The sequence below is a fragment of the Kitasatospora sp. NPDC038210 genome (assembly GCF_055600605.1).
In genome coordinates this window covers 799,875-885,954 of record NZ_JBVJYK010000001.1, presented here as the reverse complement: position 1 = coordinate 885,954, position 86,080 = coordinate 799,875, and the positions used below count along the sequence as shown (strand labels likewise).

The following is an 86,080-nucleotide window of genomic DNA, read 5'->3' as shown; positions in this document are numbered from 1 at the left end:
CATCGTCGACGAACTCCACCACCCCACCGCCGACACCGTCCTGGACCGCATGCGCCGCTTCGACGCCAAGGGCCGCACCAGCTGACACCCCGCCGGCCGTGAGCCGCCCGAGGTACCGAAGCCACCCGTCCCCACGAGCACCCCAGGACTGACAACCCCTCATGTTCCGCACCGCATTGCGCAATGTGCTGGCCCACAAGGGCCGACTTCTGATGACGACGCTGGCCGTCATGCTCGGCACCGCCTTCGTCGCCGGCACGCTTGTCTTCTCCGACACCCTCGGCGAGGCGCTCAGGACCCAGAACTCCAAGAGCTACACCGACATCGCCGTCACGGTCAGCGACAACGAGGCCGGCTTCCGCGGTTACGACCACGGCGCCCGGGTCACCACCGGCCCGACCCTCACCGAGGAGTCCCGTGCCAAGGTCGCCGCGCTGCCGGGCGTCGCCGACGCGCGCGGCGTGGTGAGCGGCTTCGCCGGCATCGCCGACAAGAAGGGCGCACTGATCGGCAACGGCTTCTCCACCACCGGCACCAACTACGTGCCGGGCGCCGACGGAACCGACCCGCGCTACCCGCTGGTCGAGGGCCGCGGCCCGAAGAGCGCCACCGAGATCGCCCTGGACGCCAAGACCGCCGACAAGGGCGGCTACAAGGTCGGCGACACCGTCCGGGTCGCCGTCAACGGCCCGGTGATGGAGCTCAAGCTCACCGGCACCCTGCGCACCAACGACCCGCGGGTGTCGGCCGGCGGCTCGCTCGCCGCCTTCGACACCGCCACCGCCCAGCAGCTCTACCTGAGCCCGGGCCGCTTCGCCGAGCTGGACGTCAAGGCCAAGCCGGGCACCGACGACGACGCGCTGCTCGGCGCCGTCAAGCAGGCCGTCCCGCAGGGCGACAACATCGAGGCCCGGACCGGCCGCGAGCTCGCCGCCGAGCAGGACCGGATGATCAAGCAGGGCACCAAGTTCCTGAGCACCTTCCTGATGGCCTTCGCGGGCATCGCCCTGTTCGTCGGCATCTTCATCATCGCCAACACCTTCACCATGCTGGTCGCCCAGCGCACCAAGGAACTGGCCCTGCTGCGCGCCGTCGGCGCGACCCGGCGCCAGATCACCCGCTCGGTGCTGATCGAGGCGTTCCTGGTGGGCCTCACGGCGTCGGTGGCCGGTCTGCTGGCCGGCATCGGGATCGCCGTCGGCCTCAAGTCGTTCCTCAACGGCCCGATGGACGCCAACCTGCCGGACGGCCCGCTGATCATCGCCCCGAGCACGGTCGTCGCCGCGATCGCGGTCGGCGTGCTGGTGACGGTGCTGGCCGCCTGGCTGCCCGCCCGCCGTGCCTCCCGGATCGCCCCGGTGGCGGCGATGAGCTCGGCCGAGCAGCCCGCCACCCAGAAGAGCCTGGTGATCCGCAACACGATCGGCCTGCTCTTCGCCCTGGCCGGCGCGGGTGCGCTGGCGGCGGGCGTGGCCGGCAAGGAGGTCAAGACGGTCGGCCTCGGCGCGGGCGCGCTGCTGATCGGCGTGTTCGTCCTGACCCCGCTGCTGTCCCGGCCGCTGATCAACCTGTTCGCGCCGCTGCTGCGCGCCCTGTACGGCACTCCGGGCAAGCTGGCCAAGGAGAACGCCATCCGCAACCCGCGCCGCACCGCCGCCACGGCCTCGGCGCTCACCATCGGCGTCACCCTGATCACCTCGCTGACGGTGATCGGTGCCTCGGTGAACAAGGCCGTGGACGACGCGGCCGCGAACGACCTCAAGGCCGACTACGCGGTCACCATGGAGAACTTCTCCATGCTCTCCCCCGAGGTCTCCACCCAGATCGCCAAGGCGCCCGGCGTCACCGCGACGAGCGTGGTGCGCACCGTCCCGGTGGAGACCGGCGCGGACGGCTCGGACAGCGACTGGGTGACGGCGGTCGACGCCACCACCATCGACCGGCTGGTCACCGTGAAGGTCAAGGACGGCTCCGCGGACGCCCTCAAGGAGGGCAAGCTGATGGTGAGCGCGGGCAGCTCCGGCCAGAGCCGGTACCGGGTCGGCGAGGCCCTCGCCGTCACCTACCCGGACGGCAGCAAGGGTTCGCTGACCGTCGGCGCCGTCATCGAGCACAACTCGGTGCTGGCCGGGATCGTCGCCCCCGACGCCGTCGTCGGCCCGCACGCCCTGCCCGGCTCCGGACTGGACAAGGTCCTGGTCAAGGGCGCGAACGGCCCGACCGGGGAGCTGAAGCAGGCGGTGCGCGACGCCACCGGCGGCAACCCGCTGATCGCCGTCAAGGGCGAGAAGGACATCAAGGCGGAGAACCGCCAGATGCTCAACGGGATCCTGAACATGATGTACGGGCTGCTCGGCATGTCCGTGGTCATCGCGGTGCTCGGTGTCGTCAACACCATGGCGATGTCGGTGTTCGAGCGCCGCCGGGAGATCGGCATGCTGCGGGCGATCGGCCTGGACCGGCTCGGCATCCGGCGGATGGTCCGCCTGGAGTCCCTGCTGATCGCACTGTTCGGCGGACTGGTCGGGATCGGCCTGGGCGTCCTGGTCGCGTGGGCCGGTGTCCGCACGCTGGCGGACGACGTCAAGGGCATCACCACCGTGGTGCCGCCGGTCCAGGTCGCCGGCTTCCTGCTCGCGGCCGCCGTGATCGGTCTGCTGGCCGCCCTCTGGCCCGCCTTCAAGGCGGCGAAGCTGGACATCCTGGGCGCCATCAAGAGCGAGTAGCCGGGGCGGTACGCCAGGAGCCCCCGGGGTGGTCCGTACGGACCGCCCCGGGGGCTCCGTCGTGTCACGGCCCGGCGAACACCACGCCCTGGTTGGAGGGTTGCAGGCTGCCGGTGGTCAGGCCCTGGGCGGAGACGAGCAGTTGGAGGACCGGCTTGCCGTCGAGGCCGAGCACCTCGGCGGTCAGCTGCTTGGTCTCGTCCGGCGGGGTGAGCTGCAGGCCGGCGATCACGTGGCAGGTCGGGTCGGCCTTGTCGCAGGAGCTCCACTTGAGGCCGGAGAAGGCGGTCGTCTTCGGCTTCAGGGTGATCGCCGTGGGCGGCCCGGGGTGCGGCTCCCGCTTGACGGCCAGGGTGTCCGCGCTGTTGTCGGCCCGCAGCCCGCCGTAGCCCGGGTAACCGAACAGGGTGCAGCTGCGGCCGCCCTTGTTGGTGACCATCACCATGGCCGAACCGGCGTCCTGGAGCTGGACGGTGGCGGTGAGCTCGTCGGCCCTGCAGCGCGCGCCGGCCGACTGCGTCACCATCGGCCCGGTCGGCGTCGCCCCGGGGCCGGTCGCCTTGTCGCCGCTCGTCGGCTGCGCGGACGCCACCCCGGTGACGGTCACCGTCGGCGCCGGCTGCGCGCCCGCCCCGGCGTCGTCGTTGCACGCGGTCAGCAGCACGGCTGCGGCGAGCGCCGTCAGCCCGGCGGCGGCGGTCCTGGCAGGCCTGCGAACGGTCATGGTCCCCCCACGGGTGAACGGTCGGTGTTTCCGCCCCGCACCACGACGCCCGGGACCGGTGCGGTTCCGGCTGTGACGCACTCATGACGAAACCGCCCCGCCCGGCGGGTGCCGGGCGGGGCGGTCGGGGGCGGAACGCCGGGTCAGGCGGCCGGGGTGGCGGTGACGGGCCGGGCGGGCTTGCCCTTGTCGCCGCCGAGGAGGTTGAAGAAGACGGCCAGGGTCGGGGTGAGGTAGAGCACCCAGACGACCAGCTGCAGCACCGTCGGGTCGGGCTGGAAGTTGAACACGCCCTTCAGCAGGGTGCCGTACCAGCTGTCCTTCGGGACGGTGCTGGAGATGTCGAAGGCCAGGCTGTGCAGGCCGGGCAGCCAGCCGGCCTCCTGCAGGTCGTGCACGCCGTACGCGAGGACGCCGGCCGCGACCACGACCAGCATGGCGCCGGTCCAGGTGAAGAACTTGGCCAGGTTGATCTTCAGCGCGCCGCGGTAGAACAGCCAGCCGAGCACCACCGAGGTGAGCAGGCCGAGCGCGGCGCCGATCAGCGGGTTCCAGCCGTCACCGGTGGCCTGCACGGCCGACCAGATGAACAGCGCGGTCTCCAGGCCCTCGCGGCCGACGGCCAGGAAGGAGGTGACCACCAGGGCCGTGGTGCCCATCGCGAGCGCCGCGTCCAGCTTGCCGTGCAGCTCGGTCTTCAGGTGCCGGGCGGTGCGCCGCATCCAGAACACCATCCAGGTCACCAGGCCGACCGAGATGACCGACAGCGAGCCGCCGAGCGCCTCCTGGGCCTCGAAGGTGAGCTGCGAGGAGCCGAACTGCAGCACCGCGCCGAACGCCATCGAGAGCACCACGGCCGCGCCGACGCCGAGCCAGACCGGCGGCAGCTTGTCCTTGCGCTCGGTCTTGACCAGGTAGGCGATCAGGATGCAGACGACCAGGCTGGCTTCGAGACCTTCGCGCAGGCCGATCAGGTAGTTGCCGAACACGCGGGCTCCTGGGGGGTGAGGTGGTACGTACGGGGGTGGCGGCGGGTCAGCCGAACAGGGCCTGGCCCCACCACTCCCCCGGCTTGCGCACGCCCGCCGGGCAGGCGAAGTGGGCGGAGCCGACGTGCTGGATGTACTCGTTGAGCTTGTCGCTCGACGCCAGGCGGGTCTGCAGCGGCACGAAGGCCTTGCGGGTGTCGCGCTGGTAGGCGAGGAAGAACAGGCCGGCGTCCAGGCGGCCGAGGCCGTCGGTGCCGTCGGTGAAGGAGAACCCGCGGCGCAGGATCATCAGGCCGTTGTTGGCGTCCGGGTGGGCGAGCGCGACGTGCGAGTCCGCGGGCATCGCCTTGAGGTCGGGCGCGTCGTGCTCCTTGGCCTTGCCGTACGGGGCGCCCTCGCCCTTGGTGCGGCCGAAGACGTCCTCCTGCTCCTTGAGCGAGGTGCGGTCCCAGGTCTCGATGTGCATCCGGATGCGCCGGGCGACCAGGTACGAGCCGCCGGTCATCCACTCGGGGCCGTCGCCGGGGGCGGCCCAGACGTGGTCGGCGAGCTTCGCCGTGTCGGTGCCCGCGATGTTGTGGGTGCCGTCCTTGAAGCCCATCAGGTTGCGCGGGGTCTGCGCGTCCGGGGTGGTGGAGGAGGTCTTGCCGAAGCCGAGCTGGGACCAGCGGATGCTGACGGTGCCCATGCCGATGCGGGCCAGGTTGCGGATCGCGTGCACGGCGACCTGCGGGTCGTCGGCGCAGGCCTGGATGCAGATGTCGCCGCCGCTGCGGTTCGGGTCGAGCTTGTCGCCCTTGAAGCCCGGCAGGTCGATCAGGGCCTCGGGGCGCTTGGCCTGCAGGCCGAAGCGGTCCACGCCGTCCTTGTCGAACAGGCTCGGGCCGAAGCCGATGGTGAGGGTGAGCCGGGAGGCGGGCAGGCCGAGGGCCTCGCCGGTGTCGTCGGGCGGGGCCTCGGGCAGGCCGGTGGCGGCGCCGGTGCCGACCTCGCGGCCGCCGGTCATCGCGGCGGCCGCCTTGGTCCAGTCCTTGAGCAGTTTGACCAGCGACTCGCGGGTGGCCTTCTCGGACACGTCGAAGGCGGCGAAGTGCAGGCGGTCCTGGACGGGGGTGGCGATGCCGGACTGGTGGTCGCCGTAGAACGGCACCTCGGCGCCGGCCGGGGCCGCGGCGGCCGCCGGGGCGGCGTCGTCCTGCTTGGTGGCGGCGGCGACCGAGCCGACGGCGGCGGCACCGAGCGCGACGCCCGCGCCGGCCCAGCCGATGACGGCGCGCCGGCTGACCGCGCCCTTGGTCGCGGCGGTGTCGGTGGCGGTGGCGTCGGTGGCGGCCGGCGTTCCGGTCTGCTGCTCGTTCTCGGCGTCCATCGGCGGGCGGGCCCTTCTCGGTACTGAACTGCTCGGGGGTACTGAACTGCTGGTGGTGCTGACCCTGCGCGTGGTGCTGACCTGCGCCGATCCGCGGGCCGGGCCGGTGGGCCGGCTCACGGATGCCGTGGCGGCCGGTCGGGGCCGCCACGGCGTCGTGGGGTGGGCGCGGGGCCGGTTACTTGACGACCACGGCGGCGGCCAGCTTCGACAGCGGCTCGCCCAGCGAGTTGACCGCGTCGGAGAAGGTCTTGCGCTCGGCCTCGGTCACCTTGTCGTAGGAGGTGAAGGTGCCGTCGGCCTGCTTGTACTTGGCGAGCAGGGCGTTGATGGCGGCGAACTCGGAGTCCAGCGTCTTGGCCAGCTCCGGGTCCTTCTCGGAGGCGACCGGCTTCAGCAGCTCGTAGGCCTTCTGCGCACCCTCGACGTTGGCCTGGAAGTCGGCCAGGTCGGTGTGGCTGTAGCGGTCCTCCTCACCGGTGATCTTGTTGGTGGCGACCTCGTCCAGCAGCTCCTTGGCGCCGTTGGCCATGCTGGTCGCGGTGATCTCGGCGGCGGGGATCTTCGCCTGCCAGTCCTTGAGGTCGTTGACCAGCTGGTCGGCGAGCTTCTTCTCGTCGTCGCCGATCCTGGCGTCCGCCCAGAGCGACTTCTCCAGCTTGTGCCAGCCGGTCCACTGCTGGCCCGCCTCGACCTTGTCCTCGCGGGTGTCGGTCTTGGGGTCGACGTCGCCGAAGCTCTCGGCGACCGGCTCGGTGCGCTCCCAGCCGGTGCGCGAGGCCGCGTACAGCGACTTGGCCTTCTCCAGGTCGCCGGCCTTGATCGCGTCGGCGAAGGCCTGGACGGCCGGGACGGTCGCGTCGGCCTGCTCCTGGGCGTACGTGCGGTACGAGTCGACGGCCGCGGCCAGGCGCGGGTCGGCGGGCGCGGCGCTGCCGCCCTCGCCGGTGACGGTGATCTTCTGGCGAATGCCGTCGCCGACCATGCCGGGCTTGCAGGCGACCTCGTACGAGCCGGCCTTGATCTCGGCGTTGATGCTGGCCTTGGTCCCCGGGCCGATGTTCTCGCGCTCGGTGATGATCTTGTCACCGTCGCCGTAGACGTAGACCTCGGTGGTCTTGGAGCCCTTGTTGCTGATGTCCAGCACGACGTGGCCGGCCGGGAAGGTGGTCTTGGAGACCTCGCACGCGCTGTCGGTGGCGTTGACCTTGACGGCGTCGGAGGAGCTCGCCTTGTCGTCCTTCTTGGACGAGCAGCCGGCCAGGGTAGCGGTCGCCACGGCGAGGGTGAGCAGCGCTGCTGCGGTGGAACGGCGACGGGCGGACATGGGTGCTCCAACGGAAAAGGGCATGGGAGTGCCACGGCATTGCGGGGTCGGCGGGGCGAGCCCCGTCGTTAGCTAAGGCATACCTTACGTATGGATGTCCCAGCGTCTACACCCACCCCCTGAACCGTTACCTTCCCGGTGTCCGGCGGGCGGCGGCCCGCGCGCTCCAGCGGCCCTCGTGGCGGCCGATCCGGATCGGGTGGCCGAAGGTCTCGCTGATCAGACCGGTGGTCATCACCTCGTCCACCGGCCCGGCCGCGACGCACTCGCCGCAGCGCAGCAGCAGGGCGTGGGTGGTGCTCTCCGGCAGTTCCTCCAGGTGGTGGGTCACCAGCACGCTCGCCAGGTCCGGGTGCTGGTGGCGCAGCAGGTCCAGGCTGTCCAGCAGCAGCTCTCGGGCGGTGAGGTCCAGCCCGGTGGCGGGTTCGTCGAGCAGCAGCAGGCGGGGGCTGGGCATCAGGGCGCGGGCGATCAGGGCCCGGCCGCGCTCGCCCTGGGAGAGGGTGGTCCACGGCGCCCCGGCCATCGCGCTCATGCCGAGCGTCTCGATCAGCCGGTCGGCCCGCTCCAGCACCTCGGGGGCCGGCTTGCGGTGCAGCTCCGGCTCGATGGTGTTGGTGTGCCCGGTGAGCACCACCTCCCGGACGGTCAGCGGCGAGCGCAGCGGGTGGCGCGGGTTGACGTGCCCGAGGTGGGCGCGCAGCTCGCGGACGTCGACCCGGCCGAGCCGGCGGCCGAGCACGTCGACCTCGCCGTGGGTGGGGTGGGAGACGGCGCCGAGCAGGGCGAGCAGGGTGGACTTGCCCGCCCCGTTTGGGCCGAGCAGCGCCCAGTGCTCGCCCGGCTGGATCTCCAGGCTGATCCCGCGCAGCAGGTACCGGCCGTCGCGCACGACGTCCACGTCCCGGGTGCGCAGCAGCGGGCCGTCGAAGGGCTGGCTCATGGGGTGGGTGTCTCCGATCACGGCACCGGACGGGCCCGGTGCCGTCCGTCCGCGTGCAGAGTACAACCGTCGGCCCGGGGCGGGCGTGGCCGTCCGCAGGGTGGACCCGCCATAACCCTGTTGCCCGAAGGGAGTTGGGAGGAGGATCGTGCCTCCGAGGGGACGAGGGGGAGGCGGGATGAGCGTGGACACGCAACGGGCCGGGACCCTGCACGGGCTGGTCGAGCAGCAGGCGCGCCGGGCGCCGGCGGCGGTGGCCGTGCGCTGCGGTGAGCGCGAGCTGACGTACGGCGAGCTGGACGGGCGGGCGCAGCGCCTGGCCGCCGTCCTGGCGGAGCACGGCCTGGCCCCGGGCGGCCGGGCTGCGGTGGCGCTCGGCCGGGGCACCGAGGTGTACGTGGCGCTGCTGGCGGTGCTGAAGACGGGCGCGGCGTACGTGCCGCTGGAGCCGAGCGCGCCGGACGCGCTGCTGCGGCACGTGCTGGCCGACGCGTCGCCGGACGTGGTGGTGACCGAGGAGGTGCACCGGGTGCGGCTCGCGGACGCGAGCGGGGCGGCGCCGGTCTGCGTGGACACGGCCGCGCCCGCGGTGGCGCCGTTCGAGCCGCCCGAGGTCGCGCCGCAGGACCCGGCCTGCGTCTTCTACACCTCCGGCTCCACCGGCCTGCCCGTCGGCGCGCTGGTCGAGCACCGCAACCTGCTGGCGGCGTACGAGGGCTGGCGCGAGGTGTACGGGCTGACCGCCGAGGACCGGATCCTGCAGACGGCGAGCCTGGAGTTCGACGTCTTCACCGCCGACTGGGTCCGGGCCCTGGGCACCGGCGCCACCCTGGTGGTCACGCCGTTCAACCTCACCCTGGACCGCACCGTCGACCTCGGCGCGCTGCCCGCCCTGGTGGCCGCCGAGCGGATCACCGTCCTGGAGCTGAACGTCCGCACCGCGCGCCGGCTGACCGCCCGGCTGGCGGAGACCGGCGAGGGCCTGCCCGGGGTGCGGCTGCTCACCGTGGGCGCCGAGAAGTGGTACCTGGACGAGCAGTTGGGCCTGCAGCGGCTGCTCGGCGAGCGGGCCCGGGTGCTGAACGTGTACGGCCTGGCCGAGGCCACCGTGGACAGCACCTACTTCGACGTGCGGGGCACGGCCGCCGCCGACGGCGCCGAGCGGGTCTCACTGGTGGGCCGCCCCTTCCCCGGCACCCGGGTGTACGTGCTCGGCCCGGACGGCACCCCCGCCGAGCCCGGGACGGCCGGGGAGATCGCGATCAGCGGCAGCGGCCTGACCCGCGGCTACCTCGACCGGCCCGAGGAGACCGGGCGCCGCTTCGTCCGGGCGGACTTCGACCCGGACGGGCGGGTGCTGCTGACCGGGGACGTCGGTCGGCTGCGGCCGGACGGCGTGCTGGAGTTCGTCGGCCGGGCCGCCAACGCGCTCGGTCCGGTCCCGCAGGCCCGGAAGAGCTCGGTGGTCTCCCGCGTGGTGGCGGCGGCCCGGGCCGAGGGAGTGCTGCGCTCGCACCCCGCGGTGCGGGAGGCCGCCGTGGTGGAGGTGGACCTGCGGCCGGGGCAGCGCCGGCTGGTCGGCTACGCCGTGGCGGAGCCGGGAGGCGAGGGCGCGGACGGCTGGTCGCTCTCGCAGCACCTGGCGGCGGAGCTGCCGGCCGGGGAGGCTCCCGCGGCGGTCGTCCCGGTGTCCGAGCTGCCGCGCACCCGGGCGGGCAAGCTGGACCGCGCGGCGCTGCCGCTGCCCGCCCCGCCGGAGCACACCGCCCCGCGCCCGGCGGCGCGTTCGGGGAAGGCCGGATCCCGGAAGGGCGGCGGCAAGGCCGGGGGCGGCTCCGGCGGTGACGCGGCCTTCACGAACGGCTGCGCGGCGGTCCTCTGCGTGCTGGTGTTCGCGGGGGGCGCGTGGGTGACGACCGACATCCTCTTCCCCGGCTCGACCGACCTCACCGGAGTCCCCGCCCCCTACAGCAACTTCTTCCGGCTGCTCTACCTCTGCGAGAACCTGGCCTTCGGCGCCGGGTTCGTCTACTTCTGCGTCGGCCTGGACGCCGTCCGGCGGCTGGGCAGGCCGCAGCGGCTGTCGGTGCTGACCCACCTGGCTCTCACCTGGCTGCTCGTCAACTGGTGGCCGCAGGACAACCTGTACCGGATCACCAGGGCCACCGACTGGCCGCGGGAGACGGCGCTGGTGTTCGCGTTCAACATCCCGCTGATGCTCGCGGCGCTGGTGCTGGTGCGGTTCGTGGTCTGGCGTCCGCCGGTCGGGAAGGGGTGACGGCGGGAACGGGGGTGTCCGCCGGCCGCGGGTGACGTGCGGAAGAGGTGGTGCCGGCGGGCCGCGGGTGACGTGCGGGAGAGGTGGTGTCCGCCGGCCGCGGGTGACGTGCGGAAGAGGTGGTGTCCGCCGGCCGCGGGTGACGTGCGGAAGAGGTGGTGGCGGCGCGCCGCGGGTGACGGAGGTTCACCTGAGCGCCTCGAACATGCCGGCCAGCCCGTGGTTGGCGGCGGCGACCAGTGCCTCGGCCGCGTCCAGCGCCTCGACGTCCGGCCCGGCGAGGGCGAGACCGACGACGGGCTCCGGCTCGTGGCAGGCCGTCGGGATCAGCGGCAGCAGGGTGACGCCGAGCCGGGCGCAGCGCGGCCGCAGCCGCTGCAGGTGGTCGTGCAGCGCCGCCGGGGCGAGCCGGGCGCCGAGCGGCATGCCGTCCAGGGTGCGCACCAGGTGGCCCGGTCCGCGGACCGCGTCGAGCCGGGCGGCCAGCACGAAGGCGACGGCCGGCCCGGTGAGCCGCAGGTTGATCTCGGTGGGGGCGAGCCGGCGCTCGCGGTCGGTGACGAAGTCGACGTCGTACCAGCCGCGGTAGCCGTCGGCGGCCAGCCGCTCGCCCACGGCCAGGGTGAAGCGGCGGGCGGTCGCGGCTGCGCCCTGCGGCACCGCGCCGGGGCCGACGGTGACGCCCTGGTAGCGGGTGCCGGCCACGTCCATGGCGCCCGCGCCGACGGGGTGGACGGTGCCGTCCGGGCCGACGACGGCGTCGTGGGTGAGGTCGCGCAGCCGGGCGGCCGGGCCCGGGGAGACGTACTCCTCCAGCAGTAGCGCGCCGTCGGACGGCAGGACCTCGGTGCGGACCAGGCGGCGCAGCAGGGCCCGGCCGCCGCCCGCGGCGAACAACTCGGCGGGCTCGACCACGACGGTGCCGTAGCCGCCCACACCGTGCGGGCTCTTCAGGACGGTGGTCAGCCCCCGGGCGGCGCGGGCGGTCAGCCGGCGGGCGGCCCGGCGCCGGCCGTCGGGGCGCTCCTGGCGCGGCAGGCGGATGTCCGGGTACCCGGGGGCGAGGGCGGCGAACAGGTCGTGCGCGGCGGCCTTGGACTCGTAGCGGCGGACGGCCGTCAGCTCGGGCCCCTCCCCCTGGGCGGGCGTCCGTCCCCACCGCACCACCGGGTGGCCGGAGTCGGCGATCCGCGCGGTCAGTGCGGGGCGGGCGGCGAGCGCCTCGGCCACCGTGTCGTCCGGTGCCACGCCGCTGTACACCTCGACCGGCCCCCAGGCCAACTCCCGGGCCAGCCAGTCGGTCCACTCCGGGGCGACCTCGGCGGGCAGCACCAGCACGGCCGGCTCGGGGCTGTAGCCGACGGCCAGGCAGGCGTAGTGGTGCGCCTGCCGCAGCCGGCGCAGGCGCTGCGCCGCGTCCATGCCGGGGGCGAAGAACTGCGCGTTGAAGTCCGCGACGTCGCCCAGGTGCACCGCGGCCCGGCCGCCGGTCCAGGCCCCCACCCATCCGTCCATGGACCGAGAGCGTAGGGCCTGCCCGGGCCGGGCGCGCGGGTTTCACAGCGCCAACAGCCCGGCGTCGGTGGGCCGCAGGCCGCAGGCGTCGAGGTGGAAGGGCGCAGGTGCGGCGCGAAGTCCACGTGCAGCCGGCCGCGCCGGGTGTAGTCGATCGTCACGACGGCGCTGTGGAGCGCTTGTTAACTTCTGATCATTTTTGACTATCCAAGGACACAACTTGGCAAAGTTATGACCTTTCCTCTAGCTGCATCTGACTGATCGCCGTCAATCTCTGACCAGCTCCTATCCCTGCAGCTAACCCCCACTGGAGTTCCGAGTGACCCCCACGTCCTCCTTCCGCCGTGCCCGCGTGGCCGGAGCCGTCGCGGTCGTCGCCGCCCTCGCCGGCGCGACCGTCCCCGCCGCCACGGCCTCCGCCGCGCCCAACCCGCGCGAGGCCGCGATATCCCAGGCCCGCGCCAACGTCGCCCACAACGCAGCGGTGTTCGGCTTCGGCGCCGGCCAGGACCTCGTGCTCAAGGACGTCGTGCTCGACGCCGACGGCACCTCGCACGTGCGCTTCGACCGCACCTTCCAGGGCCTGCCGGTGGTCGGCGGCGACCTGGTCGTCCACCAGGACGCCAAGGGCAAGTTGAAGGACACCACCCGCGCGGCCGCCCACGACGCCGCCGTGAAGACGACCACCCCCAAGGTGCCCGCGCAGTCCGGCGCCGCCGATGCGCTCTCCGCCGCCCCGGGCGTCCGGGACGCCGTCAGCACCCCCGAGCTGGTCGTCTGGGCCGCCGACGGCACGCCCCGCCTCGCCTGGCGCACCACCGTCGAGGGCAGCGGCGAGCACGGCGAGCCGGCCGGCAAGGTCGTCGTCACCGACGCCACCACCGGTGAGCAGATCGAGTCCTACGACGCCGAGCACCAGGCCTCCGGAACCGGAAACTCCGAGTACACCGGCACGATCACCATCGACACCACCCCGGTCAGCGGGGGCTACACCCTGACCGACCCGGTCCGCGGCCACGTCACCAAGGACGCGCACAACCTCTCGTCCGGCTCGGTCAAGGCCTCCTCGGGCACCGCCTTCACCAGCGCCACCAACGTCTGGGGCGACGGGAAGAAGTTCTCCACCGACCGCTCCACCGCGGCCGTCGACGCCCACGCCAACACCGCCTGGACGTACGACTACTACAAGAACACCTTCGGCCGGAACGGCATCAAGAACGACGGCAAGGGCGCCACCGTCTTCGTCCACGTCGGCACCAACTGGGACAACGCCCAGTGGTCCGACGCCTGCTTCTGCATGATGACCGGCGACGGCGACGGCTCCCACGACCCGGAGCAGGTCGACCTCGACACCATGGGCCACGAGATGACCCACGGCGTCACCAGCGCCACCGCCAACCTGCGCTACAGCGGCGAGTCCGGCGGCCTCAACGAGTCCACCAGCGACATCTTCGGCACGATGGTGGAGTGGTACGCCAACAACAAGGTCGACACCCCCGACTACCTGTTCAGCGACCAGTCCACCCCGCCGTGGCTGCGCCGCTTCGACAAGCCCTCGCTGGACGGCTCCTCGGCCGACTGCTGGAGCAGCTCGGTCGGCAAGCTGAACGTGCACTACTCCTCGGGCGTCGGCAACCACTTCTTCTACCTGGCCAGCGAGGGCAGCGGCAGCAAGACCATCAACGGCTTCGCCTACAACAGCCCCACCTGCAACAACTCCACGGTGACCGGCATCGGCAACCAGAAGGTCGCCAAGATCTGGTACCGCGCGCTGACCGTCTACATGACCTCCACCACCAACTACAAGGGTGCCCGCGCCGCCTCGCTGAACGCGGCCAAGGACCTCTACGGCGCCGGCAGCACCGAGTACAACGCGGTGGCGGCGGCCTGGAGCGGCGTCAACGTCAACTGACGTACGAGGTCAGTACGTCTAGTGGTCGAACCCGATGTGGCAGTGGTCGTGGTGGGTGTCGTCGGTGAAGAACCGGTTCCCGGCCCCCGCGATCGCCACCGGGCCGCCCACGTTGTACGAACCGGCAGCGGCCGCGTCCCGCATGAAGGACTCGATCAGCTGCCGGGGCGTCGCCGGATCCACCACGGCCATGCCGTCGATCCGCCAGACGTCGAAGGCCCGGCCCGGCGGATGGTCGCTGGGCCGGGTCGTCCCGAAGACGTCCAGCGGGTGGCCGGTCCGCACCACGCTCACCGACAGCGTGTACGGGCCGGCCAGCCGCAGCATCGCCTCCGGCACGCTGTCGTGGACGGTGCCGCTGCGCAGATCGGCGGCCGCCTCGGGCGGCAGCTCGATCCTCGGCTCGGCCAGCACCCGGGCGACCGCCGGGGGCGGTGCGGCGGCGGCCGGGCCCGCGACGCCCGGGTGCAGCCCGGTGACGGTCCAGCGCGGCTCGGCCCGGCTCAGCCGGACGTCCACGGTGGTGCCGCCCTCGGCCACCGAGCCGTCCGCGCCCCGGGTCCACTGCCGGCACACCACCAGCACGCTCGCCGAGTCGGCCAGGATCCCGCCGTACTGGGCGACGATCACCTCCAGGCTCGCCTCGACCGCCGGTGGCGCCAGCGGGCCCGCCTGGTCGGCCAGCGCGGGCGGCAGGCCGAGCGCCGCCACCCGGGCCCGGGCCGCCTCCACGCCCTGCCCGCCGGGCGGCCAGGCGCCCAGCGCGGCGACGAGTTCGACGGCGCGGCGCTTCACGTCGGGCTGGATCTCGGACGGTCCGGGCTGCCACAGCGGCGGCTGCGGCAGCGGGGTGGCGACGGCGGTCGGCGCCGGGGTGGCCGTGGGCGTTCCCGCACCGGGCGGTGTCCCCGTCGCTGTCCCGGCCGTCGGCGTGCCCGGGCCCGTCCCCCTCGCCGGCGGCCTGCTCCCGCTCGTACAGCCCGCCACCGCGCCCAGGATCAGCGCCGCCGCGCCCGCCCGCAGCGCCCCGCGCCGGCCCGTGGCCCGGACACCGCCGCCAACCGTCGTGCCGTCGCCCGTCGTGCCGTCGCCCGTGCGGTCCGCCGTGCCGTCACCCATGCGGCCAGTATGCGGCCCGGGGCGTTGCGGGCGGCGGAGGCGTCAGAGGCGTCAGCCCAGCCGGCGGATCGGTTCACCCGCCAGGAAGGCCGCGATGTCCTCCACCGCCTCGCGGTAGTAGCGCCGGTAGTTGTCCTGCGAGACGTACCCCAGGTGCGGGGTGGCCAGCAGCCGGGGCGCGCTGCGCATCGGGTGGTCGGCGGGCAGCGGCTCGGTGTCGAAGACGTCCACGGCGGCGCCCGCGATCGTGCCCCCAGTGAGTGCGGCGAGCAGCGCGTCCTGGTCGACGACGGCCGCCCGGGAGGTGTTGACCAGGTAGGCCCCGGGCTTCATCAGGGCGAGTTCGGCCGCGCCGACGAGCCCCCGGGTGCCCTCGTTCGACGCGAGGTGGACCGTGACGAAGTCGCTGCCGCTCAGCAGTTCCTCCTTGGTCGCCGCCCGGCGCACGCCCGCCTCGGCGGCCCGCTCGCCGGTCAGGTTCCGGCTCCAGGCGACGACGTCCATGCCGAAGGCGAGCCCGACCCTGGCGACCGCGCTGCCGATCCGGCCGAGGCCGAGCACGCCGAGCACCCGTCCGTGCAGGTCGGCGCCGACGGTGCTCTGCCAGGGGCCGCACTCGCGCAGCGCGGTGTTCTCCGCCACGATGCCGCGCGCGAGTCCGAGCAGCAGCGCCCAGGTCAGCTCGACCGGCGGGGTGCCGGAGCTGGCCGTGCCGCAGACCGTCACGCCGTGCGCCTCGGCGGCCGCGAGGTCGATCACCGAGTTCCGCATGCCGGTGGCGACCAGCAGCCTGAGCTTCGGCAGCCGGGCGAACAGCGAGGCCGGGAAGGGCACCCGCTCGCGCAGGGTGACCACGATGTCGAAGTCCGCCAGTGCGTCGGCCAGTTCCTTCTCCGTGCGGAAGTGCATCTTGAAGGCCGTCACCGCCACCCGGTCGGTGACCGGGGACCAGTCGGCGAAGCTGGTGGCGACGCCCTGGAAGTCGTCCAGGACGGCGCAGCGAAGGGTCGCAATCGTCATACCCGCACTCTGGCAGAGCGCCCCGCCCACCCGGCGTGCCGGGTCCGGCTGCGGCCCGCCGGTCTGTCAGATTGGCCCGCGGAGGGGGATGCACCGGCACCGGAACCGAGGAGACCCGCGATGGCCAGACTCACCCTCACCACCTTCGTCACCCTCGACGGCGTGATGCAGGCCCCCGGCAGCCCCGAGGAGGACCGCGCCGGGGGCTTCCCGCACGGCGGGTGGCTGGCGCCCTTCCTGGACGCCGACACGGACCGGTTCGTCGACGAGGTGTTCGAACGCCCGCAGGCCTTCCTGCTCGGGCGGCGGACGTACGAGATCTACGCCTCCTACTGGCCCGGGGTGACCGATCCGGCCGACGGGGTGGCCGCCAAGCTGAACGGCCTGCCCAAGTACGTCGCCACCCACACCCTCACCGATCCCCGCTGGGCGAACACCACGCTGCTCGGCGGGGACGTCCCGGCCGAGGTCGCCCGGCTCAAGGAGCGCCTCGACGGTGACGGTGAACTGCAGATCCACGGCAGCGGCGCCCTGGCGCGCACGCTGATGGGCCACGGCCTGATCGACGAGTACCACCTGGTGGTCGCCCCGGTGGCGCTCGGCGCGGGTATCCGGCTGTTCCCGGAGGGCGGGCCGCCGACCGCCTTCGCGCTCACCGCCTCCCGGATCACCGCGTCGGGCGCGGCGCTGCTCAGCTACCGCCCGGCCGAGCCGGCCGCGTTCGGGGACTTCAGCCGGTCGTAGGCGGCCTCAGGAGCCGGTGGCCTCACGGACGGAACCGGTGCCCACTCCCTCGCCTGCTTCGGTGCCTGCTCCGGTGCCTGCTTCCGTGTCGCTCTCCGTCACGCCGGGTGGCCTAACCGGCGGCCGTGCCGGACCTCCAACCGGCCAGCTCCGCCGGGCGGTTGGTGATGAAGCCGTCCACCCCGGCGGCCGTGAGCGCCTTCCAGCGGTCGGGCCGGTCGACCGTCCAGACGTTGACGGCGACCCCGGCGGCGTGCAGCTCCCGGACCACGCCGGGGCGCGCGGAGAGCGCGTCGTCCGAGGGGTTGTAGGCGGCCAGCCGGAGGTCGCGGGCGGTGGCGACCGGGTCGGCGTCCAGGGTGGAGCGGAGCAGGGCGAGCGGCAGCTCGGGGGCCAGTTCGCGGGTGAGGCGCAGCGCGTCCACCTCGAAGCTCTGGACGAGGACCCGGTCGGTCATGCCGTGGTCGCGCACCTCCCGCACGATCCGGGCGACCTCCTCCCGGGTGTGCGGCCCCTTGATCTCCAGCAGCAGCCTGCCGCCGCGGGTGTGCAGGTCCTCCAGTTGGGCGGCCAGCGTCGGCAGCCGGGTGCCGGCGTACGACGGGGCGAACCAGGAGCCGGCGTCCAGGGCGTCCAGCTGTGCGGCGGTCAGGTCGCGGATGCGGCCGGTGCCGTCGGTGGTGCGGTCCACGGTGTCGTCGTGCAGCACGTACGGGACTCCGTCCCGGCTGGGCTGGACGTCGTCCTCGATCCACTCGGCGCCGGCCCGGCGGGCGACCTCGTCGGAGACCAGGGTGTTCTCGGGGGCGGCGGAGGAGGCACCGCGGTGCGCGTACACGGTCGGCGGCGCGCCGCCCGGGCGCAGCGGGGTGTCGGCCACCGGGGCGGACGGCGGCAGGGGTGCCCCGGTGAGCGCCACGGCGCCGAGGGCGGCCCCGAGCAGCGCGACCACGGGGCCGGTCCGGCGACGGCGGGGGTGCTGGTGCTGCCGAATGGGTGTCATGCCCGCACGCTACGGGCGTCGGGGCGGATCCGGCCGCCGACATCCGGGAAGTGGGATGACATTACGGTAGGCGGAGGAACCGATCATCAGCCCTCGGCCAGCGGCGCCAGCAAGGCCTCCGCCGACGCGGTCCGCGCGTACAGCACCGACCGCCCGGCCCGGTGGGCGCTGACCAGCCGGGCGTCCCGCAGGGCCGTCAGGTACTGCGACACCGCCGACGGCGAGAGCCCGGTGCGCCGCGCGAGCTCGGTCGTGGACGCCGGGGCCGCCAGCTCCGTCAGCAGCCGGGTGCGGGAGCGGCCGAGGACGGCGGCCAGCGCCCCGGTGCCGGCCGCCGGGGCGGTCGCCCACAGCGTGCCGGTGCCGCGCGCCGGGTAGGCGAGCTGCAGCGGGTCCGGCGGGGCGAGGCGGGTGTAGAGGGACGGGCCGGCGAAAGCGGACGGGATCAGCAGCAGGCCCGCCCCGGCCGTCCGGCCCGGCAGCGGGCGGGTGCGGTGGCGCAGCCGCAGGGTGTCCTCCGTCCACCGGAGTTCGGCGTGCAGGTCGTTCAGCACCCGCGCCGCGCCGTGCTCGGCGGCCTGCCGGGCGCGGTGCAGCACGTCCGCGTCCAGGACGGCGCGGATCCGCACCCAGTACGGGGCGAGCGCCAGCTCCCAGTACGCCTCGACCGCCTCGGTGAGCCGGCCCAGCCCGCCCGCCGGGTCGCCGTGCAGGGCGCGCAGCCGGGGGCCGAGCCGACCGCCCCGGTCGTCCCGCAGCCGGTCGAGGTCGCGGCGGACCTGCTCGGCCGGGGTGGACCGGATCGCCGCCAGCTCCTGCGCCAGCGTCGGGGCGGGGCCGGCGGGCACCGGGTTGATGAAGTCCGGCACGTACCCGGCGGGCGGGACCAGCTCGGCGAGCAGCGCGTACGCCGGGCCGAGCGCCGCCAGCCGGGCCCGCACCTGCTCCACCCACGGGCGGTGGACGGCGTGGGCGAGCCCCGAGCCGAGCAGCCGCAGGCTCGGGCCGACCTCCCACATCGGCGAGACCGCGAAGCGCATCCGCGCCAGGTCTCCCGCCGTGAACAGCAGCTCGGCCGCCAAGCCCCCACCCCCGTGGATTCAGGCATGTTCGAATCGTTGGCGGTCAGGATAGCGCCGTGGCGATCATGACGGACATGACTACGGAGACCCTCCCGACCACCCCCACCGCACCCGTGACCACCGCCGCCTCCGGCACCTGGACCCTCGGCGACCTCGTCGTCCACCGCATCGGCTTCGGCGCCATGCGCCTGCCGCAGACCGGTCCCGCGCTCGTCCCGCACGCCGTGCCGCGCGACCGCGACCAGGCCCTGCAGGTGCTGCGCCGCGCGGTCGAGCTCGGGGTCGACCACATCGACACCGCCGACTTCTACTTCTCCCCGCTGCGCTCCGCGAACGAGCTGATCAACCGGGCGCTCGCCCCGTACCGGGAGGGCCTGGTGATCGCCACCAAGGTCGGCTCGGGCCGCAACCCCGACGGCTCGTGGGCGGAGCACGCCCGCACCCCCGGGCGGCTGCGCGCCCAGGTCGAGCAGAACCTGCGCCAGCTCGGCCGCGACCACCTCGACGTGGTCAACCTGCGGATCGTCGGCACCGACTCGGTGGCCGAACGCTTCGGTGCGCTGGCCGAGTTGCGGCAGGCCGGGCTGATCCGCCACCTCGGCCTGTCGAACGTCCACCCGCACCAGCTCGCCGAGGCGCAGACCATCGCGCCCGTGGTCTGCGTGCAGAACCCGTACGGCATCGGCGGGTGGTCCCGGCAGGACGAGATGCTGCGGCTCTGCGGCGAGCAGGGCGTCGCCTTCGTCCCCTTCTACGCGATCGCGGGCGCCGGACGGCAGCACGGCGCCGGCGGGACCGAGCCGGCCCAGGTGCGGGCGGTGGCCGAGGCGCGCGGGGTGAGCACCGCGCAGGTCCGCCTGGCCTGGACCCTGCACCGCGGCCCGCACGTCCTGGCCATCCCGGGCACGGGCGACGTGGCGCACCTGGAGGACAACATCGCGGCCGGCGCGCTGCGGTTGTCGGACGAGGAGCTGGCCCTGCTGGACGGGGCCCACACCGCGGAGGCCGCCACCGGCTGAGCACCGACCCGCTGCGCCCGCGGCGGCCGGGCACCCGGGATCGGCGGAACCGGTGGGGCGCGTCGCGCGTCGCTTCGGGACGACACGATCCGCCGACCGTCGAGGAGTTCCGAAGCATGACCGACCTCGCCACCCGCTACCTCTACCTGGCCCGTCACGGCGAAGCCTCGCACGCGGACGACAGCGGCCTCACCGACGCCGGGCGCCGGCAGGCCGAGCTGCTGGGCCGCCGGCTCGCGGGCCGGCCGATCACGGCGCTGCACCACGGGCCACTGCCCCGGGCCGCCCAGACCGCGCGGCTGGTCGCCGAGCGGCTGCAACGGGACGGCGTGGCGCCGGTGGTGTGCGAGGAGGCCGGGGACTTCGTCCCCCACGTGCCGGAGCGGTCCGAACTGCCCGAGGACAGCGCGGAGTTCCTCCTGGACTTCCTCGCGGGCACCACGGCGGAGGAGGCCAGGAGCGGGGCGGTGCTGGCGCAGCGGGCGGTCGAGCGGTTCACCGGGCCGGTGGCGGGCGGCGAGGAGCGGCACGAGCTGGTCGTCACGCACGCCTTCCTGGTCGGCTGGCTGGTCCGGCACGCCCTGGACGCGCCGGACTGGCGCTGGCTCGGCGTCAACGCCGCCAACGCGGGCCTGACCGTGCTGCGTTACGCGCCCGGCCGGCCGCCCGCCGTCCTGCTGCTTAACGACCAGAGCCACCTGCCCGAGGAGCTGCGCTGGACCGGGTACCCGCCTGCGGTTCGCTGCTGACGTGCCCGGGAGACGTCGCTGACGTCCCGTCAACCCGGCGTCGACAGAATATGCAGACCGGTCTACTATCGCCGCATGGGAGTCAAGGGCGAGGAGACCCGGGCCCGGCTGATCGCCGGCACCAGGGAACTGATCGAAGCGCAGGGCTACTTCGGGACGGGTCTGAACCGGATCGTGGCCGCCACCGGCGCGCCGCGCGGCTCGCTCTACTTCCACTTCCCCGGCGGCAAGGACCAGTTGGTGGCGGCCGCGCTCACCGAGGCCGGCCAGGAGGTCGAGGCGCTGCTCGCCGCGCTCGCCGCCGAGGGCGCCGACACCGCCGACCTCGCGGAACGGCTGGTCGAGGCCTTCGCCGGACGCCTGGCGGAGTCCGACTACACCAGCGGCTGCCCGATCGCGACCGTCGCCCTGGAGACGGCGGGCACCAACGAGCCGCTGCGGACCGTCTGCGCCGAGGTGTACGGGAGCTGGCAGCAGGTGCTCGCCGGCCGGCTGGAGGCCGAGGGCTTCGGCGCGGCCGAGGCCGAGACCGCCGCGGGCCAGGTGCTCGCCCTGCTGGAGGGCGCCGTCCTGCTCGCCTCCGTCCGGCGCAGCCGCGAACCGCTGGACCACGCCCGGTACGCCGTCCGACAGCTGCTCGGCAAGCCCGCCGGGAACAGCGGGCGCGGCGGGGCCGGCCACCGCGACGCGTAAGCCGGAGGTGCGCCGCCGTTCGCGCGGCGCACCTCCGCAGGCCCAAAAAATATGCAGACCGGTCTACTGAATTCCTGACTCCTGGAGCGCAGCATGACGTCCGCCCCGCCGCCCCGCACGCTCGTCCTCGGCGCCACCGGCTTCCTCGGCCGCTGGCTGGCCCTCGAACTCCTCACCCGCGGCGAACCCGTGGCCGTCGCCGTCCGCGACACCGACCGCGCACTCGCCCTCCGCCACTGGCTGCGCGAGCACGACGCCGACGACGCGGCCCTGACCACCGTCACCGCCGACCTCACCCGCCCCGGCCTCGGCCTCTCCCCCGAGGACGACGCCCGGCTCACCGAGGTCCGCGACGTCCACAACCTCGCCGCCCGCTACGACTTCGGCCTCACCCGCGCCCAGGCCGAACCCCCGAACGTGCACGGCGCCCTGCACGCACTGCGGTGGTCCGCCACCCGCCCCGGGCTGCGCCGCCTGGTCCACCTCTCCGGCTACCGCGTCGGCCGCGACCCGAACCCGCAGTACCCGCTCGCGGAGCACACCACGGCCGGGCTCTACCGCCGCCTCGGCGCGTACGAGGCCTCCAAGCAACTCGGCGACGCCGCCGTCCGGGTCACCGCGCCCCGCCTCGGCGTGCAGCTCACCACCGTCAACCCGAGCAGCGTCATCGGCCACTCGCGGACCGGCGAGGCCGGCCAGTACCTCGGCCCGGCCCAGCTGGTCCGCCTGCTCCACCTCGGCCGCCTCCCCCTGCTGCCCGGCACCCGCCGCACCTTCCTGCCCGTCGTCACCGTCGACCACCTGGCCCGCTTCCTGGCCGCCGTACCCGATCACGACCACGGGCCCGTCCGGGCCCACACCGTGCTCGACCCCGAAACCCCCCACCTGCCCGACCTGATCGCCCTGCTCGCCACCCACCTCGGCGTCCGCCCGCCCCGCGCCCTGATCCCCGTCCCCCTCGTCCGCCGCCTCCCCCGCGCCCTCACCGGCTCCGACCCGGAGACCCTCACCTTCCTCTCCGAGGACCGCTACGACACCGCCTCCGCCGACCGCCTCGCCACCGCCGCGGGCCTCGCCCACCCGCCCCTCGTCCCCGCCCTGACCCGGTGGGCCACCCGGCTGGTCGAGGAGGACTTCGGCACGCGGTAGGGCCCCGCCTCCCCGTCCCCGCCCGGCTCGCAGGACTCGTACGTGCACGCCGCCGGCGCGTGCACCGCCGCCGGCGTGGGAAGTCGACCCGGCCGACTTCCCACGCGCGCCCGGTCGCCGCGGCATTCACCAGGGGCGGAGCACCGGCCGCCCCGTCACCGCTCGCGCTCCGGTCCGCCCTCACCCGCGCCCAGTCGGGCCGCGGCGGCGGCGATCTCGGCGTAGCGCTGCAGCTCCTCGGTGCCGAACTCCACGCCGAGGCGCGCGAGGTCCATCAGGCTGGCGGCAAGGGCCTTGCGAGGACGGGCCGCGCCGTGGACCGGCCACTGACAGCGCGAGAAGTCGACGACCCCGACTTCTCGCGCACCCACCACCGCCCCCCGGCCGACTACCGCCCGAACACCAACAACGACCAGTGCACCCCGGCCCGCCCGTGCAGGTCGGGGCGGGCGGTGCGGTGGAGCAGACGCAGGCCGCGCTCGGCGGCGAGGGCGACGGTGGGCTCGGGCGGCAGGTCGAACATCCGGCGGTCGGGCGGGACGGGGCCGTGGCGGAGGGTGAGGGCCAGGCGGCCGCCGGGAGCGAGGAGAGCGGTGAGGGCATCCATGGCGGGTGGGCGCTCCTCGGGGGCGAGGTGCATCCAGACGGCGGTGAGCAGAACGAGGTCGTAGCGCTCGTCCTCGGCGGCGAGCCCGGGAAGTCCGGGCAGCGCGTCCGCGACCCACCGGATACCGGCGCCCGCGTGCAGGCGTTCGCCGACGGCGCGGAGTTCGGGGGTCGGCTCGGCGGCCACCACCCGGTGCCCGAGGGCGGCGAGGGCCGCGGCGTCGCGGCCGGTGCTGGCGCCGATGTCGAGGACGGCGGCGGGTGGCGGCGGGTAGAGGTGCAGCAGTTCGCGGTGGACCTCCGCGAAGCTCACGCTCTCGTACTGGACCGCGAGTTGCTCGGCCGCTTCCCCGTACCCGGCCGTGCCCGCCGCACCCGGCGCGCCTCCGGTACCCACCGCACCCACCGTGCCTTCCGCACCCATCGCGCCTCCCGCGCCCGCCGCCCTGGCCACGCCGACCGGTCCGTCGTTCATTCCGCCTCCCGGACGATCACCGCGTCGCCGGCGGCCGCCGCACCGGCGAAGAAGTCCCGCAGTTCGCGCAGGTCGTTGACGACCCGGGCGGCCACCGACTCGGACCACGGCGCCGGGTAGCCGAGGTGCGCGGCCGTCCGGGCGAGCACGCTGTCCTGCTGGCGGACGAGCTCGCCGAGCGCGGAGTCCCGCAGAAACGCGGAGGCGGCCGCGACCTGGTCGGGACGCAGCACGGGCATCCCGGTGCCGGGCTCGCGCGGCCCGCCGCCGTAGACGGGGAGCCGGGCGGCGGGGTCGGGGTGCAGGCCGTTCTCGGTGAGTGCGAGTTCCATCAGGACGGCGGTGCGCCGGACCCCGAGGGCGAGCCCGGCGGCGGCCAGCCGGTCGTACCGGACGTCGGGGTCCCGGGGGACGAGGTCGCCGAGTTCCTCGGGCGAACAGCTGTCCACGGCCTGCCCCGGCAAGCGGCACCAGAAGTGATCCACACTCACCCGCTCAGCGTAACGAAGTCCCGGCCACCACGCGGAGCGTGACCGCCGTACGGAGACCGCTCAGGCCTCGCCGGGGTGCCAGGCGGGCCACTCCCAGGGGCGGTCGGCCCAGTGGACGCGCTGCGGGTCGCGCGGGTCGAGGTCCGGAAAGAGCTGGTGGACGCGCGGCTCGAACTCCTCCGGCGCGAGCGGCTCCCAGCCGTGGCCCTCGAAGTGGACGAGGCGGTAGCGGCTGTCGGTCCGGAACTCGGCCACCTCGACCAGGGGTGCGGTCGTGCTGTTGGTCTCCATGACCCCAAGCATGTGCCGCGGCGGCAATCAACGCCCGTTCAGACCCCTCTTCCGGGTCATGTCCCGGCGTCGGCGCGCTCGTTGAGCACGGAAAGGTACGGCGGGGGGCCGCTGGAAGGACGAGCACATGACTGGGCAGCCCACCGGAGGGCAGTGGCAGTGGCCGCAGGACGCGTGGCAGCCTCCGCCGGTCCCGACGAGTCCCCTGCCGCCGGTGCCCGTTCCCGCTCCGCCGAGGCACCGCTCGCGCAAGGCGTGGGCGGCCGCGGCGGTCGGGACGGGTGCCGTGCTGGCCTCGGTCCTGGTGATGTGCGGGCCGGGGTCGGGCGACGAGGTGCGGACGGTGGCGCTGCCGGGGGCCTCGCCGTCCGCCTCGGGTGCGGGCTCGCACGTGCCGGTGTCCCCGCCGCCCGCCACGCCGGCGCCCTCCCCGCTCCCGGCCCCGGTCCCGGCCCCGGTCCCGGGGGTCGGCGCGATGGGTGCGGTGACCGGGGCCGCCGGGGCGGCGACACCCGCGACGGCGACCGATCCCGGGGCCGCGGACGCCCAGCGCGCGTCGGGGAGCCCGCGCCCGAAGCCCGGCCACAGCCCGCGGGCCACCGCCCCGGCCCGGGCCACGCCGGGCGCGCAGGCGGGGCCGGGCGGGTCGGTGCCGAGCGCCGGCCCGGGCAGCATCTGTGACCAGGCCGAACGCGTCGGCCGCTGGCCGGCCGGCTCGGAGCAGGCCCGCCTCTGCCGCAGCGTCTACGGCTGAGCCGCCCGGGCGCAGCGCTTAAGGCCGAGCCGCCGGGCTGCCGGTACCGGCCGGCGCCCCCGGCGCCCCGGGTGATGCCCCCGGCACCGCCCCCGGCGCCCCAGCCGACGCCCCGGCCGTCCCGAGCAGGCCCCTGTCCAGCCGCGGCGCCAGCACCCGCGCCAGCGTGTCGGTGATGTGCCCGGTGTCCCGGTACAGCACCACGCCCTCCAGCACCGCCGGGCAGGAGGGCCCGGCGCCGGGGCAGAGCAGCGGGCCGAGGTCCAGGGTCCGGACGCCGTACCGGGCGGCGAGCCCGCCGTCGAGCAGCGGGTCCGGCTCGAAGGCGGTGTCGCGGGGGAAGAAGCAGGCGTCCGAGCGCCCGTCGGAGGCGGCCAGGCAGGTCGGGATGTCCTTGCCCGGCATCGGGGTGTCGCCGAGGTAGGCGAGCGGGGCGCCGAGCGCGGTGAGGCGGTCGAGGGTGCGGGTCCAGCCCTCGGTGCGCTCCTCCTGGCTTCCGTAGCGGTTGAGTCCGGCCATCAGGACCAGGCGCGGCTTGGGCCCGGAGGTGAGCCGGGTGAGGGTGTTCTCGCGCCAGCGGTCGCATTCGTCGAAGGTGCGGCCGAGCACGTTGTTGCGCACGGTGAGGGTGGCCAGCGGGCAGCCGGGCTTCACCAGCACCTCCAGCGCCCAGTGCCGCTGTTCGGCGACGGCGAGGGCGGCGGAGATCCACTGGCCGGCGTGCGAGTCGCCGAGCAGCACGATGCGGTCGGGGCTGTCCTCGGTGCCGAAGAGGCAGCGCGGGCTGCTGTCGGCGTTGAGCGGGATCTCGCAGCCCTTGCCGGGCGGGAAGTCCTCCCGCGCGCGGGCCAGCGAGGGGGTGAGGGTGAGCACCCGGGTGCCGGGGGCGAGCAGGCCCGGGCCGTCGGCGGCTCCGGCGGGGGCGGCGGCCGGGGCGGCGGCGGTCCCGCCGAGGGCGCGGACGGTGCCGCCGCCGAGGGTGAGCGCGGCGATCAGCGGGATGACGAGGGCGCTGGCGCCGACCGCGAGCCCGCGCCGGGGCGCCGGGCTGCTGCCGTACCGCAGCGGCTGTTCGACCAGGCGCAGGGTGAGCCAGGCGGGCAGCGCGCTGGCGGCGGTGAGCGCGGCCAGGGTCGTCCACGGCAGCGCGCCGTACCGGGCCTGGGCGATGGTCAGCACCGGCCAGTGCCAGAGGTACCAGGCGTAGGAGAGGCGACCGGCGGCGCGCAGCGGGCGGGCGGCGAGCAGTCGGCCGGCGTCGGGGGCGCGCAGCGGGCCGTGGCCGGCGAGCAGCACGGCGGCGGTGCCGAGGACGGGCAGCAGCGCGGCCGAGCCGGGGAACGGCGTGCTGCGGTCGTACAGGAGGACCGTTGCCGCGACGGCCGCCAGGCCGGTCCAGCCGAGCAGCCGCAGCGACCACCGCACCGATCGCCGTTCGCCGCGGGTGGCGAGCGCGCCGCCGAGCAGCGCCGCGCCGGCGCCGGCCGCGAACTCCCAGAGCCGGCTGCCGGTGGAGAAGTAGGCGAGCGGCGCCGAGGTGTGGGTCCAGCGCAGGCACAGCACCAGCGAGACGCCGCCGGTGCCGGCCGTCGCGAGGGCGATCGCGAGGGTGCGGCGGCGGCCGTGCAGGTAGCGGGCGAGGCCGAGCAGCAGGACGCCCCAGAGCAGGTAGAACTGGTTCTCCACGCCGAGCGACCAGAAGTGCTGCAGCGGGCTGGGGTCGCGTTCGGCGGCCAGGTAGTCGGTCTGTTGACCGACGAAGCGCCAGTTGGCGAACTGTCCGGCGGCGGCGATCAGGTCGCGGGCGAGGTCGGTGCCGCGCAGCGGGTCGAGCAGGGCGCCGCCGGCCACGGCGGTGGCGACCAGCACGGTGGCGGCGGCGGGCAGGATGCGCCGGGCGCGGCGGGCGGCGAAGTCCCACAGGCCGAGCGGTCGGCCGACCAGCAGGCCGGTGATCAGGAAGCCGGAGATGACGAAGAAGACGTCGACGCCGACGTAGCCGCCGGTCAGGCCGGGTACGGCGGCGTGGAAGGCGAGGACGGACAGCACGGCTGTGCCGCGCAGGCCCTCGATGTCGGGGCGGAAGGCGGCGCGCCCGCGGGGTTGCCCGCGGTCGGCGACGGAGGCACTCCTCGGGGCGGCGGGCTCCCGGCCCACTCGGACGACCTCGGGAAGCAGGTCGGCGGGCCCGGGAACGGGAACAGGGGCAGGTGCGGACGACGGTGGTACGGCCGTGGGCACGGCGGCGCTCCTTGGCAGGGTGGCAGCGGTGGTCGGGCCCGCCGGGCCGATGGGGCGGCCGGGCGGAGTCCGCGCCGGTGGGGCGACGCGCAAAGAAGTTCGTTACTGCGGAATGGAATTGACGAAGCGTCAGAACTCGTACGTCGGAACAGGGGCCGTCAGAACAGCAGCGGGTCCGCCCAGCCGGACGCCAGCAGCCCGCAGAGCAGCAGCACGGCGGTGACGGCGACGGCATCGGCACGCCCGAACCCGAGGTCGGAGCGGCTCCGCACGGGCGCGGCGACCTCGCCGACGGCGGCGTCCTTGCCGCCCTTCGCCCCGTTCAGCAGCGGCCACAGGGCCCTGATCAGCGGAATCATGGTGTACGCGGTGAGTGCGAGCAGCGCGGCGAGCGCCCAGTACGGCCGCCAGCCGTGCAGCAGCGCGGCCCGGACGAGTCCGGCGGCGCCGGCGAGGACGACGAACCCGAGCCAGCCGACCCCGATCCGGGCGACCGTACGGGCGAGTGAACTGCCGCCCGACACGGCGCCGGTGGGCACCCAGTCGGCGGAGCGGCGGCGCAGCGCGTGCGCGATGGCGACCACGTGGCAGAGTCCGCCGAGGAGTTGGACCCTGGTGACCTCGAAGCGCCACCGGGTGCGGGACATCGCGGGCAGCAGCACGAGGGCGACCCAGATCGGCGGCAGGAACGGCAGCACCTGCCAGGGTGCGATCTCCTCGGGCCGGAAGAACAGCATGATCAGGGCGGGCAGCGGTACGGCGAAGACGTTCACCGCGCTGGTGAGGTAGCCGAGGATGCCGTTCCAGAAGCAGAGCCGGGCGGACTTCGACAGCGGTCCGCGGCGGAAGTCCGGGTCGCGGACGAGGGCCAGGGAGCCGAGGCACCAGCGGTACTGCTGGCTGATGAAGGCGGGCAGGCCGGTGGGCGACATGCCCTTGGCGACCAGCGCGGGCACGTAGCGGGTGGACCAGCCGGCGCGGGCGAGGGCGAGGCCGGTGTAGAGGTCCTCGCTGTGGTCGATCTCGGCGAAGCCGCCGATCCGCTGCAGCGCGGCGCGGCGGTAGAGCGCGTTGGTGCCGCAGCAGACGGTGCCGTCCTGCGCGTCCCGGGAGGGCTGGATCCAGCGGTAGAAGATCTCCTGGGTGGCTCCGGCGGCGCGTTCGAGCCAGGACATGTCCGCGTCGGTGTCGAAGCACTGCGGGCTCTGCACGATGCCGACCCCGGGGTTGTCGAGGTAGGGCACCAGGTGGTGCAGGAAGTCGGGGCGCGGGCAGAAGTCGGCGTCCAGGACGGCGACGATCTCGCCGGTGCCCTCGGCCAGGCCGTGGTTGAGGTTGCCGGCCTTCTTGAAGCGGCCCCGGTCGGGGCGGGCCCGGTACTCGAAGCCGTACGACTCGGCGAGTCGGCGGACCTCGGGGCGGTCGGCGTCGTCGAGGACGAGGACGGTCAGTTCGCCGGGCCAGCGGACGGCGGCGGTGTACCGGTAGGCGTTGTCGAGGACGGCCAGCGGTTCGCCGGCGGTGGGCAGCAGCAGGTCCACGCTCGGGTGGCGGGCGGGCTGCCAGGCGCGCATCAGCAGGTCGTGCGAGTCGCGGGTGAAGCGGCGGGCGCGCTGGCCGTCGGTGAGCGAGAGCAGCCAGGTGGCCGCGTTGAGCACGGTGAGCACGAGGAACGGCCAGAGCAGCGGCTTGCTGAGGGCGAACAGGCCGAGTGTGGCGGTGGCTCCCGCGTAGGAGAGGGTGGCGCAGAGCAGCACCCAGCGGCGCTGCGGGCCGAAGTACCAGTAGAGCTCCTCGTCGTCGGGCGGGGCGGGCAGGCGCAGGTCGGGGTCCGCGGGTTTCCGGCGCGGACCGGCGTCGGGTGCGGGCATGGCGGTGCCGTGGAGTACGGGCATGCGGAAGTGGCCCCCCTGGGCATCGGACGGTGCGTGGCCGTTCGCGCCCAGCCTCTCACATTGGCCTAGACCAATCATGAACGAGGTATGACATCTCCGCATCGCCCCAGGTCGGCGACTTGACGTCGCATCACCTGCCGCGATCGGGTCCGGCGAGCCTGGACCGAACCGCGAGCGGGCCCGTCGACCGGGCCCACCCGCGAGCGCCCGCCCGCGTGCGCCTCAGGAGGCCTTCAGCTCCTTGACCAGGTGCTCGAAGCGCAGGTCCGGCCGCAGCGGGATGCCGAAGCGCTCGTCGCCGTACGGGAACGGACTGAACTCACCGGTGCGGCGGAAACCGCGCCGCTCGTACCAGGCGATCAGCTCCGCGCGCTGCTCGATCACCGTCATCTCCATCGCGGCGACGCCCCACTCCTCGCCGGCCAGCCGCTCGGCCTCGGCCAGCACGGCCCGGCCGACCCCGCCGCCCTGCAGGCCGGGGCGCACCGAGAACATCCCGAAGTACGCCCGCTCGCCACGCCGCTCCAGCTGGCAGCAGGCGACCAGCCGGCCGTCGCACTCGGCGAGCAGCACCAGCCCCGCGGGGTGGCCGACCGCCTCCGCGACGGCCTCGGGATTGGTCCGCCGGCCGGCCAGCAGGTCGGCCTCGGTGGTCCACCCGGCCCGGCTGGAGTCGCCGCGGTAGGCGGACTCGACCAGCTCGACCAGGGCCGGGACGTCGGCGGGCGTGGCGCGCCGGAAGGCGGGCTCCGCGACGGGCCGGGCGGTGTCGGGTGCGGTGTCGGTCATGACCGGATCCTTTCCTCCGTGCTGGTGCCGCCCGTGACGGCCGGCACGCGGGCATCGTGTCACAGCGCCTCGGGCGGCCCCGGGGCCGGGACCGGCAAGACCGGCAACGCGCGTTGCCGGTGGTGGCGATCCGGCACGTGTGACGCCGGGTCAGGAAGGGGCCCCGGATGCCTGGCGGCACTGGCGCGGACATGGCTACCCTGCCGTACGGCCGCGCCAGTCCCGGCCGTTCCGGGCCGCTCGGGCCCACCCGCACCGGACCAGAGGAGTGTTCATGCCCCGCTCTTCCCGCTCCGCCCGCACCACCGGTACCGACGGCCCCGCCCGCCGCAGGCTGCCCGCCCTGGCCGCGCTCGCCGCCGCGACCGCCCTGGCTGCCGGCGCGGCCGCTCCGGCGTACGCGGCCGAGCCCGCCCCGGTCACCCCGGTCTCCCCCGTCGTCGAGGGCACCGCCGCCTTCCACCCCGACCGGGACTTCGCCGGCTCCACCGTCGCCGCCCACGAGGGGCGCGGCACCGCGGCGCCGACCACCTCCCTCGCCGCCACCCAGACCCCCGGCCTGGACGTCGCCAGCTACCAGGGCAACGTCGGCTGGTCCTCGGTGGCGGCCAACGGCGCCAAGTTCGCCTACGTCAAGGCCACCGAGGGCACCGGCTACACCAACCCGTACTTCGCCCAGCAGTACAACGGCTCCTACAACGCCGGCCTGATCCGCGGTGCCTACCACTTCGCACTGCCGAACTCCTCCTCCGGCGCCACCCAGGCCAACTACTTCGTGAACCACGGCGGCGGCTGGTCCGCCGACGGCAAGACCCTGCCACCCGCCCTCGACATCGAGTACAACCCCTACGGCGCCACCTGCTACGGCCTGAGCCAGAGCGCCATGGTCAACTGGATCCGCGACTTCAACACCACCGTCCACACCCGCACCGGCCGCTACCCCACCATCTACACCACCACCAACTGGTGGACCCAGTGCACCGGCAACTACGCCGGCTTCGCCGCCACCAACCCCCTCTGGATAGCCCGCTACGCCTCCACCATCGGCGCCCTCCCGAACGGCTGGGGCTACCAGACCTTCTGGCAGTACGCCGACTCCGGCACCTTCCCCGGCGACCAGGACTACTTCAACGGCGCCCCCGACCGCCTCCGCGCCCTCGCCCTCGGCTGACCCACCACACACCCACCGGTGCGGGGCACCCCCACCCGCCCCGCACCGGCAGCAGCCCCGCCGCCACGCTCGGTCCCTGGAAGACCACCTCGCCGATGTGCACTCCGGAGCGGATTCCCCTCGTCGTCCACGATGAGGATCCGGTGACCCGCGACGGGGCGTCCGCCGGGCACGAACACCACGTGCGGCCCGGGAGCCTCCGCCTCCGCGACGGGCCGCGCGAGGCCGCTCGCGTGGTGGGGCTCCTGCTGGATGCCCGCTCTGCACGATCAGCCGGGGCAATGACCTTCAGGTCCAGGCCGACGGCCGTCCGGCGCGCCCGGACTGCCGGATCCTTGACGGGTCTGCCGTCTGCCGGCAACCGGACCGCGCCACTGCCGTCCCGCTGACCGGGACAGGCTGTTCACGGTGGCGTGGACGGCACCGGCCCGCTCCCCGGGCGGGCGCGGGCGGCGTTCGACCGACCGGTGGCCCGCGTCGGTGACGGGGCGGGCGTCCGCTACTCGAAGGCCCTCAGGGGGTCCTCGCCGTCGGTCCACCGGACGTCGAGCCGCTGGCGGACCAGGAGCCAGCCCTCGGGGCCCCGGCGGAACTCCCAGTCGTAGGGCCCTCCCACGGAGTACGGGGCACCGGCACGCCCGGGTGTGACGACCGCGACGAAGCACATGTAGCCGATGCCGGTGGCCCGGTCGCCCTCGACGTCGACGTGCAGGTTGAGGATGTGGTGCTGCATGGCCGCGTACGGCGCTTCCGCCTCCTCCACCTTCGCCCGGATCGCCTCCCTGCCGCGGATCGTCTCCCACGGTCCGAACTCCAGGACCGCGTCCTCGGCCCAGCACTCGATCCAGGTCTGCCAGTCCTTGCGGTCCAGCGCCCGCCATCCGCGCATCAGGAGGGTGCGCAGCGCCTCCTTGTCCTCCAGGATCCGCAGTCTGCGGGCCAGGTCGTCGTCGGTGGTGTGGTGCGGCACGGCGGGTTCCGTGCCGGAGGGGGTCACTGGGCGCTCGCGGTGGGACGGACGACGATCTCGTTGACGTCGACCCCGGACGGCTGGGAGACGGCGTAGGCGATGGCCCGCGCGATCGCGCCGGCCGGCAGTGCCACGGCGCGGTAGGCCTCCATGGCCTTCCTGGCGGCGGGGTCGCCGATGCCGTCGGCGAGTTCGGACTCGGTCACCCCCGGGGAGACGAGGGTGACCCGGATGTCCCCGGTCGACTCCTGACGCAGTCCTTCGGAGATCGCGCGCACGGCGAACTTGGTGGCGCAGTAGACGGCCGCGGTCGGGGAGACCTCGTACGCCCCGACGGAGGCGATGTTCACGAAGTGCCCGCCGCCCTGGGCGCGCATCAGCGGCAGCGCGGCGGCGATGCCGTGGAGGACTCCCCGCACGTTCACGTCGATCATCCGGTCCCACTCGTCGGTCCTCAGGGCGGTGAGCAGTGAGAGCGGCATCACCCCGGCGTTGTTGACCATCACGTCGAGGCGCCCGAAGCGCTCGCGGGCCGCGGCCACGAAGGCCTCGACGTCGGCCGCGTCCGTGACGTCCAGCCGCCGGGACGCGGCGGTGCCGCCGCCCTCGGCGATCTCCCGGACCACCGCGCCGAGGCGGTCGGTACGCCGCGCTCCGAGGAGCACGCGGTGGCCGTCGGCGGCGAGGAGACGGGCCGTCGCCTCTCCGATCCCGCTGCTCGCGCCGGTGATCGCCACGACCTTGCCTGTGTCTGTCATGCCTGCTGTTTCCTCTCGCTGTGCAGATCGGTCCTGCCCGACCGAGTCTGGGCAGGACGGCGGCCGCCGACCAGGACGGCCCGTGCCTGGGTGCACCGCACCCGGGCACCGCACCGGCGTCGCGGCCTAACCTGACGGCATGACCGACGACAACCGCCTCGGGGAGTACCTGCGCGCACGCAGGGCGGCCCTGCGACCGCAGGACATCGGCATCGCGAGCCACGGCGTGCGCAGGGTCGCCGGGCTGCGCCGCGAGGAGGTCGCCGTCCTGGCCGGAGTGAACGCCGACTACTACACCCGGCTGGAACAGGGGCGTGAACGCCACCCGTCGGCCCAGGTGCTCGACGCGCTCGGCCGCGCGCTGCACCTGTGCCCCGATGCCCGCGCGCACCTGCACCGCCTGGCGGGAACCACCCCGGGCACCAGGCCCGCCGGTACCACGGACCGGGTCCATCCCGCCCTCCGGCAGCTGCTGGACGGCTACCCGGCGGCTCCGGCCTTCGTCGTCAACCGGACCCTGGACGTCCTGGCGGCCAACGCCCTGGCCGAGGCCCTGCACTCACCCTTCGAACGGATGGACAACCTGGCCCGCATGACGTTCCTCGATCCGGCGGGCCGCCGGTTCCACACCCGCTGGCGCCGAGCCGCGGAGGCCGTCGTGGCGCACCTGCGAGAGGCGGCCGGTGTCGACCCCGACAACCCCCGGCTGCGGGACCTCACCCGCGGCCTCACCGAGCGGAGCGCCGACTTCGCCGTCCTGTGGAGCAGCCACGTGGTGCGCGGCAAGACCCGGGAGGCCAAGCACCTGCTCCACCCGGACGTCGGGCCCCTGGAACTCGCGTACGAGACCTTCGACGTGCGCGCCGAACCGGGCCAGCAGCTCGTCATCTACCAGGCGGAGCCCGGCAGTTCCAGCGCCCGCTCCCTCAGCCTGCTCGGCTCCCTCCACGCCGCCCCGGTCCCGCCCGCCAGGTGACCGCGGCATCCGGCGCCCATCGAGTGCTTCCGCCGCGACGAGTCCGCCTCCCCCCTCCCCCCGGCCGCCCCCCCGGCCCGAGCCCGGCCTGAGCCCGGCACCCGGGCCGCCCGCTCCGCGGACGGACGCCCGTCGCACTGCGAAGCAGCCACCAGCCGCCGATCCCCAAGGCTCGGTACGGAATCCGCCGAAGAAGGCACCACGAAGGCGAGTTTCGCCCATTCCGTCGCACCGCAGGGCCTGCCGAGGGAGCCCGGGCCGAGCATGGATGTCATCCGCTCCACCCCGGTTCCGACGTACACCGGCGGATCCGGGCCGTGGAAGGACCACCCGGTGATCCTCGACCCGCGCATCCGGTCCACCCGGCGCGATCGGTCGGCCGCCGGCACCTCCGGGGCTGCCACCGGCGGCACCGCGCAGGAGGCCTGCGGTACGGCATCGCCGCAGGCCCGCGGATTCACAGCACCCGAGAACGACGCATCCACCCTGGAGGTCCACGTGCCCGCGTCCGCACAACGGGAGAACGTACGCTTCGCCAGCGGCGGCACCTCATGCGCCGCCTGGTACTACCCGGGATCCAACGGCGGCTGTGTGATCATGGCCGGCGGGACCTCGGTGACCAAGGAGCCGGCCACGGACCTGTTCGCCGCACGCTTCAACGACGCCGGCTTCGCCGTCCTCGCCTTCGATCACCGACGGTTCGGGGAGAGCGGGGGCGCACCACGTCAGGTCGTCCGCTTCGACGAGCAGATCGCCGACTGGCACGCCGCGATCGAGTACGCGGCCACCCTGCCCGACGTCGACCCGGAGAGGATCTCGGTCTGGGGTTTCTCGCTCGCGGGCGGCCACGTCTTCCGCGTCGCGGCCGATCACCCCCGACTGGCCTGCGCCATCGCACAGACGCCGCTGGTCGACGGGCGCGCCCTCGCCCCCCATGCGCTGCGTGCCATGACGCCCATCGCGGCGTTGCGGCTCTTCGGCCGGGGTGTCGCGGACACGCTCGGGAGCCTCGTCGGCCGTCCGCCGATGCTGGTCCCCACCGCCGGCCCGCGCGGCACCGTCGCCTCGCTCACCACACGCGACGCCATGGACGGTGACCGGGCCCTCGATCCCGACCGCCGCCACACCACCTGGGAGCAGACGGTCGCCGCCCGGATCGCGCTCCAGCTCCCCGGGTACCGGCCCGGTCGCCACGCGTCCCGGATCCGGTGCCCCCTGCTGGTTGTCGTCTGCGACCAGGACCAGAGCACGCTCCCCGGCCCCGCCGTCGGGGCGGCCCGGCACACCCCGGACGCCGAAGTGGTCCACCTGCCGGGCCGCCACTACGCCCCCTTCCTCGAAGCGCACGAACAGGCCGCCCGGACGCAGATCGCTTTCCTGCGCAGGCACTTGGCCCCGCACGCGGCCCGCACGCCGTGACCGACCGGGACGAGGCGAGGGGTTGCCGCCGGACGGCTCGTCCCCGCCCCGTTCCCATCCGTTCCCCGTCTGTCCCGGCTCGCACCGGCTCGCACCGGCTCGGCACCGGCTTGCACCGGCTCGGCACCGGCTCGGCACCGGCTCGCACCGTATGCTCCCGGATCCGGTCCTGCACGCCCACGGACGGACCCGAACCCGAACAGTCGTTTCACCGACGGCTGTCCACGCGCCCACGCGCCCTCGACCGACATTCCACGAAGGAGATTCCCGTGATCCTGGTGACCGGAGCGACCGGCCTGGTCGGCCGTCCACTCGTGACCGCCCTCGCCGCCGACGGCCGGGCCGTCCGCGCGGTGACCCGCACCCCCGCGACCGCCGCGCTGCCCGACGGCATCGAGATCGTCCACGGCGACCCGTCCCGTCCGAGCACGCTCGCCGATGCCCTGAAGGGCGTCACCGCACTGTTCCTGCACCCCAGGGCGGCCGGAGAGGCCGCCGCCGAACTCGTCGCGCTCGCCCGCGACCGGGGCGTACGCCGCGTGGTCGCGCTGAGCGCGCTCAACATCGACGAGGACCCGGACGACCAGCCCTCCCGGCACCGTGGCGACCGCAACAAGGAGGCGGAACAGGCCGTGACCGCCAGCGGACTGGAGTGGGCCAGCCTGCGCTCCGGCACGTTCGCCGCCAGCAGCCTGCACGCCTGGGGTGCCCAGATCCGAGCCGGTGACGTCGTCCATGGCCCCTACCCGGAGTTCTCCGAGGCGCAGATCCACGAACAGGACCTCGCCGATGTCGCGGCCCGGGCCCTGATCACGGACCGGCCGCTCGGCCGACTGGAACTCACCGGCCCGCACGCCCTGACCCACGCCCGGATGATCGAGGTGATCGGCGGCGTCCTCGGCCGTCCCCTGACCTACCGGGGCGTACCGCCCGAGGCAGCCGCCGAAGCCCTCCTGCGCCAGGGCGTCGCCGCGCCGTTCGTCGCCGCCCTGCTGGCTCGCTACCGCCGGGAGCTCGGTCGCCCCGCCGTCGTGACCGACACCGTCCGACGGGTGCTCGGCCGCCCGGCCCACGACTACGCGACCTGGGTCGCCGACCATGCGGACGCGTTCGCGGCCCCGCCCACGACCGCCGGCTTCACCCCGCCATCGAGGTGAGTCCCGTGACACGGGCAGTCCCGACCGGACACCGGCAGCCCACGCGACCGGCGCGCCAGTAGCCGCCGATCACAAGCGCCGCGCCGGCCCGGCACCGCGGATGCCGTCACCTCGTCGTCGCCGACACCGGCGCGCCGACACCTACGGCGACGCGGGATACGACGGTGCGGGGGTGCGTTTGACGGCTCGGCTGACGATGGCCGTCTCGATGTGGGTGATGCCCAGGCCGACCAGGTCGCGGGAGAGGAAACCGTAGAGGGCCGTCAGGTCGGGGAAGTACGCGGCGGCGTGCAGGTTCGAGGGACCCGAGGTCGCGAAGGCGCCGTGGACCGCGGAATGGTCGGCCAGGGCCTGTCCGGCGGCAGCGAGGTGGTCCGGGGGCACGTGCAGCAGGAGTTTGGCCTCGATGGGCAGCCCGAGCCGGCGGGGCTCGACCAGAACCTGGGTGATCAGGCGGCCCTGGGCGGTGAGTCGGGCCAGGCGTCGGCGCACGGTGCTCTCCGGGTGGCCGGTGCGCGCGGCCAGGGCCGCTGCGGGCAGACGGGCGTCGGGGTCGAGGGCGTCGAGGAGGGTCTGCTCCAGGGGGTCGGTGTCGATGCCGTAGGGGCCGGGGGAGCCGGTGCCCGGGCCGGCGGCGGTCGCTCCGGGGGCCGGCGCGGCCCGGCTCAGTGCCGCGCGTTCGGCTGCGGTCAGCACCTGATGGCGCCACTCGGAGGTGAGCCGGAAGACGTGCAGGATCGTGGCGCTCTCCAGGGAGGTGACCGCCTGGGTGGAGGGCAGTTGCCGGAAGACCAGCGGGTCGCGTGAGCCCGGTTCGGTGCGGGCGACCGCGAAGATCTCGTCACCCGAGGTGGTGACGTCGATGAACGGGATGTCCTCGCGCGCGGCGAGCGCGGCGACGATCGTGTCGAGCTTGCCCCGTAGGACCCGGATCCGCAGGAACAGCGCCCCGGCCGAGCCGCCGTTGCGCGGTCGCGCCACCGGTGAGACCACCACCCGCAGTGTGCCGTCGGCGCCGAGCGCCTGCAGACGGCGCCGCACGGTGGCGGGGCTGAGCCCCAGCACCTGGGCCGCCCGCTCCGCAGACAGACGCCCGTCGCACTGCAAAGCGGCCACCAGCCGCTGATCCACGAGGCTCAGTACGGGATCCGCCGACGAATGCACCATGAAGGCAAGTTTCGCCCATAGAGCCGCACCGCAGGGCCCGTTCCTGAAATCACGACCCCGACAGAAAGACCGTCAGCCCGGCACTCGCGGAAGAAAGACCCGAACCGGAAGTCGAGTTGACGGAACCTCATGCCCGCGTGTGCGGCGGTGACTCCTGCGGGGCCGCCGTTCCGTACAGCACCAGCGGCCCGAACAGAACAGCCCGTACAGCTGGTGGTCCGACTCCGCCACCGGCGGACGCCACCGCCGGACGCCACCGCCGGACGCCACCGCCGGGCGGGCGCCGTCAGCGGCGCCGGTCCAGCCGTAGCGCCAGCGCAGGGCACTGGCTCACCGCCTGGCGCGCGGCGTGCCGCTGCCACGGCGCGACGGGCATCGACGTCGACGCGGGATAGCCGTGCGGGCCCAGCCGGACGAGCCCGGGCGCCACGACGGCGCACAGTCCGTGCCCCGCGCACCGGGACCAGTCCACCTCCAGACGGGGCCCGCTCTCCGCGGGCAGCGGCAGTACGCCGAGCACCGGCCGTCCGCAGCCCGGGCCGGCGACGTGGGCGGCCACGTCCTGCGCGAACACGTCGAGCGCGGTCAGGACGAAGCGGGCCGTGCCGTCCGGGTGCGAGCAGGCGCCGCCGCCCTGCGCCGCCCCGAGGGCGCTGCGGACCTGCGCCAATGTGGCGGGCCCGGCGCCGCCGGCCAGGGCCGCCAGTGCGTCGGCGGCGTCGGGCAGTCCCCGTCGGCAGGGTCCGCACTGTCCGGCGGACTCGCCCGCCAGCCAGGCCGCGACCCGGGCGATCTCGCCGATCGGGCAGGTGTCCCCGGGCAGTGCGACGACCGCCCCGGCCCCGAAGGTTCCGCCGAGTCCCGCCAGACCGGCCCGGGACAGCGGGGCACCGACGGCGTCCCGCCCGGGCAGCCACGCCCCGTGGTAGCCGCCGACGAGCACGCCCTCGCCCGCGGGGGTGCCGCAGGCTTCCAGCACCGGCCCCATCGGCGTCCCGGCCGGGACCTCCACCACCAACGGACCGGCCGCCGGTCGGTTGACGGTCAGCAGCACGGTGCCGGGTTCCGCGGCAGTGCCGACCGTCCCGTACGCATCGACGCCGAGGCGGACGACCAGTGCGAGCTGGGCCCACGTCTCGGCGTTGGACAGCAGCGTGGGGCGCCGTCGGACACCGCCCGGCCCGCCGTCGGCAGCGCGTGACTTCACCGTGCCGGGGAGGACCGCGAGGCCGTTCACCCCGCGGATCAGCGCGCTGGACTCGCCGGAGACGAACCGCTCGGGCAGGCACACCAGGCGGGCCGGGCACGGCAGGTCGTTCTCGCGCTCGGCGAGCGCGGCGGTGACGGAGTCCTCGCCGGGGCCGCCCGCGGCGACGCCGATCACGATCTCCTCCGCCCCGAAGGCGGCCGCCGCCGCGCACGCCCCGTCCAGGACGAGGTGCGGCACACGGGCGAGCAGCATGGTGTCCTTGGCGCTGGGCGGCTCGCCCTCGGCACCGTTGACCACGATCACGGGGCGCGCGCCGGAGCGGTCGGACGCCGCGAGGGTGGCGCGGGCCTTGCGGGCGAACGGGAACCCGGCGCCACCGCGGCCCCGCAGGTCCACGCCCTCGGCCAGCGCGAGCAGGTCGTCCCGGGACGGGTGCGGCGGCAACGGGTGGACGGACCTGTGTGCCGCGAGGTCCAGTCGCGTCCTGCGGTCCAGGCCGGCCGTGAGCCGGGCAGGCGCCAGCCAGCGCACCTCGGGCAGCGCGGGTGCCGGGCTCATCGGCCACCGCCCGGCCGGGCCAGGTGCAGCGGGACGGCTGCGGGCGGTCCGGCGTGCCGGGGCCGGCGCGCCGGCCGGTCCGCGGCGGCGGAACCGGCCACGGACAGGCCCGGCCGGGCCAGCGGACGGGTACCGGTGTCCGCGAGGGAGGAACGCGCGGCGGCCGCGGCGAGGCTGGTCGCGTGCGCGGGGGCGGGACGGCGGGCGCGCGTGCCACGCCGGTGCAGTCCGGCGGCCCGTCGCCGGCCTGCCCCGGCGAGGGTGCGCACCAGCAGCGCGAGGGCCACCGCAGCCGCGCACAGCCCGTAGCCCCACCACACCCAGGCGTGGGCCGGTCGTCCCGCGGTCAGCCCGTGGGCCAGGGCGACCGGCCAGCACGCGTACGCGGTGGAGTGCAGGACCCGCCACAGCCAGGCGTGGCGGCTGCCCGCGAACCGTCCGCGCAGCACGCCGGTGGCCGCCACCAGCACCATCAGGTCGGCGGCCACGGTGCCCAGGGCGATCTCGACGCCCGTACCGCCGGCACCTCCGGTGAAGGGCACCACCGCGGCCCACGGGCCGGCGTGCCGCTCGGCGACCTTGACCGCGATGTGGACGCCCAGGAATCCGAGGGCCGCGACGGCCGTCGCCCGGTGTGCCGACTGCAGGGCCACCCGCAGCCGCGGTGTCAGCATCAGCCGGTCGGTGGCGGTCAGACCGCACACCACCACGGCGGTCAGCGACAGCAGGGTGAACACGCCCGCGAAGTAGTCCAGGAAGGCCTGGACGCGCCCGGCCGCCAGGAGCAACGGGTGAAGCGCCGACGCGGTGGGCAGGGCTGGACCGGACATCGGGACACCTTCTTCCGCTGGCCCGGATCGCACGGCTCGTGCCGGAGCCGGGATCTCGGCAGGGCGAACCCTGGGGCCCGCACGGGGGATGCCGCCCACCGGTGACACGGCGGGAGAGGCAGGACTGGCCCATTCTTAGCGGGGCCCGGGCCGGGACCCAAGGCCGCTCAGTACGACCACGAACCGTAGGCGGGCGCCGCTCGGGCTCCCCGGCAACGCTCCGACCAGGGAGGACGCGACTACGACCGGCCGTAGGAGACGCTCCGGCCGGTGTTACCGGCCTCACGTGCCGACGGCGTCCGGCCATCGGAGCTACCAGCCGGTAGGTCCGGATCCGCGGGCAACACGGACGCGCCGCCGAGCCTCGGCCTTCCTGCCCGACCGTGCTCTCCCCCGCCCGGCCGCCCCGGTCGCCGCGCCCAGGGGGCGGACGGCGACAGGCGCAGCCCCTCGGTCGCTCTGCTCGGACAGCAGAGAGCCGGTGGGGCCGCGCCCGCGGTCAGTGTGCTTCCCGGCGGGGCCGGGGCGACGGCTCTGTCAGGAGTGCCGCCAGGTGACGGGGAACGCGTCGCTCTTGAGCGTGCCGGTGGTGGCCAGCGTCGTCGTCCTCCGGGTGACGGTGGACGAGTGGGTGGCGTAGTCGCCGATCGGCCGGCCGTCGACGGTGACGCCGGTGAACTGCAGCGGGCCGAACTTCGCCAGGGTCGGCACGGAGCCCGGGCCGATGGGTTCGATGACGGCCTCGGCATTGACGGAGGTCGCGGTGGCGAGGTACTTCCGGAAGGACTTCGTCCAGCCCCGGGTGGTGTCGCTCAGGGTCAGCGCGTACCAGTGCCCGCCTTCGTCGGTGACGGTGCCGGTCATGGAGTCGCCGGCCTGGACGGGTTCGGCGAAGTAGATGCTGTCCTGCGGGTACATCTCGACCCAGGTGTTGTACTGTGCCCGGCCGGTCGTGCAGTCGAGGTCGACGCCGATCTGCTCGACGGTGTCGCTGTCCCACCCGTCCAACCCGACCCAGGGGGAGGCGATTCCGCGGTTGTCGGTGCAGTCGAGCGCCGGGATGTTCCAGGTGCCCGATATCGTCGTGAACGTGGAGCCGTAGGTGATGTAGCCACCCCAGATGTCGTCCGCGTGCCGGCGGGTGTGGTCGCTGCGGTGGCTCGCTGTGGCGGCGGCCGGGGTTGCCGCGCCCAGGGCGGTTGCGAGGCCGACGGCCGTGGTGGCGAGCAGTGCGAGTGTGCGGGTGTGGGGGCGGGCGGTCATGGGGTCCTCTCCGGAGTGGCGGACGGGTGCCGGACGCGGGTCGGGCGCCGCCCCGGGCGGGGCCAGGGGCGGCGTGGACGGTCGGCGGTCAGCCGTCGATGCGGTGCTGGCTCCAGAAGGAGGTCAGGTCGACGGTGGTGGCGGCCTGGGCCGCGGCCTTGAACTCCGCGGTGGTGGACACGCCGTACCAGTGCGCCTGCGCGTAGTTCCGCAGCAGGGTGGTCATCGCGGTGTCGCCGATCGTCCGGCGCAGGTCGTGCAGGGCGCACTTGCCGTAGCCGTAGACGACCGTCGAGTAGCGGGAGGAGTTGGCGTCCCAGTACGCCATCGAGTTGGTGATCTTCTCGGCCGCCGAGGCCCAGGAGACGCTGTTCCAGCAGCCGTTGCCGGTCTTGCCGAGGGCGAGGTCGGTGGAGTAGTCGGTGAAGGCCTCGTCCAGCCAGGGGCTGGTGTACTCGTCGTCGCCGACGATGCCGTACCACCACTGGTGGCCGATCTCGTGGGTCAGTGCCGTGGTGCTGACGAGGTCGAGGACGAAGCCCGGGTACTCCATGCCGCCGAACCAGAAGTTGTTGTCGATCACCGCGTCCAGCTCGCCGTACGGGTAGGCGCCGAAGCGCTGGGCGTGGGCGTCGACCGCCGTGGTCGCGGTGGAGAGCATCGACTTGGCGTCGGCCGCGCTGATCCCCGCCACCGAGTAGACGTTGACCTTCACCCCGGCCGCCGAGGTGCCGGAGATCTTGGTGAACGGCCCGGCGCCCCAGGCGAAGTCGCGCACCTTGCTCGCGGTCGCCTTGGTGACGGTCCGACCGGCCGTGCCCGGGGTGTCCACCGAGGTGCCGGTCGCGGGCACCAGCAGGCCGGAGGGGTGGTCCAGGGTGACGGTGAAGTCCGAGGCCACCGAGTAGAAGGACTCGCCGCTGTTGGTGTACGGGTCGAGGTGCCAGCCGGCTCCGTCCCGTATCGCCAGGACGGGAAGGGCGTTGCCGATGAAGTTGAACGCTCCGTCCCGGCCGAAGCGGTCCGCACCGCTCGGCACGGTGATGCCGAGGTCGAAGCCGACCGTGCCGCTCTGGCCCTGCGCGAGCGGCGCCGGCAGGGTGACCTTGAGCGCGGTGCAGTTCACCGAGAGCGGGGCGGGCGTGCCGCCGGTCACGTTGGTCACCGTGATCGGGGTGCTGGGGCAGCTGCCGTGCCAGTTGTCCCACAGCCGCAGGTACACCTCGTTCAGCGGGCTGGGCGAGGCGTTGGTGAAGGTCACGCTCTCGTGGCCGCTCCAACTGCCGCCGGAGGCGTCGCTGGTGAGGTTGACGGTGTATCCGGGCGAGGCCGGGGTGCGGGTCGGGTCGCCGGGCTGGGGCGGGGTGGTGCCGCCGGAGGCGTCCAGGGTGACGTCGTCCAGCACGAAGCTGGTCTGCAGACTGGAGTCCTCGACGCCGGCGAAGGAGAGCGTCGCGGTCTGGCCGGCGAAGGCGGAGACGTCGACGGTCCGGTGCACGTACCCGTCCCGGGCGTCCAGGTTGGAGTAGGTGGCCAGGGTGGTGGAGCCGAGCTTGACGGTGAGCTTGTCGTAGGCGGTGCTGCCGGTGGTTTCGGCGGTGTCGACGTGCAGCCAGAATCCGAGCGTCGCGGTGCCGCACCCGGTGGGGAGGGTGACGGACTGCGAGAGGGTGTCGGTGTGGGTGGATCCGTAACCGTCGAGCCAGGCGTAGGAGCTGCCGGAGTGCGCGCTCTGGCCGGTGTCGCCGGTGATCGCGCCGCTCGGCGCCGTCCAGGGTGAACTGCCGGACTCGAAACCGCTGTTGGCCACCACCTGGGCGGGTGCGCAGTCCGCGGCGCTCGCCACATTGGGGGTGGCGAGCGCCGCGAGGCCGGCGGCTGCGAACAGGGCGGCACCGGTCAGGGCATGCAGGAGTCTTCTCATCGGAACCTCTCGTGGGGAGCGGGCCGGAAGCAGCAGCGTGACAGCAAACCCGCACCTTTGAAAGGCTCATGACACCAAGTGGACCGGCCGGACCCCGCCAGACCCCGCCGCGGGACGGGACCGCCGCGGGACGGGACCGCGCGGTCAGCGCGGGTCGACCAGCTCCGGGGCGAAGACCGTGCCGAGCGGCTCCGGACCGATGTACTGCTGGCAGTTGCACGGCCGCGCCTCGTACTGCAGCGGGCGGCGGTCGGCGTCCCAGGCGGTCGGGGCCTCGACGTCCTCGTGGCAGCGGCCCTGCTTGTCGTGCTTGGCCAGGTGGTGGGTGCAGCCGCAGACCGGCTCCGGCGGGCGGTTCGACGCCTCCAGCGCGGCCTGCTGACGCTCACTGGCGGCGAGCAGCTCCATCTTGCGCTCGTGCCGCACCTTCAGTGCCTGCCGGGCGTCCTTGACGATCCATCCGCTGCCGTACAGGACGACGGGCAGCACCCACCACATGTTGAGCACCTGGTCCACTGACTCTCCCCCGATCGGGTCCGACTCCGGCCGTTGATCATACTGCTGACCAGGGGATCCCGACCCCGGCAGGAACGAGCGCGAACGACCGCGAAACGACGGCGAAGGACGGCGAAAAGGCCGTGAAACAGCGGCGGACGGCCGCGGAACGGCGGTGCACGGCGCCGGACGGCCGACGTCAGCGGATGACCGGGAGCACCGCCTCGGCGCTGCGCCCGCTCGCCGCCTCGATGAAGGCCACCGGGTCGGCGACCTCCGCCAGCAGGGCCCGGGTCGCCCGCAGCGCCGCGCCGGCGGGCGGCGGCCCGCCGACGGCCGCGATCAGGTCGAGCAGGTGGACGGTCGCCTCCATCAGCGCCACCTCGCCGAGAGCGCCGACCGTGACGCTGCCGAGCAGCGGGTGCGCGACCGTCGTACCGGGCGGCAGGTCGTCGAGCGCGGCCAGGGCCGCCGGGCCCTCGACCCCGAACCGGGCGATCAGCAGCGCAGGGTCGGCCGCCACGGCGGCCTGCCTCGCCGTCTCGGCGACCTGCCCGGCGGCGGTGTCCGCGAGACCGCCCGGCCGGTTGTAGGCACGCAGGATCCCGGCACCCGTGGTGATCTCGGCCGGCCCGTCGAGGACGGCCGTGCGCAGCCCGGTGAACATCTCCGGCACCGGTGCCACGTGCGCGTAGAGCTCCCGGACGGTCCACGCGGGCAGCCGGGTCGGCCGGCCCCAGTCCGCGGCGCCGAGGGCCGCACCGCGTTCCGCCCAGGAGCCCCAGGCCTCCGCCAACATGACGCGCACCGGGTCGTTCTGACTGTCCATCGGTTCTCCTCGGAACGGGTGTCACGGGACGCCCCCACGTTACCCACCCGCCGCCACCCGTGACCCGGCGCCCACCTCCGGCCACAAGCCACCCACTACCCGGGCACCCACCACCCACCGCCACCCACACCCCGCCACCCGCCACCCACCGGAAAACCGCTTGCCGCCCCCGCCGCCCGGCCGTCACCATCACCGCATGACCGTCCTCCCCGCCCCCGCGCTGCCCGAGACCTCCGCCCGCCCGGCCGCGGTCCGACAGCAGCCCGGCCGTCCCCGGAGGCCCGACGCCGCACGCGGATGAGGGCCGCCCTGGTCGCGGGGCTGCTCGCCGGGTACGGCGTCGCCGTCCCGGTGGGGGCCGTCGGGGCCCATGTCGTCGCGCTCACCGCGCGGACCTCGCTGCGCACCGGTGCCTGCGCCGCCCTCGGCGTGGCCGCCGCGGACGGACTGTACGCACTGGTCGCGGCGGCCGGCGGCGGCGGGCTCGCACCCCTGCTCGAACCGGTCGCCGGGCCGCTGCGGATCGGCTCCGCCCTGGTGCTGCTGGCCCTGTCGGCCCGTACGGCCCACAGCGCGCTGCGCCACCGCCCCGGGGCCGCCGCGCCGTCCGGTGCCGTCGCGCCGTCCGGTGCCGTCGCGCCGTCCGGTGCCGTCGCGCCGTCCGCCGCCGCCCTAACCCCGGAGCAGGCGCCGCCCTCCCCCGCCCGGGCCTTCCTGACCCTGCTCGGGATCACCCTGCTGAACCCGCTCACCGTGCTCTACTTCGCCGCCCTGGTCCTCGGCGGCAGCGGCCGGGACGCCGCGACCGCCGACGCCCTCGCCCGGGCGGTGTTCGTCGCCGCCGCGTTCGCCGCCTCCGCCAGCTGGCAGCTGCTGCTCGCCTCGGGCGGGGCGCTGCTGGGCCGCGCTCTCACCGGGCCGCGCGGGCGACTACTCACCGCAATCGGATCCGCCGCCCTGGTCGCCGTACTGGCCGTTCGACTGCTGGTCGGCTGACCAGCACAATCACCGGAGCGCCGGGACCGGCCGGGCCACATGCGCCGTGCCCGTCTACGACTGATTCATCCCTTGTATCCTGGTTCTGTATCCGCTGGGTGACTTCCGCCGATCCGGAGGAGTGCGGACATGGGTGAGCGGGACGGCACCGAGAAGCGGGGGCGGCTGAGCCGCCCGCAGGTGCTCGACGCTGCGGTGGCGCTGGTCGACCGCGAGGGCCTGCCCGCACTGACCATGCGCCGACTGGCGTCCGAGCTGGGTGTCGAGTCGATGGCCCTGTACCGCTACACCCCGGGCAAGGAAGCCCTGCTCGACGGCCTGACCGAGGCCTACTTCACCGAGGTCAACGACCGGCTGCGGACCGCTGCCGCGAGCGGCCCTCGCCCGCCCGAGCGGCACCGGCCCGAGCGGCGCCGGCCCGAGCCGCACCAGCCCGAGTGGCGGCAGGAACTGCGCCGGATCGCCCGGGCGTTCGCCGCCGTCGCGCACGCCCACCCCGAGATCCTGCCGCTGGTCGCGACCCGCCCGCTGACCGTCCCGGTGACGCGGCGGCCGGCGCCGGTGCTCGAACTGACCGAGCACATCCTCGCCGTGCTCGGGCGGGCCGGCTTCGACGACGCGACCGCCCTGACCGTCTACCGCTCCTTCGTCGCCTGGAACCTCGGCTGCCTGCTGGTCGACAAGCGCCAGGTGGTCGACAACCCGGAGGAGCCGGACCCGGCCCTGCGGCTCGGCCTGCACCGGCTGCCCGCCGCCGACTACCCGCGGCTGCGCGCCCTGGTGCCACGCTTCGCCGACTTCGACGACGACGCCGAGATGCTCCGCGGCCTGGACAGCCTGCTGGACGGGATGCCGCAGCCTCCCCTTGACGCCTTCTACGGCGGCGACGCATCCTGAGGATACGAGGTACACGTCGGACATATCCTCTGATGACGGCGCTGCGGAGCGAGCCGCCCGAGACCGCTCCGGCCACGTTCCGCAGGCGCCAGGGAAGAAGTCCCCATGTCCGCCGTTCCGAACGAACCCCACCACGACGACATCCTGCGCCTGCGCGTCACCGCCAGGGACCCGGACGCCCTGCGCGCGCTGCTGCGCGACACCCGCTCCGACACCGGCGGACGCCCGTACGTCGAGGCGGACGGCCGCGTCGGCATCGACGTCTACGCCACGGCCGCCCAGGTCCCGGCCCTCGAACGCGAGGGCGTCACGGTGACCCGGATCGGCAACGCCAGCGAGGCCGGGCGCGCCGCCCAGGCCGAGGTCGGCACCGGCGACCGGTTCGCCCCCGCCGACGCCGTCCCGCGCGGCCTGGCCGCCAAGCTCGCCGGCTGACCCGGGAGGCCCGCCATGCCGTACCTGAACATCACCGAGGTCGAGTCCGCCGTGACCAGCCTGGCCACCGCCTACCCCGGCCTCGCCGAGCTCGTCACCCTGCCCGAGCCCTCGTTCGAGGGCCGCACCGCGCACGCCCTGGCGATCGGCGCACCCGCGCCCATCCCCAAGAAGTGCGTGATGTTGATCGGCGGCGTGCACGCCCGCGAATGGGGCAGCTGCGAGGTCCTCGTCCACTTCGCCGCCGACCTGCTGGAGGCCTACCGGAACGGCACCGGCCTCGGCTACGGCGGCTCCGTCTTCACCGCCGACCAGGTGCAGCACCTGCTCCGGCGCCTCGACCTGGTCGTCTACCCGCTGGTCAACCCCGACGGGCGGCACTACAGCCAGACCGTGAGGTCGATGTGGCGCAAGAACCGCAACCCGGCCAACGCCGGCGGCAGCCCGAACCCCGCCTGCATCGGCGTCGACCTCAACCGCAACTACGACTTCCTGTTCGACTTCGCCACCGCCTTCGACCCGCACGCAAACCCCCAGGTCTCGGCCGACCCGTGCGACGAGATGGTCTACTGCGGGCCGACCGCGTTCTCCGAGCCGGAGACCCGCAACGTCCGCTGGCTGCTGGACCAGCACCCGCGGACCGGGTGGTTCGTCGACGTCCACAGCTACGCGCAGGACATGCTCTACAACTGGGGCGACGACGACAACCAGTCGGTCGACCCGGACATGAACTTCCGCAACCACCAGTTCGACGGCAAGCGCGGCCTGCCCGGCGACCTCGCGTACTCCGAGTACATCCCCAAGGGGGACGAGGACACCGCCCGGCTGCTCGCCGAGGCGTTCTGCCGGGGCGTCTACGGCGTCCGCGGCGTGCCGTACAAGCCGATGACCGGCTTCCACCTGTACCCGACCAGCGGCACCAGCGACGACTACGTCTACGCCCGCCACTACACCGACCCCGACCGGGGCAAGGTGCTCGGCTTCACGGTCGAGTGGGGCAACGACGCGGCCCACTCGCCCAACCCCTTCCACCCGCCGTGGGCGGAGATGGAGAGGATCGTCCTCGACGTGGACGCCGGGCTGGTGCAGTTCTGCCTGGCCGTCACCTGAACACCCGAACACCTCGGGAACACCGGAAACACCGAGCCACAGTGCCCGACAGCAGGGCGCCCGCCACGACCGGTCGTGGCGGGCGCCCTGGCGAGTGCGCCGAGTGCGCTCAGTCGGCTCGCTGGAAGCTCAGGCGGCCCGGTGGAAGAAGAACGGGTCGATGGACGGCGGAACGCGGGTCACGCCGTCCGTGCTGAGCAGTTGGCGGGTGGTGAAGTTGGCGTTGCGCAGGTACGTCACGCCGACCGGGAAGTTGGCCCGGTCCGGTGTGTTGTTGCCGGAGAAGATGCCGTAGAAGTCCCGGCCGATCGCCAGCATCCGGATGTAGTCGCCCAGGTACGGGACGTGCTTCGCCTTCGGGACGTCGCCCGGGGCCTGGTGCAGGACGGTGCGCTCGACGGTCCCGAAGCGGTCCGCGGACAGCTCCAGCACCGTCGACCACTGGCCGTTGGCGAGCTGCTGGTAGAGCAGTCCGACCAGACCGTCGGAGTTGATCGCGAGCGAGGGGTTCTTGGCGTCGATCAGGTCCGCGTGCGCGTCGGCCCAGGTCTGCCCCCGGTCGGCCGAGTGCCGCACGTGCAGCACGTAGTCGGTGGGGAGGCCGCCGGTCGCGTCGCACCAGGCGACCCACACACTGTTGGAGTTCGTGGGGTCGACCGCGATCGACAGGTCGGCGCCGGTGCGCTCCTGGCCCAGCGTCGCCTCGTGCACCTTGAACTCCAGGGCCCGCCCGCTGACCACCCGCTGGCCGACGACGCCGTCGACCGAGTCCCGGAGGTCCTCGAAGGCGTTCTGGCCGAGGCCGCCCTTGTCGTCCCGGGTCACCACCACGTCGAGGGTGATGAAGAAGGCCGGGAACGGATCCGCCGTGTCCCGGACCTCACGGCTGTAGCTCTCGAAGGCGCCGTAGACCGTCCCGTCGGAGTGCACGGCGAGCCGGATCGGCGGCCCGTTGCTCTTCGCGCCGGGGCGCTGGTCGAGCCGGACGTCGGTGAAGCCGCCCGAGCCCGTGCCGGCGTCGGCGGAGACCGTCGCCGTCGCGGAGCCGGCCCCCCGGTCGAGGACGTTGTTGCCGACGTACACGACGTCCCGGCCGCCGCCGTCCGCCCCCGCGGGCGCCGTGACCACCCAGGGCTGGTCCGGGTTCAGGTCCGTGGACACGTCCGCCAGGACCTCCATCGCCCCGGGCGAGGTGATGTCCTCCGTCCGCAGGATCTCCAGGTCGCCGGTGGTGGCGTTGAGGATGCCCGCGTAGAGCCTGCCGCCCTGCGCGGCGAAGCCGACACTGATGTCGAAGGTGCCGAAGTCGCCCTTCTCCCCGGGGACGACGGACGTCAGCACCCAGGTGTCGCCGCCGTCGGCCGAGACGAAGACCGGGGCGAACGGCCCGCCGAGCGGGTCGAGGGTGAAGGCGGTCGCGACCATCTCCCGCGGGTTCTCCGGGTTCACCGCGAGGTTGGGCTCGGCGTCCTGGTTGGTGTCACCGCTCTGTGCCCGGGGCACGATGTCGACGACCTTGATGGTGGGCATGTCGGCTCACCTCCCTTCGCGCAGCACGGCGAGCTTCTGCACCGGCTGGTAGTCGTCGGGGTGGAGCAGTCGGTACGGCGCCTGCGCCGCGAGGTCGCCCGAGGTGTCGTGCAGCAGCCAGACGCCCAGCTGCCCGGGCGCCGGCTTGGGCACGCGGTACCAGCGGACGTCCTGGCTACGCGGGTAGAGCACGCCGGTCCGTCCGGGGGTGACCGGGCCGGCTTCGACACGGGAGACGTCGATCGTGGCGCGCCACCAGAGCGGGGCGTGCTCGGAGTGCGCCGGCAGGCCGAGGTCCTCCAGGCCCACCACGGCGCCGATCACCACCGCGTCCGCCTCGGCGGCGTGGGCGGCGATGTCCTGGTTGCGGATCGTGCGTTGCACCGAGGAGAACGGCAGCTCGTCGGCGGTGGTGGCGGCGAGCGACACGTGCCCCTGGACGGCCTCGACGGGCAGCCGGGCCACCTCGGCCAGGCCGAGGCCCTCACCGTAGACCAGGCCCCGGGTGAAGAGGGCCCTTGTGTCGCCGACCGCCAACGGGGCCTCGTCGGGGGCCAGTTGAACGGTGACCTCACTGCCCGCGAGTTGCCGGAAGGCCTGGGGCGCGTGCAGCACCTCGGTCACCTTGACCACGGCGGTCCGTTCGTTGCGGGCGTCGGCCGGGAAGGCCGCGAGCGAGGTGCCGCCGACCCGGGTGACCGTGCCCACGAAGCTCAGCGGAGCCCGGCGGACGAGGTCGATCAGCTGCTCGGGGGCGACCCCGGGCGATACGTCAGTCATGACGGTCCTCCTCCCCGCTCACCGCGCGGCGCGGGCCGAGGAGGGGTGCGCCCGGCGCCACTCGATCCGCGCGCCGAGCAGACAGGCGCCGGTGACGGCGGCCGCCAGCGCGACCACCAGCCACTCCGCCGCGCCGCTGCCGGCGTCCGGGTCGAGGCCGAGGAGCGTCTCGATCCACTCCGGCCACGCCAGGGTGAGCAGGAACAGCAGTCCGGACAGTCCGCCCAGGGCCGTCTCCAGCCAGAAGCGGGGCCGGACCGGACTCGATTGCGGGAAGGGCATCGCTGCACCTCCCTTTCTCCGACCACCCGGGCCGCGCCGCGCCGCAGCGTGCGCGCCTCCGTGCCGCCGCGCCGTGGCGACGGCACGACCCGGCCGGGCCGGCCCGGGTCGGGGTCGCTCCCGTCGGCGCCGCCGGTCGGGGGGCGTGGTCGCCGCGGGAGGTGATCTGCTTCGATCCGCAGCGTCGGGGCTGCGGTGGGAGTGCGCCGGAGGGGGCTCGCGGGGTCACCCCGCGTGCCCCCGGCGCTGTACGCCTACGAGGCACACGTACTTCGTATACGAGTCTGCGCGCACCCCCGGGGCAGGTCAAGGCGCCAGAGCGACGCCGGGCCGGTCAGATCCGGGCGCCGAGCATCCGCAGCACCAACTCGCCGTAGCGGCGGCCGAGTTCCTCCGGCGTCTCGGTCGAGCGGTCGGTGTACCAGCGGGAGACGTCGATGCCCAGCGAGGTGACCGCGCGGGCCGCCGTGCGCACCTCCGAGACCTGGAAGTCGCCGGCCGACGCCCCCTGCCCGATCAGCGCGCTGACCTCGCGCTCGATGTCCAGCCGCAGCGCGGCGACCACCGCGTAGGCGTCCTCGGGCAGCGCGTGCAGCTCGTAGTTGACCACCCGGCCGACCGTCCGGGCCCGGGCGTGCCAGGCGGTGAACTGCTCGACGAGCCGCCGCATCCGCTCCGCCGGACCGCCCTCGCCGGACACCGCCTCCCGGACCAGGGCCAGCGTGGCGGCGTGCCCCGCCTGGCTGATCTCGGCCAGCAGCGCGGCCTTCGACTGGTAGTGGATGTACAGCGCGGCCGGGCTCATCCCGGCGGCGGTGGCGATGTCCCGGGTGGTGGTGGCGTGGAAGCCGCGCTCCGCGAAGGACTCGACGGCCGCCTGGAGCAGCCGGTACGCCGCTTCGGGGCGGGTGTCGGCGCCGGGCAGGGTCGGCCAGAGGTCGGCCATCGGGGTGCTGGTCATGGCGTCATCCTCCCAGAGAACGCGTACCGGAATTCGTACGGGCTTTCGCGTCGGGCCCCGCCGGACGGCCCCGGCGAGCGGTCCCACCGGGCCGTCCCACCGGCTCCTCCTGCCGGCTCCGCCCACCGGGCCGTCCCGCCGACCACTCGGCGGCCCCGCGGGCTGTTGACAGGTTCTCGCACCGACACCATGCTGAGCAAGCGCTTAGTCAGCGATGGTAGTCGGATCCTCGCACGAAAGGCAGGACGCTCCGTGGTGCACTCCTTCAAGGGCCGGGTGGCGGTCGTCACCGGATCGAGCCGGGGCATCGGCCTCGGCATCGCGCGCGAGCTGGTCGACCGCGGCGCCAAGGTCTGCCTCACCGCCCGCAACCCCGAGCCGCTGGCCGAGGCCGTCCAGGACCTGGGCGGACCGGAGAACGCCATCGCCGTCGCGGGCAAGGCCGACGACCCGGCACACCAGGAGGAGGCGATCGCCCGCACCCTGGAGGCCTTCGGGCGCCTCGATCACCTGGTCAACAACACCGGCATCAACCCGGTCTACGGGCCGGTCCTGGAGACCGACGAGGCGGCCGCCGCCAAGATCATCGCCGTCAACGTGCTCGGCCCGCTGGCCTGGACCCGCCGCGCGCACGCCGCGTGGATGGGCGAGCACGGCGGCTCGGTCGTCAACGTCGCCTCGATCGCGGGCATCCGCGCCTCCGCCGGCATCGGCATGTACGGCGTCAGCAAGGCCGCACTGATCCGGCTCACCACCGAACTCGGCGCCGAGCTGGGCCCGCAGGGCATCCGGGTCAACGCCGTCGCGCCCGCCGTCGTCAAGACCAAGTTCGCCGAGGCGCTGTACGAGGGCCGCGAGGAGCAGGTCGCCGCCGCCTACCCGCTCGGCCGCCTCGGCGTGCCGGAGGACGTCGCGGGCGCGGTCGCCTTCCTGCTCTCCCCGGACGCCGGCTGGATCACCGGCCAGACCCTGGTGGTCGACGGCGGGGTCACGCTCGGCGGTGGGATGTGACGGCCGGGGCGCTCGCCGACCCGTCGGCCGGGGCGTTCGCCGGCCAGGGCGTCGTGGTCACCGGCGCCGGGCGGGGCATCGGGGCCGCACTGGCCCGGGCGTTCGCGGCGTCCGGGGCCCGGGTGGTGGTCAACGACCTGGACGCCGCGGCCGCCCACGCCGTCGCGCAGGAGTGCGGCGGCACCGCCCTGCCCGGGGACGCCGCCTCCGCCGAGGGCCTGGCCGCCCTGGTCGGGGGCTCCCGGGAGGCCCTCGGCGAGATCGACCTCTGGTGCGCGAACGCGGGCGTCGCCCCGTCCGGCGGCGCCGACGCCCCCGCCTCCGCCTGGACGCTCGCCTGGGAGGTCAACGTGCTGGCGCACGTGCGCGCCGCCGAACTGCTGCTCCCCCGCTGGCTGGAGCGCGGTGCGGGCCGCTTTCTCGCCACCGTCTCCGCCGCCGGGCTGCTCACCAGCCTGGGCTCCGCGCCGTACGCGGTCAGCAAGCACGGCGCGCTCGCCTTCGCCGAATGGCTCTCCGCGACCTACCGCCACCGGGGCGTCCGGGCGCACGCGCTGTGCCCGCAGGGCGTGCGCACCGACATGCTCGCCTCGACCGGCGCCCTCGGCGAGCTGATGCTCGCCCCGAACGCCCTGGAGCCCGAGGACGTCGCGGCCACGACGCTCGCCGCGCTGCGGGAGGAACGCTTCCTGATCCTCCCGCACCCCGAAGTGGCCGAGTACTACCGCGTCCGGGCCACCGAGCCGGAGCGGTGGATCGGCGGGATGAACCGGCTGCAGCGGGAGCTCGAAGCGGGCGGCGCACTGTGAGGGCCTGGCAGGTCGGAGAGCTCGGCGAGCCGGCCGCGGTGATGCGGCTCGCCGAGGAGGTGCCGCAGCCGGTGCCCGGGCCGGGGCAGCTGCTGGTCCGGGTGCGGGCCGCCGCCGTCAACTTCCCCGACGCGCTGATGGTGCGCGGGCAGTACCAGGTCCGCCCGCCGCTGCCGTTCACGCCCGGGGTGGAGCTGTGCGGCGAGGTCGCGGACGGGCCCGGGCGGGGCGAGCGGCTGATCGGCAACCCGGTGCTGCCGCACGGCGCCTTCGCCGAGTACGCGCTGCTGGACGCCGCCGCCGCGTTCCCGGCGCCCGGGGCGCTGGACGACGCCGAGGCCGCCGCCCTGCACATCGGCTACCAGACCGCCTGGTTCGCGCTGCACCGCCGGGCCCGGCTGCGGGCCGGCGAGACCCTGCTGGTGCACGCCGCGGCCGGCGGGGTCGGAAGCGCGGCGGTCCAGCTCGGCCGGACCGCCGGGGCCAGGGTGATCGCGGTGGTCGGCGGCGCGGCCAAGGCGGAGGCGGCCCGGGCCCTCGGCGCCGACCTGGTGGTGGACCGGACGGCCGAGGACTTCGTCGCCGCGGTCAAGGAGGCCACCGGCGGGCGCGGCGCGGACGTGGTCTTCGACCCGGTCGGCGGCGACGCCTACACCGGCTCCACCCGGTGCGTCGCCTTCGAGGGCCGGATCGTGGTCGTCGGCTTCGCCGCCGGGCGGATCCCGGCGCCGGCCCTCAACCACGCCCTGGTGAAGAACTACGCCATCCTCGGCCTGCACTGGGGCCTCTACAACACCCACGACCCGCGTGCCGTCCGCGCCGCGCACGACGAGCTGACCAAGCTCGCCGAGCAGGGCGCGGTGCGGCCGCTGGTGAGCGCCCGGGTGCCGCTCGCCGGTGCGGCGGACGCCGTCCAGCGGGTCGCCGACGGGCTGAGCACCGGCCGGATCGCCGTCCTCGGCGACTGAGGCCCCGTCGCCACCGCCCGCGCGGCCGGGAATCCGGCTGCGCGGGCACCACGGCCCCTGCCAGGATGCCGGGATGACATCGTTTTCCGCCGCTCGCGACTCGTTGAAGGGCCTGGCCCTCGGGGACGGATTCGGGGAGCGCTGGTTCCCGCTCTTCCGCTCGCCCCAGGAGGCGTTCGCGCAGATCCGGGCCCGGCGCACGCCGGAGGAGGGGCCCTGGCACTGGACCGACGACACCGCGATGGCGCTGTCGGTCTACGGGATCCTGACCGCCTTCGACGCGGTGCACCAGGAACGGCTCGCCCAGGCCTTCGCGGCCACCTACCGGGCGGACCCGGGCCGCGGCTACGGGCACGGCATGCACCTGCTGCTGCCCGAGCTCGGTGCGGACCCCGCGCGCTGGCGCACCGCCGCCCGGGGGCTGTTCGACGGCCAGGGCAGCCTCGGCAACGGCGCGGCGATGCGGGTGGCCCCGCTGGGCGCCTGGTTCCACGCGGACCTGGACGAGGCGGCGGAGCAGGCGGCGCTGTCCGCCGAGGTCACCCACGCACACCCCGAGGGCGTGGCCGGCGCGGTGGCCGTCGCCCTGGCGGCGGCCCTCGCCGCCCGCGGCCGCACCGGCCCCGCGCCCGCCGGCTCCGAGCTGCTGGCCGAGGTCGCCGACCGCACCCCGGCCGGCGCCGTCCGCGACGGGCTGCGGCACGCTGCCGAGCTGTCCCCGGCCACCGAGCCCTGGCGGGCGGCGGACCTGCTCGGCAACGGGCAGCGGATCCGGGCGAGCGACACCGTCCCCTTCGCCCTGTGGTCCGCCGCGCACCACGTGCACGATCTGGCCGACGCGCTGTGGACCACCGCGGAAGGCCTCGGCGACGTGGACACCACCTGCGCCGTCACCGGCGGCGTGGTCGCCGCCCGCACCGGCCTCGCCGGCGTGCCGCAGGCGTGGCTGGCCTGCCGTGAGCCGCTGCCCGGGTGGGTCGCGGCAGCCACGGCGGAGGCAGTGGCCGACAGCGCCTGACACCAAGGGTTCGCACCCGAAGGAGTGGCTCGGGTGACGGTGGTGACCCCAGTGGCGCCCCGAGCGGAACCATGCCTCCCAGATGTGGCGAACGAATGACGGTTCGTACCGCGCACGGTCAGACTGGCCGGGCCGGAGCGCTCCGCACGGCTGCGGCGCACCGTCACGACGTTTCCCCGACGTGCCACGTTGAGAAGCGACTCCAGGAGAGTGACCCGTCATGCGAAACCCGCGTTCTCTCGCGCTCCGGGCCGGTGTGGTCCTCAGCACCGCGCTGATCGCAGCCGGACTGCTGGGCGGACCGGCCCACGCCGCCCACGCCGTCCCGGTCGCCGACACCGCCGTGACCGCGCCCGCCGCCCCCGCCGTGTCGGACGCCGACCAGACCGTCGTCCAGGCCACCGCCGGCCTGACCCGCGGCCAGAGCTGGTCCTCGCCGGACGGCAGCACCGTGCTGTGGCAGCAGACCGACGGCCACGTGGTGCTGTACCACAACGGCGTCGCGATCTGGACGGCCGTCGGCACCTACGGCGTCGGCACCTACTTCTACGTCCAGGCCGACGGCAACCTCACCGCGTACGACGCCGCCTGGCGCCCGCTGTGGGAGAGCCGGACCGGCCGCCACCCGGGCGCCTACCTGGCCATCCAGAACGGCGGCAACCTGGTCGTGTACTACGGCAACACCCCGCTGTGGTGGTCCAACTACCGCCCCGGCAGCGGCCCGGTCGACCCCGACCCCGAGTGCACCCCGACCCCGCACCGCCTCTGCCCGTGACCGACCGCGTTCGGGGGGCCGTAGCCGAACGGCCGTTCACCGAGCGGCTGCTCACCGACCGGCGGCGATGACCTCCAGGGCCGGGCGGGGCTCGCGGCCGAGCAGTGCCGCGAGGTCGCCCGGCCCGCCCGGGCCGGCGAGGAAGCCGTGGGCGATCGCCGAGTACGTGCCCAGCACCATCGGCACCTGGAAGTCCCGGGCGTCCGAGGCCGCCAGCGCCGTCCGGGCGTCGGCCAGCAGGCCGGGCCGGTACTCGGCGCCGAGCGCCGCGGCCACCTCGGCGCCGCCCAGCGCCCGCTCCCCCACCAGCTCGTACGTCCGGCCGCGGTGCGCCTCCGGTTCGAGCGCGACCCTGACCGCCGCCTCGGCGAGGTCCGCCCTCGCCACCGCCGCCAGCTTCCCGTCGCCGAGCGGCGCGGTGATCACCCCGTCGGGGCCGGGCGCCGCGATGGCGCCCAGGAGTTCGGCGTACAGCCCGTTGCGCAGCACCGTCCAGTGCAGGGTCGCCGAGGAGAGCAGCCGCCGCTCGGTCCAGCGGTGGGCGAGGGCGTAGGGCAGGTGGTCGCCGTCGCCGGAGAGGCTGGTGTAGACGACGTGCTCGACGCCCGCCCGCTCCGCCGCCCCGATCGCCGCGCCGTGCCGGGCGATCACCACGTCGTCCTCGGCGGCTCCGGCCGAGATCAGCAGCAGGGTCCGGACGCCGTCGAAGGCCTCCGCCAGTGTGTCCGGCCGGTCGAAGTCCACCAGCCGGGCGGGTGTGCCGGCCGGCACCTTCGCGGGGGTGCGCGAGCCGGCGACGACGCCCTCCCGCCCGGCGAGGCCCTCCAGGGCGAGGGCACCGAGGCCTCCGTTGACACCGGTGACGAGCAACATGATGGGTTCCTCCTGGGGATGATCGACCGTCGGCGACGTCCCCATCCTCGATAGCCTGGCCGTTCGGCGTAAGGAGGCACTTTCATGTCAGCAGGGCACACCGCGGTAACCACCCCCCGCCCGGTGGTCTGGTGCGAGGACGGCGTGGACTGCGGGATCCGGGACCTGCTGGACCGCCTGGGCGACAAGTGGTCGGTCCTCACCGTCGTCGAACTCGCCCAGGGTGTAAGGCGGTTCCGCGAGCTGCAGCGTGCCCTGCCGGGGATCTCGCAGCGGATGCTGACGCTGACGGTGCGCCGCCTGGAGCGCGACGGCCTGGTCTCGCGGACCGTCCACCCGACCGTCCCGCCGCAGGTGGAGTACGAGTTGACCCCGCTCGGCCACAGCCTGACCCACCTGGTGCGGGCGATGGCGGACTGGTCCTACGGCCACCACGACGCGATCGTCAGGTCCCGTCGGGCCTGGGACGAGGCCAACCCGGGCTCGGAGGTCCGGTAGGAAGCTCCGGTGGGGAGGCGGCCTCGGTGGGGAGGCTCCGGCCCCCGGGCCCCTCAGCCGGTGACCTCCACGGTGACCTCGTAGGTGGCCTCGTCGGGCGGGCATGCGCGGGCCTCGCCGCAGCTGGTGCGGGTCGCGGTGAGGTGGGCCGTGCCGGGGGCCTGGGCGGTGAAGGTGGTGGTGACGGTGCCGCAGCCGCCACCGGGGCGGCAGGACGGGGCCGGCGCGGTGGTCGGCGTGCCGGTCGGGGCGACGACGTCGGGGGCGGAGCTGGTCGCGGCGGACCAGTAGGTGCTGTGGAGCGCGAGTGTCAGCGTCGTGCCGACCGCGGCCTTCAGGGTGGAACCGCCGGCGTGTTCGTCCACCGCGAGCACCGCCGGGCTCGGCGCGGCCGGGCTGCTCGGGGCAGCCGGGGAGGTGGCGGACGGGCTGCTCGGGGCAGCCGGGGAGGTGGCGGACGGGCTGCTCGGTGCGGCCGGGCTGCTGACAGCGGCCGGGCTGCTCGGCGCGGCCGGGGAGGTGGCGGACGGGCTGCCGACGGTCGCCGACGGGCTCGTCCCGGTGGCGGCGCACCCGGTCAGGGCGAGCAGGGCGGCGGCGAGCGCCAGGGCGGCGGGTCTTCTCGGGTTCACGGTGGTTCCTTCTGCCGGTGTGCAAGCGGTGCCGTTTTGACGCAGCAGCCGCCGATTCGGATCCCCCCCGATGAAATTCGGCTGCGGAATGCGACACCGGGGCGGGCGCTGGGCCCACCCCGGTGCGTTCGGCGCTGCGATCGTCAGGAGACGGTCACGTCGTCGTAGTAGGTGTAGGTCGGGTCACCCGGGTAGTTGTCGTCGTGGTTGCTCAGGGTGAGGGTGTAGGAGTGGCCAGGGGTGACGGTCGCCGTCTTGTTGGTCCAGGTGCCGGTGGTGGTGCAGGTCTTGGCGAGGACCGTGGCGGTGGTGCCGGTGGTGTTGTCCTTCAGGGTGGCGGTGGCCCAGTCGTAGGTGACGGTGTCGTCACAGGTGTTGCTGTACCAGAAGGACAGCTTGCTGGAGCCGGTCGGCGCGGTGAAGGTCTGGGCGATCGAGGAGTCCCCGGTCGGGCTGGTGGAGCCGACCATGGCGCCGAAGCTGCCGCTGTGGGCGGCGGAGGCCGGGGCGGAGGTGGAGCCGGCGGCCGTCCAGCCGGTCAGGTTGCCGGTCTCGAAGGTGCCGTTGGTGACGGCGTTGCCGCCGCCGCCCGTGGTGGACTCGGTCCAGGAGAAGGTGGTGCTGCCGGTGGCTCCGGTGGTGTCGGTCGCGGTGACCGTGACGCTGGAGGTGCCGGCGGCGGTCGGGGTGCCGGAGATCAGGCCGGTCGAGGAGTTGATCGACAGGCCGGCCGGCAGGCCGGTGGCCGAGTAGCTCAGGGTCTGGCCGGTGGCCGAGTCGGTGGCGCTGATCTGCAGGCTCGCCGCGGTGCCGACGGTGCCGGACTGGCTGCCCGGGTTGGTGACGGTGACCGTGTTGCCGTGGGTCAGGATGGCGTGCGAGATCGCGCAGGAGTTGGTGTCGTTCGACCAGCTGGCCTGCTCGGCGTAGCTGCCGAAGGAGCCGAAGGAGATGTTGGCGGCGCCGCCGGTGCTGCCGGGCCGGATCCAGGCGCACTCGTCGGAGTTCTCCTGGCCGTTGTAGCTGCTGCCCGAGACGTGGTTGGTCCAGCCGCCGGCCGGGTTCTGGTCGGACATCATCTCGTGCCACTCGTGGCCGAGGGTCATCGTCCAACCGTCCAGCGTGCCGGGCGAGTTGACGAAGCCGACGCCGCAGTTGGCGCCCGCGTCGATGTTGTACGGCTGGTTGGAGAAGGCGATGTCGCCGTAGGGCGAGCTCGCCGCACCGCCGGTGAGGGTGGTGTCGCCGTTCCAGTCGTGCCAGGCGCAGTACCCGGTGGAGGGGTTCTGGTAGTCGTCCGGGTTGGTGCCGTGCGGCGACAGGACGATGTAGTACGCGTCCCGGTTGGCGGCGGCGGTGGTGTTGCCGAAGTGGCCGGCGGCCTTGACCGCCTCCTGGGCGAGCTGGTTGCCGGTGGCCTGGCTCGGCGAGGCGGCCGCGTTGTCGTACCAGACGCCGGACAGCACGCCGCCGCTCTGGTACGGGATGAAGTTGGCGTTGGACGGGCAGCTCACGGCGCCGGTGGCGACGTTGGGGCCGTCGCACCACTGCGTGAGGTCGGCCGACCAGGTCTCGCCGTTGGTGCCGATGCCCTTGAACATCTGCTGGGTGGCACCGGCCGCACCGGCCGAGTCGCCGGAGAACTTGGCGTTGCCGTTGGCGTCGGTGCTCTGGGTGCCCCACTGGTTGCCGTAGAACACCAGGTAGACCTTGGAGTGCCCGCTCTGCACGCCGATGCCGTCGACGCCGCCGCCGTAGGACAGGGTCTGCTGACCGGTCGCCGCGGCCTGGTTGTGGGCGTCGAGCCACTTCTTGTAGTTCTCGTGCTGGGACATGCCGGGCACCGCGCCGTGCCGGTACGGGTGGCCGTTCTGCGGGCTCCAGGGGTTGAACTCGTTGGTGGTGCTGCCGGTGCCGCCCTGCGAGCTGGAGATGTCCTGCGCGGAGGCCGGACCGGCGCCGGCCAGGCCGGCGACGGCGAGCGCGAGCGACGCGATGCCGGTGAGCGCCGCGTACTTCGCGCGTCCGGTCCTTGGGGAGTGACCCATGGGTGAGGGTGCCTCTCTTCTGCCGATCGCCCCACGGCCGCGGGGGGCCGGGAACGATCCCTTTGTGGGGGAAGCCGACGGGTCGCTCCGCCGGGGAGTCAGGTCCGGTCGAAATTTATTCGCACACTCGGAATTGACTGTCCGTCGGACGACTGCCGCCTGCTGGGCAAGAAGGAAAGCAGGATTGATGAACACGGTCAACGGAGAAAGGTAAGGGGCGATTAAGAAGGAAGTCGAAGCAGGTCAAGCGCAATTGATGACATGGAATCAACGCGTGTAGTCATTCACTGAATACGGCCCGAAACGGCGTTCCGAATTCAGTGAAATGCCCGGCGGCCCTCGGAGGGCGGGACCGCGCCGGCCTCGGAGCTCCTCGTCCGGGCGTCGCCGTCGAAGCCTTTCTGAGGCCCTGTTAGGGTTCGCGGACGTGACGGACAAGGCGACGAAGCAGTACGAGGCGATGCTGGCTCACTTCCGGCGGACCGCCGGGGAACGGGGCTTCGCCGTGGATCCGGCCCAGCAGCCCGCCGTCGAGCGGTTGTCGAGGCTGGCCGGGGAGTTGGCCCGCACCGGGCTGCTCGTTCGCCACCCGCCGCGCCACGTCTACCTGTGGGGCCCGGTGGGCCGGGGCAAGAGCTGGCTGGTGAACACCTTCCTCGACGGCCTGGCCACTCCGCGGAAGCGACGGCTGCACTTCCACGACTTCTTCCGCCGCCTGCACGAGGGCGTCGCCCAGCACGCCGCCGACGGGCACCGGGACCCGGCCGGCGAGCGGATCGCGGCGGTCGACCGCGCCGTGGACGAGCTGCTCGGCGACTGCCGGGTCCTGGTCTTCGACGAGTTCCACGCCCACGACGCCGGGGACGCGATGCTGGTGGCCCGGCTCTTCCGGACACTGCTGGACCGGCGGATCACCCTGGTCACCACGTCCAACTACCCGCCCGCCGGCCTGATGCCGAACCCGCTGTACCACCACCTGTTCGAGCCGACGATCCGGCTGATCGAGGAGCGGATGGACGTCGTGGAGATCGCGGGCCCGGTGGACTTCCGCCGGGAGCGGCAGCCGGCGGACGGTACGCCGCAACGCTTCGCCCAGGGCGCGCGGCTGCGGACCGGCGACGAGGAGGGCCTGCGCGCACTCGGCCTCACCCGGCCGACCGTGAGCGAGGCGGACGAGGTGCCGGTGCACGGCCGCCCGCTGCGGGCAGCCGCGGTCCGCGATACCGAAGTGTGGTTCGGCTTCGCCGAGTTGTGTGAGGGGCTGACCTCTGCGGCCGACCAGCTGGCGCTCACCGAACGCTTCCCCACCCTGGTGCTCACCGACGTACCGCCGCTGGCCGACGCGACCCCGGACGGGCGTCGGCGCTTCGCCGACCTGGTGGACGTCTGCTGCGACCGGGACGTCCGGCTGGTGCTGATCGGGGCCGACCCGATCGACGAACGGGCCCCCGAGGACCTGCTCAGCGACCTGGACCGGACCGCCAGCCGGCTCGCCCTGCTCGGATCGGCCTGACCCGGGCAGCGGCTCCGCTACCGCTCGTACGCCATCTCCGGGAACCGCGGCGAGGGCCCGTCCAGCAGGTGGTCGTCGTGGCCGCGCAGCCAGCGGTCGAAGAAGGAGGCGACGTACGAGCGGGTGGCGAGCTCGGCGCGCCCGGGGCGGACGTCACCGACGTCGTTGCGCAGCTGATCCGCACTGAGCGCGCCCTGGCGGGCGAGCTGCGGAAGGAGGCTCTGGGCGTCGGTGTACGAGCCGTGGCGGGAGCCGGTGAGGGTGACGTCGGCGTGCCAGCCGGTGCTGTGCTGCCACAGTGCGTTCCAGCCGGGCTGCTGCCGGTAGCTGCCGGAGTCGTCGCTGCCGCTGCCCATCAGCAGGAACGGCCGGTCGAGGCCGTCCTCGGCGACGCTGGGCAGGAACACGCCGGTGCGGCCGTCCGGGCCGGGGAAGTGCAGCTGGCCGTCCAGGTTGATCCCGGCGGCGATCCGCGGGTCGTCGTGCATGGTCTGCAGCGCGGTGAAGCCGCCGGCCGAATGGCCGACCATGCCGATCCGGTCGAGGTCGAGCGCCCCGGCCAGCCCGCTCGGCAGGTCCTTGCGTCCGCCGAGGCAGGTCAGTTCGTCCAGGACGAAGCGGGTGTCGGCCACCCGGGCGGCCATGGACTTCCGCAGCACGGCGCCGATGTCCAGATCCGGCTGCCCGAGCATGCCGGGAAGTACCGAGGTGGCCAACTCGCCTCCGGGGAAAGCGACTTCCGAGGCCTCGTAGGTGTGGTCGACGGTGACGACGACGTAGCCGCGGGAGGCGAGGTCCTCGACGAGGGCCGTCCCCCAGGTGCGCGGGTCGCCGAGGCCGGGCGAGTACAGCACCACCGGGCGCCGGCCGGGCAGCGCCGGGGCGTCCTTGCGGGCGTGGGTGCGGATGCCGGACCAGTCGGTACTGCCGGGCGTGGCACCGTAGTTGATCAGCCCGACGCCGTCAGGCCCGCCGAAGTGCTCCCCGGCGGCGGGCTCCATGTACGACGCCCGGTCGGCGGGGTCGGCCGGTCGGGAGGTCGGGTACCAGAGGCTGATCATCAGCTCGCGCCGGTTCCCGGGCTTCCACGGGTCCTCGCGGCCCGCGTCGGTCAGGTGCAGGGCCGTCGTCCCGATCGGGTACGGCCCGGTGGGCTCCGGCAGCCACGCCCGCGCCCGCTGCCCGGCGTTCCCGCCCTCCGCACCCGCCGCCACCGCCGCGGGGGCGCCGACGGTGCCCAGCACCGCCGTCGCCGCCAGCAGTACCGCCGCCAAGGCCCGTCCCCCACTGCCCATGATCTGTCCCTCCGCGCTCTCGATCGATCGAACACGCAGGACACTACGGGCGGAACGGGCCCCAGCCGTCATACCGGAGAGCCAACCGGCCCCCGAATACCCGGGTATGACACCCCTAAGGGGCTCATTCCCGCCCTCCGGCAACCGGTCTGCCCGCGACCCCCGTACGCGGGCGGACCGGCGGCACCGGGGACGTCAGCCCGCCCGGCCCGGCGCCGGCGCGGCGACAACGGTCAGGGTGAAGCCACCGGCCGCGGCGACGAGCAGGAGATTCCTCATGTGGTTTCCCCCGGGAGGCGCCGAAAGGGGTGATGATCACCCGCCCAGCCAGGTTAGGAGCGAGCCGTCCGCCCGGGTTTGCGCTGAGCGCAGGTTTTCTTGAGGGTTCGCGCAGGCGGCTCCGTGCGCGCTCTGCCGGCGGTGCTCGCGGGGCGTCAGCCCGTAGGCCTCGCGGAAGGCCCGGCTGAAGACGGCCGCGCTGGTGAACCCCCAGCGGGCGGCGATGCTGCTGATGGAGTGCTCGGCGAGCTCCGGCCGGGCGAGGTCGGTGCGGCAGCGTTCGAGGCGGCGCCGACGGATCAGTCTGCTGACGCTCTCCTCCTCGCCCTGGAACAGCAGGTGCAGCGAACGCACGGAGACGTGGTGGCGCCCGGCGATCATCTCGGGCCCCAGGTCGGGATGGTCGAGGTTGTGCTCGATGAACACCTTGACCTGCTCCAGCAGGGCTCGTGAGCGGGTCGTGGCGTCGACCTCGCGGGCGGCGTCGGCGGACTCGGCCAGGCAGACGGCGGCCAGGTCGCGGGCGATCCCTCCCAGCCGCTCCAGCTCCTCGGGCCCGCACTCGGTGGCGTGGTCGCCCAGGGAGGTGAGGAAGCGCGCCAGGATGGCGCCCGTCCCGCGGCGGGCGGAGATCTGCCGGGCGAGCAGGCGGTCGGTCTTGTCGGCGTTGACCGGCAGCGCGGTGCGGGGGATGTGCAGGATGAAGGCTCGGCTGGTGCCGTCCTCGTACCGCGTCCCGGCCTCGAACGGCCGTGAGGTGTCCCAGAGCACCAACTCCCCCCTGACCGGCCCGGAGTCGTTCCCGTGCTGGGAGATCCACATCGGGTTCCTCCCCCCGACCAGGGCCAGCTGGTACTGCTCGGGGTCGCTGCGCCGGGTCAGCGCCGGCGGCCGGCGCGAACGCACCGGGGGGTGACAGTGGGCCGACACCCGGACCGGACCGAGGTCCAGTACGGCGGCCTCCGCACGGAAGTCGGCGGCCTCCGGGCTGGAGACCGTCACCGGGACCAGGTCCCGCGCGACCATGTCGGTGAACCATGCGAACCGGTCCTGCGCCGGTACACCGGCATTGGACATCGTCGACCACATCGCCATGACCCCCCGTCACTCCGGCCGCCTGCCTTTCCGGACGGCCGAGCCGACAGTCTAGTTTTCCCCGCAGCACGGCTTCCGGGCAGGTCAGCGGCCGGAGCGGCACTGCCGACCCGGTGTTCGACCAGGTCGGCAGGCGGGGCTTTCGACGGTGGGGCGGCTACCGCCGGTACGGCTTCAGTTCCCGGCGGGCCAGTGAGCGCTTGTGGACCTCGTCCGGGCCGTCGGCGAGCCGCAGGGTGCGGTTGCCGGCCCAGAGCTGGGCGAGCGGGGTGTCCTGGCTGACGCCGGCGGCGCCGTGGGCCTGGACGGCCTTGTCCAGGATCCACTCGACGGTGCGCGGGGTGGCGATCTTGATCGCCTGGATCTCGGTGTGCGCACCGCGGTTGCCGACGGTGTCCATCAGCCAGGCGGTCTTGAGGACGAGGAGCCGCAACTGCTCGATCCGCACGCGCGATTCGGCGATCCAGTCCTGCACCACGCCCTGCTCGGCGAGCGGCCTGCCGAACGCGACCCGCTCGCTGGCACGGCGGCACATCAGCTCCAGCGCCCGCTCGGCGATGCCGATGGCCCGCATGCAGTGGTGGATCCGTCCCGGCCCCAGCCGGGCCTGGGCGATGGCGAAGCCCGTCCCCTCCTCGCCGATCAGGTTGGCCGCCGGGACGCGGACGTCCTCGAACAGCACCTCGGCGTGGCCGCCGTGGTCGGCGTCGTCGTAGCCGAAGACCGTCATGCCGCGCTTCACGGTCACACCGGGGGTGTCGCGCGGGACGAGCACCATGCTCTGCTGGCGGTGCGGCTCGGCGTCGGGGTCCGTCTTGCCCATCACGATGAGCAGCCTGCACTCCGGGTTCATCGCCCCGGTGATGTACCACTTGCGGCCGTTGATCACGTACTCGTCGCCGTCCCGCTCGATCCGGGTGGCGATGTTGGTGGCGTCCGAGGACGCCACCTCGGGCTCGGTCATCGCGAAGGCGGAGCGGATCTCGGCGTCGAGGAGGGGGCGCAGCCACTGCTCGCGCTGCTCGGCGCTGCCGAACTGGGCGAGCAGCTCCATGTTGCCGGTGTCCGGGGCCGCACAGTTGAGCGCGGGCGGGGCCAGCTGCGGGCTGCGGCCGGTGATCTCGGCGAGCGGGGCGTACTGCAGGTTGGTCAGGCCGGCGCCGTGCTCACCCGGCATGAAGAGGTTCCACAGCCCCTGCTTGCGGGCCTCGGCCTGCAGGTCCGCGACGACCGGCGGGACGGCCCACGGCGCGCGGGCCGGGTCGGCGAGCTGCGCGGCGAGGACGGCCTCGGCGGGGTGGACGTGCTCGTCCATGAAGGCGAGCAGCTGCTCGCGGAGCTCGGTCGTCCGGGCGTCGTACGCGAAGTCCATCGGTCAGTTCTCCTTGAGGGTGTTCAGGCCGTGGCGGGCGAGGATCGGGGCCATCTCGCCCGCCCGCTCGAAGCCCGCGCCGAGGGTGCGGCCCTGCTGGAAGCGGAAGAAGATGCCCTCGGCGACGGCGGCGAGCTTGAACGAGGCGAAGGCCACGTACCAGTCCAGGTCGGCGGCCTGACGACCGGTCGCCTCGGCGTACCGGGAGACGATCTCGTCGGGCTTCGGGAAGCCGGGGGCGGTCATGGCGGAGGGGATGATGCCGCCGCCGACGCCGGCGAGTTCGGTGTACATCACCAGCAGGCCGACGTCGGTGAGCGGGTCGCCGAGGGTGGACATCTCCCAGTCGAGCACGGCGGCGATGGCGTCGTGGTCGTCGACGAGGACGTTGTCGAGGCGGTAGTCCCCGTGCACCAGCGCGGGCGCGGGGGACGTCGGCAGCCGCTCGGCGAGCGCGGCGTGCAGCCGGTCCAGGGCGGGCAGGTCACGGCTGCGGGAGGCGGCGAGCTGCTTGGACCAGCGGCGCAGCTGGCGTTCCAGGTAGCCGTCGGGGTGGCCGAAGTCGGCGAGGCCGACGGCGGCGGGGTCGATCCGGTGGAGGGTGGCGAGGGTGTCCACCAGGCGGCGGCCGAGGGCCTGGACGCGCTGCTCGCCGAGGGAGGCGAGGTCGACGGCGTCGCGGTGGGCGGTGCCGGTGACGTACTCCATGAGGTACCAGGGCGCGCCGAGGACGTCCGTTCCCGGATCGAGCAGGAGGGTGCGGGGAACGGGGACGCCGGTGTCGCGCAGCGCGGTCATGACGCGGTACTCGCGGCCCATGTCGTGGGCGGTGGCGAGGACGTGCCCGAGTGGCGGGCGGCGCAGCACCCAGCGGGAGGCGCCGTCGGAGAGGACGTAGGTGAGGTTGGAGCGGCCGCCCTCGATGAGGTCCGCCCGCAGCGGCCCCCGGACGGCCCCGGGCAGCTCCCGGTCGAGGTGGACGCGGAGGAGGGCCAGGTCCAGGCCGGGCGGGTCGGCGGGCGTCTCGGGCATCGGGCGGGCTCCTCGGTCTCGATTGACTAAGCGCTTGCTTAGCATTCAGCTGCAGGAGGCCCCTGTCAATGCCACGACCCCCCGAGCCGCACGGCTCAGGGGGTCGTTCGGACGGTCGGCACCGGTCAAGGGGGACAACTGCCCCGGGTTCCACTCACGTGCCCTCCACTGCATCTCCATCCGCACGGCCGAGGACCCGGGGTGAACATTGCTCTCCTCCTCGCCGGCATACGCGACCTGCGGATTCTGCGGCGCCTGCGGGAGCAGCTCGTCGTGGCGGGCATCACGGGCTCGATCTTGCGCTACCCGCCGTAGAAGAAACCCTGCGCGGCCCAACCGCCACAGCTCTGCCAGATGGTGACGTCATCCGTGTCGAGCATCGGGCGGCCGGTGCCCTCAGCAGAACTCCGGACAGTCGCACAACGTACTGCTTCAGACCGTGGCGGGACGGGCATGCGATTGCTTCATCAGATGTCGTCGGCGTCCAGGGCATCCAAGGAAGCCGAGTCGAGGGCGATGACAGGCTCTGCGGAGAGGTGCTCACGCCAGGGCTTGATCTGCACTCGCACAGCCGCGAAGGTGAACGCCCAGCTCTCGTCGGCGATGACCTCCCCACCCCGCTCGTACAGAATGATCAAGGGCTCGAACGGATCAGGCAGGTCCGGGAGCCGTACCCCCGGCGTGTCCTGCAGAGTTGCCCACCGTACGGCCGCACGGCAGGCGTTCTCGGTCGAAATGCCACCGACGTGCGCCACGAGGAACTCCTCAAGTCGCTCGGCCACCTCGGGGTCCACCTGGATCTCCGGGGCGAGCGCTCCGGCGATGTCGAAGATGGGCCACTTCGGCGGACCGCCCAGCACCTCAGCCCAGAGCGAGGCCCGGCGAAGGTACTCGACCATCAGCCAGGAGCGGGAACCGGCATGCGCGTTGTAACCAGCTTGATTGGTCCACTTGATGCCCATCAAGCGTTCCATCATTGCGTCAGTGAGGCTTTTCGACATTTGCATGCCACCATTCCAGAACTGATTGGGCCAGTAGATCGATATTTGAGAGATCGTCCGCGATCGGGACGTCGGGCGGCTTGATTCCGAGTTTCCGCCAGTGCTCCAGCGTACCGTCGAGCGTATGAGCAAAGCTGCTTGCAGATTTCGGGGACAAGTCGTGCGCTCCGACATTGTCCGGGCTGAGCACGTACCGCCCCTCCCACGCGCTTGGATTCTCTGAACGGTACGGAAGGCCAGCCTTCATGAGGAGACTCTCTACGTACTCGTGGGCAATGATGCCACGGACGATTCCAGCGGTCGACTCCGAGACATTCCAATTCCTGGCCCGAAGCCAGTAGGTAGCCAGCTCGTTGTGGGCGTTGAAATACTCCCCGTCCACGACCTTCCCGGGGCCGAACTGTACCTTGTGTTTGGTCAGGAAGAGGTGTTCCTTGGCCTTGGCGACAATGCTCTCGTCGATCTCCAGGTTTTCCGCGATCCGAGGAACGTCGTCCGCCATCGCCCGAATCTGCTCGTATTTCGGCAGGGCCTCCGGATCGCTTCGTGCGGCGTATTCCGCCTTGAGGTCACCGGACGGAAGGCCCTCCGAGGTCGGCGGAACGCGGTCCGGCGTCAGGTTCGCGCCTGAGGTGCCAGGATGAACTCCAGAACCGGCCGGTTCCTCCGGCGCCGGTACACCGGGACGGCTACGAGGTCCGGCAGCGCCGCCGACGGCGCCGAGGACGAGGTCCAGCGGCATGACGGGCCCCGTCTTGAAGGCCGCATCGTAGCCGTAGGTGAGGCCGGCACCGGTGACCATGCGGCCGGGGAGGGTGTCCGCGGCGTTGGCCACCCTGGCGAGACCGTTGAGGACCACCGAGGCGCTCTCGGCACTCTCAGCGGCGGCAGCCACGGCACGTCCGCCAGCGCCGAGGCCGCCGCCGGCCGCACCCATGATCTCGCCGGTCTTGGCGGACTCGACGGCCTCGGTGAGGCTGTAGCCGCCGTCTCCGAAGAACTCGACCCGGATCGGCTGGGCGACGGCGAGGTCGACGGTGATGGCCTCGACGGCTCCGAAGGCGGCGCCGACCAGAATCGTGGCCGCGATCGTGGCGACGACCTCGGAGACGGCGACACCGACCGACGCGGCGGTGGCGACGATGCCCGCGGCCGTGGCGGCGGCGATGTCCGCCGAGATGCTGAAGGTGACGAAGGCCAGGGCGCCGCCGACGAGCAGGGTGCCGCCGACGATCGCGGCCTCCTCCTCCAGCTTCTTGATCGCCTTGTCGACCTCGTGGGCGAACTCGCGCAGCGCCTTGGCCAGGCTGCGGCACGCCTCCGCGGTGTCGGGCAGCCAGCCCTTGCCCTTGCCCGCGCTGTCCTTGCCGCCGTAGTACCGGCCCCAGAACGTGCCGAACGCGTCGATCGCCGGGCCGTGGTTGTTGGCCACGATCCCGGCCGCGGCCTGGTTGGTCGGGACGGTGACGTTGTCGATCGCGGTGGCCATCGCCTCCCACGCGTCGGCGACCTTGCGCAGCTTGCCGGGGTCGGCATCCGGCCACCACATGCCGGTGACCTTCTGGACGGCCTTCGCGACCGTGGACTCACCCACGGGCCTTCACCCCCTCATCCCCCATGGCGTTTCCCCCTACGCGTTCGTCGATCTCCGCACTCGTGTGATGAGGTCGACGAACGACGTGACATGGTTTCAGGACGGGTAGGTAACACCGGTCACGTCCGCGATACCACGGTACGGTACGGCCGGATGTCGCTGAACTCACCGACAGGACCGCCAGCCGCCGATCGAGAACCTGTGGTGGTGGCGGCCGTTAGGGCTGGTGCGGCCGCCGCGGGGTCACGAGCGCCGCCGCTCCCAGTCGGCGCGGACGAGGTCGTACTCGACCTCGCCGTGCTCGGATCCCGGGATCGCGTCCGGCCAGTCCCCGGTGAAGTTGCGGAGGAAGGACAGGCCCGACTTCTCCATCACCCGGCGGGAGCCGGTGTTCACGGCCATCGTGTTCGCGGTGACCCGCTCCACGTGGAGGTCCGTGAAGCCCTTGTCGATCAGGGCTCGGGAGCCCTCGGTGGCATAGCCCCTGCCCCAGGCGGCCTTGTTCAGCCTGTACCCGAGTTCCACGACGAACGGACGCTGGTCGTCGAGGGGGCGCAGCTCGAACCAGCCGAGGAAGGTACCGGTGGCCCGCTCGTCGGCGGCCCAGAAGCCCCGGGTGCCGAAGGCCGGGTAGTCGTGGAGGAGCTGCGGGAGCGTGCGCGTCTGGATCGCTTGCCGGGTCGTCGGCTTGCCACCGTTGATGAAGCGCATCACCTCGGGGTCCCTGTCCAGGGCGAACAGGCCGTCGACGTCGGCCTCGGTGTCGGCGAACGGGCGCAGCACGAGCCGCTCGGTTTCCAGGAAGACATGCATCCCGCGATCATCAGTCCGGAAGGGCGAGGCCGCCACCGATTTTACGGCCCCCGGGCGCAGCCGCCCGGGGGCCGATGGTCAGAACTCGCCCGCGGTGACGGCGGAGACGAAGGATCGCCAGGCGTCGGAGGTGAAGACGAGAGCGGGCCCCTCGGGATCCTTGGAGTCACGAACGGGCATCATGCTGGGGAAGCCCACGGCTACCTCGACGCAGTTCCCACCGTTCTGGCTGTAGCTGGACTTGACCCAGGTAGCGCCGATCAGAGTCACGTCGTCAGTGTGGGTCATGTTCAAAGATCCTTCCGAGCTGCGCGGATCATGGCGAGGGACACCACGTCCGAACTGGCGCCCACTTGAAGCCAATCGTAGTCCCTGGCCCATGCCGTGACCGTCTCGGCTTCCCTGGTGAGATATCCGCGCGCCTGGGACTCCGTGTATCCGAGCATGCTGCGGTCGGGCATCGTCAGCAACACCACCGGCAGGGCGAGCGATCTGTGCTCACCCATCGAGAACGGCGCCACCTGGATGATGGTCCTCGGACGCTCGAACAGCTCCATCAAGCGGCTGAACTGCTCCCGCATGACAGATGCACCACCCACCAACCTTCGAATGCAGCTCTCATCCAAGACCGCATGGACGAGCGGCATGTCCTGACTTTCGAGGCGTTGCTGACGAGTAAGAAGGTAGGAGACCCGGGCGTCGGCCTCCTCGTTGGTGATGACTCCCCGCCGCACGTCGGCCGCCGCCAACGCCTCCGCGTAGGCCCTGGTCTGGAACAGCCCAGGGACGACGCCCAATTCGAACTGCCGCAGCTCAACAGCCTTCGCCTCATGCACGGCAAACTCCGCGAAGCCTTCCAGCAGTGATCCCCCACCGCTGAGGCTCCAGTAGGTCAGCTCCAGAGTCCCACCGGTGTTCAGAACCCGGTCAGCCACGATGACCCAGTCGAGTGTGGGACTGCGCATACCTCTTTCGAGGTTCGAGATCTGACTGTCACTCAACGAGGTCAGTCGCCCAAGCTCCGCCTGGGTCAGACCGGCAGCCTTGCGCGCCTTGCGAAGTTGGGCCCCGAACGCCTCCAGGGGAGACGCCGAAGGATTGAGTTCCGTCTCACGCATAATCAGACCTCCACGGCCGCCTGAATCCCACGCCAGAGACTGTCAAGTGGGAGAGCCTTCCGATCGTAGGGGCCCTCACGCCACCATGGCTACATCCGGTGAGATACCGAACGCGAAGTGCAACCATGGAGACACCCATGCCCTGTTCCAACCCCACCCCTCCCTTCCAGGTCGTCCTGTACCTGGCCAAGGGCGACTCCCACTTCCCCGAGCGGGAGTTGCGCCTGTGCGAGGACTACGCCAAGGCGTTCAACTGGCGCATCGACCTGATCGTCGTGGACGACGAGGCCGCCACGAAGGGACCCGAGCACCGTCCGATGCTCCGCGCCGCTCTGCAGCGGGTCCTCAGCCAGGACGCCGGCGCGATCCTCGTCCCGAGCAAGGCCGCGATCTCCCCCATCGACGGGGAGTTCGCCGACTTCTCCAAGCGCGTGGAGAAGGCCTCCGGCTTCATCCAGGTGGCGACCCGGCGATGACCGACCACCACCCCGCCACCCCACCCCTCGACCCTTCCCGGTTCGAGATCCGCCTGATCGACTCGTCCAGCCCGCACTTCGTCTCGCTGGAGTGCTGGGGACTCTGGGACCGCCACTGCAGCGAGTTCCTCCGGGTGCCGGGTTCCTCGGACCGGGTCAGGCGTTTCTACACCGTCGCGGCCGCGGTGGCCTTTCGCACGAGCAATCCGTTGAACCGTCAGCTCCCTTGATACGTACGCCAGTTGGCACATCGACCCCGCCTCGACAGACGCCGATCAAAAGTGTTCTGATGATCGCTCCATATCGATCAATGTCCGAACATCTTCTGACTTGCGTCAGTGAAGTGGGGGTCCGGTGCGGATGGCACGCGGCATGAACGGTCTGCTCGCGGTGGGGGTCGTCTCGGCCCTCGCCCTGACCACGGGATGCTCCGGCACCCAGAGCAGACCCACCGCCGCCGACACCACCCCCGCGAGCCCCGCAGCCACCACCCCTCCCGCCGTCGCCACCGATACTCCGACCGCCACACCCGTGCCCACCTGGGACGGCCAGGTCAAGGTGCTCGGCGACGGCTCCACCTCCGACACCGGACCGCAGCCCAAGCAGCCCAAGCCCGAGAAGCTGAAGCCCGGCGAGCGACCGCCGCAGTTCGTCGTCTTCTCCTGGGACGGCGCCCTGGAGGGCGACGAGCGCCTGTTCTCCCGCTTCCGCAAGCTGGGGGTGGAGAACAACGCCCAGATGACCTTCTTCCTGAGCGGCATCTACACCCTCCCCAAGTCCAAGCGCTCCCTGTACCACCCCCCGCAGCACGACGTCGGCTCCGCGTCCATCGACTTCGCCACCGACCCCCACATCAAGGACACCCTGGAACAACTTCGCCTGGCCTGGCTGGACGGCAACGAGATCGGCACCCACTTCAACGGGCACTTCTGCGGCCCCCAGCCCGGCGGCGGCGGTGACTGGTCCACCGACGAGTGGAAGAGCGAGCTCGACCAGGCGATCTCCTTTGTCACCAACTGGAAGACCAACACCGGCTTCAAGGACCTCCCGCCCCTCCCCTTCGACTACACCAAGGACCTGGTCGGCGGCCGCGCCCCCTGTCTGGAGGGCCAGAAGAACCTGCTCGCCGCCGAGAAGGCGAAGGGCTTCCGCTACGACGCCAGCTCCCCGGGCGAGTTCCAGGTCTGGCCGGTCAAGAAGGAGGGCATCTGGAACTTCCCGCTGCAGCTGCTGCCCTACCCCGCCTTGTCGTCCCAGCGCCTCTCGATGGACTTCAACTTCCTCTCCGTCCAGTCCGGGGAGAGCAGCACCAAGGGCGACCCGAAGAAGTACGACACCTGGGAGAAGCAGACCAAGGAGAGCTACCTCGCCGGCTTCGAACGCGTCTACAACGGCAGCCGCGCCCCGCTCTTCATCGGCAATCACTTCGAGGACTGGAACGGCGGCATCTACATGCAGGCCATCGAGGACGTCATGAAGAGCGTCTGCAAGCGCGAGGAGGTCCGCTGCGTCTCCTTCCGCCAGGTCGCCGACTGGATGGACGCCCAGGACCCCAAGGTGCTCGACAAGCTGCGCGGGCTGGACCCCGGGCAACCGGCCGACTGGCCGCGCCTGGTCAAGTAGGCCGGCCCGTGGGGCCCGTGACGCCACGGGCCCCACGGCACCACACACCACGCCTACCGCCCTCCCGCCGTCTTCATGTACGTCGTCCAGATCCGGCTCGGCAGCGCCGAGTCCGGGGTGTCCGGCGCCGCCCCGCCCAGGCCCTCCAGCGGGAGCAGCTTCAGGTCCCGCAGGTCCGCCCGGAAGACGGTGACCGCCGTGGCCAGCTGCCCGCTGTAGCCGACGGACCACCCCGCCGTACGGTCCGCGGTGGTGCCCGGCTTCGCGGCCAGGTCCGGGCCGGCCTCCGCCGCCCACGTGGCGCTGCCGCTGCGGACGGCACCCTTGAGCGCCGCGTCCACCTCTCCCGCCACCGCCGCCGGCAGCGCCTGCACGGGCGTCGGCAGGCGCAGGTCGAGCGGGCTGCCGTTGCGGGTGATCCTGGACACCGAGTACGGCTCGGTGCGCTTGCCGCCGCCTGCGAAGGCGGTGTAGGCGTCCGCCGTCCTGATCGCGCTGGGCGTGGAGTTGCCGACCCCGAAGGCCGGTACCAGTTCGCCCATGCTGCCGGGGAGCAGCCCGAGGTCGGCGGCTGTCTTCTGCACCCGGTCCAGGCCGACGTCCATGCCGAGCTGCATCATCGGCCCGTTGACGGACTGCTCGACGGCGCTGCGCAGGCTGACCTGCCCCCAGTTGCGCTTGCCGTCGTTGGCGGTCTTCACGATCTTGCCGTCGCGCCCCCAGTACGGGCCCTCGGGCGTCAGCACGTTCACCCCGTTGTCCCCGTTGTAGGGGGTGGTGGGCGTCACCGGGGTGCGCTTTCCGCCGCGTTCGCGCTGGACGCCCTGGCTCAGCCCGGCGGCGTACACCACCGGGGTGAAGGCCGAACCGACGGGCACCGTGGTGGTGTTGGCGTTGTTGAAGCCCTGCTTGAGGTAGTCGGGCCCGCCGTAGAGCGCGACGATCCTGCCGTCGGGGGCCACCGAGGCGGCGCCGACCTTCAGGAGCCTGTCGGCCTCGCGGTTGTCGGGGTCGATCCCCTTGGTGGCCTCCTGGACGGCCGCGGCGAGGGCGGTGACCTTCGGCTTGTCGAAGGTGGTGTAGATCTGGTGGCCGCCGAGGTCGAACTGGGCGGGCGTGATGTCGCTGTGGCTCTCCACGAAGGCCCTGGCCATGTCCACCAGGTAGCCGACCTGGCCGCTCAGCCCGGGGTTCTTCGGCTGCGGCTTCGGCTCGGGGAAGACGGTGTACCGGGCGCGTTCGGCGCGGGAGAGCTTCCCGACGTCCACCATGCGGTCCAGGATCCAGGACCACCTCTCCTCGGCCCGCTCGCGGTTCTCCGGCCCGAGCGCCGGGTCGTACTGCCCGGCCCCCTTCAACAGGGCGGCGAGGAGGGCCCCTTCGCTCGGGTCGAGCTGCGAGACGTCCTTGCCGTAGTACGCCGCCGCGGCCCGTTGGATGCCGTAGCTGCCGCGCCCGAACCAGCTGCTGTTGAGGTAGCCGGCCAGGATGTCGTCCTTGCTCATCCGGTCGTCCAGCTTGATCGCGATCACGGCCTCGCTGAGCTTGCGGTCCATGGACTGGCGCTGGTTCAGGTAGATGTTCTTGACGTACTGCTGGGTGATGGTCGAGCCGCCCTGGGTGTCGCCGCCGGAGACCATCTGCCACAGCGCGCGGCCGATGCCCTTGGCCGAGATGCCCGGATCCGAGTAGAAGGTCTCGTTCTCGGCGGCCAGCACGGCCCACTTCAGCGACTCCGGGACCCGGTCGAGCGGCACCTCCTGCCGGTTGGTCTCGCCGATCCGCGCCATCTCGGTGCCGTCGGCCCAGTAGTAGACGTTGTTCTGCTGGGTGGCGAAGGAGTTCAGGTCGTCGGGCACCTCGGTGGTCACGAATAACCAGGCCAGCCAGCCCGTCAGCGCCACCGTCCCCACCCCGGCCACCAGGAGCAGCTGCCGCCAGGACGGCAGCCAGCGGCGCACCCCGCGCCGCCCGCGGCGCGGGTAGTCGATCCGGCGCACCGGGCGCCACCGCCGTCGTCCGGGCTCGTCCGCCCCGGTCGCGTCACCTCGCCGTGCACGCACAGTCCGCTCCCCGCTCCGTTCGTGGGCACAAGACCCCTTCGAACGGATACACGACTCCGAGGGCGGGCCCGGGTGGCACCGAGGCGGTGTGATCGTCGTCATACCGCATGTGACGGCTGGTCGGCGGCTGTCCGTCGTGGTCCGCCGGGCTCCTCCCGACGGTCCGCCGGCGGTCGGCCGACGGTCCCCCGACGGTCTCCGGGCGTCCCCCTCCGGTCCGCCGACGGCCCCCGCCGAACCGGACCTCCGCCGCAGCCGCTCCGAGCGCCCGTCAGAATGTCGTCATGAGGTTGATCCACACCGTGGTCGGTGCGCTGCTGCTCCTGCTGGTCGTCGGCAGCATCCTGCGCACCCTGGTCGTCCCCCGCGGGCTCTACTCGTCCCTGGTGAACCGGCTCTGGACGGTGCTGCGCGGCGTGCTGCGGCTCTCCGCCGCGCCGATCGGCGGCTACCGCGCGCAGGACCGGGCGCTCACCTGGCTGGCGCCGCTGGTCCTGCTGGGCATGCTCACGGTGTGGCTCAGCGGGATGCTGATCGCCTACACGCTGCTGCTGCACGGCACGTCCGACCTCGACTGGACGGTGTCCATCCGCGAGGCCGGGTCCAGCCTGTTCACCCTGGGCTTCGCGAGCGGCGACCGCCTGCACCTGTCCGCGATCGACTTCATGGCCGCCGCCAGCGGCCCGCTGGTGATCGCCCTGCAGATCTCCTACCTGCCGACCCTCTACGCCGCCTACCAGCGCCGCGAGACCGAGGTGACGCTGCTGCAGTCCCGGGCCGGCGAACCGGCCTGGGGACCCGAGCTGCTGGCCCGCCAGTCCCTGGTGGACACCGAGACCGCCCTCCCCCAGCTCTACCGCGACTGGGAGCGCCTGGCCGCCGACATCGGCGAGAGCCACTCCAACTACCCCGTGCTGCTCTCCTTCCGCTCCCCGCAGCCGAACCGCAGCTGGGTGGTCGGCCTGATCGCGGTGATGGACGCCGCCGCCCTGCACCTCGCCCTGTGCCCGCGCACCTCCCCGCCGGAGGCCCGGCTGGTCCTGCGCGCCGGGTTCACCGCGCTGCGCGACATCGCCCGCTCGCTGCGCATCGACTTCGACCCCGACCCGGACCCGGACGTGCCGATCCGGCTGAGCTACGCCGAGTACCTGGGCGCCGTCGCGATGATCACCGCGGCCGGCTTCCCCCGCGAACGGCCGGTCGAGGACGCCTGGGCGCACTTCCACGGCTGGCGCGTCAACTACGAGGCCGTGGCGTACGAACTGGCCCGCCGCAGCGACGCCGTCCCCGCGCTCTGGACCGGCCCGCGCGACTTCCACGCAGCGGTCATCCCCCCGGCCCGCCCCACCGACCGCCGCCCGGGAACGGACCGGCCGCCCCTGCCGCCGGCCTGACCGGACCGCCGGGCCGCCGGGCCGCCGAGGCCCCGGGCACCACCGGCCCGGTCGGCCTGCCCCGTTGCGGCGCGTCCCGTCCCGTTGCGGCCGGGGTCGGCCTCAGACCGCGACCGGTCCGCCCTCCGCCAGCGAGCGCTCGGCCGCGGCGAGGATCTCCACCACGCGCAGCCCGAAGTCCGCGTCGCAGGGGTGCGGCTCGCCGGAGGCCGCGGCGGACTGCAGGGCGTCCAGCGCCCGGTGCAGGGCGGCGTGCGGGCCCTCGCCGCGCTCCGGCAGCTGCACCACACCGTGCTCGCCGCGCAGCTCCATGCCCGTGCCGCCCGCCGCGAGCGGCGCGGTCAGGCTCAGCGCGAGCGTGCTGGACGCGCCGCCGGCGTGCCGCAGCACCAGGTGCACGGCGTCCATCGGGCCCGCCACCGCCGTCACCTGCGTCGCGTCGCCGAGCACCGGCAGCAGCACGGACAGCGCGTGCGGGCCGACGTCCCACAGCGAACCCTTCTCCCGGCGCCACGGCGAGGCCGCGTACGGGCTGGTGCTGCCGGGCACGAACACCGAGCCGTACCAGTCCGAGCGGCCGGTGTACCAGCCGCCCAGCGCCGCCTGCTCCTCGATCCACGGGATCTGCGGGCCGCCGAAGCGCACCGTGAAGAACACCACCGAGGCGACCTTCTGCGCGCGGACCGCCTCGGCGACGGCCTCGGCGGCCCGCACGGTCAGCGCGACCGGCTTGTCCAGCAGCAGGTGGCAGCCGGCCTCGGCGGCCCGCACCGCGAGGTCCGCCTGCACCGTCGGGGGCAGCGCGACGGAGACCGCGTCCACGTCGGCCAGCAGCCGGTCGAGGTCCGCGTACCCGGGCACGCCGTGCGCCGCGCCCAGGGCCTCGGCCGCCTCCGGGCGGCGGCCCCAGACGCCGGTGAACTCCAGCCCGGGGTGTTCCGCCAGCGCGGGCGCGTGCACCCGCTCCGCCCAGGTGCCGGTGCCCAGCAGTCCGATCCGCACGATGTCTCCGTCTCCGTTCCGTTCCGTGCCGGTGCCGGCTGCTTCCGGCCGTTGCCGACCGTTCCTTGCCGTCCCCGGGCCGTTCCTTGCCGTCGCCGGCCGTTCCTCGCCCTTGCGCGCTTCCGTGCGCGCCGGCTCAGTGCTGCACGCGGGCGAGCGTGAAGCCGTCGTAGCCCTTGCTGCCGACCGTCTGCACCGAGGTCGCGGTGACCCTCGGCTCGGCCGCGATCAGCTCGTGCAGCGCCCGGGTGCCGACCACCGCCGGGTCGGTGCTGGCCGCGTCGGCGACCGCGCCGCCGCGCACCACGTTGTCGACGATGATCAGCGAGCCCGGCCGGGTCAGCTGGAGCGCCCGGCGGAAGTACTCGGGGTTGCTCGGCTTGTCCGCGTCGATGAAGACCAGGTCGAACGGCTCCGCGCCCTGCTCCACCAGTGCCGCCAGCGAGTCGGCGGCCCGGCCCAGCCGTACCTCGGCGACGTCCTCCAGCCCTGCGGCGGCCAGGTTGCCGCGCGCCACCTCGGCGTGCCGCGGGTCGATCTCCAGGGTGAGCAGGGTGCCGTCCGCGGGCAGCGCCCGGGCCAGCCAGATCGCGCTGTAGCCGCCGAGCGTGCCGACCTCCAGGATCCGCTTCGCTCCCTGGGTCAGCGCCAGCAGGTGCAGCAGCTTGCCCTGGTTGGGGGCCACCGCGATCTTCGGCAGCCCGGCCGCGTCGGCGGCGGCCGCCGCCGACTCCAGCACCGGGTCGTGCCCGACCAGCTGCTCGGAGAAGTAGGCGTCCACGGCGTCCCAGGTCGGCTGCAACGTCATCGGGCCCTCCAGAGTGCAAAGACCGGCAGGTACTCCGGTGATGCTACTCCGAGGGCCCGACGGCTCCGGGGCGGCCGTTCGTCACGGTCCGCAGCCGGGTGGTCAGCGTGTCGTCAGCACGTCGTCAGCGCACGGTCACTCCGCGACCGGGGCCGTCGCCGCCCCGGCGGTGGCGGCGGCCGCCGACTGCTCCGCCTCGATCTTCGCGTGGGTCTTCGCCGCCCGGCGCTTCATGATCCAGGCCGACAGGCCGCCGATCACGACCGCGGCGGCCAGACCGGCCCAGGAGAAGCGGGCCAGCCACGGCTCGATGCTCTTGCCGACCTTGTAGACCAGCATCGCCGTGCCGCCGGCCCAGATCACGCCGCCCAGCACGTTGGCGATCAGGAACTTCCAGTACGGCATCTTCAGCGCGCCCGCCAGCGGACCGGCGAAGATGCGCAGCAGGGCGATGAACCGGCCGAAGAAGACCGCCCACATGCCCCACTTCTGGAACGAACGCTCTGCGGTGGCCAGGTGCGAGGGACCGAAGTGCTTGGGGAACTTGCGTCCCAGCTTCTCGAAGAGCGGCTTGCCCCCCTTGCGCCCGATCGAGTAGCCGATCGAGTCGCCGATGATCGCGCCCGCGATCGCGACGCCCGCCACGCCCCACGGGCTCACCACGCCCTTGACCGCCATCAGCGACGCCGTGACCAGGGCGATCTCGCCGGGCAACGGGATGCCCAGCGACTCGATGAGGATGATCAGACCGACGACGGCGTACACCGCCGTCGGTGGAATGCCCTCGATCCAGGCGTCGATGTGCAAGGCCAGTACCTCCGTGGCAGGACGGGACCGACCAGGCTCCCCCTGGAGCCGCGGGCCGGTCCCGGCAGTTGTCCGATGGCGGCACGGCGCCGCTTTACCCCTCAAAGCAGCGTAACGTGCCGGGCGGCCTGTCCCCCCGGCCGATCACCTGTGGGTACGACGTGCGGCCGCTGGCCATGGTTCCAGGCCTGGCACCATTTCTTCAAGACTCGGCAAAGTGCCTCTGACCTCGGACGACCGACACCGCCGAGGGGTCGGCGCCTCGCCGGGGAACGCGGTGCCGGTCAGTGTTGACAGGAACCCCGGCCCGGTGCCTCACTGTAGCGGCGCGAGCGCGATCATCACGGTGGGGAGTCGAGTTGTTACGGTGCGAAGGCGTCGGCAAGCGGTACGGCACGGGGCGGTGGGTCCTCCGCGATGTCGACCTGGCGGTCTCCGCCGGGGACGTCGTCGCCGTGGTGGGCGCCAACGGCTCCGGGAAGTCGACCCTGCTGAGGATCCTCGCCGGGCTGTCCCGGCCCACGTCCGGCACGGTGGCGGGCCGACCGGCGGGCGTCGGCTACGTACCGGACCGCTTCACGGCGCACGAACGCGTCACGTCGCTCTCCTACCTCACCCACATGGGGCGGATCCGGGGCCTGTCGACCTCCGCCGCCCGCGCCCGCGGCGGCGAGCTGCTGACCAGGCTGGCCCTGGTCGGCGGCCCGGACGCGCCGCTGCGCACGCTCTCCAAGGGCAACGCGCAGAAGGTCGCGCTGGCCCAGGCCCTGCTCGTCCGGCCCGGCCTGCTGGTCCTCGACGAACCGTGGTCGGGCCTGGACGCCTCGGCCCACGGCGTCCTGGGCGAGTTCATCGACGACGTGGCCGCCCACGCCGGGGCCGTGGTCTTCACCGACCACCGCGAGGCGATCACCGAGACGCACGCCCGCAGCGGCTACGCCATCACCGACGGCCGGCTCACCCGGCGGGACGGCCCGCGTTCCGGGGCCACCGCCCCGACGGTCGAGCTGGTCCTGACCGTGCCGGCCGACGGCGCCGTACCCGCCGAGGTGGACTGGTACGCCCTGCCGGGCGTGGCGGACGCCGCCCGGCGCGGCCGGTACCTCGTCCTGCGGGTGGCCCGGGAACACTCGGACGCCGCCCTGCTGACCGCGCTCCGGCACCGCTGGTCGGTGGACGCGGTGACCGGGACCGGGACCGGGACCGGAACTGCTTCCGGGAACGCCGGCGGGGTCGACACCCCCCGGACCGATGCGGGGAGTGCCGCCCGGTGATCGCCCTGGTCCGCTACCTGTCCACGATCCTGCTGCTCTCCCAGCGCTACCTCGCCCCGCTGCTCCTGTTCGTCGGCCTGGCCGCCGTACTGACCAGCAGCGACAGCGGGCCGCTCCCCGCCACCTACTCCGCGGTGGCCGGGGCCATGCTGCCGAGCTCCGCCTGGCTCACCATGGCGCTGATCGGCCTGGAGGACCCGCCGCACCGCGCCGTCGTGGTCGTCGGCGCGGGCAGCCACCTGCGGGTCCTGCTCGGCTCGGTCGCGACCGCCGCCACGTGGTGCCTGCTGCTGACGGGCGCCGGCCTCGGGCTGCCACTGGTGTTCGGGACCCACACCGTCCGCCCGGCCGACCTGCTGCTCGGGACGGAGTCCCAGCTGGTCTGCGCCTTCACCGGCATGGCCGTCGGACTGCTCTGCTCCCGCCTGGTGTTCCGGCGCCAGGGCTACGCACTCGTCGCGGCCCTCGCGCTGCTGCTCGCCGCCCTGCTCGGCAAGGGCGTGTCCCCGGTCAACCTCCTGCTGACCGACCTCCAGCACGCGCCGGCCTCCGCGGACGTCCTGGGCCCCACCGCCGTCCTGGCCGCCGCCGCCGCGGCCCTGCTCGCCGCGGGAACGGCAGCCACCCACGCGATCACCGTCCGGAAGAGCTGACCGCCGACCGGTCCTCCAGCGGCTCCGACCGGACCGCGGCCACCCCGGAACGCCGCCGCGGTCCCTAGCCCCGCCCGGCGAAGTCCAGGACGGTGACGGAGGGGCGGCGGGCGGACAGGCCCGGGGTCGTCAGGGCGAGCGGCAGCAGGGCGCCGACGAGCCCGCGCCCGCCGGTCGGCCGGACGTCCCGCACCGCCGACACCGCCGGACTGGCAGTGCGGAGCTTGTCCCGCTCGCCCGCGTCCATCGCCCACGGCATGGGCGGCGGCCCGTAACCGTGGGACCGCATCCTCCCGTTCACGGTGAGCCGGCCGAACCAGCGCGGTACGGCGTCCAGCACGAGCGAGCCGCCCGGGAACCGCTCGGCGCAGCCCGCGATCAGGGACTTCACCCGGGCCGGCGGGAGGTACATCAGCAGGCCCTGGGCGGTGATCAGGACCTCACGGCTGCGGTCGACCTCGTCGGCCCACCCCAGTTCGGTGGCCTCGGCGGCCAGGTAGCGCTGGCGCGGGCCCGGCGGCAGCAGCTTCGCCCGCAGAGCCACCAGGTCGGGCAGGTCCACGCTCAGCCAGCGGGCCCGTCCGTTGTCGACCCGCCAGTACTGGGTCTCCAGGCCGTCCCCCAGGCAGACCACGGTGCCGCGCGGCTCCCGCGCCAGGAAGTCGGCCACCTCGCGGTCGAAGCAGGCCGCGCGCAGGGCCTGGAGCTGGGCCTGGGTGCCGTTGGTGCCGAACCGTTCCGCGAACGGGTAGTCGATCCGGTCGACCAGGTCGACGGCCTCGGGGTCGTGGAGCACGGTGTCCGGCCGGCGCGCCTCCAGCGCCCGGTGCCACAGCGTCCACAGCGCCGTCTCCGGCACCGCCTCCAAGTCGGGCCGCTCCACCGGGTCGGGCCGGTCCGCGCCGACAGTCATCGCTCGCTCCTTCGACGTGCTCCGCGCGTGCCCCGCGCGAGTCCCCCGTGGGCTCCGTGGACGCTGTGGGCCCCGTGGGCTCCGCGCTCGGGCAGGCTTGAACCCGCCGATTCTGACACCGGCCGGCCCGGCCCGCCCGGCCCGACGCGCGGCTCAGCCCACGCTGAACGCGCCGTCCGGCGGGGGCGGGGAGTCGGTGGCGTCGGCGTCCGTCACCGGCGGGGTGCGGCCCACCAGGGCCGCGAGGTCGTCCCCCTCCACCAGCCGGGCCGGGAAGATGTCGCCCGCGAACAGCCGGGCCAGCTCGGCCACCGGCAGCGGCGCCGTCGACCCGACCAGCAGCACGTTGCCGTACCGCCGCCCGCGCAGCACCGACGCCTCCGCCACCAGGCACACGTACGGGAACACCGCCCGCACCGTCGCCGCCTGCGCCCGCGCGAAGGCCAGCGGCGGGCCGTCCGCCAGGTTCGCCGCGTAGCAGCCGCCCTCGCGCAGCGCGGCTGCGGCAAGGCCCAGGAACTCCACCGAGGTGAGGTGCGCGGGGGTGCGGGAGCCGTGGAAGACGTCGGCGACCACCAGGTCCTGCGAGCCCGCCGGGACGTCGGCGAGCGCCGCGCGGGCGTCGCCGACGCTCGCGGTGATGTCCGCGCCGGGGCCCTGCCAGGGCAGGTGCTCGGCGACGAGGTCCAGCAGCGGCCCGTCCACCTCCACGACCCGCTGCCGCGACCCCGGCCGGGTGGCGGCCAGGTAGCGGGGCAGGGTCAGCGCGCCGCCGCCGAGGTGCAGCGCGGCCACCGGCTGCCCGGCGGGGGCCAGCGCGTCGGCGAGGTGGCCGAGTCGCCGGGTGTACTCGAACTCCAGGTGCGTCGGGTCGGCGAGGTCGACGTACGACTGCGGGGTGCCGTCCAGCGTCAGCAGCCAGCCGCCGTCGCGGTCGATGTCCGGCATGAGCTTGGCGAACCCGAGGTCGGTCCGCCGACCGACCGGCACCGGCTCGTCGTGCCCGTCCGGCTCGTCGTGATCCCCGTGCTGGTCGTGCTCGTCCGGCTCGTCGTGCTCGGAGGTCACGCGTGCTCCCCGACCGGCTGCACGTCCAGGTAGGCGGCCAGCCAGTGGTCCAGCTCGGCGAAGGTCTGCGTGCGGGCCTTCTCGCCGGACAGCACCAGGTCGTGCATGCCGCCCTCGATCCGCACGATCGTGACGTGCCGGCCCAGCTTGGGGCCCTGCGCGGCGATGTCGTCGGCGCGCAGCACGGCGTCGGCGTGGTGCAGGGCGTTGTGCCACTTGGTGGTGGCGATGGACCTGGTGGAGGCCATCAGCAGCACCGGCACGTCGATCCCGAGCCCGTGGCGCAGCCGCCGGTGGCCCTGGTGGATCGCCGACAGCCAGCCCGCGAACAGCGGGAAGCCCTCGGCGGGCTTCAGCGCGAGGTCGAAGTCCCACTCGCCGCGGTGGTCCTTGTGCAGGCTGTGCGTGTAGTGCGGGTTCATCGTCGACGGCAGGACGCGGGTCGGCGCCAGCCGGCCGATCGCCGTCACCGCGGGCCCGCCGAAGGTGCGCGCGGCCTGTGAGGCCGGCATCGACAGGAACGGCGAGTTGAGGAACAGCCCGTCCACCAGGCCGCGCCCGGCCCGCCGCCCCGCCCACAGCGCCGCCACCAGCCCACCGGTGGAGTGCCCGTTCAGCAGCAGCTGCCGGTGCCCGTCCACCTCCCGGATGACGCGGACGGCCTCGTCGATCTCCTCGTCGTACTCGGCGAGGCTCCGGACGAAGTTCGGCGACTGGTGCGGGCGCAGCGAGCGGCCGTACTTGCGCAGGTCGAGCGCGTAGAAGGAGAACCCGAGCGCGGTGTAGTGGTCGGCCAGGTTGGTCTGGAAGAAGTAGTCGTTGTACCCGTGGATGTACAGCACGGCCCGCTCCGCCCCGGGCACGACCCGTCGCACCAGCGTCGCGCAGACCGTGCCCTCGTCGTCGGGACGCAGCTCCAGCTCCGCCGCCTCGTAGGGGGCACCCAGGACGTCTTCCCGAAACTCCATCGCCGCCGCACCGATCCTTCGCTCCGCCTGCCGCCGTGCGGCAGGTGACCACCCGTTCCGAGCCACGACGATACCGGCCGGTAGCCACCGGCCGCGCGGCGGAGTCCCCGACCACGCCGGGCCGCCGTCCCCTCGGAGCCTGCCGGGAGGCGGGCGGGGCAGCCCCCGGTGGATGCCGTCGCGCACCGGCTCGGGGCACTCTCCGCACCTCCCCGCCCCTCCTCGTGCGCCTGCTGTGCGCCGGTGCGGATGTGGAACGCTTCCCGCACAGGGAAGGCGAGTTGGGGAGGTTGCATGCAGCAGGGGCACAGCGATCCGTCGCTCTACCGGTCGGCTTCCGAGGCCATCGCGGCGCCGCCGGAGAAGCTCGCGTACGTGGCCGGGTTCGACCGGGCGGGGCGGCGGCCGGACGCGCTGCTCACGGTGGACACCGATCCCGCGTCGGGGACCTACGGCAAGGTCCTGAACTTCGCCGAACTCCCCACACTGGGCGACGAGTTGCACCACTTCGGGTGGAACGCGTGCTCCAGTGCGCTGGCGCACGCCTGTCACGAGAACCCGGAGCGGCGCTTCCTGCTCCTGCCCGGCCTCCGCTCGTCCCGGCTGCACGTGATGGACACCCGGCCGGATCCGGTGCGCCCGCGGCTGGTGAAGACCGTCGAGGCCGCGGAGCTCGCGGCCAGGGCGGGCTACTCGCGCCCGCACACCCTGCACTGCGGCCCGGACGGGGTGTTCCTGTCCTGCCTGGGCGCCGGCGGGGGCGCGGACGGGCCGGGCGGGGTGGCGATCCTCGACCACACCACCTTCGACGTGCTGCGGGCCTGGGAGACCGAGCGCGGGCCGCAGCACTTCGCGTACGACGTCTGGTGGCACCTGGGCACCAACGTGGGGGTGACCAGTGAGTGGGGCACCCCGTGGATGGTCGAGGACGGCATGGTGCCGGAGCTGCTGCTGGGCCGCAAGTACGGGCACGCGCTGCACTTCTGGGAGCTGGACTCGGGCCGGCACCTGCAGCGGATCGACCTCGGCGACCAGTACCAGATGGTGCTGGAGCTGCGTCCGGCGCACGATCCGCAGGCGGAGTGGGGGTTCGCCGGGGTGGTGGCGAACGTCGAGGACCTGTCCTCCTCGATCTGGCTCTGGTACCGCGACGGGCCGGCGTTCACCGCGCGCAAGGTGATCGAGATCCCGGCCGAGCCCGCCAAGGCCGAGGACCTGCCGCCCGCGCTGCAGCCGTTCGGCGCGGTGCCGCCGCTGGTCACGGACATCAACCTGTCGGTGGACGACCGCTGGCTGTACGTGTCGGCCTGGGGCACCGGCGAGCTGTTCCAGTTCGACGTCTCGGACCCGTTCCACCCGCGGCTCGCCTCCTCGGTGCGCCTCGGCGGGGCCGTCGCCCGCACGCCGCACCCGGCCGAGCCGGGGCGGCCGTTGAGCGGGGCGCCGCAGATGGTGGAGATCAGCCGGGACGGCCGGCGGCTGTACCTCACCAACTCCCTCTACGGCGCCTGGGACGACCAGGTCTACCCGGCCGGCATCGAGCCCTGGATCGTCAAGCTGGACGCCGACACCGGGGCGGGCGGGCTGAGCGTCGACGAGCGGTTCTTCCCGCACGGCGCCGACTTCCGGGGCCTGCGCGTCCACCAGACCCACCTCGCGGGCGGCG

At 73.7% G+C, this 86,080-nt stretch carries 80 protein-coding genes and 1 pseudogene (1 of these 81 running past the window's edge); 32 read left to right on the top strand and 49 right to left on the bottom strand.

Features of this window, described 5'->3' with window-relative positions:
- Both ACZ7KX_RS03625 and ACZ7KX_RS03620 read left to right on the top strand, forming a co-directional pair.
- Nucleotides 1-85 (top strand): annotated as a pseudogene (locus tag ACZ7KX_RS03625) (ABC transporter ATP-binding protein); the annotation flags it as partial.
- 76 nt (nt 86-161) lie between these two features.
- Nucleotides 162-2,726: an ABC transporter permease gene (locus ACZ7KX_RS03620; RefSeq protein ID WP_470325083.1), complete on the top strand. Its 2,565-nt coding sequence runs from the start codon at nt 162-164 to the stop codon at nt 2,724-2,726.
- Between the two features lie 64 nt (nt 2,727-2,790).
- Here the strand turns inward: ACZ7KX_RS03620 and ACZ7KX_RS03615 are convergent, their stop codons facing one another.
- The 5 genes from ACZ7KX_RS03615 to ACZ7KX_RS03595 form a co-directional block, all read right to left on the bottom strand.
- Nucleotides 2,791-3,450 (bottom strand): DUF4232 domain-containing protein, encoded by a 660-nt coding sequence (locus ACZ7KX_RS03615; RefSeq protein ID WP_470325082.1) that lies wholly within the window; start codon nt 3,448-3,450, stop codon nt 2,791-2,793.
- Nucleotides 3,451-3,593: 143 nt separating this feature from the next.
- Nucleotides 3,594-4,439, bottom strand: coding sequence for an iron uptake transporter permease EfeU (efeU, locus tag ACZ7KX_RS03610; protein ID WP_396553578.1), 846 nt, complete (start codon nt 4,437-4,439; stop codon nt 3,594-3,596).
- Between the two features lie 46 nt (nt 4,440-4,485).
- Nucleotides 4,486-5,808 carry an iron uptake transporter deferrochelatase/peroxidase subunit gene (gene efeB, locus ACZ7KX_RS03605; protein WP_470325081.1) on the bottom strand — a complete coding sequence of 441 codons (1,323 nt, stop codon included), beginning with the start codon at nt 5,806-5,808 and terminating at the stop codon, nt 4,486-4,488.
- Between the two features lie 178 nt (nt 5,809-5,986).
- Nucleotides 5,987-7,135 (bottom strand): iron uptake system protein EfeO, encoded by a 1,149-nt coding sequence (gene efeO, locus ACZ7KX_RS03600; RefSeq protein WP_470325080.1) that lies wholly within the window; start codon nt 7,133-7,135, stop codon nt 5,987-5,989.
- Between the two features lie 127 nt (nt 7,136-7,262).
- Nucleotides 7,263-8,078 carry an ABC transporter ATP-binding protein gene (locus tag ACZ7KX_RS03595; protein WP_470325079.1) on the bottom strand — a complete coding sequence of 272 codons (816 nt, stop codon included), beginning with the start codon at nt 8,076-8,078 and terminating at the stop codon, nt 7,263-7,265.
- Between the two features lie 178 nt (nt 8,079-8,256).
- On the opposite strand from ACZ7KX_RS03595, the gene ACZ7KX_RS03590 reads away from it, so the two are divergent.
- Nucleotides 8,257-10,356, top strand: a complete 2,100-nt coding sequence (locus tag ACZ7KX_RS03590; RefSeq protein ID WP_470325078.1) for an amino acid adenylation domain-containing protein — start codon at nt 8,257-8,259, stop codon at nt 10,354-10,356.
- Nucleotides 10,357-10,542: 186 nt separating this feature from the next.
- On the opposite strand, the gene ACZ7KX_RS03585 is transcribed toward ACZ7KX_RS03590, so the two are convergent.
- The gene (locus ACZ7KX_RS03585) at nt 10,543-11,871 is read right to left on the bottom strand and encodes a hypothetical protein (protein WP_470325077.1); all 1,329 of its coding nucleotides are present in this window, start codon (nt 11,869-11,871) and stop codon (nt 10,543-10,545) included.
- A 319-nt stretch (nt 11,872-12,190) separates the two neighbouring features.
- Between ACZ7KX_RS03585 and ACZ7KX_RS03580 the strand changes: the two genes are divergently transcribed.
- Complete coding sequence (locus ACZ7KX_RS03580; protein ID WP_470325076.1) at nt 12,191-13,783, top strand: M4 family metallopeptidase; 1,593 nt, start codon at nt 12,191-12,193, stop codon at nt 13,781-13,783.
- Nucleotides 13,784-13,801: 18 nt separating this feature from the next.
- On the opposite strand, the gene ACZ7KX_RS03575 is transcribed toward ACZ7KX_RS03580, so the two are convergent.
- Both ACZ7KX_RS03575 and ACZ7KX_RS03570 read right to left on the bottom strand, forming a co-directional pair.
- Complete coding sequence (locus ACZ7KX_RS03575) at nt 13,802-14,902, bottom strand: hypothetical protein (RefSeq protein WP_470325075.1); 1,101 nt, start codon at nt 14,900-14,902, stop codon at nt 13,802-13,804.
- Between the two features lie 51 nt (nt 14,903-14,953).
- A complete protein-coding gene (locus ACZ7KX_RS03570) occupies nt 14,954-15,922 on the bottom strand; it encodes a D-2-hydroxyacid dehydrogenase family protein (protein ID WP_470325074.1) in 969 nt (322 codons plus the stop codon).
- A 120-nt stretch (nt 15,923-16,042) separates the two neighbouring features.
- Here ACZ7KX_RS03570 and ACZ7KX_RS03565 point away from each other — a divergent pair, with 120 nt between their 5' ends.
- The gene (locus tag ACZ7KX_RS03565; RefSeq protein WP_470325073.1) at nt 16,043-16,666 is read left to right on the top strand and encodes a dihydrofolate reductase family protein; all 624 of its coding nucleotides are present in this window, start codon (nt 16,043-16,045) and stop codon (nt 16,664-16,666) included.
- A gap of 112 nt (nt 16,667-16,778) precedes the next feature.
- Here the strand turns inward: ACZ7KX_RS03565 and ACZ7KX_RS03560 are convergent, their stop codons facing one another.
- A complete protein-coding gene (locus ACZ7KX_RS03560; protein WP_470325072.1) occupies nt 16,779-17,669 on the bottom strand; it encodes a glycerophosphodiester phosphodiesterase in 891 nt (296 codons plus the stop codon).
- A gap of 86 nt (nt 17,670-17,755) precedes the next feature.
- The gene (locus ACZ7KX_RS03555) at nt 17,756-18,751 is read right to left on the bottom strand and encodes an ArsR/SmtB family transcription factor (protein ID WP_470325071.1); all 996 of its coding nucleotides are present in this window, start codon (nt 18,749-18,751) and stop codon (nt 17,756-17,758) included.
- A gap of 65 nt (nt 18,752-18,816) precedes the next feature.
- Here ACZ7KX_RS03555 and ACZ7KX_RS03550 point away from each other — a divergent pair, with 65 nt between their 5' ends.
- The 4 genes from ACZ7KX_RS03550 to ACZ7KX_RS03535 all read left to right on the top strand — a co-directional run bounded on the left by ACZ7KX_RS03550 (nt 18,817) and on the right by ACZ7KX_RS03535 (nt 22,361).
- Entirely contained in the window at nt 18,817-19,770 is a 954-nt protein-coding gene (locus tag ACZ7KX_RS03550; RefSeq protein WP_470325102.1) for an oxidoreductase, read from the top strand.
- A 116-nt stretch (nt 19,771-19,886) separates the two neighbouring features.
- Nucleotides 19,887-20,519: a histidine phosphatase family protein gene (locus ACZ7KX_RS03545; protein ID WP_470325070.1), complete on the top strand. Its 633-nt coding sequence runs from the start codon at nt 19,887-19,889 to the stop codon at nt 20,517-20,519.
- Between the two features lie 75 nt (nt 20,520-20,594).
- On the top strand, nt 20,595-21,212 hold the full coding sequence (locus ACZ7KX_RS03540) for a TetR/AcrR family transcriptional regulator (RefSeq protein WP_470325069.1): 618 nt from the start codon (nt 20,595-20,597) through the stop codon (nt 21,210-21,212).
- Between the two features lie 93 nt (nt 21,213-21,305).
- Entirely contained in the window at nt 21,306-22,361 is a 1,056-nt protein-coding gene (locus tag ACZ7KX_RS03535; RefSeq protein WP_470325068.1) for an SDR family oxidoreductase, read from the top strand.
- A gap of 155 nt (nt 22,362-22,516) precedes the next feature.
- Here the strand turns inward: ACZ7KX_RS03535 and ACZ7KX_RS03530 are convergent, their stop codons facing one another.
- From ACZ7KX_RS03530 to ACZ7KX_RS03515, 4 genes are read right to left on the bottom strand one after another with little or no spacing between them, the layout of a single operon-like run.
- Nucleotides 22,517-22,732 (bottom strand): hypothetical protein, encoded by a 216-nt coding sequence (locus ACZ7KX_RS03530; protein WP_470325067.1) that lies wholly within the window; start codon nt 22,730-22,732, stop codon nt 22,517-22,519.
- Nucleotides 22,733-22,749: 17 nt separating this feature from the next.
- Nucleotides 22,750-23,442: a class I SAM-dependent methyltransferase gene (locus ACZ7KX_RS03525; protein WP_470325066.1), complete on the bottom strand. Its 693-nt coding sequence runs from the start codon at nt 23,440-23,442 to the stop codon at nt 22,750-22,752.
- The gene (locus ACZ7KX_RS03520; protein ID WP_470325065.1) at nt 23,439-23,933 is read right to left on the bottom strand and encodes a hypothetical protein; all 495 of its coding nucleotides are present in this window, start codon (nt 23,931-23,933) and stop codon (nt 23,439-23,441) included. The genes ACZ7KX_RS03525 and ACZ7KX_RS03520 overlap by 4 nt, the downstream gene beginning before the upstream one ends.
- 60 nt (nt 23,934-23,993) lie before the next feature.
- Nucleotides 23,994-24,224: a hypothetical protein gene (locus tag ACZ7KX_RS03515; RefSeq protein ID WP_350524837.1), complete on the bottom strand. Its 231-nt coding sequence runs from the start codon at nt 24,222-24,224 to the stop codon at nt 23,994-23,996.
- A 127-nt stretch (nt 24,225-24,351) separates the two neighbouring features.
- On the opposite strand from ACZ7KX_RS03515, the gene ACZ7KX_RS03510 reads away from it, so the two are divergent.
- The gene (locus ACZ7KX_RS03510; RefSeq protein ID WP_470325064.1) at nt 24,352-24,978 is read left to right on the top strand and encodes a hypothetical protein; all 627 of its coding nucleotides are present in this window, start codon (nt 24,352-24,354) and stop codon (nt 24,976-24,978) included.
- Nucleotides 24,979-24,996: 18 nt separating this feature from the next.
- Here ACZ7KX_RS03510 and ACZ7KX_RS03505 read toward each other — a convergent pair whose 3' ends face one another.
- From ACZ7KX_RS03505 to ACZ7KX_RS03495, 3 genes are all read right to left on the bottom strand, one after another.
- Complete coding sequence (locus ACZ7KX_RS03505; protein WP_470325063.1) at nt 24,997-27,219, bottom strand: acyltransferase family protein; 2,223 nt, start codon at nt 27,217-27,219, stop codon at nt 24,997-24,999.
- 158 nt (nt 27,220-27,377) lie between these two features.
- Nucleotides 27,378-29,114, bottom strand: coding sequence for a glycosyltransferase family 2 protein (locus ACZ7KX_RS03500; RefSeq protein ID WP_470325062.1), 1,737 nt, complete (start codon nt 29,112-29,114; stop codon nt 27,378-27,380).
- Between the two features lie 222 nt (nt 29,115-29,336).
- Nucleotides 29,337-29,903: a GNAT family N-acetyltransferase gene (locus tag ACZ7KX_RS03495; protein WP_470325061.1), complete on the bottom strand. Its 567-nt coding sequence runs from the start codon at nt 29,901-29,903 to the stop codon at nt 29,337-29,339.
- Nucleotides 29,904-30,177: 274 nt separating this feature from the next.
- On the opposite strand from ACZ7KX_RS03495, the gene ACZ7KX_RS03490 reads away from it, so the two are divergent.
- On the top strand, nt 30,178-31,074 hold the full coding sequence (locus ACZ7KX_RS03490) for a lysozyme (protein ID WP_470325060.1): 897 nt from the start codon (nt 30,178-30,180) through the stop codon (nt 31,072-31,074).
- Between the two features lie 499 nt (nt 31,075-31,573).
- Here ACZ7KX_RS03490 and ACZ7KX_RS03485 read toward each other — a convergent pair whose 3' ends face one another.
- Both ACZ7KX_RS03485 and ACZ7KX_RS03480 read right to left on the bottom strand, forming a co-directional pair.
- Nucleotides 31,574-32,044 (bottom strand): nuclear transport factor 2 family protein, encoded by a 471-nt coding sequence (locus tag ACZ7KX_RS03485; RefSeq protein ID WP_470325059.1) that lies wholly within the window; start codon nt 32,042-32,044, stop codon nt 31,574-31,576.
- Nucleotides 32,045-32,067: 23 nt separating this feature from the next.
- Nucleotides 32,068-32,802 (bottom strand): SDR family oxidoreductase, encoded by a 735-nt coding sequence (locus tag ACZ7KX_RS03480; RefSeq protein ID WP_470325058.1) that lies wholly within the window; start codon nt 32,800-32,802, stop codon nt 32,068-32,070.
- Nucleotides 32,803-32,941: 139 nt separating this feature from the next.
- Here ACZ7KX_RS03480 and ACZ7KX_RS03475 point away from each other — a divergent pair, with 139 nt between their 5' ends.
- The 3 genes from ACZ7KX_RS03475 to ACZ7KX_RS03465 all read left to right on the top strand — a co-directional run bounded on the left by ACZ7KX_RS03475 (nt 32,942) and on the right by ACZ7KX_RS03465 (nt 36,354).
- Nucleotides 32,942-33,778 carry a helix-turn-helix transcriptional regulator gene (locus ACZ7KX_RS03475; RefSeq protein ID WP_470325057.1) on the top strand — a complete coding sequence of 279 codons (837 nt, stop codon included), beginning with the start codon at nt 32,942-32,944 and terminating at the stop codon, nt 33,776-33,778.
- A gap of 264 nt (nt 33,779-34,042) precedes the next feature.
- A complete protein-coding gene (locus tag ACZ7KX_RS03470; RefSeq protein WP_470325056.1) occupies nt 34,043-35,197 on the top strand; it encodes an alpha/beta hydrolase in 1,155 nt (384 codons plus the stop codon).
- A gap of 269 nt (nt 35,198-35,466) precedes the next feature.
- A complete protein-coding gene (locus ACZ7KX_RS03465; protein WP_470325055.1) occupies nt 35,467-36,354 on the top strand; it encodes an NAD(P)H-binding protein in 888 nt (295 codons plus the stop codon).
- A gap of 141 nt (nt 36,355-36,495) precedes the next feature.
- On the opposite strand, the gene ACZ7KX_RS03460 is transcribed toward ACZ7KX_RS03465, so the two are convergent.
- The 7 genes from ACZ7KX_RS03460 to ACZ7KX_RS03430 form a co-directional block, all read right to left on the bottom strand.
- A complete protein-coding gene (locus tag ACZ7KX_RS03460) occupies nt 36,496-37,521 on the bottom strand; it encodes an Lrp/AsnC family transcriptional regulator (RefSeq protein WP_470325054.1) in 1,026 nt (341 codons plus the stop codon).
- Nucleotides 37,522-37,807: 286 nt separating this feature from the next.
- Nucleotides 37,808-39,289, bottom strand: coding sequence for an NADH-ubiquinone oxidoreductase-F iron-sulfur binding region domain-containing protein (locus tag ACZ7KX_RS03455; RefSeq protein WP_470325053.1), 1,482 nt, complete (start codon nt 39,287-39,289; stop codon nt 37,808-37,810).
- Complete coding sequence (locus ACZ7KX_RS03450; RefSeq protein WP_470325052.1) at nt 39,286-40,119, bottom strand: hypothetical protein; 834 nt, start codon at nt 40,117-40,119, stop codon at nt 39,286-39,288. The genes ACZ7KX_RS03455 and ACZ7KX_RS03450 overlap by 4 nt, the downstream gene beginning before the upstream one ends.
- A gap of 537 nt (nt 40,120-40,656) precedes the next feature.
- Nucleotides 40,657-41,382, bottom strand: coding sequence for a G1 family glutamic endopeptidase (locus ACZ7KX_RS03445; RefSeq protein ID WP_470325051.1), 726 nt, complete (start codon nt 41,380-41,382; stop codon nt 40,657-40,659).
- A gap of 88 nt (nt 41,383-41,470) precedes the next feature.
- Complete coding sequence (locus ACZ7KX_RS03440) at nt 41,471-43,306, bottom strand: M1 family metallopeptidase (RefSeq protein ID WP_470325050.1); 1,836 nt, start codon at nt 43,304-43,306, stop codon at nt 41,471-41,473.
- A 144-nt stretch (nt 43,307-43,450) separates the two neighbouring features.
- Entirely contained in the window at nt 43,451-43,804 is a 354-nt protein-coding gene (locus tag ACZ7KX_RS03435; RefSeq protein WP_396553399.1) for a hypothetical protein, read from the bottom strand.
- 196 nt (nt 43,805-44,000) lie between these two features.
- Nucleotides 44,001-44,630, bottom strand: coding sequence for a maleylpyruvate isomerase N-terminal domain-containing protein (locus tag ACZ7KX_RS03430; RefSeq protein WP_470325049.1), 630 nt, complete (start codon nt 44,628-44,630; stop codon nt 44,001-44,003).
- Nucleotides 44,631-44,927: 297 nt separating this feature from the next.
- Between ACZ7KX_RS03430 and ACZ7KX_RS03425 the strand changes: the two genes are divergently transcribed.
- The 4 genes from ACZ7KX_RS03425 to ACZ7KX_RS03410 all read left to right on the top strand — a co-directional run bounded on the left by ACZ7KX_RS03425 (nt 44,928) and on the right by ACZ7KX_RS03410 (nt 48,068).
- A complete protein-coding gene (locus ACZ7KX_RS03425; protein WP_470325048.1) occupies nt 44,928-45,626 on the top strand; it encodes a LysE family transporter in 699 nt (232 codons plus the stop codon).
- A gap of 129 nt (nt 45,627-45,755) precedes the next feature.
- The gene (locus ACZ7KX_RS03420; RefSeq protein WP_470325047.1) at nt 45,756-46,523 is read left to right on the top strand and encodes a TetR/AcrR family transcriptional regulator; all 768 of its coding nucleotides are present in this window, start codon (nt 45,756-45,758) and stop codon (nt 46,521-46,523) included.
- A 105-nt stretch (nt 46,524-46,628) separates the two neighbouring features.
- Nucleotides 46,629-46,958, top strand: coding sequence for a hypothetical protein (locus ACZ7KX_RS03415; protein WP_350524876.1), 330 nt, complete (start codon nt 46,629-46,631; stop codon nt 46,956-46,958).
- 15 nt (nt 46,959-46,973) lie between these two features.
- Nucleotides 46,974-48,068 (top strand): M14 family metallopeptidase, encoded by a 1,095-nt coding sequence (locus ACZ7KX_RS03410; protein ID WP_470325046.1) that lies wholly within the window; start codon nt 46,974-46,976, stop codon nt 48,066-48,068.
- A 129-nt stretch (nt 48,069-48,197) separates the two neighbouring features.
- Here the strand turns inward: ACZ7KX_RS03410 and ACZ7KX_RS03405 are convergent, their stop codons facing one another.
- From ACZ7KX_RS03405 to ACZ7KX_RS03390, 4 genes are all read right to left on the bottom strand, one after another.
- Complete coding sequence (locus ACZ7KX_RS03405; RefSeq protein WP_470325045.1) at nt 48,198-49,598, bottom strand: hypothetical protein; 1,401 nt, start codon at nt 49,596-49,598, stop codon at nt 48,198-48,200.
- A gap of 6 nt (nt 49,599-49,604) precedes the next feature.
- On the bottom strand, nt 49,605-50,378 hold the full coding sequence (locus ACZ7KX_RS03400; RefSeq protein WP_470325044.1) for a hypothetical protein: 774 nt from the start codon (nt 50,376-50,378) through the stop codon (nt 49,605-49,607).
- 18 nt (nt 50,379-50,396) lie between these two features.
- Nucleotides 50,397-50,660 (bottom strand): ABC transporter permease, encoded by a 264-nt coding sequence (locus ACZ7KX_RS03395; protein ID WP_470325043.1) that lies wholly within the window; start codon nt 50,658-50,660, stop codon nt 50,397-50,399.
- 334 nt (nt 50,661-50,994) lie between these two features.
- Nucleotides 50,995-51,621 carry a TetR/AcrR family transcriptional regulator gene (locus ACZ7KX_RS03390; protein ID WP_470325042.1) on the bottom strand — a complete coding sequence of 209 codons (627 nt, stop codon included), beginning with the start codon at nt 51,619-51,621 and terminating at the stop codon, nt 50,995-50,997.
- Nucleotides 51,622-51,873: 252 nt separating this feature from the next.
- On the opposite strand from ACZ7KX_RS03390, the gene ACZ7KX_RS03385 reads away from it, so the two are divergent.
- The 5 genes from ACZ7KX_RS03385 (at nt 51,874) to ACZ7KX_RS03365 (ending at nt 56,202) form a co-directional block, all read left to right on the top strand.
- Entirely contained in the window at nt 51,874-52,632 is a 759-nt protein-coding gene (locus tag ACZ7KX_RS03385; RefSeq protein WP_470325041.1) for an SDR family oxidoreductase, read from the top strand.
- Complete coding sequence (locus tag ACZ7KX_RS03380) at nt 52,629-53,441, top strand: SDR family oxidoreductase (RefSeq protein ID WP_470325040.1); 813 nt, start codon at nt 52,629-52,631, stop codon at nt 53,439-53,441. Before ACZ7KX_RS03385 ends, ACZ7KX_RS03380 begins: the two co-directional genes overlap by 4 nt.
- Nucleotides 53,438-54,409, top strand: coding sequence for an NADPH:quinone oxidoreductase family protein (locus ACZ7KX_RS03375; protein ID WP_470325039.1), 972 nt, complete (start codon nt 53,438-53,440; stop codon nt 54,407-54,409). Before ACZ7KX_RS03380 ends, ACZ7KX_RS03375 begins: the two co-directional genes overlap by 4 nt.
- Nucleotides 54,410-54,482: 73 nt before the next feature.
- Nucleotides 54,483-55,427, top strand: a complete 945-nt coding sequence (locus ACZ7KX_RS03370) for an ADP-ribosylglycohydrolase family protein (RefSeq protein WP_470325038.1) — start codon at nt 54,483-54,485, stop codon at nt 55,425-55,427.
- A gap of 220 nt (nt 55,428-55,647) precedes the next feature.
- Entirely contained in the window at nt 55,648-56,202 is a 555-nt protein-coding gene (locus tag ACZ7KX_RS03365) for a hypothetical protein (RefSeq protein WP_470325037.1), read from the top strand.
- Between the two features lie 51 nt (nt 56,203-56,253).
- On the opposite strand, the gene ACZ7KX_RS03360 is transcribed toward ACZ7KX_RS03365, so the two are convergent.
- Nucleotides 56,254-57,075 (bottom strand): NAD(P)H-binding protein, encoded by an 822-nt coding sequence (locus tag ACZ7KX_RS03360; protein WP_470325036.1) that lies wholly within the window; start codon nt 57,073-57,075, stop codon nt 56,254-56,256.
- Nucleotides 57,076-57,159: 84 nt separating this feature from the next.
- On the opposite strand from ACZ7KX_RS03360, the gene ACZ7KX_RS03355 reads away from it, so the two are divergent.
- Nucleotides 57,160-57,573, top strand: coding sequence for a winged helix-turn-helix transcriptional regulator (locus ACZ7KX_RS03355; RefSeq protein ID WP_470325035.1), 414 nt, complete (start codon nt 57,160-57,162; stop codon nt 57,571-57,573).
- A 53-nt stretch (nt 57,574-57,626) separates the two neighbouring features.
- Here the strand turns inward: ACZ7KX_RS03355 and ACZ7KX_RS03350 are convergent, their stop codons facing one another.
- Together ACZ7KX_RS03350 and ACZ7KX_RS03345 are read right to left on the bottom strand one after the other, a co-directional pair.
- Nucleotides 57,627-58,205, bottom strand: a complete 579-nt coding sequence (locus ACZ7KX_RS03350; RefSeq protein ID WP_470325034.1) for a hypothetical protein — start codon at nt 58,203-58,205, stop codon at nt 57,627-57,629.
- 143 nt (nt 58,206-58,348) lie between these two features.
- A complete protein-coding gene (locus ACZ7KX_RS03345; protein ID WP_470325033.1) occupies nt 58,349-60,253 on the bottom strand; it encodes a putative Ig domain-containing protein in 1,905 nt (634 codons plus the stop codon).
- A 427-nt stretch (nt 60,254-60,680) separates the two neighbouring features.
- Between ACZ7KX_RS03345 and zapE the strand changes: the two genes are divergently transcribed.
- A complete protein-coding gene (gene zapE / locus ACZ7KX_RS03340) occupies nt 60,681-61,766 on the top strand; it encodes a cell division protein ZapE (protein ID WP_470325032.1) in 1,086 nt (361 codons plus the stop codon).
- A 17-nt stretch (nt 61,767-61,783) separates the two neighbouring features.
- On the opposite strand, the gene ACZ7KX_RS03335 is transcribed toward zapE, so the two are convergent.
- The 9 genes from ACZ7KX_RS03335 to ACZ7KX_RS03295 form a co-directional block, all read right to left on the bottom strand.
- Nucleotides 61,784-63,061: an alpha/beta hydrolase family protein gene (locus ACZ7KX_RS03335; protein ID WP_470325031.1), complete on the bottom strand. Its 1,278-nt coding sequence runs from the start codon at nt 63,059-63,061 to the stop codon at nt 61,784-61,786.
- Nucleotides 63,062-63,376: 315 nt separating this feature from the next.
- Nucleotides 63,377-64,417 (bottom strand): AraC-like ligand-binding domain-containing protein, encoded by a 1,041-nt coding sequence (locus tag ACZ7KX_RS03330; RefSeq protein ID WP_470325030.1) that lies wholly within the window; start codon nt 64,415-64,417, stop codon nt 63,377-63,379.
- A 175-nt stretch (nt 64,418-64,592) separates the two neighbouring features.
- Nucleotides 64,593-65,807: an acyl-CoA dehydrogenase family protein gene (locus tag ACZ7KX_RS03325; RefSeq protein ID WP_470325029.1), complete on the bottom strand. Its 1,215-nt coding sequence runs from the start codon at nt 65,805-65,807 to the stop codon at nt 64,593-64,595.
- A gap of 3 nt (nt 65,808-65,810) precedes the next feature.
- Nucleotides 65,811-66,839 carry a phosphotransferase family protein gene (locus tag ACZ7KX_RS03320; RefSeq protein WP_470325028.1) on the bottom strand — a complete coding sequence of 343 codons (1,029 nt, stop codon included), beginning with the start codon at nt 66,837-66,839 and terminating at the stop codon, nt 65,811-65,813.
- 467 nt (nt 66,840-67,306) lie between these two features.
- Nucleotides 67,307-67,801 carry a hypothetical protein gene (locus ACZ7KX_RS03315; protein ID WP_470325027.1) on the bottom strand — a complete coding sequence of 165 codons (495 nt, stop codon included), beginning with the start codon at nt 67,799-67,801 and terminating at the stop codon, nt 67,307-67,309.
- A 19-nt stretch (nt 67,802-67,820) separates the two neighbouring features.
- A complete protein-coding gene (locus ACZ7KX_RS03310) occupies nt 67,821-69,434 on the bottom strand; it encodes a WXG100-like domain-containing protein (RefSeq protein ID WP_470325026.1) in 1,614 nt (537 codons plus the stop codon).
- 243 nt (nt 69,435-69,677) lie between these two features.
- Entirely contained in the window at nt 69,678-70,247 is a 570-nt protein-coding gene (locus ACZ7KX_RS03305; protein WP_470325025.1) for a GNAT family N-acetyltransferase, read from the bottom strand.
- A 78-nt stretch (nt 70,248-70,325) separates the two neighbouring features.
- On the bottom strand, nt 70,326-70,535 hold the full coding sequence (locus tag ACZ7KX_RS03300; RefSeq protein ID WP_470325024.1) for a DUF397 domain-containing protein: 210 nt from the start codon (nt 70,533-70,535) through the stop codon (nt 70,326-70,328).
- A gap of 2 nt (nt 70,536-70,537) precedes the next feature.
- Nucleotides 70,538-71,365, bottom strand: a complete 828-nt coding sequence (locus ACZ7KX_RS03295; protein ID WP_470325023.1) for a helix-turn-helix domain-containing protein — start codon at nt 71,363-71,365, stop codon at nt 70,538-70,540.
- Between the two features lie 137 nt (nt 71,366-71,502).
- On the opposite strand from ACZ7KX_RS03295, the gene ACZ7KX_RS03290 reads away from it, so the two are divergent.
- The 3 genes from ACZ7KX_RS03290 (at nt 71,503) to ACZ7KX_RS03280 (ending at nt 73,464) form a co-directional block, all read left to right on the top strand.
- The gene (locus tag ACZ7KX_RS03290) at nt 71,503-71,841 is read left to right on the top strand and encodes a recombinase family protein (RefSeq protein WP_470325022.1); all 339 of its coding nucleotides are present in this window, start codon (nt 71,503-71,505) and stop codon (nt 71,839-71,841) included.
- Entirely contained in the window at nt 71,838-72,071 is a 234-nt protein-coding gene (locus tag ACZ7KX_RS03285; protein ID WP_470325021.1) for a hypothetical protein, read from the top strand. The genes ACZ7KX_RS03290 and ACZ7KX_RS03285 overlap by 4 nt, the downstream gene beginning before the upstream one ends.
- Before the next feature lie 142 nt (nt 72,072-72,213).
- Complete coding sequence (locus ACZ7KX_RS03280) at nt 72,214-73,464, top strand: hypothetical protein (protein WP_470325020.1); 1,251 nt, start codon at nt 72,214-72,216, stop codon at nt 73,462-73,464.
- A 53-nt stretch (nt 73,465-73,517) separates the two neighbouring features.
- Here the strand turns inward: ACZ7KX_RS03280 and ACZ7KX_RS03275 are convergent, their stop codons facing one another.
- Nucleotides 73,518-75,527: a transglycosylase domain-containing protein gene (locus ACZ7KX_RS03275; protein ID WP_470325019.1), complete on the bottom strand. Its 2,010-nt coding sequence runs from the start codon at nt 75,525-75,527 to the stop codon at nt 73,518-73,520.
- Nucleotides 75,528-75,811: 284 nt separating this feature from the next.
- Between ACZ7KX_RS03275 and ACZ7KX_RS03270 the strand changes: the two genes are divergently transcribed.
- On the top strand, nt 75,812-76,921 hold the full coding sequence (locus ACZ7KX_RS03270) for a hypothetical protein (protein ID WP_470325018.1): 1,110 nt from the start codon (nt 75,812-75,814) through the stop codon (nt 76,919-76,921).
- A gap of 102 nt (nt 76,922-77,023) precedes the next feature.
- On the opposite strand, the gene ACZ7KX_RS03265 is transcribed toward ACZ7KX_RS03270, so the two are convergent.
- From ACZ7KX_RS03265 to ACZ7KX_RS03255, 3 genes are all read right to left on the bottom strand, one after another.
- On the bottom strand, nt 77,024-77,923 hold the full coding sequence (locus ACZ7KX_RS03265; RefSeq protein WP_470325017.1) for a Gfo/Idh/MocA family protein: 900 nt from the start codon (nt 77,921-77,923) through the stop codon (nt 77,024-77,026).
- A 136-nt stretch (nt 77,924-78,059) separates the two neighbouring features.
- Nucleotides 78,060-78,731 carry an O-methyltransferase gene (locus ACZ7KX_RS03260; RefSeq protein ID WP_470325016.1) on the bottom strand — a complete coding sequence of 224 codons (672 nt, stop codon included), beginning with the start codon at nt 78,729-78,731 and terminating at the stop codon, nt 78,060-78,062.
- Between the two features lie 135 nt (nt 78,732-78,866).
- Entirely contained in the window at nt 78,867-79,538 is a 672-nt protein-coding gene (locus ACZ7KX_RS03255) for a DedA family protein (protein WP_470325015.1), read from the bottom strand.
- Nucleotides 79,539-79,897: 359 nt separating this feature from the next.
- Between ACZ7KX_RS03255 and ACZ7KX_RS03250 the strand changes: the two genes are divergently transcribed.
- Together ACZ7KX_RS03250 and ACZ7KX_RS03245 are read left to right on the top strand one after the other, a co-directional pair.
- Nucleotides 79,898-80,812 (top strand): ATP-binding cassette domain-containing protein, encoded by a 915-nt coding sequence (locus tag ACZ7KX_RS03250; protein WP_470325014.1) that lies wholly within the window; start codon nt 79,898-79,900, stop codon nt 80,810-80,812.
- A complete protein-coding gene (locus tag ACZ7KX_RS03245; protein WP_470325013.1) occupies nt 80,809-81,465 on the top strand; it encodes a hypothetical protein in 657 nt (218 codons plus the stop codon). The genes ACZ7KX_RS03250 and ACZ7KX_RS03245 overlap by 4 nt, the downstream gene beginning before the upstream one ends.
- A gap of 64 nt (nt 81,466-81,529) precedes the next feature.
- On the opposite strand, the gene ACZ7KX_RS03240 is transcribed toward ACZ7KX_RS03245, so the two are convergent.
- The 3 genes from ACZ7KX_RS03240 to ACZ7KX_RS03230 all read right to left on the bottom strand — a co-directional run bounded on the left by ACZ7KX_RS03240 (nt 81,530) and on the right by ACZ7KX_RS03230 (nt 84,414).
- Entirely contained in the window at nt 81,530-82,378 is an 849-nt protein-coding gene (locus ACZ7KX_RS03240; protein WP_470325012.1) for a class I SAM-dependent methyltransferase, read from the bottom strand.
- Between the two features lie 153 nt (nt 82,379-82,531).
- Nucleotides 82,532-83,326: a spermidine synthase gene (locus ACZ7KX_RS03235; RefSeq protein ID WP_470325101.1), complete on the bottom strand. Its 795-nt coding sequence runs from the start codon at nt 83,324-83,326 to the stop codon at nt 82,532-82,534.
- A 116-nt stretch (nt 83,327-83,442) separates the two neighbouring features.
- Nucleotides 83,443-84,414: an alpha/beta hydrolase gene (locus ACZ7KX_RS03230; protein WP_470325011.1), complete on the bottom strand. Its 972-nt coding sequence runs from the start codon at nt 84,412-84,414 to the stop codon at nt 83,443-83,445.
- A 294-nt stretch (nt 84,415-84,708) separates the two neighbouring features.
- Here ACZ7KX_RS03230 and ACZ7KX_RS03225 point away from each other — a divergent pair, with 294 nt between their 5' ends.
- On the top strand, nt 84,709-86,080 hold the 5' portion of the coding sequence (locus ACZ7KX_RS03225) for a selenium-binding protein SBP56-related protein (protein ID WP_470325010.1). It continues 32 nt past the right edge of the window; 1,372 of the gene's 1,404 nt are visible here — the first part of the coding sequence; its start codon is at nt 84,709-84,711; its stop codon lies beyond the right edge, outside the window.

Bases quoted from the DNA above. Each gene is read 5' to 3' on its own strand.
- ACZ7KX_RS03620 (WP_470325083.1), top strand. From the start codon at position 162: ATGTTCCGCACCGCATTGCGCAATGTGCTGGCCCACAAGGGCCGACTT.
- ACZ7KX_RS03615 (WP_470325082.1), bottom strand. From the start codon at position 3,450: ATGACCGTTCGCAGGCCTGCCAGGACCGCCGCCGCCGGGCTGACGGCG.
- efeB (WP_470325081.1), bottom strand. From the start codon at position 5,808: ATGGACGCCGAGAACGAGCAGCAGACCGGAACGCCGGCCGCCACCGAC.
- efeO (WP_470325080.1), bottom strand. From the start codon at position 7,135: ATGTCCGCCCGTCGCCGTTCCACCGCAGCAGCGCTGCTCACCCTCGCC.
- ACZ7KX_RS03595 (WP_470325079.1), bottom strand. From the start codon at position 8,078: ATGAGCCAGCCCTTCGACGGCCCGCTGCTGCGCACCCGGGACGTGGAC.
- ACZ7KX_RS03590 (WP_470325078.1), top strand. From the start codon at position 8,257: ATGAGCGTGGACACGCAACGGGCCGGGACCCTGCACGGGCTGGTCGAG.
- ACZ7KX_RS03585 (WP_470325077.1), bottom strand. From the start codon at position 11,871: ATGGACGGATGGGTGGGGGCCTGGACCGGCGGCCGGGCCGCGGTGCAC.
- ACZ7KX_RS03575 (WP_470325075.1), bottom strand. From the start codon at position 14,902: ATGGGTGACGGCACGGCGGACCGCACGGGCGACGGCACGACGGGCGAC.
- ACZ7KX_RS03570 (WP_470325074.1), bottom strand. From the start codon at position 15,922: ATGACGATTGCGACCCTTCGCTGCGCCGTCCTGGACGACTTCCAGGGC.
- ACZ7KX_RS03565 (WP_470325073.1), top strand. From the start codon at position 16,043: ATGGCCAGACTCACCCTCACCACCTTCGTCACCCTCGACGGCGTGATG.
- ACZ7KX_RS03560 (WP_470325072.1), bottom strand. From the start codon at position 17,669: ATGACACCCATTCGGCAGCACCAGCACCCCCGCCGTCGCCGGACCGGC.
- ACZ7KX_RS03550 (WP_470325102.1), top strand. From the start codon at position 18,817: ATGACGGACATGACTACGGAGACCCTCCCGACCACCCCCACCGCACCC.
- ACZ7KX_RS03545 (WP_470325070.1), top strand. From the start codon at position 19,887: ATGACCGACCTCGCCACCCGCTACCTCTACCTGGCCCGTCACGGCGAA.
- ACZ7KX_RS03540 (WP_470325069.1), top strand. From the start codon at position 20,595: ATGGGAGTCAAGGGCGAGGAGACCCGGGCCCGGCTGATCGCCGGCACC.
- ACZ7KX_RS03535 (WP_470325068.1), top strand. From the start codon at position 21,306: ATGACGTCCGCCCCGCCGCCCCGCACGCTCGTCCTCGGCGCCACCGGC.
- ACZ7KX_RS03525 (WP_470325066.1), bottom strand. From the start codon at position 23,442: ATGAACGACGGACCGGTCGGCGTGGCCAGGGCGGCGGGCGCGGGAGGC.
- ACZ7KX_RS03515 (WP_350524837.1), bottom strand. From the start codon at position 24,224: ATGGAGACCAACAGCACGACCGCACCCCTGGTCGAGGTGGCCGAGTTC.
- ACZ7KX_RS03510 (WP_470325064.1), top strand. From the start codon at position 24,352: ATGACTGGGCAGCCCACCGGAGGGCAGTGGCAGTGGCCGCAGGACGCG.
- ACZ7KX_RS03500 (WP_470325062.1), bottom strand. From the start codon at position 29,114: ATGCCCGTACTCCACGGCACCGCCATGCCCGCACCCGACGCCGGTCCG.
- ACZ7KX_RS03495 (WP_470325061.1), bottom strand. From the start codon at position 29,903: ATGACCGACACCGCACCCGACACCGCCCGGCCCGTCGCGGAGCCCGCC.
- ACZ7KX_RS03490 (WP_470325060.1), top strand. From the start codon at position 30,178: ATGCCCCGCTCTTCCCGCTCCGCCCGCACCACCGGTACCGACGGCCCC.
- ACZ7KX_RS03480 (WP_470325058.1), bottom strand. From the start codon at position 32,802: ATGACAGACACAGGCAAGGTCGTGGCGATCACCGGCGCGAGCAGCGGG.
- ACZ7KX_RS03475 (WP_470325057.1), top strand. From the start codon at position 32,942: ATGACCGACGACAACCGCCTCGGGGAGTACCTGCGCGCACGCAGGGCG.
- ACZ7KX_RS03470 (WP_470325056.1), top strand. From the start codon at position 34,043: ATGGATGTCATCCGCTCCACCCCGGTTCCGACGTACACCGGCGGATCC.
- ACZ7KX_RS03460 (WP_470325054.1), bottom strand. From the start codon at position 37,521: ATGGTGCATTCGTCGGCGGATCCCGTACTGAGCCTCGTGGATCAGCGG.
- ACZ7KX_RS03455 (WP_470325053.1), bottom strand. From the start codon at position 39,289: ATGAGCCCGGCACCCGCGCTGCCCGAGGTGCGCTGGCTGGCGCCTGCC.
- ACZ7KX_RS03450 (WP_470325052.1), bottom strand. From the start codon at position 40,119: ATGTCCGGTCCAGCCCTGCCCACCGCGTCGGCGCTTCACCCGTTGCTC.
- ACZ7KX_RS03445 (WP_470325051.1), bottom strand. From the start codon at position 41,382: ATGACCGCCCGCCCCCACACCCGCACACTCGCACTGCTCGCCACCACG.
- ACZ7KX_RS03440 (WP_470325050.1), bottom strand. From the start codon at position 43,306: ATGAGAAGACTCCTGCATGCCCTGACCGGTGCCGCCCTGTTCGCAGCC.
- ACZ7KX_RS03435 (WP_396553399.1), bottom strand. From the start codon at position 43,804: ATGTGGTGGGTGCTGCCCGTCGTCCTGTACGGCAGCGGATGGATCGTC.
- ACZ7KX_RS03430 (WP_470325049.1), bottom strand. From the start codon at position 44,630: ATGGACAGTCAGAACGACCCGGTGCGCGTCATGTTGGCGGAGGCCTGG.
- ACZ7KX_RS03425 (WP_470325048.1), top strand. From the start codon at position 44,928: ATGAGGGCCGCCCTGGTCGCGGGGCTGCTCGCCGGGTACGGCGTCGCC.
- ACZ7KX_RS03420 (WP_470325047.1), top strand. From the start codon at position 45,756: ATGGGTGAGCGGGACGGCACCGAGAAGCGGGGGCGGCTGAGCCGCCCG.
- ACZ7KX_RS03415 (WP_350524876.1), top strand. From the start codon at position 46,629: ATGTCCGCCGTTCCGAACGAACCCCACCACGACGACATCCTGCGCCTG.
- ACZ7KX_RS03410 (WP_470325046.1), top strand. From the start codon at position 46,974: ATGCCGTACCTGAACATCACCGAGGTCGAGTCCGCCGTGACCAGCCTG.
- ACZ7KX_RS03405 (WP_470325045.1), bottom strand. From the start codon at position 49,598: ATGCCCACCATCAAGGTCGTCGACATCGTGCCCCGGGCACAGAGCGGT.
- ACZ7KX_RS03400 (WP_470325044.1), bottom strand. From the start codon at position 50,378: ATGACTGACGTATCGCCCGGGGTCGCCCCCGAGCAGCTGATCGACCTC.
- ACZ7KX_RS03395 (WP_470325043.1), bottom strand. From the start codon at position 50,660: ATGCCCTTCCCGCAATCGAGTCCGGTCCGGCCCCGCTTCTGGCTGGAG.
- ACZ7KX_RS03390 (WP_470325042.1), bottom strand. From the start codon at position 51,621: ATGACCAGCACCCCGATGGCCGACCTCTGGCCGACCCTGCCCGGCGCC.
- ACZ7KX_RS03370 (WP_470325038.1), top strand. From the start codon at position 54,483: ATGACATCGTTTTCCGCCGCTCGCGACTCGTTGAAGGGCCTGGCCCTC.
- ACZ7KX_RS03365 (WP_470325037.1), top strand. From the start codon at position 55,648: ATGCGAAACCCGCGTTCTCTCGCGCTCCGGGCCGGTGTGGTCCTCAGC.
- ACZ7KX_RS03360 (WP_470325036.1), bottom strand. From the start codon at position 57,075: ATGTTGCTCGTCACCGGTGTCAACGGAGGCCTCGGTGCCCTCGCCCTG.
- ACZ7KX_RS03355 (WP_470325035.1), top strand. From the start codon at position 57,160: ATGTCAGCAGGGCACACCGCGGTAACCACCCCCCGCCCGGTGGTCTGG.
- ACZ7KX_RS03345 (WP_470325033.1), bottom strand. From the start codon at position 60,253: ATGGGTCACTCCCCAAGGACCGGACGCGCGAAGTACGCGGCGCTCACC.
- ACZ7KX_RS03335 (WP_470325031.1), bottom strand. From the start codon at position 63,061: ATGGGCAGTGGGGGACGGGCCTTGGCGGCGGTACTGCTGGCGGCGACG.
- ACZ7KX_RS03330 (WP_470325030.1), bottom strand. From the start codon at position 64,417: ATGTCCAATGCCGGTGTACCGGCGCAGGACCGGTTCGCATGGTTCACC.
- ACZ7KX_RS03325 (WP_470325029.1), bottom strand. From the start codon at position 65,807: ATGGACTTCGCGTACGACGCCCGGACGACCGAGCTCCGCGAGCAGCTG.
- ACZ7KX_RS03320 (WP_470325028.1), bottom strand. From the start codon at position 66,839: ATGCCCGAGACGCCCGCCGACCCGCCCGGCCTGGACCTGGCCCTCCTC.
- ACZ7KX_RS03315 (WP_470325027.1), bottom strand. From the start codon at position 67,801: ATGGGCATCAAGTGGACCAATCAAGCTGGTTACAACGCGCATGCCGGT.
- ACZ7KX_RS03305 (WP_470325025.1), bottom strand. From the start codon at position 70,247: ATGCATGTCTTCCTGGAAACCGAGCGGCTCGTGCTGCGCCCGTTCGCC.
- ACZ7KX_RS03300 (WP_470325024.1), bottom strand. From the start codon at position 70,535: ATGACCCACACTGACGACGTGACTCTGATCGGCGCTACCTGGGTCAAG.
- ACZ7KX_RS03295 (WP_470325023.1), bottom strand. From the start codon at position 71,365: ATGCGTGAGACGGAACTCAATCCTTCGGCGTCTCCCCTGGAGGCGTTC.
- ACZ7KX_RS03290 (WP_470325022.1), top strand. From the start codon at position 71,503: ATGCCCTGTTCCAACCCCACCCCTCCCTTCCAGGTCGTCCTGTACCTG.
- ACZ7KX_RS03285 (WP_470325021.1), top strand. From the start codon at position 71,838: ATGACCGACCACCACCCCGCCACCCCACCCCTCGACCCTTCCCGGTTC.
- ACZ7KX_RS03280 (WP_470325020.1), top strand. From the start codon at position 72,214: ATGAACGGTCTGCTCGCGGTGGGGGTCGTCTCGGCCCTCGCCCTGACC.
- ACZ7KX_RS03270 (WP_470325018.1), top strand. From the start codon at position 75,812: ATGAGGTTGATCCACACCGTGGTCGGTGCGCTGCTGCTCCTGCTGGTC.
- ACZ7KX_RS03260 (WP_470325016.1), bottom strand. From the start codon at position 78,731: ATGACGTTGCAGCCGACCTGGGACGCCGTGGACGCCTACTTCTCCGAG.
- ACZ7KX_RS03240 (WP_470325012.1), bottom strand. From the start codon at position 82,378: ATGACTGTCGGCGCGGACCGGCCCGACCCGGTGGAGCGGCCCGACTTG.
- ACZ7KX_RS03235 (WP_470325101.1), bottom strand. From the start codon at position 83,326: ATGCCGGACATCGACCGCGACGGCGGCTGGCTGCTGACGCTGGACGGC.
- ACZ7KX_RS03230 (WP_470325011.1), bottom strand. From the start codon at position 84,414: ATGGAGTTTCGGGAAGACGTCCTGGGTGCCCCCTACGAGGCGGCGGAG.